This is a genomic window from Neobacillus cucumis, from assembly GCF_016908975.1.
GTDB classification, from domain to species: Bacteria; Bacillota; Bacilli; order Bacillales; family Cytobacillaceae; genus Neobacillus; species Neobacillus cucumis.
This window is the reverse complement of the sequence record NZ_JAFBEX010000016.1, coordinates 1-115,343: the sequence shown is the minus strand read 5'-3', so window position 1 is coordinate 115,343 and position 115,343 is coordinate 1. Positions and strand designations below refer to the sequence as shown.

Annotated in this window: 92 protein-coding genes (1 of these 92 running past the window's edge); 75 read left to right on the top strand and 17 right to left on the bottom strand. The window is 38.9% G+C overall.

The window, feature by feature from the left end:
• Together JOC76_RS20380 and JOC76_RS20375 are read right to left on the bottom strand one after the other, a co-directional pair.
• Nucleotides 1-2,940 carry the 5' portion of a tubulin-like doman-containing protein gene (locus JOC76_RS20380; RefSeq protein WP_205180619.1) on the bottom strand. It extends 453 nt beyond the left edge of the window, so only the first 2,940 of its 3,393 coding nucleotides appear in the window; it begins with the start codon at nucleotides 2,938-2,940; its stop codon lies off the left edge, out of view.
• Between the two features lie 41 nt (nucleotides 2,941-2,981).
• A complete protein-coding gene (locus JOC76_RS20375) occupies nucleotides 2,982-4,736 on the bottom strand; it encodes a vWA domain-containing protein (RefSeq protein WP_239557856.1) in 1,755 nt (584 codons plus the stop codon).
• A gap of 193 nt (nucleotides 4,737-4,929) precedes the next feature.
• Between JOC76_RS20375 and JOC76_RS20370 the strand changes: the two genes are divergently transcribed.
• Together JOC76_RS20370 and JOC76_RS20365 are read left to right on the top strand one after the other, a co-directional pair.
• A complete protein-coding gene (locus JOC76_RS20370) occupies nucleotides 4,930-5,079 on the top strand; it encodes a hypothetical protein (RefSeq protein ID WP_205180617.1) in 150 nt (49 codons plus the stop codon).
• A complete protein-coding gene (locus JOC76_RS20365; protein WP_205180616.1) occupies nucleotides 5,072-6,004 on the top strand; it encodes a hypothetical protein in 933 nt (310 codons plus the stop codon). The genes JOC76_RS20370 and JOC76_RS20365 overlap by 8 nt, the downstream gene beginning before the upstream one ends.
• Before the next feature lie 317 nt (nucleotides 6,005-6,321).
• Here JOC76_RS20365 and JOC76_RS20360 read toward each other — a convergent pair whose 3' ends face one another.
• Nucleotides 6,322-6,630, bottom strand: a complete 309-nt coding sequence (locus JOC76_RS20360; protein ID WP_205180615.1) for a DUF4359 domain-containing protein — start codon at nucleotides 6,628-6,630, stop codon at nucleotides 6,322-6,324.
• Between the two features lie 291 nt (nucleotides 6,631-6,921).
• Between JOC76_RS20360 and JOC76_RS20355 the strand changes: the two genes are divergently transcribed.
• Nucleotides 6,922-7,821, top strand: coding sequence for a CPBP family intramembrane glutamic endopeptidase (locus JOC76_RS20355; RefSeq protein ID WP_205180614.1), 900 nt, complete (start codon nucleotides 6,922-6,924; stop codon nucleotides 7,819-7,821).
• Between the two features lie 513 nt (nucleotides 7,822-8,334).
• Here the strand turns inward: JOC76_RS20355 and JOC76_RS20350 are convergent.
• Nucleotides 8,335-8,727: a GtrA family protein gene (locus JOC76_RS20350; protein ID WP_205180613.1), complete on the bottom strand. Its 393-nt coding sequence runs from the start codon at nucleotides 8,725-8,727 to the stop codon at nucleotides 8,335-8,337.
• A gap of 135 nt (nucleotides 8,728-8,862) precedes the next feature.
• Here JOC76_RS20350 and JOC76_RS20345 point away from each other — a divergent pair, with 135 nt between their 5' ends.
• From JOC76_RS20345 to JOC76_RS20315, 7 genes are all read left to right on the top strand, one after another.
• Nucleotides 8,863-9,876, top strand: coding sequence for a peptidoglycan recognition protein family protein (locus JOC76_RS20345; RefSeq protein WP_239557850.1), 1,014 nt, complete (start codon nucleotides 8,863-8,865; stop codon nucleotides 9,874-9,876).
• Between the two features lie 272 nt (nucleotides 9,877-10,148).
• Nucleotides 10,149-10,970, top strand: a complete 822-nt coding sequence (locus JOC76_RS20340) for a glycosyltransferase family 2 protein (protein WP_205180612.1) — start codon at nucleotides 10,149-10,151, stop codon at nucleotides 10,968-10,970.
• Nucleotides 10,967-12,289, top strand: a complete 1,323-nt coding sequence (locus JOC76_RS20335; protein WP_239557849.1) for a UDP-glucose dehydrogenase family protein — start codon at nucleotides 10,967-10,969, stop codon at nucleotides 12,287-12,289. Before JOC76_RS20340 ends, JOC76_RS20335 begins: the two co-directional genes overlap by 4 nt.
• Nucleotides 12,290-13,174 carry a glycosyltransferase family 2 protein gene (locus JOC76_RS20330; protein ID WP_205180611.1) on the top strand — a complete coding sequence of 295 codons (885 nt, stop codon included), beginning with the start codon at nucleotides 12,290-12,292 and terminating at the stop codon, nucleotides 13,172-13,174.
• Nucleotides 13,175-13,206: 32 nt separating this feature from the next.
• Nucleotides 13,207-14,658 carry a flippase gene (locus JOC76_RS20325; RefSeq protein ID WP_205180610.1) on the top strand — a complete coding sequence of 484 codons (1,452 nt, stop codon included), beginning with the start codon at nucleotides 13,207-13,209 and terminating at the stop codon, nucleotides 14,656-14,658.
• Nucleotides 14,659-14,969: 311 nt separating this feature from the next.
• A complete protein-coding gene (locus JOC76_RS20320) occupies nucleotides 14,970-19,094 on the top strand; it encodes a PA14 domain-containing protein (RefSeq protein WP_205180609.1) in 4,125 nt (1,374 codons plus the stop codon).
• A gap of 181 nt (nucleotides 19,095-19,275) precedes the next feature.
• Entirely contained in the window at nucleotides 19,276-22,080 is a 2,805-nt protein-coding gene (locus tag JOC76_RS20315) for an Ig-like domain-containing protein (RefSeq protein WP_205180608.1), read from the top strand.
• A 446-nt stretch (nucleotides 22,081-22,526) separates the two neighbouring features.
• Here JOC76_RS20315 and JOC76_RS20310 read toward each other — a convergent pair whose 3' ends face one another.
• Nucleotides 22,527-23,531: an LCP family glycopolymer transferase gene (locus tag JOC76_RS20310; protein ID WP_205180607.1), complete on the bottom strand. Its 1,005-nt coding sequence runs from the start codon at nucleotides 23,529-23,531 to the stop codon at nucleotides 22,527-22,529.
• A gap of 324 nt (nucleotides 23,532-23,855) precedes the next feature.
• Between JOC76_RS20310 and JOC76_RS20305 the strand changes: the two genes are divergently transcribed.
• From JOC76_RS20305 to JOC76_RS20255, 11 genes are all read left to right on the top strand, one after another.
• The gene (locus tag JOC76_RS20305; RefSeq protein WP_205180606.1) at nucleotides 23,856-24,641 is read left to right on the top strand and encodes a glycosyltransferase family 2 protein; all 786 of its coding nucleotides are present in this window, start codon (nucleotides 23,856-23,858) and stop codon (nucleotides 24,639-24,641) included.
• A gap of 137 nt (nucleotides 24,642-24,778) precedes the next feature.
• A complete protein-coding gene (locus tag JOC76_RS20300) occupies nucleotides 24,779-26,134 on the top strand; it encodes an O-antigen ligase family protein (RefSeq protein ID WP_205180605.1) in 1,356 nt (451 codons plus the stop codon).
• On the top strand, nucleotides 26,131-26,958 hold the full coding sequence (locus JOC76_RS20295) for a glycosyltransferase (RefSeq protein WP_205180604.1): 828 nt from the start codon (nucleotides 26,131-26,133) through the stop codon (nucleotides 26,956-26,958). The genes JOC76_RS20300 and JOC76_RS20295 overlap by 4 nt, the downstream gene beginning before the upstream one ends.
• A gap of 18 nt (nucleotides 26,959-26,976) precedes the next feature.
• Nucleotides 26,977-27,681 (top strand): glycosyltransferase family 2 protein, encoded by a 705-nt coding sequence (locus tag JOC76_RS20290; RefSeq protein WP_205180603.1) that lies wholly within the window; start codon nucleotides 26,977-26,979, stop codon nucleotides 27,679-27,681.
• Between the two features lie 293 nt (nucleotides 27,682-27,974).
• Complete coding sequence (gene rfbA / locus JOC76_RS20285) at nucleotides 27,975-28,847, top strand: glucose-1-phosphate thymidylyltransferase RfbA (RefSeq protein ID WP_205180602.1); 873 nt, start codon at nucleotides 27,975-27,977, stop codon at nucleotides 28,845-28,847.
• 21 nt (nucleotides 28,848-28,868) lie between these two features.
• A complete protein-coding gene (gene rfbC / locus JOC76_RS20280) occupies nucleotides 28,869-29,429 on the top strand; it encodes a dTDP-4-dehydrorhamnose 3,5-epimerase (protein ID WP_205180601.1) in 561 nt (186 codons plus the stop codon).
• A 10-nt stretch (nucleotides 29,430-29,439) separates the two neighbouring features.
• Nucleotides 29,440-30,462, top strand: a complete 1,023-nt coding sequence (gene rfbB / locus JOC76_RS20275; RefSeq protein ID WP_205180600.1) for a dTDP-glucose 4,6-dehydratase — start codon at nucleotides 29,440-29,442, stop codon at nucleotides 30,460-30,462.
• On the top strand, nucleotides 30,462-31,304 hold the full coding sequence (gene rfbD / locus JOC76_RS20270; RefSeq protein ID WP_205180599.1) for a dTDP-4-dehydrorhamnose reductase: 843 nt from the start codon (nucleotides 30,462-30,464) through the stop codon (nucleotides 31,302-31,304). Before rfbB ends, rfbD begins: the two co-directional genes overlap by 1 nt.
• 648 nt (nucleotides 31,305-31,952) lie before the next feature.
• On the top strand, nucleotides 31,953-33,047 hold the full coding sequence (locus JOC76_RS20265; RefSeq protein WP_205180598.1) for a glycosyltransferase family 4 protein: 1,095 nt from the start codon (nucleotides 31,953-31,955) through the stop codon (nucleotides 33,045-33,047).
• Between the two features lie 459 nt (nucleotides 33,048-33,506).
• Entirely contained in the window at nucleotides 33,507-35,063 is a 1,557-nt protein-coding gene (locus JOC76_RS20260) for an LTA synthase family protein (RefSeq protein WP_205180597.1), read from the top strand.
• Between the two features lie 369 nt (nucleotides 35,064-35,432).
• Nucleotides 35,433-36,491, top strand: coding sequence for a glycosyltransferase family 4 protein (locus JOC76_RS20255; protein ID WP_205180596.1), 1,059 nt, complete (start codon nucleotides 35,433-35,435; stop codon nucleotides 36,489-36,491).
• 85 nt (nucleotides 36,492-36,576) lie between these two features.
• Here JOC76_RS20255 and JOC76_RS20250 read toward each other — a convergent pair whose 3' ends face one another.
• The gene (locus JOC76_RS20250; protein ID WP_205180595.1) at nucleotides 36,577-37,218 is read right to left on the bottom strand and encodes a YigZ family protein; all 642 of its coding nucleotides are present in this window, start codon (nucleotides 37,216-37,218) and stop codon (nucleotides 36,577-36,579) included.
• A gap of 240 nt (nucleotides 37,219-37,458) precedes the next feature.
• Between JOC76_RS20250 and JOC76_RS20245 the strand changes: the two genes are divergently transcribed.
• The 10 genes from JOC76_RS20245 (at nucleotide 37,459) to hpf (ending at nucleotide 47,746) form a co-directional block, all read left to right on the top strand.
• On the top strand, nucleotides 37,459-38,601 hold the full coding sequence (locus tag JOC76_RS20245) for a sensor histidine kinase (RefSeq protein ID WP_205180594.1): 1,143 nt from the start codon (nucleotides 37,459-37,461) through the stop codon (nucleotides 38,599-38,601).
• A gap of 48 nt (nucleotides 38,602-38,649) precedes the next feature.
• Nucleotides 38,650-39,336 (top strand): response regulator transcription factor, encoded by a 687-nt coding sequence (locus tag JOC76_RS20240; protein WP_205180593.1) that lies wholly within the window; start codon nucleotides 38,650-38,652, stop codon nucleotides 39,334-39,336.
• Nucleotides 39,337-39,424: 88 nt separating this feature from the next.
• The gene (locus JOC76_RS20235; protein ID WP_205180592.1) at nucleotides 39,425-40,264 is read left to right on the top strand and encodes a DegV family protein; all 840 of its coding nucleotides are present in this window, start codon (nucleotides 39,425-39,427) and stop codon (nucleotides 40,262-40,264) included.
• A gap of 171 nt (nucleotides 40,265-40,435) precedes the next feature.
• The gene (ltaS, locus tag JOC76_RS20230; RefSeq protein ID WP_205180591.1) at nucleotides 40,436-42,400 is read left to right on the top strand and encodes a lipoteichoic acid synthase; all 1,965 of its coding nucleotides are present in this window, start codon (nucleotides 40,436-40,438) and stop codon (nucleotides 42,398-42,400) included.
• 458 nt (nucleotides 42,401-42,858) lie between these two features.
• On the top strand, nucleotides 42,859-43,065 hold the full coding sequence (locus tag JOC76_RS20225) for a hypothetical protein (protein WP_205180590.1): 207 nt from the start codon (nucleotides 42,859-42,861) through the stop codon (nucleotides 43,063-43,065).
• 273 nt (nucleotides 43,066-43,338) lie between these two features.
• Nucleotides 43,339-43,467, top strand: a complete 129-nt coding sequence (locus tag JOC76_RS30555) for a hypothetical protein (RefSeq protein ID WP_275591384.1) — start codon at nucleotides 43,339-43,341, stop codon at nucleotides 43,465-43,467.
• Nucleotides 43,468-43,682: 215 nt separating this feature from the next.
• Nucleotides 43,683-44,711, top strand: a complete 1,029-nt coding sequence (locus JOC76_RS20220; RefSeq protein ID WP_205180589.1) for a nuclease-related domain-containing protein — start codon at nucleotides 43,683-43,685, stop codon at nucleotides 44,709-44,711.
• A 3-nt stretch (nucleotides 44,712-44,714) separates the two neighbouring features.
• A complete protein-coding gene (locus JOC76_RS20215; RefSeq protein WP_205180588.1) occupies nucleotides 44,715-46,217 on the top strand; it encodes an ATP-dependent helicase ComFA in 1,503 nt (500 codons plus the stop codon).
• Nucleotides 46,214-46,930: a ComFC family protein gene (locus JOC76_RS20210; RefSeq protein ID WP_205180587.1), complete on the top strand. Its 717-nt coding sequence runs from the start codon at nucleotides 46,214-46,216 to the stop codon at nucleotides 46,928-46,930. Before JOC76_RS20215 ends, JOC76_RS20210 begins: the two co-directional genes overlap by 4 nt.
• 267 nt (nucleotides 46,931-47,197) lie before the next feature.
• Nucleotides 47,198-47,746 carry a ribosome hibernation-promoting factor, HPF/YfiA family gene (gene hpf / locus JOC76_RS20205; RefSeq protein ID WP_205180586.1) on the top strand — a complete coding sequence of 183 codons (549 nt, stop codon included), beginning with the start codon at nucleotides 47,198-47,200 and terminating at the stop codon, nucleotides 47,744-47,746.
• A 240-nt stretch (nucleotides 47,747-47,986) separates the two neighbouring features.
• On the opposite strand, the gene secA is transcribed toward hpf, so the two are convergent.
• The gene (secA, locus tag JOC76_RS20200; RefSeq protein WP_205180585.1) at nucleotides 47,987-50,497 is read right to left on the bottom strand and encodes a preprotein translocase subunit SecA; all 2,511 of its coding nucleotides are present in this window, start codon (nucleotides 50,495-50,497) and stop codon (nucleotides 47,987-47,989) included.
• A gap of 506 nt (nucleotides 50,498-51,003) precedes the next feature.
• Between secA and JOC76_RS20195 the strand changes: the two genes are divergently transcribed.
• The 7 genes from JOC76_RS20195 (at nucleotide 51,004) to JOC76_RS30760 (ending at nucleotide 59,547) form a co-directional block, all read left to right on the top strand.
• Entirely contained in the window at nucleotides 51,004-52,428 is a 1,425-nt protein-coding gene (locus JOC76_RS20195) for a cytochrome c3 family protein (RefSeq protein ID WP_239557848.1), read from the top strand.
• A gap of 25 nt (nucleotides 52,429-52,453) precedes the next feature.
• The gene (locus JOC76_RS20190) at nucleotides 52,454-53,620 is read left to right on the top strand and encodes a NapC/NirT family cytochrome c (RefSeq protein WP_205180584.1); all 1,167 of its coding nucleotides are present in this window, start codon (nucleotides 52,454-52,456) and stop codon (nucleotides 53,618-53,620) included.
• 30 nt (nucleotides 53,621-53,650) lie between these two features.
• On the top strand, nucleotides 53,651-54,358 hold the full coding sequence (locus JOC76_RS20185; RefSeq protein ID WP_205180583.1) for a tetratricopeptide repeat protein: 708 nt from the start codon (nucleotides 53,651-53,653) through the stop codon (nucleotides 54,356-54,358).
• Nucleotides 54,359-54,378: 20 nt separating this feature from the next.
• Nucleotides 54,379-55,344, top strand: a complete 966-nt coding sequence (locus JOC76_RS20180) for a 6-bladed beta-propeller (RefSeq protein WP_205180582.1) — start codon at nucleotides 54,379-54,381, stop codon at nucleotides 55,342-55,344.
• Nucleotides 55,345-55,450: 106 nt separating this feature from the next.
• On the top strand, nucleotides 55,451-57,085 hold the full coding sequence (locus JOC76_RS20175; RefSeq protein WP_205180581.1) for a cytochrome c3 family protein: 1,635 nt from the start codon (nucleotides 55,451-55,453) through the stop codon (nucleotides 57,083-57,085).
• A gap of 14 nt (nucleotides 57,086-57,099) precedes the next feature.
• Nucleotides 57,100-57,252, top strand: coding sequence for a hypothetical protein (locus JOC76_RS20170; protein WP_205180580.1), 153 nt, complete (start codon nucleotides 57,100-57,102; stop codon nucleotides 57,250-57,252).
• 309 nt (nucleotides 57,253-57,561) lie between these two features.
• On the top strand, nucleotides 57,562-59,547 hold the full coding sequence (locus JOC76_RS30760; protein WP_205180579.1) for a cytochrome c3 family protein: 1,986 nt from the start codon (nucleotides 57,562-57,564) through the stop codon (nucleotides 59,545-59,547).
• Between the two features lie 77 nt (nucleotides 59,548-59,624).
• Here the strand turns inward: JOC76_RS30760 and JOC76_RS20160 are convergent, their stop codons facing one another.
• Nucleotides 59,625-61,553, bottom strand: a complete 1,929-nt coding sequence (locus JOC76_RS20160; RefSeq protein WP_205180578.1) for an SEC-C metal-binding domain-containing protein — start codon at nucleotides 61,551-61,553, stop codon at nucleotides 59,625-59,627.
• A gap of 285 nt (nucleotides 61,554-61,838) precedes the next feature.
• On the opposite strand from JOC76_RS20160, the gene prfB reads away from it, so the two are divergent.
• The 9 genes from prfB to JOC76_RS20115 all read left to right on the top strand — a co-directional run bounded on the left by prfB (nucleotide 61,839) and on the right by JOC76_RS20115 (nucleotide 73,218).
• A protein-coding gene (prfB, locus tag JOC76_RS20155; protein WP_205180577.1) for a peptide chain release factor 2 occupies nucleotides 61,839-62,940 on the top strand; the annotation gives its coding sequence in 2 pieces (ribosomal slippage) (nucleotides 61,839-61,910 and nucleotides 61,912-62,940; 1,101 coding nt in all).
• A gap of 458 nt (nucleotides 62,941-63,398) precedes the next feature.
• A complete protein-coding gene (locus JOC76_RS20150; RefSeq protein ID WP_205180576.1) occupies nucleotides 63,399-64,265 on the top strand; it encodes a YitT family protein in 867 nt (288 codons plus the stop codon).
• A 42-nt stretch (nucleotides 64,266-64,307) separates the two neighbouring features.
• Entirely contained in the window at nucleotides 64,308-64,655 is a 348-nt protein-coding gene (cccB, locus tag JOC76_RS20145) for a cytochrome c551 (RefSeq protein ID WP_205180575.1), read from the top strand.
• Nucleotides 64,656-64,935: 280 nt separating this feature from the next.
• Entirely contained in the window at nucleotides 64,936-65,622 is a 687-nt protein-coding gene (gene ftsE / locus JOC76_RS20140) for a cell division ATP-binding protein FtsE (RefSeq protein ID WP_205180574.1), read from the top strand.
• Nucleotides 65,612-66,505, top strand: coding sequence for a permease-like cell division protein FtsX (gene ftsX, locus JOC76_RS20135; RefSeq protein ID WP_205180573.1), 894 nt, complete (start codon nucleotides 65,612-65,614; stop codon nucleotides 66,503-66,505). Before ftsE ends, ftsX begins: the two co-directional genes overlap by 11 nt.
• Nucleotides 66,506-66,606: 101 nt before the next feature.
• A complete protein-coding gene (locus JOC76_RS20130; protein ID WP_205180572.1) occupies nucleotides 66,607-67,899 on the top strand; it encodes a murein hydrolase activator EnvC family protein in 1,293 nt (430 codons plus the stop codon).
• Nucleotides 67,900-68,515: 616 nt separating this feature from the next.
• Nucleotides 68,516-69,970, top strand: coding sequence for a S41 family peptidase (locus JOC76_RS20125; protein WP_205180571.1), 1,455 nt, complete (start codon nucleotides 68,516-68,518; stop codon nucleotides 69,968-69,970).
• A gap of 557 nt (nucleotides 69,971-70,527) precedes the next feature.
• Nucleotides 70,528-71,709 carry a PDZ domain-containing protein gene (locus JOC76_RS20120; protein ID WP_205180570.1) on the top strand — a complete coding sequence of 394 codons (1,182 nt, stop codon included), beginning with the start codon at nucleotides 70,528-70,530 and terminating at the stop codon, nucleotides 71,707-71,709.
• A gap of 729 nt (nucleotides 71,710-72,438) precedes the next feature.
• A complete protein-coding gene (locus JOC76_RS20115) occupies nucleotides 72,439-73,218 on the top strand; it encodes a Cof-type HAD-IIB family hydrolase (protein ID WP_205180569.1) in 780 nt (259 codons plus the stop codon).
• 132 nt (nucleotides 73,219-73,350) lie between these two features.
• On the opposite strand, the gene JOC76_RS20110 is transcribed toward JOC76_RS20115, so the two are convergent.
• Nucleotides 73,351-74,238, bottom strand: a complete 888-nt coding sequence (locus JOC76_RS20110) for an AraC family transcriptional regulator (RefSeq protein WP_205180568.1) — start codon at nucleotides 74,236-74,238, stop codon at nucleotides 73,351-73,353.
• Between the two features lie 429 nt (nucleotides 74,239-74,667).
• Between JOC76_RS20110 and JOC76_RS20105 the strand changes: the two genes are divergently transcribed.
• The 6 genes from JOC76_RS20105 (at nucleotide 74,668) to JOC76_RS20080 (ending at nucleotide 81,184) form a co-directional block, all read left to right on the top strand.
• Complete coding sequence (locus tag JOC76_RS20105) at nucleotides 74,668-76,161, top strand: sugar ABC transporter ATP-binding protein (protein WP_205180630.1); 1,494 nt, start codon at nucleotides 74,668-74,670, stop codon at nucleotides 76,159-76,161.
• Between the two features lie 62 nt (nucleotides 76,162-76,223).
• On the top strand, nucleotides 76,224-77,165 hold the full coding sequence (locus JOC76_RS20100; RefSeq protein ID WP_205180629.1) for an ABC transporter permease: 942 nt from the start codon (nucleotides 76,224-76,226) through the stop codon (nucleotides 77,163-77,165).
• A gap of 23 nt (nucleotides 77,166-77,188) precedes the next feature.
• Entirely contained in the window at nucleotides 77,189-78,142 is a 954-nt protein-coding gene (locus tag JOC76_RS20095; protein ID WP_205180567.1) for a substrate-binding domain-containing protein, read from the top strand.
• Between the two features lie 34 nt (nucleotides 78,143-78,176).
• On the top strand, nucleotides 78,177-79,094 hold the full coding sequence (locus JOC76_RS20090; RefSeq protein WP_205180566.1) for a phytanoyl-CoA dioxygenase family protein: 918 nt from the start codon (nucleotides 78,177-78,179) through the stop codon (nucleotides 79,092-79,094).
• A gap of 811 nt (nucleotides 79,095-79,905) precedes the next feature.
• Nucleotides 79,906-80,931, top strand: coding sequence for an ROK family glucokinase (locus JOC76_RS20085; protein ID WP_372441983.1), 1,026 nt, complete (start codon nucleotides 79,906-79,908; stop codon nucleotides 80,929-80,931).
• A 79-nt stretch (nucleotides 80,932-81,010) separates the two neighbouring features.
• Nucleotides 81,011-81,184: a hypothetical protein gene (locus JOC76_RS20080; RefSeq protein WP_205180565.1), complete on the top strand. Its 174-nt coding sequence runs from the start codon at nucleotides 81,011-81,013 to the stop codon at nucleotides 81,182-81,184.
• Nucleotides 81,185-81,420: 236 nt separating this feature from the next.
• On the opposite strand, the gene JOC76_RS20075 is transcribed toward JOC76_RS20080, so the two are convergent.
• Nucleotides 81,421-82,383, bottom strand: a complete 963-nt coding sequence (locus tag JOC76_RS20075) for a LacI family DNA-binding transcriptional regulator (protein WP_205180564.1) — start codon at nucleotides 82,381-82,383, stop codon at nucleotides 81,421-81,423.
• Nucleotides 82,384-83,048: 665 nt separating this feature from the next.
• Here JOC76_RS20075 and JOC76_RS20070 point away from each other — a divergent pair.
• The 10 genes from JOC76_RS20070 to JOC76_RS20025 all read left to right on the top strand — a co-directional run bounded on the left by JOC76_RS20070 (nucleotide 83,049) and on the right by JOC76_RS20025 (nucleotide 91,023).
• Nucleotides 83,049-83,972, top strand: a complete 924-nt coding sequence (locus JOC76_RS20070) for a phytanoyl-CoA dioxygenase family protein (protein WP_205180563.1) — start codon at nucleotides 83,049-83,051, stop codon at nucleotides 83,970-83,972.
• Between the two features lie 447 nt (nucleotides 83,973-84,419).
• The gene (gene yhfH, locus JOC76_RS20065; RefSeq protein WP_205180562.1) at nucleotides 84,420-84,545 is read left to right on the top strand and encodes a protein YhfH; all 126 of its coding nucleotides are present in this window, start codon (nucleotides 84,420-84,422) and stop codon (nucleotides 84,543-84,545) included.
• A 78-nt stretch (nucleotides 84,546-84,623) separates the two neighbouring features.
• Nucleotides 84,624-84,764 (top strand): protein YhfH, encoded by a 141-nt coding sequence (yhfH, locus tag JOC76_RS20060; RefSeq protein ID WP_372441982.1) that lies wholly within the window; start codon nucleotides 84,624-84,626, stop codon nucleotides 84,762-84,764.
• A gap of 80 nt (nucleotides 84,765-84,844) precedes the next feature.
• Nucleotides 84,845-84,988, top strand: coding sequence for a protein YhfH (yhfH, locus tag JOC76_RS20055; protein WP_372441981.1), 144 nt, complete (start codon nucleotides 84,845-84,847; stop codon nucleotides 84,986-84,988).
• 76 nt (nucleotides 84,989-85,064) lie between these two features.
• Nucleotides 85,065-85,208 (top strand): protein YhfH, encoded by a 144-nt coding sequence (yhfH, locus tag JOC76_RS20050; protein WP_372441981.1) that lies wholly within the window; start codon nucleotides 85,065-85,067, stop codon nucleotides 85,206-85,208.
• A 76-nt stretch (nucleotides 85,209-85,284) separates the two neighbouring features.
• Nucleotides 85,285-85,428: a protein YhfH gene (yhfH, locus tag JOC76_RS20045; RefSeq protein ID WP_372441980.1), complete on the top strand. Its 144-nt coding sequence runs from the start codon at nucleotides 85,285-85,287 to the stop codon at nucleotides 85,426-85,428.
• 41 nt (nucleotides 85,429-85,469) lie between these two features.
• Nucleotides 85,470-86,723 (top strand): MFS transporter, encoded by a 1,254-nt coding sequence (locus tag JOC76_RS20040; protein WP_205180559.1) that lies wholly within the window; start codon nucleotides 85,470-85,472, stop codon nucleotides 86,721-86,723.
• A 417-nt stretch (nucleotides 86,724-87,140) separates the two neighbouring features.
• A complete protein-coding gene (gene acsA, locus JOC76_RS20035) occupies nucleotides 87,141-88,859 on the top strand; it encodes an acetate--CoA ligase (RefSeq protein WP_205180558.1) in 1,719 nt (572 codons plus the stop codon).
• Between the two features lie 137 nt (nucleotides 88,860-88,996).
• Nucleotides 88,997-89,647, top strand: coding sequence for an adenylate kinase (locus JOC76_RS20030; protein ID WP_205180557.1), 651 nt, complete (start codon nucleotides 88,997-88,999; stop codon nucleotides 89,645-89,647).
• 221 nt (nucleotides 89,648-89,868) lie between these two features.
• On the top strand, nucleotides 89,869-91,023 hold the full coding sequence (locus tag JOC76_RS20025) for a Gfo/Idh/MocA family protein (protein WP_205180556.1): 1,155 nt from the start codon (nucleotides 89,869-89,871) through the stop codon (nucleotides 91,021-91,023).
• Between the two features lie 297 nt (nucleotides 91,024-91,320).
• Here the strand turns inward: JOC76_RS20025 and JOC76_RS20020 are convergent, their stop codons facing one another.
• Nucleotides 91,321-92,058, bottom strand: a complete 738-nt coding sequence (locus JOC76_RS20020) for an HAD family hydrolase (RefSeq protein WP_205180555.1) — start codon at nucleotides 92,056-92,058, stop codon at nucleotides 91,321-91,323.
• A gap of 166 nt (nucleotides 92,059-92,224) precedes the next feature.
• Between JOC76_RS20020 and JOC76_RS20015 the strand changes: the two genes are divergently transcribed.
• The 11 genes from JOC76_RS20015 (at nucleotide 92,225) to JOC76_RS19965 (ending at nucleotide 104,339) form a co-directional block, all read left to right on the top strand.
• Nucleotides 92,225-92,692: an aminotransferase class V-fold PLP-dependent enzyme gene (locus JOC76_RS20015; protein ID WP_205180554.1), complete on the top strand. Its 468-nt coding sequence runs from the start codon at nucleotides 92,225-92,227 to the stop codon at nucleotides 92,690-92,692.
• 335 nt (nucleotides 92,693-93,027) lie between these two features.
• A complete protein-coding gene (locus JOC76_RS20010) occupies nucleotides 93,028-93,783 on the top strand; it encodes a DeoR/GlpR family DNA-binding transcription regulator (RefSeq protein WP_205180553.1) in 756 nt (251 codons plus the stop codon).
• A 136-nt stretch (nucleotides 93,784-93,919) separates the two neighbouring features.
• Nucleotides 93,920-94,675, top strand: a complete 756-nt coding sequence (locus tag JOC76_RS20005) for a DeoR/GlpR family DNA-binding transcription regulator (protein ID WP_205180552.1) — start codon at nucleotides 93,920-93,922, stop codon at nucleotides 94,673-94,675.
• 186 nt (nucleotides 94,676-94,861) lie between these two features.
• Complete coding sequence (locus tag JOC76_RS20000; protein WP_205180551.1) at nucleotides 94,862-95,725, top strand: sugar phosphate isomerase/epimerase family protein; 864 nt, start codon at nucleotides 94,862-94,864, stop codon at nucleotides 95,723-95,725.
• A gap of 462 nt (nucleotides 95,726-96,187) precedes the next feature.
• Nucleotides 96,188-96,577, top strand: coding sequence for a tautomerase family protein (locus JOC76_RS19995; protein WP_205180550.1), 390 nt, complete (start codon nucleotides 96,188-96,190; stop codon nucleotides 96,575-96,577).
• A gap of 223 nt (nucleotides 96,578-96,800) precedes the next feature.
• Nucleotides 96,801-98,276 (top strand): CoA-acylating methylmalonate-semialdehyde dehydrogenase, encoded by a 1,476-nt coding sequence (locus tag JOC76_RS19990; RefSeq protein WP_239557847.1) that lies wholly within the window; start codon nucleotides 96,801-96,803, stop codon nucleotides 98,274-98,276.
• Between the two features lie 80 nt (nucleotides 98,277-98,356).
• Nucleotides 98,357-99,175: a 5-deoxy-glucuronate isomerase gene (gene iolB, locus JOC76_RS19985; RefSeq protein WP_205180549.1), complete on the top strand. Its 819-nt coding sequence runs from the start codon at nucleotides 98,357-98,359 to the stop codon at nucleotides 99,173-99,175.
• A 17-nt stretch (nucleotides 99,176-99,192) separates the two neighbouring features.
• Entirely contained in the window at nucleotides 99,193-100,191 is a 999-nt protein-coding gene (gene iolC / locus JOC76_RS19980) for a 5-dehydro-2-deoxygluconokinase (protein WP_205180548.1), read from the top strand.
• 14 nt (nucleotides 100,192-100,205) lie between these two features.
• Entirely contained in the window at nucleotides 100,206-102,116 is a 1,911-nt protein-coding gene (gene iolD, locus JOC76_RS19975; protein WP_205180547.1) for a 3D-(3,5/4)-trihydroxycyclohexane-1,2-dione acylhydrolase (decyclizing), read from the top strand.
• An 80-nt stretch (nucleotides 102,117-102,196) separates the two neighbouring features.
• The gene (fba, locus tag JOC76_RS19970) at nucleotides 102,197-103,069 is read left to right on the top strand and encodes a class II fructose-1,6-bisphosphate aldolase (protein ID WP_275591382.1); all 873 of its coding nucleotides are present in this window, start codon (nucleotides 102,197-102,199) and stop codon (nucleotides 103,067-103,069) included.
• A 58-nt stretch (nucleotides 103,070-103,127) separates the two neighbouring features.
• On the top strand, nucleotides 103,128-104,339 hold the full coding sequence (locus JOC76_RS19965) for an MFS transporter (protein WP_205180546.1): 1,212 nt from the start codon (nucleotides 103,128-103,130) through the stop codon (nucleotides 104,337-104,339).
• Nucleotides 104,340-104,518: 179 nt separating this feature from the next.
• Here the strand turns inward: JOC76_RS19965 and JOC76_RS19960 are convergent, their stop codons facing one another.
• The 6 genes from JOC76_RS19960 to hutH form a co-directional block, all read right to left on the bottom strand.
• The gene (locus tag JOC76_RS19960; protein WP_205180545.1) at nucleotides 104,519-105,598 is read right to left on the bottom strand and encodes a Ger(x)C family spore germination protein; all 1,080 of its coding nucleotides are present in this window, start codon (nucleotides 105,596-105,598) and stop codon (nucleotides 104,519-104,521) included.
• The gene (locus JOC76_RS19955; protein ID WP_205180625.1) at nucleotides 105,595-106,680 is read right to left on the bottom strand and encodes a GerAB/ArcD/ProY family transporter; all 1,086 of its coding nucleotides are present in this window, start codon (nucleotides 106,678-106,680) and stop codon (nucleotides 105,595-105,597) included. Before JOC76_RS19955 ends, JOC76_RS19960 begins: the two co-directional genes overlap by 4 nt.
• A 23-nt stretch (nucleotides 106,681-106,703) precedes the next feature.
• Nucleotides 106,704-108,191 carry a spore germination protein gene (locus JOC76_RS19950; RefSeq protein WP_205180544.1) on the bottom strand — a complete coding sequence of 496 codons (1,488 nt, stop codon included), beginning with the start codon at nucleotides 108,189-108,191 and terminating at the stop codon, nucleotides 106,704-106,706.
• Nucleotides 108,192-108,550: 359 nt separating this feature from the next.
• Nucleotides 108,551-109,777 (bottom strand): Glu/Leu/Phe/Val family dehydrogenase, encoded by a 1,227-nt coding sequence (locus JOC76_RS19945; protein WP_372441984.1) that lies wholly within the window; start codon nucleotides 109,775-109,777, stop codon nucleotides 108,551-108,553.
• Between the two features lie 136 nt (nucleotides 109,778-109,913).
• On the bottom strand, nucleotides 109,914-111,398 hold the full coding sequence (locus JOC76_RS19940; protein WP_205180543.1) for an amino acid permease: 1,485 nt from the start codon (nucleotides 111,396-111,398) through the stop codon (nucleotides 109,914-109,916).
• Nucleotides 111,399-111,601: 203 nt separating this feature from the next.
• Nucleotides 111,602-113,119, bottom strand: coding sequence for a histidine ammonia-lyase (gene hutH, locus JOC76_RS19935; RefSeq protein ID WP_205180542.1), 1,518 nt, complete (start codon nucleotides 113,117-113,119; stop codon nucleotides 111,602-111,604).
• Between the two features lie 346 nt (nucleotides 113,120-113,465).
• Here hutH and JOC76_RS19930 point away from each other — a divergent pair, with 346 nt between their 5' ends.
• Nucleotides 113,466-114,986: a helix-turn-helix domain-containing protein gene (locus JOC76_RS19930; RefSeq protein WP_205180541.1), complete on the top strand. Its 1,521-nt coding sequence runs from the start codon at nucleotides 113,466-113,468 to the stop codon at nucleotides 114,984-114,986.
• Nucleotides 114,987-115,343 lie beyond the last annotated feature (357 nt).

Here is a 115,343-nt window from a genome sequence, read left to right as displayed (position 1 = left end):
AATCCTTTCTTGAATGAAGTGGTATTTCCGTACTTCTTGTTTCATTTTTTCCATCAGCTTAGGCGAACGGATAAAGTTTTCTTGCGCCATTTCTAACGTAGTACTTCCAAAAATGACACTGGTACCAGCAGGCTCCATTCCATCGGCCAGCATTTCCTTCAGTGTTTGGAGCACTTGTTTGATATTGCCAAGACTTGCTTGATCAAGCTTCTTTGGGTCAACCTGATACTTGGCAAATAAGGCACCACTATTTAAGTCTTTGGTAAAATGACACTGATATCTTGCACTGGTATGGCGATCGTCATCTTTTTCCGTAATACAGCCACATTTCACCGCTTGATCGAATAGGGCCCGGACGTTGGCGTTGTATTCTTTCACACGTGGATTCTGGTACGTATCGCCCCAAGATTTTTCCGGAATCGGGGAGGGGAGGTAGGCCCAGTTTTCTTTTTCGGTCTGGACGAGGTGGCGGCCAACTCCTTCTTTTTCTAGAATCGTTTTTTCATAGGATGTTTCGTAAATGGTCAGCGGTGAATAGGCAAACAGGGGAATGCCGTTTTTCGTATTTAACCAGAAAATTCGATTGCGTAGTTCGCTTTCTTTAATCGTGAAGCGGGAATGGCTTAATGAATGTTTTTCAAAATTCTTAATGCCATTGAATATATTCGGTGACTTTACCGGAACGGACACAAACCCCCACTCGGGGAAGTGGAGCTGGCCGTTGCTGTTGGCAAGATGGAAAACCGGCAGTGCGTCACGGTCCAAGCGGGCGGCAATTTTTTCTTCAATTACTTTATCAATCGGCTTATCATTGCCATATTTCAGGCGTAAAAAGTCCTCCATTGATTTGGTAATCAGGTCGCCAAACTGGTCGGTGAGAAATTCCGAAACGCTCGCGACTACATCGATATCGGATTCCTTCACCCAAACGGTTGATTTTTCAAAGAGCATTTCTGACCATTGCTGGATGAGGATTTCGCTTTCCTTTGATTCAAAGAGGCGCTGAATTTCCGGAGCGGTATCAGAAATACTGATTAAATGCCAGTAATAGGCGGTATGATAGTCGTGAGTACCTTCCTCTCCTTCTAGTAAAATAGCAGCATTTTTTTCAAAGATTTGGTTTAGCGTTTCGAGGATTTCTTTGTATACCTCATATATCTTGTTGTTTTGGGTATGGAAAAGCTGGTACAAGTCTTCATAGATTTCGATCATTTCTTCGATTCTTGCTTTTTCCGCCCGAGTGTTATATTCGTTCAGTTTTGCCTCGATATAGGCGTTTTTTTTGCGGTCTTTTCCGATAAAGGCACTCCTTGCCTCTTCAAGCTTGGTTGAGGCATATTCATGTTCAGATTGAATAGCATTTGGGAGACGTTCTAAGCGGTCGCGCAATCCATCCATATAGACCTGCAAGGTTTTTAAAAGACAAGCCCCTTGATTCGAGTAGATAAGGTTAGACGCATAAATCGGCCCCTTTTGCGGATGAAGAAAGATACGTTCGAGTTGACGGTGAAATTCCTCCATGATTTCGTCCGGTACACGCTTTTTACCAATGCGATACTGTTCGCTTGCCTTCAGTAAAAATTCTCTGTCTAATTCTTCGTCAAGATTGATGACCGTGGTTTTGATGATGTTGTTATAGGAGAAGCGGTCACTGTGTTCAAATCCTGATAATGGTTCAGGGACGCGTTCATGTAGGCGGCGATGAACCGAATCGGGGTCAATCCGCAATTTCTCGGCAAATTGCTCGATCTCTGTTTGTTCGGGACTTGCTTCAAACATTTTGTTCATTTTTTGAAAAAGTTTATAGCCCATATAGGTGGTCATTTCTTCGACCGGGATTTCGGCCATGGAGGCCCCGATAATATTGTATTGATAGTTTGCGGCGTACGGCTTTGGCATTTGGGCGATATTCGTTCGGATGTTGCTAATATAGTCATGTATGGCGAATTCCTCGCCCGATTTCTTTTCCTCATTGGCCATAAAATTGGTTATATTTTCTGCGGTGACATTCATGCAGTAATCATACGCATTTTCGAGCCATCTGCCTTCAAGATTCGTCCCTGAGATAAGATGGCAGAGATTAAACGGCGGCATTGGAGAATTGACGTTCAGCAGGCTGCCGTATTTCATTTGGAACCGTTCATTCCGTTCGTCACAGTTCATCCAATAGTCCAGTTCTTTTAGGGCAGCGTAGCCATTTTTCTCAATGTATTCGACCGTGTGGGAGCTTAAGCCGCGTTTGGATAAGTTCACATCCGGCATGAACAGATATCCAAGGATGCTGACCTTATCTACACCGGCGGAACCGAATTTGCGCTCCATAATCCCGCGGGTGATATAGGCAATATCGAGATAACAGCCGCTGCCGGTGCCTCCAGAGAGACCGGTTAACAGGAAGACATAGAGCCGCTTATTGGTTCCTTCTAGAATTGCCTCAATTTTTCGCTCCATCGTTTGGATGACTTGATTGATTTTGGTGAATAGCAGCAGTCTGCCTGCTTGGCGGACACCGGAAGCACCGCTAATTCCGTCTGAAATTAACAATTCAGGTGACAGCCACTCTCGAATGTAAGGTTCGAGGGTGCTGCGGTTTTGAAGCAGGCCGCCGATTTCCGGGTTGGAAAGCAGGACAAACTCTTTATTTGGATCAAGACCGATGCCTTTATACGTTTTATTACGGTCATATTCGTTTGTTTCAAAGGCAAGAAACTCAATGTTATTAGGCTTTTCCTTTTTCTTTTTGGATAAGGGGTCCTGCGGCAGCTTGAAGCGGCGGTTGACCTGGTATTTGAGCCTGAGTAGGGCATCAATCCCTGTGCCGCCAAGACCGATGACAAGCATCGGATTCTCAATTGTATCGACACGGATCTTCTCCGAAATAATCCCCCCGCCTAACGAAACATCCAACTGCTGAATATGCTCTCTCACACTAGCTTTCACAAATTATTCCTCCCTCGGTGTTGTTAACGGTGCCTGTCACCCTAAGAAATGTACTCAATATAGATAGATTTGTTAACTTGTTTTGGGATGATGCGAAGGCGGTCGTTGTGCTTGATGATGATGCCTTTTTGGGCGTCGATGGTCCGGCCGCTTTTTTCGATGGTGCAGGTAGATTGATTGATTAGCAGCAGTGAGTCACCTGCCGCCGGCTTAATCATGATTTTAGCGGTTTCTGCAAATTCTGGTGCAAGGCTGGTCAACTGATGGAGGCGGAACTGGCCTTTAAAGATTTTTAATTTCTTATATTGCGGATTGGAACGGTCCCCTGTTCCTTCATCCTTGATTTCGATGACCATCTGTCCGCTAAATCGGTGATTCTTGACTTTGAACCAGGACCTAATCAGAAAAGCAAGCCCAGCTAGGAAAAGGACTCCGACAGCACTGCCGCCCCAAAACAGCCAGGAGAGGGGATTCCCACCCCCGCCGCCGTCCGTGACGACCCTTGGTTTCACACTAACAGGAACAGCAGCCGACTTCTGCATGGTAATTTGCAGTGGGGCCGTTTCACGGAAGAAGCTGGAATCTTCAGCTTTCACCACTACTTGATAAGCCGAGGCACTGCCAAGCTTCAACTTTCCGCTAAATCCTTGACCACCTGCGTTTAACGGAAAATTCTCCGTCTTTCCATTATCGAGGTCTTTTACCAAAAGGGTAGCCGTCATCGATTGATAGATGGAGGGATCCTTAATGGCTGCCCCATTATCCTCAAAGAATGCTCCCACTTGAACGGTGCTTCCCGCCTGATAGGTTTCCTTTGCAAGGGAATTCAGCTTGAGCTGTAAATCATAGTTAAACACCATATTGATATCGATTTTATCCTGTGGCACCCCTTTAACCTTAATGGTCCAATCCCCTTGGACCGGCTTCAGTAGCTTGACCATCGAGTAGGTTTTTGATTTCGACAGCAGTACCTGATCAGATGGGATTGCTATCTCTCTGCCAGAAGGGTTGATGAGTTTAACCCCCACCGGATGTTCAGAAATCAGAGAAATATTGGCCTCTAGGACGTTCTCATTTGGAACGGTAATGCGGATATCTTGGTAGTCACCATTTCCAATGAGCTGTTTGACGGGAACCAATTTTAGTTTTAAATGATTCGCGAAGATTTGGCTCAAGATCCGAGGAAGCTGATCGGCGGAAGTGGCTTCAAAGAATTGCCCATTTGTACTCTCAGCCACATTCGTAAGCACCTTTTTGTTCAACGTTCCATCGGCGTTTAGGCCAATCGTATAAATAGGGTACCCTTTTGCCTTGGCCTGACTGACCGCTGTTTTAAGGTCTGCGTTGGCCTCTGCCAATGTTCTGGTTTTATGCGGATCGAGTTCGTTATTTCCATCAGCCAAGAGAACAATCAACGGATCATAATCTGCTTCATGGCTCGATTCCAACACCTTAATCGCCTCAAACACCCCTGTTGACAAATCCGTATAGGAGTATTTACCGAGAGAATCGATGAACGTCTTTAAGTCGTTTTTATCTTGTTCGGAGCGAATCTTTACCAATGCTTTTTCACGCATCACCGCGTCCGAGTAAGCCACCACCCCGATTTTATCTCCTTCAAGTGATGACATATCGACAAACATCTTCATCGCTTCTTTGCTAATATCATTGGGGTCGCTGCTCTTCATGGAATTGCTGACGTCCACCAGAAGCATGCCTTCGATGCGTGAGGTGGAATGTAACGGACTTGCCGCGCGTACACTAAGATTACTAATGTTGCAGAAAATAAAGGCCATGACGATAAAACCACTAATCGCTTTTTTGAACATTTGGGTGTAACCTCCACTAGCAGTCTCTGTCTCTATGCATTAATTACTTGACCTCCTCTAACCCATCCCAATTGTTGTCATTATATTCCCAAGCTGTAATCCCTAGAATGATAAAGTTGTCTATCAGAAAAGCTGTTAATGGAGAAAGGGAGAGCACACCATGTATGAGTTGATTTTCATTAGCATTTTTGTTTTCCTTCTGGTTATTAAAACCTATCGATTTCGAAAAAATAAACGCAAAAATGGCAGCTACGAGGATCTCGAGGAGGAATTCGTGATTAGGCTGACAGAAGGTGATACCCTTGGCTAAACAACCCTTAAAATATAAGTTTGAAAAACTCCAATTCTGTAAAAAATGCCAACGCTATTCTGTTTTAACAGAGGAGAAATGTCCGGTTTGTGATCAGCACTATAAAAAACTGTCTCGTCTCATTCGGTCGACCTTCATAAAAAGAATCGTAACGGAAACTCTTTGGTATGTTGTGCTGATCGGCTTAGGAATTATTTTCGCCCCATCGAAAAAAGACATGAATACGACCCTTGTTGCCGGCAGCATTTTTTTTCTCGGCCACTGGGTTTTAACGTTTGTCTTTTTAACAAGTGAATATTACACTCTATTGAAAAAAAAGCTCAGGGAGGATCTGCGCCAAATTCAGGAAGGAATTCGATTTGATTTTCATCGTGCTAGTGAGGATAGCAAAGAGGGAAGGCTGCAGGAAGCCCTTGATAAACTTCAGGAAATCGGTAATCTGGTTGATAGTGATGAAGTGAAAATAAGGCAGGTCATTGTATTAACGAAGGCTGCCATAAGAGATGATGTGGAACTGGAGCTAGAAAAACTAATCCCCACGCGATACGATAAACATTTTGTCATCTATGCGCTGGAGGTCTTAAAATTCAATCGTGCCCAGGTGAGAAAGAGCTGTATCGCTTATTTTCTCCATTTTAGAAGGAACATCGAGATGGATTTTGGGGTGGGTCCATTGATTGCTATAGCTGATACCTCATTAAGAATGAAGCTGTATATTCACGAATTTGCCGGATTTATTGAAGAATTCTTGGAGTTTTTACCAAGAGAGCGTTTTATAAGGCTTTGTAGTATTCTCGATAAGAATCCTAATTTGGAGTGGGGGCGTCTGAAAGGAACCGCCATACGTTTAATAGAAATGGAGTATCGACACGATCCTGATTTTCAAGCGTTCTTTCAGCAGGAGCGAGCGGCAAGCCGTGCATAGAAAAGCGCAAGGCGCCTGCTTATCGGCGACAAGCACAAGACGAGCCGGCCCAAAGGTTGCTCTTTAACCTTTTGGACGGATTGATCTAAAAGTGGAGGCGACTGTTCTGGGACGAAGGCATAAGATGACCACTGTAAGAAGGCGCTTTTTGCCTTCTTCAGGGGGCAGATTATGACTTGAGTCCCAAGGAGCCGTAACTGGATAAGCTTGTGACCTCGAGCCGATGGCGCCTGGAGCTGGACATTTCTCAAAGTAGGAATTTATGCTTTCTGATTCATTAAAAGAGACCGGTTGGTGCGTCCATCCGGTCTTTTGACTTATTTCTGTTGATCTAAGCTAGATAACGGTATAAACTCATGAAAGATTCCAAGTGTCGTCATTTTTCCCATTCCGACATCCGAAAAATCGGTCTTGTAGATTGAAAAAACGACATAATCTGATTTAGTCGTTCCGGCATCAAAGATGGATTTCCCTGCAATCGAAAGGATCCCCCGCTTTAGCAGATTAGACGACTGATCCATGGATTTTTGGTTAATCCAATCAATATATTCCGACCGATTTGGATTTGTAGCGGATAAGACAAAAATGATCACAACTGCTAAAAACAAAGAAACAAACCGTTTCATTTTCCCACCCCTTTTCTAAACCTATCTGCTTGTACCATTCATATGTACCTTTTATCTAAAAAATCACTTTTCCCTAAATCTGTTGGTATGATAAATTATAACTATTATTATCTATTAATAGATTTGTTAAACCTAGGTCAGTGGAATACATTGTTAAAGGAGATACACATGTGAACAGAACCTGGAAGTGGCTCTTAGGATGTTTTCTATTCCTGCTATTATTAAATGGTTTCGGAATATGGGCAGTAGAGATGTTAAAATAGCAAAATGATAAGGCAGGGATTGACGCAGATGACAACGAACTTAACCAAACCGATTTCCATTCAGTTAGCCTTTGCCATGTTGGTTATTACAGTTGGGGCGGAAGTGCTCCTTTATTTAACCAGGTTCAGCTATTTGGCGGGTACTTTATACGATGCCATGATGGTATCCTCCTTTTTTGTGGGACTAAAGCTGCACAAGCGGATTAGTGATTCTGAACGTAATCCGGTAACCAAACGGCAGCTAATGTTAAAGTTTACGGGGGCTTTTTTAGTCTTTTTTCTTGGAAGCACCATCATTAATATTTATTCATCCAACACGTTTAATGATTTTAATGTTAATTATGATCAATATGTACAAGACTATACCGATTTGCAAACGAACGGTGAAGACCATTCCAACGTTGACCAAGGGACAAAGGCAGAACACGTTTCTACCTTTTTTGAAAAAGTCGACACGATTGGTCCTGATTTGTATACCGATGCATTGGCAGGGTTAGAGGAGGTTTGGCGTTTAGCTTATATCATTTTCCTGCTTGTTGTTTGTAAAAAGCTCTTCCCTAAGCGGTGGGCAAGCGGGAGCAGGGATATTTTTCTGATGGTGGCCTTATTTCTTACCTCTATCTTGTTTGGGATTGATCACACATTGGATACCGCTGAGCCATGGAGTATTAAAATCGGCGCGATTGTTACTTTCGCGAATATGGGCTTAGTGTTCGGATTAATCTTGTTGTGGACACGAAGCCTTTGGATAACTGTTCTTGTCCACTCGCTTTATGATATCTTTGCGACTTTATCTTGGTTCTATCTCGATAACGCTATGGAACTCATGGCCTTGGTTGTTTTAGTGGTTCATGTCATATTGCTTTTTATCGAAAAACGCTCGCTGCACCAGCTGGAACAAGCTGAAGGAGTGCAGGTGGCTGAATAACGAGATGTTTCGGTTTAGGCGGTGGTGAAACAACAAATGGCTTGGGGGAATCCCAAGCCATTGTTGTTTTTATTGCAATAGAGCACGTATTTGGGAGAGGCTTAGTTGTGTCGCGACCGTTTATAACTCCCGAAGGCCCGGGCAATGCTACACACCAGTAGTTATGAATCGTTTATAACTCCCGAAGGCCCGGACAATGCTACACACCAGTAGTTATGAATCGTGTATAACTCCTGAAGGAGCGCGCAAAGCTCCGTAACGGTAGTTATGAATCGTTTATAACTCCCGAAGGAGCGCGCAAAGCTCCGTAACGGTAGTTATGAATCGTTTATAACCCCTGAATGCCCGGGCAAAGCGCCACCCCGGTAGTTATGAATCGTGTATAACTCCCGAAGGCCCGGGCAAAGCGCCACCCCGGTAGTTATGAATCATTTATAACTCCCAAAGCCCCGCCGAATCCCGCGCTGCAGGAGTTATGAACCATATATAACAACCAAGGGTTCTCCCAATCCATTAACTGGCTTTTTCCCCATCACTAACCTTCGCTTCAAACGTCCATTTCTTATTTAAGATAAAATTAATCCCCATCCCAATAACTGTCGAAATTAACTGAGCGACATACTGATTCAAACCTAATTTATTCACCAATAAAAACAAGCTCAATGTATTAATACCAAGCACAATCAAATTGACCATCACAAATTTAGTAAAAACAGAAAGATGGTTTCCTGTATTCTTAAACACCCATTTCTTATTCCAATAATAACTATTTAACAGCCCAATCATATAAGAAAGAATGTTTGCGAGGATGTAGTTCATCCCCAATTTAACAAACAGCATATAAAACCCAATTGAAATCAGTGTATTTACAATCCCAACCAGACCGAATTTAAATAATTTTTCCATTGCGATACCTTCTATCCTTATTAAAGATCATTACCTCCATACTAATCGTTTGTGAAAAGAAATGCAAAAAGGAACGGATAGCCCTAACTAGATGAGGCAGTTTTGCATAAATATAGATGAAAGGAGAGGAAATGTATGAATATTATTCAACGATTAATCCCCGCTTCAAATAAAGACACTCGCCCGGGCATCAAAATGGTCCCTAAATACATCACGATCCATGAAACAGATAATCCAAGCCCAGGAGCAGATGCTGAAGCACATGCAAGACTGCAGGAACGAGGAAATGACCGTACCGCATCCTGGCACCTGCAAATCGATGACCATGTAGCCATCCAATCTATCCCATTTAACGAGGTCGCTTGGGCGGCAGGGGATGGTAGAAGCGGTACAGGGAATAAATCGTCTATCCATATTGAAATATGTGTAAACAGTGATGGAAATTTTAGAAATGCTGTTCAAAATGCAGCAGAAGTCACAAAGCAATTAATGAACACCTATAATATTCCCATTTCAAAAGTAGTCCAACATAACCACTGGAGCGGAAAGAACTGTCCTAGAAACCTAAGAAGCGGTGCGAAAGGTGTTAGCTGGAATGATTTCCTCAACATGGTCAAAGGCAGTGGGGCTCAGGCCGCACAAGCTGTCCAAACTGCACGAGCTGTCCAATCCACCCCAACCACCCCAACTGGTCCCATTGAACCAGTGTTTATTCAAAGCCATACAATCATCCAAAGAGTACGAGCTTTAGTGAGAACCGATATCCGTAAAGCGCCTAATCATGCCGCTGAATTTGTTCGGGATGCCATGCCTGGAGAAGAATTTAATGTTTTCGCGCGTGAAGGTGATTGGCATAATGTAGGCAGGGATAACTGGATTGATGGAAATGGAGGAAAAAATCTTTATTGGATCGATAATCCGGCCTCCCAAACGGATGATGCTTCAAAAGGCAGCGTTCCCTTTCCGGGTCAAGTGCTTAAGCGAGGGTCCAAAGGAGAAGACGTGAAACAGGTACAACGTGCATTGGGCGTTCAAGCCGTCGGAACATATGGTCCCAAAACAGAAGCGGCCGTTCGAGCGTTTCAAGCGAGCAACGGGTTAACCGTGGATGGAGTCGTCGGACCACAAACATGGGAAGCTCTGTTTTAATAAAATCCCCAAAGACCTCTTTCTGTGATACCAGAAAGAGGTAGTTTTTTGTCGGAGTATTGACAAGAAATCAAGCAATTTTCGACAACAGTGGACACTCTGATATGAAAAATATAATAAAATAGGTTATACTGAAAAATAGTGATTTTATTAGAAAGGCTCCAAGCGACATTATTAGGGATAACAAACATAAGCCACGTCTGCTCAGGCGAGTCCCTAGGCGCTAAAGCGAATCATTTAGATCGATTGTTCAAAAAGGATGTGTCAATCATTTGAGTATTTCGGTAGTAATACCTACATATAACCGGGCATCTCTTCTGCCCAAAGCCGTTAAGAGCGTATTAGAACAAACACTCGAGCCGCTTGAGATTATTATTGTGGATGATTTATCCACTGACAATACAAAAGAAGTAGTAGAATCATTTCAAAATGAGAAAATTAAATATGTCGTCAATGCCCGTACGAAAGGGGCGAATGGTGCTAGAAATACAGGCATCATGATGGCAAAAGGTAATTTCATTGCTTTTCAGGATAGTGACGATATATGGCTGCCAACGAAGCTCGAAAAGCAAATGAACTATATCAACAACCATCCCGAAGCCGATATGTGTTTCTGCAGCTTGAAAATAGAAAACTTTGGACGGATTGTTCCGAAAAGAAATGTCATGCCGGAGGAAGTTCATTCCTTATTGAAACGCGGCAATTTTATCAGTACGCAAACTATTTTCATTAAAACAGAGATTGCTAAAAAACTGCTTTTTGATGAAAAATTGATGCGATTCCAGGATTGGGATTTTTGTTTAAGGGTTTCAGAGAGCTATCAAGTCCATCATCTTGATGAAGTTCTTGCCGTAGCTGAAGTCCAGAACGATAGTATTGGCAAAAAGGTCAACCAAGCCCAAGCGTTAAAACAATTTTTCGAGAAATATCCTGAATTAAAAACAGCTAATCCGATCACAAAATCGTTCCATCATTTTGTGATGTACCATACCAATAAAGAGGACGGAAACAGCATGTCCGCCAACATGCACTATGCGCAATATTTTACCTATCAGCTTTTTGACAAAGTTTTTAACCGGAGGAATCGATTATGAGAATTGGGGTAGTAGGAACGGGTTATGTCGGTCTCGTACAAGGTGTGATCCTAGCCGAATTTGGTCTTGATGTCATTTGTATGGATGTCATTGAAGAAAAAATCACCTTGCTCAATCAAGGAATTGTTCCGATTTATGAGCCAGGTTTAAAAGAATTAATGGATAAAAATGTGGCTGCCGGTAGAATTATTTTTACAACAGATGTAAAGTACACAGTGGAAAATTGCGATGTTATCTTCATTGCAGTTGGTACGCCGCCAAAAGATGACGGAAGTGCTGACCTTAAATATGTTCTGGAAGTAGCCAAAAATATTGGTACATACCTAAATGGTTACAAGGTGATTGTGAATAAGTCGACCGTTCCTGTTGGAACAGGCCAGCTTGTGAAAGAGACCATTCAAACGGTCCTAAACGAGCGGGGAGAAGAGTATCCATTTGATATCGTTTCAAATCCAGAGTTTTTACGTGAAGGAAAAGCGGTGGGTGACTGCTTAAAACCGGACCGTGTGGTGATTGGATATGAAAACGAACGGGCCGCTGAATGGATGAAAAAAGTGTATGATGTTTTGTATATTAATGAAACACCATTTGTATTCACCGATATTGCAACGGCTGAGACGATTAAATATGCTTCTAATGCTTTTTTAGCAGTGAAAATTTCTTTTATCAATGAAATGGCGTTGTTAGCGGAAAAGGTTGGAGCCAATGTACAGGAAATTGCCCGCGCGATGGGGATGGATGGACGGATTTCACCTAAGTTTCTTCATGCCGGTCCAGGATATGGCGGATCTTGTTTCCCGAAAGATACAAAGGCAATTGTCGATATTGGCCGCCAATATGGTGAGGAATTTAAAGTCATTCAAGGGGCCATCGACGCGAATGAAAAGCAGAAGCAACGCATGGTCGAGAAAATTGTTGACCGGATGAATGGGGTTCAAGGTAAGACGATTGCCATTTTAGGATTATCATTTAAGCCGGAAACGGATGATATGAGGGATGCACCTAGCATCGATATTATCAATGGTTTGGTGAAAAATGGGGCGAAGATTAAAGCCTATGATCCGCAAGGAATGAAAGAGGCAAAATGGCGCTTAGAAAATATTGCGGATAGTATTCACTATTGTGAAAACGAATATGCAGCCGTGGAAGGTGCTGATGCGACAGTCTTTATCACTGAATGGCATCAATTCCGCGGTATGTCACTTGCGCGGATGAAGGATTTAATGAAGGGCGATTTTGTTTTTGACCTTCGTAATATCCATGTGAAAGATAAAAATGTCCGGAACATGTTCCAATACTATCCATTGGGGAGAAGCTAGATGGAAAAAGTGGATATATTACTGCCGATTTATAACTCCTATGAGGAGACCAAGAACTGCATCGAAAGTATTTATCAATGCACAAAGATGGAGGCATTTGATTTATATTTGCTGGATGATAAAAGTCCGGATGCAAACATCCCGGAATTGACTGCTTATTTTTCAGACAAATACGCAAATATTATTTCGATTCGAAATGAACAGAATTTAGGGTTTCCGGCCAATGTGAATAATGGCTTTGCGATTAGTCAACAAGATGTGATTATCCTTAATAGTGATACATTGGTGACTGAAGGCTGGTTAGAAACGTTAGCCCAGACAGCAAAGAGTGATGAAAAAATTGCGGCGGTTACCCCAATGAGTAATTATGGAATCATTTCTGGGGTCCCGACGAGCAATAGTGAAATCAATGACTTATTCTCGTTCCAAGCGTTAGTAAAGGCGTTTAACAAAAGTAAACAAACTGGCTTTGTGGAAGCTCCTTTATTAATTGGGTTTTGCATGTATGTAAAAAGATCGGCCTTAAAGCAAATTGGTGTTTTTGATGCGGAGACCTTTAAGCGCGGTTATGGCGAAGAATCTGATTGGTGTATGCGGGCTAGAAAAGCCGGGTTAAAGCTAGCCGTGGCTAAAGGTGCCTATGTCCATCATATTGGAGGGGTTTCGTTTGGCGCTGAAAAAGAGAAGCTGCGCAGTCGTTCGAAGGAAATTCTTGTCCAAAGATATCCGGAAATAGATAGGGAGCTCGAACAGTTTGTCCGAAAAGGCAAAGGTCTGAAGGAAATTAGGAGGAATGTGATGAGAAACCTGCCATTCCTGCAAATCAAAGCAAACAAAAACCTTAAACTAAAAATGATTAAACACTACTTGACCCATAGTATTTAGCGGATCATCGATAAAGGGGTTTAGCAAACTAAATGAATAAATTAATGTCTAATTATATTTTTACTGTCCTTTATCAGTTGCTGCTCATGCTGACGCCGTTTATTACGACCCCATATGTATCCAGGATTCTGAAACCTGAAGGAATCGGAATTGATGCTTATGTCTTGTCGATTGTCCAGCTTTTCATCGTGTTTACGGTGTTAAGTTTACCGATGTATGGCAGCAGACAAATAGCGGTCCAAAAGGATCAGAATGACTTATCAAAGGAATTCTGGTCGATTTTTAGTTTTCAAGCCTGTGTAGCGGTACTGAATTTTATCGCTTATTTTATTTTTATTGGTGCGTTCTCTACCCATAAAATCCTGTTTCTGATTCATATTACGACCCTTTTGGCGTACAGTTTAGATATTTCGTGGTACTTTATCGGAAAAGAACAGATGAAGAAAATCGCCATCCGAAACATGATTATCAAGGTGGCCGGAATTATTTTAACCTTTATTCTCATTAAAAATTACAGTGATTTGCCATTTTATGTTGCCATTAACGGAGGCACGCTGTTAGTAGGACAGCTAATCATGTGGCGACCTTTACTGAACGAAGTAAAGTTTGTCAAAATATCTCTTTCTGATTTTAAAGCACATGTGAAACCAATTCTTATTTTGTTTTTACCGCAATTAATGATTCAGGTCTATGTCTTGGTTAACCGAATTGTCCTAGGGAATGTCTCCGGGGAAGTGGAAGTTGGTTATTATAACCAAGCCAATAAGGTCGTCAAAATAGCGATTGGCGTAATCAGTTCGCTAGGGACGGTCCTACTCCCGAGAATGGCAGCAGAATTTGCCAAGGGAAATCAGGAGCAGTTAAAAAGATACACGGATACAACGTTGCAATTTGTGTTAATGATTACCCTGCCGATGACACTTGGGTTGATGGCCATATCCCCCAATTTTGTCATTTGGTTTTTAGGGAAAGATTTTCTCGATGTATCGCTCGACTTGATTATCATGAGTCCGGTTATCTTCTTTGTGGGACTGGCGAATGTATTTGGGGTGCAAATATTGGTCGCCACTAATCAGCAAAATAAATACTCAGTGGCGATAACCGTTGGTGCGATATTAAGTTTGATTACCAATTTACTGCTTGTTTCATCGATGGGCAGCTTAGCAACAACGATTGCTCTGGTTGTTGCGGAGTCGATTGGAGCCCTTATTCAGATGTATTATGCGAGAAGCTATTTTCATTTTAAAACCTTCCTACAGCTTTTCATGAAGTATTTCCTATTAAGTATGCTGGTGTTTCTTGCAGCATGGTTTGTTGGAAAGACCATTACGATCACGCCTGTTCTGCTTACGTTGCTGCAATTACTTGCAGGGGGGATTGTTTATGGATTGGGTCTGCTGCTTGTAAAGGATCCATTAGTCTATAAACTTCTAGGAACTTTTTCACAAAAATATTTGGTGAAGATTCGAGAGCGCCGTTCATAATTTCATATAGTTAAAACAAAAAGGCAAACCATTATCATGATGGTTTGCCTTTTTGTTTTTCTGAAGATAATCTGTGCGAATGGAAATAAGAAATTAGTGGTAGTTTTACCATAATAAAATTGTAATATAACTGTAAGAAATAGTAAAAAAGCAAGAGATAAATTATTATTCTATGATAATATATAAAAGTTAATAGGTTAGTAATATAATATTTTAATTTTTGGCTGTGTTGAACTTGACTGTTGATTTACGCTCTAATCAACTTTAAAGAAAATTGACACAGCCTCATTTTTTAAGGGGGCCATAATAGTTTGTCGAGTAAGGTAAAGCTCTATATTGGAAGTGGTCTGACTAGTCTTGCATTGATTGGTGCGATTTCGGCAGGAGAGGTAAAAGCTGCGGGCACGAATCCTTTATATAAACCGACGCCTAATAAAAATGTCCAATATAACTGGGGGTTTGGGGGACCAGCTGGGTTTCCGGTGGATCATTTTCGGGCACTTTTCGATCAATCTGGTTATTATTCCAGTGGTGATTATTTTATCCAAACACTTGCTGATGATGCTGTCAGTGTAAATGTCGATGGACATAACCTGATTAATCGTACAAGCAGCTATACAGGATCTCCCGACAGAGCCCTTTGGCTTGGTGTTCAAAGCGGACAACATACGATTAAGACCAATTATACGGAAAACACCTGGCAGGCTGGGGTTTTTTCGCATATTGTTCCGCTTGATTCTTGGGTAGCTTATTATTATCCCAACCAACAGTTGTCGGGTCTGCCCAAAACAGCTAAAATCCTGCAGCCGACCGGATCCTATCAATCACTCTATCAGGATTTTGGAACCGGCAGTGGGGGGACAGGTGTACCAGCTGATCATTTTTCAGTTCGCTATTCATCGGCAAAACGCATAAAAGCAGGAGATTATATTTTTCGTGCGAAGGCGAATGATGGTGTTCGCGTTTATGTAGATGGCAAGTTAGTGATTGACCAGTGGAAAAACGGCGGATACCGTGAAAATGCAGTGAAGGTCAAAATCGATGACCTTACTGGTGTTCCTGCAAATGGGAAGGACGTCCATTGGATTGATGTTGAATATTATGATAACTTGAATGCCGGAAAAATCGAGTTTAATATTGAACCATTTAATCAGGCGATTACTAATACTTGGTTGGCAGAATATTATCCAAATGATTCTTTTCTTGGCAGCCCGATGTTGGTGGGCGGGGAGAATTCCCTCAATAAAATCACTGACCTTCTCTATAACTGGGGGCAAGGGGCTCCGCTTTCTTCTATTCCAGCTGACCACTTTACCGCAAAATTTTGGAAGAGACAATATTTTGCAGAAGGAACCTATTTATTTAAGGCAACTGGTGACGATGGAATGCGTGTCTACCTTGATGACCAATTAGTGTTGGATGCCTGGACGAATAATGATTTTAAGGAAAAGGCAAGCCCAGTAAAGGTTAGCAAAGGGTATCATACGGTACGAGTTGAGTATAAGGAAAATACTTGGACTGCCTCTGTTAACGTTAATTACCAGCTCATGGCTGAATACACACCTCCAAAGGGTACCAAAGTGGAATACAATTGGGGGAATGGAAGTCCAGCAAAAGGGATTCCTGCGGATGCGTTTACGGCGGTTTTTGATCAATCCGGAACCTACAAAGCGGGAGACTATTTTGTCACGACATTAGCCGATGATGGTGTGAAGGTTCAAGCAGATGGGAACACGCTGATTGACCGCTGGAGCAAATTCACCGGTAAAACGGATAAAGCCCTCTGGCTTGGAGTGCAAGCAGGTCAGCACGATGTCAAAACACAATATTTTGAGGATGGGTATGGCGCAGGTGTCTTCTCCCATATCGTCCCTCTTAATTCCTGGCTGGCTTACTACTATCCTAATCAAACATTGTCAGGATTACCTACTGCTGCTAAAATTATTCAACCAACAGGCAGCCTGAACAAACTGTCTGAAAACTTTGGGGCAGGGAGTCCGGCTGCAGGGATTCCAACCGACCATTATTCTGCACGATATACAACGGCCAAGCGCATTGCAGCCGGCGACTATATTGTGCATGCAAAAGCAGATGACGGGATTCGGATTTATGTGGATGGCAAGCTTGTGTTGGATCACTGGAAAAACGGAGCATCAGAAGAGGCTGTGAAAGTGTCGGTTTCAGACATAACCGATGCACCTGCTAATCAACGAGATATTCACTGGGTTGAGGTTGAATATTATGACAACACATATGATGGAAATGTGGACGTCGCTTTCGAACCTTGGCAGGATTCTATTGTGGATACATGGGTAGGGGAATTTTATCCAAATGCAAACTTTGAAGGAATTCCCGCGGTAATAGGTGGAAATCAGTCCACAAACAAGCTTGCAGATATTAACTTTAATTGGGGAACCACTCCCCCAATCGAAGGTTTTCCAACTGATCAATTTTCTGCTAGATTTACAAAACAAGTAGATTTAGAGACTGGTACCTATGCGTTTAAAGTCAAGGCGGATGAGGGTGTCCGCGTTTATCTGGATGACAAATTGATTATTGATTCTTGGTCCAATAACGATGGTACCCAAAAAGGTCAAGGCGTGTATGTGACGGGCGGTAAACATACGATCAGGGTAGAATACTATGATAAGACGAATGGAGCCAATTTATCGTTTGATTACGAAAAAATCAGCGCTAATCAGGTATTTTATGATCAAAGTCCGCAAATCACCTATAATTGGGGAACAGGTAGTCCAAATGGTCTTCCGGCCATTTTTAATGCTGTACTTGATCAATCACAAACCCTCACTAAGGGCGATTATTTCCTCCAAACCTTGTCAGACGGACCGACACATGTGCAGGTCGATGGCAATGAAGAAATAGCAAGTGATACGGATGGCAGTGGGGTACTCACCCAAAAAGCATTGGTAAATCAGGCCGCAGGGAATCATCAAATCATGACCAATTATACCCAGCAGTCCGGTGATTCCTTTATTTACTCACATGTCGTTCCATTTGACTCATGGGTTGCCTATTATTATCCGAATACAACCTTAACAGGTAAACCAGCAGCGGGGAAAATCATCACTCCATCTGGAACCAATAAGGCATTAGTTGAAAATAATTCGGTGCCTGACACCATTTCTTCCACTAATTATTCTGCCGTCTATCGGACGGCTAAGAGAATGGCGGCTGGGGATTACGTACTAAGCGCTCAAGCAGATGAGGCCTATCAGGTGTATGTGGATGGGAAATTGGTATTGGATCATTGGCAAGATGCGACAAATCAGGATACCGCGACGATTACGATCAAGGACGATGATACAGCACAAGCTGGAGAGAAAGATATTCACTGGGTGGAAGTCAGAGCTTTTAATCAAAAAGACAGCAATAATCTAGAGATATCCTTAACGGCGGATGTTCCTTCACTTGCCGGTGTAGGAATGAAGTATGTTTCGAAAGTGGATATGCCAGTCTATCGAAGCTTTGAGGAATTATCTGATTACCGGCTTCATAGTGTCCTCTATAATCCAACCTATACTAGATACCTAGAGTTAGGTTATGGAGATTTAGTTACGGTACTAGAGGAGAAATCCTATGCTGCTAAAATTCAAACAGCGGGTGGCGTGATTGGCTGGGTTCACAAAGATTATCTTGAAAGTAACTTAATGCAGGATTTATGGCTTGTGAAAGAAAGCCGCTCATTAAGAAACTCAGCAAGTAGCACCGGCCCCATCATCGGCACGATTCCAGCAGGTGCAAAGGTTTATGTGTTAAAACATGAAACTACCTCGGGTTCGGCTTATACGGAATGGTACTATGTTCAAACCACATCAGGTGTAAAAGGCTGGATATGGGGAGCCATCACAACCAGCGGAAATTCAGGATATGATCTCATAAAATATGAGTTTGATAAAGTAGGGAAAGCAGTCAATCAAGTGGGATTATTTACACCGCTTAATACCAAAGCGAGTGTGACGGCTGATCAAATCAATCAATTTATTAACTATAAAACGGGCGGTAAAAAGACAGTGATGACAGGGATGGGAGCGGCTTATTTGAAGGCTCAAGAAGAAAGCGGGCTGAATGCCGTCTATCTGCTGGCCCATTCAGGACTTGAAACGGGTTGGGGAACCTCAGCCATTTCGAATGCCAAGTATAATTTCTATGCAATTGGCGCCATCGATTCTGCCCCAGATGAAGGGGCGTATAATTACAGTACCCCAGAAGGCGGAATTGTCGCAGGTGCTATGTGGATTAGCGAGAAATATGTAATTCGACCGGGAGATACAGATACAATCCTGCCATACTACCAGCCAACCATTGATAATATGCGATGGGATAATAGCTGGCATCAGTATGCATCCGATGAAGCATGGGCGGAAAAGATTGCGACCAATGCGAATGATTTTTATAACTATATTAATAAAAGATAGACGTAGACAACCCTGCCTAGTTAGAAAGGTAGGGTTGTTTATTGTCGAATTTACCTATTTTTTACTGTCGTTCTTTGTAATATTTGTGTAAATACTCCCGGATTTTGTTGTTGGTAAATGTAAATTTTGGTAAAATTTTATCTGTATATTATTTTAATAGATTAATTAATTAAGAGGGGAGATGAAGATCATAAAACGCAAGTTAACTGAATATGTACTGTTGGCATCCTTTTTTACTATTTTATTCATTATTCATAGCAGCAATACTTTTGCGGCAGGAGAGGTTCTATCTCCAAAAGGATACATAGAAACACCAGCACCGAATGCTACCCTTAAAGGGGTGAATGTGGTGAAGGGCTGGTTTTTAGATGGCAGTGGGGTATCGAAGGTGGAAGTACTTGTGGATGGAAAACTAAGTGGTCAAGCCCAATACGGACTTTCCCGTACAGATGTCGCCAAGGTGTTTCCAGCCTATAAAAATGCTAACGCCGGGTATCAATATTCCCTAAATACCGCGAATCTATCAAATGGCCAACACACACTAACTGTTAGAGAAACAGGAAAAACGGGAGTGAAGACAGAGCTTAAAGGAGTATTTAACGTCCAAAACCAAATGGTCCCGGTCGTTAATTTACCCGTCCGGGCAGCTCTTGATGCCCCAAAGAATGGCGCAGTGGTGAATGGCAGTACAACCGTCCGCGGTTGGTTTTTAGATAGCAGCGGTGTATCGAAGATTGAAGTATGGGTCGATGGAAAACTAAGTGGTCAAGCCCAATACGGACTACCCCGTGCGGATGTCGCCAAGGCGTATCCAGCCTATAAGAATGCCAATGCCGGGTATCAATATACGCTAAATACGGCGAATCTATCGAATGGCCAACACACACTAACTGTTAGAGAAACAGGAAAAGCGGGAGTGAAGACAGAGCTAAAAGGAGTATTCAACGTCCAAAACCAAACGGTACCGGTCGTTAATTTACCTGTCCGGGCAGCTCTTGATGCGCCTAAGAATGGCGCAGTGGTGAATGGCAGTACAACCGTCCGCGGTTGGTTTTTAGATAGCAGCGGTGTATCGAAGGTCGAAGTATTGATCGATGGAAAACTAAATGGTCAAGCTCAATACGGACTACTCCGTGCAGATGTCGCCAAGGCGTATCCAGCCTATAAGAATGCCAACGCCGGGTATCAATATACGCTAAATACGGTCAATCTATCAAATGGCCAACACACACTAACTGTTAGAGAAACAGGAAAAAATGGAGCCATGACAGAGCTAAAAGTTGTCATTACTGTACAAAATTTACCTGTAAGGGGAGCTCTTGAAACTCCAAAGAATGGTGCTGTCGTAACGGACAGTACAACGGTCAGCGGCTGGTTTTTAGATGCCAACGGGGTGGACAAGGTGGAAGTGTTGGTCGATGGAAATCTTATTGGCCAAGCCCAGTATGGACTCCCTCGTCCGAGTGTTGCCAAAACGTATCCAGCCTATAACAATGCAAATGCCGGTTACCAGTATACGCTTAATACCAAGAGCTTTACCGAAGGGCAGCATACGCTAACTGTGAGAGAAACAGGAAAAAGTGGAACTAAGACGGAGCTGAAAAGTCAATTTACTGTTCAAGGTGTACCTTTCAAAGGAGCGCTTGAGGCGCCAATGAATGGGACTACTGTTAAGGGGAATACGGTTGTCAGCGGCTGGCTTTTAGATAGCAGCGGGGTATCCAAGGTGGAAGTGCTTGTGGATGGAAATGTGATTGACGAAGCAGACTATGGTCTACCACGAAAAGATATTCAAACCTCCTATCCTGAATATCAAAATGCCAACTCTGGCTATCAATATAACCTTAATACTCAGCAATTTAAGGATGGTCAGCATACAATTGCTATTAAAGAAACAGGAACTAATGGCGAAACTCATACCATATCTACCATGGTAACAGTGGGGAATGGTAATCTGTATGCCGTTCTGGACTTGAAAACCCCTGCTAACCTTACAGCAAGTGAAATTTATGCTTACTTAAACGCTAAAAACCCGAGCAGCCCGCTAAAGAACTATGCCGTATATTTTATTAATGCACAAAATAATTATGGTGTGAATGCACTATATTTAGTCGCTCATACGATATGGGAGACAGGCTGGGGCGGTTCGGATTTATTAACCTACAAACATAATCTTTATGGATATGGGGCCTTTGATGTTTGTCCATTTACCTGCGGGTATTATTACCCATCCGTGGAAGATAGTATTAATGATGTAGCCTATAAAGTCAGACACAACTATCTTGATTCATCAGGTGCTTATTACAGTTCAACGTATGGTCCTACATTAACGGGAATGAATCAGAGTTATGCTACCGATCCAAATTGGAAAGATGGTATCGCCAGCATTATGGAAGATATCAAAGAGTATGATTCTTCGTACTACTGGAATCATGCAGAGTTAGGAGTGACGGGAAGTCCTCCGCCATCATATGGAAGAGATATTCCAAGTGGAAATCCATACCCAACCGATACAATCCTCAATTTCCCAACGGGTATATCAGCTAGTGTGAATACTTCTTCCGTTAATTTTAGATCGTTACCATATCTCTCAACATCAACTATTATCAGCTCACTTCCACTAAACACAGCTGTAACGGTACTTGGATACAATACAGATGTATACTATGATCCTACAAGCGGTACCTATCAAGCTTACCATTGGTACCGAGTGAATGTGAATGGAAAGCAAGGCTGGTTGAATGGACAAAACATAGACATTGCTAATTTACTTCAGGTTGACAGCAACGTGACCAACTTAAATGTTCGAAGCAGTGCTTCTACGAATTCTACGATCATGACTACTCTTGATAGTGAAACCTATTTAAAGGCTGTTATGTCCAATGGAATGCCTATTACGCAAAATGGCTGGTATCAAGTATACCTTCCAAATGCAACCACTTTAGGATGGGTAACAGGAGATTACGTAAGCCAAATTATTCATTAATTAGAAAAGCGCAAGGCGCTTAGCTTTCGGCGACAAGCACAAGACGAGCCGGCCGAAAGGTTGTTCTTTAACCTTTTGGTCGGATTGATCTAAATGTGGAGGCGACTGTTCTGGGACTCTAGGCTAAGACGCACCCTGTAGGAAGGCGCTTTTTGCCTTCTTCAGGGGGTGGCTTAGACTTCGAGTCCCAAGGAGCCGCAACTGGATAAGCTTGTGACCTCGAGCCGATGGCGCCTGGAGCTAGACATTTCTCGAAGTCAAAATTTATACTTTTGAATTCTATGAAAAAATCCTTTAGGTTCAAAACCTAAAGGACTTTTTGTCTAGCTCCAGCGCCTAGCCCCTCGATGGTCTACAGCCACTCCCAAAATGAAGGCAAAAAACGCCTTCTTTTTGGGAGCGGCTTATGCTTGTCGGGGCTTACCAAGGCGCTTGCGCTTTTCTTATCATTCATATGAATACTGATCTAAATTCGATACTGTGTCTTTTGCTAAACCAAGTTGCTCGCGCAGTTGGTCTGAAATTTTTTGTCGAGTTGCATCATCCACTAGGTAGTACCAAATGCCGTTAATAGTCTTACCTTCTCCGTCCACTTGAATACTTACCATTTTCTCTGCCGCTGGCTTATAGGTTGATTGAATGCCAATCATGTCATCGAGCGTAAGATTTGTTTTAATATTTTTTTCAAGAGTATTTAGGATATCATTGTATTTCGTAATAGTTGAAAATGACTTTCCTTTTGCAATAATTTTCGAAATAACTTCCCGTTGTCGCTGTTGACGTCCGAAGTCACCTAATGGATCTTGGTGTCTCATACGGGCATATTCAAGAGCCTGGATACCATCTAAATGCTGCTTTCCTGTTTTAAGGGAAACACCATCTAATTCGAAGGCATATTTATTATTAACATCAATTCCGCCAACCGCATCGACAATATCTTTGAAGCTTTCCATATTTACTTTGACATAATAGTCAATCGGAATATCTAAGAAATTCTCAACTGTATCAATTGTTTCTTCAATCCCGCCATAGGCATAGGCAGCATTAATTTTCGTAACGCGCTTTTTAGTTGAATTGCTATTTATTAACAACGTTCTGGTGTCACGTGGGATACTTACAAGTTTGGTAGATTTAGTTTTAGGATTAATCGTTGCCACAATCATAGAGTCTGTTCGTCCACTGTCGCCTTTTCGTTCATCCACCCCAACCAATAAAATAGAGATGGGATCCGAATGATTAAATTCCACCTGTTTTTCCCGTTTGGCGGAAAGTTCTCTTGTAAGTGGTGACGTCATTTTACTGACGGCTAAGGCTACATTATGATAAACGCTATAAGCATAAGAACCACCGGCAACTAGAAGAATAAAGAGGAGAAACATAGAAACACGAAGCCATCTAACTTTCCTTCTCTTTCTCTTACCCTGCTTTAGGTTAGATCTAGTTCTATTCATTATATGATTCCCTTCTGAAAGGTATTGATGTAAAAAGAAATACTAAGGGATATTATAATATCGAACCACAATAAGTTCAACTAATAATAAAAAAATCCCTCATAAAAGTACAAGTTTCGATAAAAAGCTGATATAATTTACCTTTGGTAAAAACCAAAGAAATAGGCTTTGTGTAGAAAATTGTCGAATTCTTGTATTATTACTTTTATCACTATGATTTTAAACGTAAAAAATGTTAGCATTGACATTAAAATTAGGCTCTATTGATTGAGCGGAAATCAACCACAGACCCTAAAATTATGAAATGAAAGTGTGTGAAAACTAGTGTCTAACGCAAAAGTTGCAATTAGTATTGTAACGTACAATAGTAAACATATCTTTGACGTGTTAAATAACTTAAAAACAGAATTTGGCGATGATCCAAACTATCGATTTGTCATCTTTGATAACAACTCAAATGAAGACTATAAACAGCAGCTACGTGAATACATGGATTTTGCAGAGATTACCTTTTTTCATGAAAATAACGGCTTTGGTTTTGGCCACAATTACAACCTATTACAGGCAAATGAAAAGTACTTTTTGGTCTTTAATCCAGATATTGTCCTAAAGAAAGATGACCTGCAGAAAATGATCGATAAGATGGAACAAAATCCAAGCATTGGGCTATTAGTGCCGCAGGTATTGAATTCGGATGGAAGTGTTCAGCATTTGATGCGGGATCGTGTGTCGGTATTTGACTATGCACTCCGCTTTATCCCTTTTCAATTTGTCAAAAAAATGTTTCATAAGCGGTTAGCTTCCTATGAACTAAGAGATATCCCCAATGATCGGGATGTCGATATTCGCATTGGTTCCGGTTGCTTTATGTTATTAAGGGGGCAGGATTTTAAAGAAGTAGGCGGTTTTGACGACCGGTATTTTATGTATTTTGAAGATTATGATCTCTGCTTAGAACTAAAAAAACGCAATCGAAGAATTGTGTTTACTCCTTTTTCCCAAGTGGTCCATTATTACGAAAGAGGAGCACATAAAAACTCGAGATTATTTAAGATTTTTATGCAATCAATGTATAAATACTTTAATAAATGGGGATGGCGTTTGTTTTAATGCCGAATTCTGAGGGAAATGGAAAAATCTTTATGAATTTGTGAAGAGAAATCTTATTTAGTTTAGATAAAAATAAAAAAAATGCCAGCACCCCCGGTCGCATTCTTTGGCCGAGGTAGTAGGAGAGGGTTATTTTCATGAACAAGTTTGAAAAAATGTTGTTGACGATTTTTTTTATAGAAGTGTTTGTAGGTGGAGGGGGCAGGCTAATTGATTTTGGAGTTTTATCCATTCGGCAAGTCTTGTTTTTACTCCTGATTTTCGTGTACGTGGTTCGCATTGTAAAAGAAAAAGCGATTCTTAATAAAGAAGTGAATACCTTTATTCGCTTTAATCCGGTGACCATAGGGGCTTATTTATTGCTTATCTGGTTTGTGGTAAGCAGCGCCATTGGCGTTTTAAATGGACATCCGCTTGGAGCTATTGTGAAAGATTTTTTACGAGTGTCTTACTTTGCAGTGTATTTTCCATTAGCCTATTATATCTCAAAGGAACGTTTTTCCCTTGGCAGGATTATCACCATCTTAAAATATTCTGCATTAGCTGTTGCACTTTTTACGATTATAATTTCCTTACTTGGAAAGACCGTCTTTGTCGGAGCTAATTTTAAGCCGTTTTATGACTTTTTAAATCGAGTATTTACCGGCGATTTATTCTTTAGACCGAGTAATAGTGTGTTTTATAAAAGTCATTTCTATGTGTTAATTGGACTCGTGATTGCTTTAAATGATCTATTCAACAAGAGTAAAAGCAAGCTTAGTATTGCACTCGTAATCTTTGGTTCTATTTCTGTACTATGGTCTGAGACGCGAGGATTTTTATTAGCCTTTATGCTAAGTGTATTTATGATTATTGTATTAGATGTGAAGGTTCTGGTTGACCCCATCAAGGGACTGGTCCAGAAGCTGCAAAAACTAATTCATAACAAGCAATTTATTAAGAAATTCACGATTTTAATCCTTGTCGTGATCGCAGTACCCTTTATGTATAAATACATGACGCTTGCACGTTTTGAAGTGGTAACCGTTGAGCCTGCTAAAAATGTACAGCAAGATGCGGGGGCAGCTCAAGAACAAACCCAAGTAAATGATATCAGTGTGAACCACCGCATGGAATTTATTGTGGCTTCAAAAGACATTTTAGTTCATCCTGTTAACCTTGTGTTTGGAACGGGATATGGAACAACCATAGCGGGAAGAATCAACGGGATAGAAATGAGTTTCCTTGATATCTTAGTGGAGCAAGGATTAATCGGATTAGGTACCTGGATGTTCTTATTTTTAATTATTTACTTTAATTTCTATATAGCTTATAAAAAAGGGCATAAGTTATCTACCCTGGAGATATCGTTATTGGCGGCCTTTATGGGTGTGTTATTATTGACAAATATTAATCCATTTATCAATAATCCAATTGGAATCTGTTTCTTCCTTGTTCTTTTAATTGTTTCACAGCAAAAAAAGAACTTATCGAAAAATGAGGTAATCGAATGAAAGTAACGGCTGTCATGGTCCTCTATAAACAAACTGTGGAAGAAAGTAAAACCTTTCAAACGGTAAAGAACACACTATTTTCGCAGCATGAACATGAACTGGAGTTTATTATTTACGACAATAGTCCAGAACAGCAGTCCTTTCATCCTGATGATCACGGAGGGGTTCCGATTCAGTATGTCCATGACCCGCGTAATCTAGGGATTGCTGTTGCTTACAATTTTGCCTTATCGAGCGCCTTGAAAAATGGCAGCGACTGGCTGCTCCTGCTCGATCACGATACGCAGTTAACGAATGAGTACGTTCGTGAACTGAATTGCTTACAGGGATTAGACGCGGATGTGGTGGCCGTGGTCCCTAAAATTAGTAGTAATGGTACCATGATTTCGCCCGTATTTAGCCGGTACCTTCGCCCGTTACAGGGGGAACAGCCAGAGGCAGGACTGCAGCTTGAACCGGTCATGGCGATTAATTCTGCTTCCGTTATTAGGGTAGAGTTTTTAAAACAGCTTGGGGGATTTAATAAAGACTTCCGCTTGGATTATCTTGATCATTGGTTATTCCATGAAATCTTTACGAAGAGTCGGAAGGTCTGGGTCTTAAAGGCAGTCCTTGAACATGAATTATCGGTCATGGATTATAGCCAGGTTTCGTTAGGCCGTTACCAAAGTATACTGGACTCAGAAATCAAGTTTTATCAAAATTATAAAATGGACCTTTATCCATCCTATCGAAAACAGCTGGTCATGAGATTTCTGAAACAAGTATTATTGGTGAAAAACAAAAAAATTGCCATGTATACATTAAGCAGGCTTTTGAAATAGGAAAAGGAGTTAATTCATATGTTATCGGTTTGTATGGCGACCTATAATGGAGAACAGTTTGTGATTCGGCAGCTGGACAGCGTTCTGAAACAATTAAATTCACAAGATGAAGTCATTGTCGTCGATGATTGTTCCAAAGACAATACAGTTCAGGTCATCAAAGACCACTATGGCGATCGGGTACAGGTAATTGTGAATGAAAGAAATTCAGGTCCTATTAAAAGCTTTGAAAAGGCGATATCTTTGGCGAAAGGAGATATCCTTTTTCTATGTGACCAGGACGATGTGTGGGAAGACAAAAAGATTGCGAATGTATTAGCGGCTTTTAGAGAGCAAGAGGCTGTACTAGTGGTGCATGATGCCTATGTGGTGGATGGAAGTCTACAAATCATCCATCAGTCTTGGAATGATTTTAATCGCAACAACATAAACCAAGGAATAGTTGGGAATATTTTAAAAAACGCCTATACTGGGGCCTTTATGGCATTTAAAAAAGAATTAGTTCCCTTGATCCTGCCATTTCCTGCTGAGATTGAAATGCATGATCAATGGATCGCCCTCGTGTGTATGCTAGAAAAAAAGAAAATCGTCTTTCTCGATACACCGCTCGTTAAATATGTCCGTCATGGCGGTAATGTCACGGGGATGAAGAAACGGTCCCTCATGACGCAGTTAAAGGGCCGTATCCGAACAATATCTGCGATTGCTGGGTATAAACGTTAGCATTTCCCTGAATAAAAATATATACTTTTACTTTGAGAAATGGAGTGCCTAGCGACTAGTGTACTTCGCTCATCTCCCTACGATAAGTCAACACGAAAAAGCTCACGCTCTTCGTGTTTCCTTTATCTCAGTCGATGGGCTCCAGTCCATACGTTGTTAAACAGGCGCTTCCGCTTTTCGCATTACTTTTATGTTACATTTTTATAATGACTATTCCTTTTATTTGCCCCTTCTTTATAATGGGGGAGGAGTATTTTGCTGGTAGAAAAATTTATGGACGAGGTGTTGTAACAATGAAAGGTATTATTCTTGCGGGTGGCAGTGGGACAAGACTTTACCCGTTAACAAAGGTAGTCTCGAAACAATTACTGCCTGTGTATGACAAACCCATGATTTATTATCCGTTATCCGTATTAATGTTAGCTGGTATCAAGGACATCATGATTATCTCTACACCAGAAGATATTTCCCGTTTTGAACAAATTTTAGGGGACGGTTCTGATTTAGGAATGAACTTTACATATAAAATCCAGCCGCATCCGGGTGGATTAGCACAGGCCTTTATTTTAGGTGATGAATTTATTGGTGATGACAATGTCGCATTAGTCCTAGGCGATAATATTTTTTATGGACATGGATTAACCGATCTTCTCCGAAAAGCATCAGCCCGGGAAACAGGCGCAACGGTGTTCGGTTATTATGTCAACGATCCGGAACGCTTCGGTGTGGTTGAATTTGATGACAATGGCAAAGCCGTCTCAATTGAAGAAAAACCAGAAGTTCCAAAATCCAACTACGCAGTTACAGGTCTTTATTTTTACGATAATCGTGTGGTGGATATTGCCAAAAGTATTCAACCTTCCCCGCGCGGTGAGTTAGAAATTACCGATATTAATAAAGCATACCTAGAAATGGGCGAGCTCAGTGTAGAACTTTTAGGGCGCGGCTATGCTTGGCTAGATACTGGTACACATGCTTCCCTTTTAGAAGCGTCACAATTCATCGAAACAGTGGAAAAAAGACAATCATTAAAAATTGCCTGCTTGGAAGAAATCGCCTATAAAATGGGTTATATAACGAAAGAAAAGCTGCTTGAGCTTGCTGAGCCATTAACGAAAAATCAATACGGTCAATATTTGCTTAAAATTGCCAGTCAAGGAAAGTAAATCGTAAGTGAGGTAATCAAAATGAATATTATTGAAACTAAAATTCCCGATGTAAAGATTTTAGAACCAAAGGTGTTTGGCGATCATCGTGGCTATTTTATGGAAAGCTATAATAAAGAATTATTTGAGAAGTTAGGCTTGCATTATGACTTTGTACAGGACAACCAGTCATTGTCTGCACCTGTAGGCACATTGCGCGGTCTTCATTTTCAACTAAATCCAAAGGCACAAACAAAAGTGGTTCGTTGTGTAACCGGAGCGATCTATGATGTCGCTGTTGATATTCGTAAAGGTTCACCTACATATGGACAGTGGGTTGGTGTCATCTTAAGTGAATATAACAAACGCCAGCTTCTAGTGCCGAAAGGCTTTGCCCATGGTTTTTGCACCTTGGTGCCTGACACCACAGTCGCATACAAAGTGGATGAAAATTACTCACCTGAACATGATGGCGGAATCCTTTGGAATGATCCAGAATTAGCGATCGATTGGCCGGCAGCCAATCCGATTCTTTCGGAAAAAGACACAAAGCATCCAACACTCAGCGAAGCAACTCATTTAAATTTTGTGTACGAAGAATAGGAGGACAATAATGAAATTACTAGTAACAGGCGGAGCCGGTTTTATCGGTAGTAACTTCGTCCGCTATATGGTCAATAAATATCCCAATTATATGATTGTCAATTTAGATTTATTAACATATGCAGGAAATCTTGAGAACTTAAAGGACATCGAGGATGCTTCTAATTATAAGTTCGTTCGTGGTGACATTGCAGACCGTGAGTTTATTCATGGTTTATTTGAAGAAGAAAAATTTGATTATGTTATCAACTTTGCGGCAGAGTCTCATGTAGACAGAAGTATTACCGACCCAGGAATCTTTGTACAAACCAATATTCAGGGAACTTTAGCATTACTTGATGCTGCTAAAACTTTTGGTGTAACGAAATACCTGCAAGTATCAACAGATGAAGTTTACGGTACTTTAGGTGAAACGGGCTACTTTACAGAAGAAACGCCATTAGCAGCCAATAGTCCTTATAGTGCAAGTAAAGCGGGCGCTGACTTGCTTGTTCGTGCGTACCACGAAACATTTGGTCTGCCTGTGAACATTACTCGTTGTTCCAACAACTATGGACCATTCCATTTCCCGGAGAAGTTAATCCCATTAATGATTATTAATGCCTTACATGATAAGGAACTTCCTATTTATGGTGATGGCTTAAATATTCGTGATTGGCTTCATGTGGAAGACCACTGCCAGGCAATTGACCTTGTGCTTCATAATGGTCGTGTTGGTGAGGTCTATAATGTGGGTGGAAATAATGAACGTACGAATATTGAAATCGTTAAAACGATCTTAAAACATTTAAACAAGCCAGAATCTTTAATGAAGTTTGTAACGGACCGTCCAGGCCATGATCGCCGCTATGCGATTGATGCAACCAAATTACGGGAAGAACTAGGATGGTCACCAAAATATAATTTCGATACAGGGATTGAGCAGACCATCAATTGGTATTTAAATAACCAAGAGTGGTGGGAAAACATCATTTCTGGCGATTATCAAGATTATGTGAAAAAGCAATACGGCGACAGATTAGGGGTAGAGTAATGAGGGTCGTTGTAACGGGTGCAGCTGGACAATTAGGCAAGGATGTTCTAAGAGAATTAGCTAGCCGTAATCATCATGCTTTTGGAGCCGATCGCGGGCAGTTAGATATTACCATTGAAGAGGATGTACGGAGCTATATTAGTGAAATAAAGCCGGATGTGATTCTTCATTGTGCTGCTTACACCAACGTGGATGCAGCAGAAACTGATGAAGAGACCGCCTATCGAATTAACGCTTCAGGTACTGAAAACTTGGCGAAAGCAGCCAAGCAAGTGGGCGCTAAACTGCTTTATGTCAGCACCGATTATGTATTTGATGGTACTGCTTCAGAGCCCTATGAAACAGATCAGCCAACAAGTCCATTAGGGGCATATGGCCGAACCAAATTAGCCGGGGAACAGCTTTTACAAAAGCATTTAGACCGATTTTTTATCGTACGTACAGCATGGGTCTTTGGTATCTATGGAAATAATTTTGTAAAAACGATGATCCGCCTTGGCAAAGAGCGCGGTGAAGTAGGGGTCGTCCATGATCAAGTGGGTTCTCCGACCTATACTGTTGATTTAGCCAAGTTTATGGTTGAGTTAATGGAAACAGAAAAATACGGAATTTATCATGCGACAAATGGCGGAGTTTGCTCTTGGTATGAATTTGCTGTTGAAATCTTTAAGCAAGCAGGTCTTGATGTGACAGTCAATCCATTGACAACGGATCAATTCCCTCGTCCAGCGAAACGTCCGGCCTATTCTGTATTAAGTAAGAAGAAAATCGAAGAGCAAGGTCTAACTCCTCTTCGTGATTGGAAAGAAGCACTAGCTGCTTATTTGCAAGAATCCCAATAATTTAAGAAAATATTAAGCTGCCTCTGTTGTAATGAACAGAGGCTTTTCCATAACTAATAAAAATGGCATTTAGACAACGAGAATTGTCCAGCTTCAGGCGCCATCGGCTCGAGGTCACAAGCCAATCCAGTTGCGGCTCCTTGGGACTCTAGACTTTAGCCACCCCCTGACGAAGGCAAAAAGCGCCTTCTTACAGGGTGCGTCTTAGTCTAGAGTCCCAGGGCAGTCGCCTCCACATTTAGGGCAATCCGTCCAAAAGGTAAAAGAACAACCTTTCGGCCGGCTCGTCTTGTGCTTGTCGCCGAAGTCTAAGCGCCTTGCGCTTTTCTATGAAACCTTTTTTTATTTTAAACGTTAATAATAATAAAGGATGGATTAATGGCGAAATTAGTAAAATTACATATCTTTTTGTCATTCTGAATAAGAGGTAGTAGGGATAAGTAACGGCTTACATCATTGATAAATCTTTATTTTTAATAATATGTAAGTTTAATATTCTAAAAATAGGGTAAGAAATTTGTAGAATTGAAGTATTTATTTCTAATATTGTCTGTGCTATAATCCATAAGGGTATGATTGTCTCTAGGTTTCATTGAAATTAATTAATTATGAAAATACCAAACTACGGAATGAACCATGGAGGGCTATATGTTCTATCTAACGTTAGCTATTTGTTTTTTCTCAAGCATAATTCTCACCCCATTAGTCAAAAAACTTGCATTTAAAATTGGTGCAACAGATAAACCAAATCAACGAAAAGTACATCAGAAGATTATGCCCCGTCTAGGCGGTTTGGCCATCTATATAAGCTTCCTGATTGGCGTCGCGATTATACGGCCTGATGCTACGTCGCTATTACCGATAATGAATCCGAATGAAAATATTCATTTAGCAATTATCCTTGGAAGTATTGTCATTATTCTAACCGGTGTTCTGGATGACACAAAGGAAATTTCTCCTAAGGTAAAACTATTTGGTCAAATCCTTGCTTCGTTTATTGTTGTGTTTATGGGAGACCTTAAAGTGGAGTTTATCAACTTGCCTTTTGGCGGTCAATTAAACTTCGGTTTCTTAAGCATTCCAATTACGATGTTCTGGATTATTGGAATCACCAATGCCATTAACCTAATTGATGGACTTGATGGTCTAGCAGCCGGTGTTTCAACGATTGCATTATTCGCCATTTCTGGTATGGCCTTTCTGATGGGGAACCCATATGTTATGATTTTGGCACTGATTGCTGCCGTTTCGTCACTTGGTTTCCTAATTTTTAACTTTCATCCTGCCAAGATTTTTATGGGGGATACCGGGGCGTTATTTTTAGGATACCTCATCAGTGTCCTTTCATTGCTCGGATTTAAAAATGTAACCTTTATCTCGCTAGTTATCCCGATTATTATCCTTGGGGTGCCAATCTCTGATACATTCTTTGCAATTATTCGAAGACTGGTAAATAAGCAGCCGTTATCTGCACCCGATAAATCGCATTTACACCATTGTTTATTACGTATAGGATTTTCACATAAACAAGCTGTATTAATCATTTATGCGATGAGCTTAGTCTTTGGACTAGTAGCCTTTATCTTCTCGCAATCAACCGTATGGGGCTCACTAATTGTGATTTTAACTTTATTAGTCGCGATTGAGATCATTGTGGAGAAGGTCGGGTTGGTGCGCGAAGACTATCAGCCGCTTCTTAAATTCATGAAAGGCTTTAAGCCAATTAATTTAAAAGACAGATAATAAAAAAAGGATTTGGAATTTTTCCAAATCCTTTTTTTTATATGGCTCTGTTTAACAAAATTGTTGTTTTTATACTCTGTTGATTGGAGCGGAAGGCGCTCGACTCCTCGAAAATGCTAACGCATTTTCTTCGTGCGTGGGCGGACTCGAGGAAGAATTCCAATGTCCTGCGGGAGTACGGAGCAGGGGAGACCCCACAGGCGCTGTAAGCGCCGAGGAGGCTCCCCGGCACGCCCGCGGAAAGCGAGCGCCTGTAGCGGAAATCAACAGCCAAATATAACAGAGTCTTTTTCAAAAACCACAGTAACTGTGGTTTTTTCATTTCGAGAAATGTGTTGAAACGTATTTTCTTTACAAAAAATTAACATAATAGACAGTATGTTATAAGACTTTTACAAAATAGCAAAACGTTCATAAAAAAGTTAACTTTCATAATAAAATGAGGGTGGAGTCCATTCGATGAAGAAGAAGAATAAGTTGTTCATGAGTTACTTAACCATTTTTATCTTAATCCTAAGCACTGTTATATTTTCCTTTGCAACCTATATTAAGAAAAACTTTACTAATCAAAGCTTAGAGGAAATGATTTTTTATCTTATTAGCAATACGAAGGGGACACCAAGTGATGTCATTATTTCTGCATTTCAATCCAGTTTCCTTCCGTTTCTTTTGATTCTTTTTATTGTATTCATACCGGTTTTAGGAATAAATAGAAGAAGAGATGTCATTGAAGTGAAAATGAAACATAAAACGTTTACCTTTGGTCTATCTCCATTAAAGTTGATTTATAAATTTAGATTATTATATGCATTCCTTATTTTCATTCTATCTCTCATCACCTGTTATCATTTCGTAGGCGCTAAACATTATGTGAAAGGTGTAACGGACACCTCAACTTATATAGATACTCATTACGTTGATGGCAGTAAGGTATCGCTTACTTTTCCAAAACAAAAAAGGAACCTGATTATCGTCTATTTAGAATCGATGGAAAACTCAATGATTGATAAAGATAACGGTGGAGGATGGAATTATAATGTGATTCCTGAGTTAACGACGATTGCAAAGACAAATTTAAATTTTTCCAATTCTGATAAAATAGGCGGGGCTAACCGAATTTTTGGCACCACCTGGACGGTAGGGGGACTGGTAGGAACCACATCAGGCCTGCCCCTGAAAATTCCTGTTAATGGGAATCAATATACGTCCAGTAATTTCTTAGCAGGTGCTTATACGTTGGGTGATGTATTAAAAAAAGAAGGATACAATCAAGAAGTCATCTTTGGGTCTGATGCAAATTTTGGAGGGCGCAAAGGTTACTACAAGAGACATGGAGATTATTTGATATCTGATTTCAATACGGCTATTCAAGAAGGGAAAATGCAAGGAAGTCAAAAGGTATGGTGGGGTTATGATGATACGCATTTATTTGACTGGGCCAAAGAAGAAATATCGTCCTTGGCAAATAAGAAGAAACCTTTCAGCATGACTCTATTAACCGCAAACACCCATTTTCCTGATGGGTATTTAGAAAGTAAAGCAGAAAAAAAATATCGCACACAATATGAAAATGTCTTTGCGTATTCATCCAAACAAGTAGATGGATTTGTAAAGTGGCTGCAGCAACAGGACTTTTATCCGAATACAACCATCGTGCTGCTAGGTGATCACCTCAGTATGCAGCCGGGGGGGTATTTTGAAAAATATATGGCCAAGGGATATAGTCGAACTACTTATAATGCCTTTATTAATCCGGCTATAGAGCCGGTTCAATCAAAAAATAGGATCTTTACTGCCTTAGACATGTACCCAACGATTTTAGCCAGTATGGGCGTAACCATTCAAGGCGATCGCTTGGGGTTAGGGACAAATCTCTTTTCTAACAGGAGAACCATAGAGGAGGAAAGTGGTCTAGGTTTTCTCAATAGTGAGTTAGCTAAGGATTCAAAATTCTATAATGAACAAATTTTACAGGACGACTATTTTAAGTTAATGAAAAGGGCACAAAGCCAATAATAGATACCTTTTTTGAAAGTATAAGAATGTCTAAAGTTCGATTTCGAGGTTTGTCTTGCTCCAGCGCCTAGCCCCTCGAGGTCACAAGCTTATCCAGTTGCGGCTCCTTGGGACTCAAGTCATAAGCCACCCCCTGAAGAAGGGAAAAAACGCCTTCTTGCAGGGTGCGTCTTAGCCTAAAGTCCCAGAACAGTCGCCTCCACATTTAGATTAATCCGTCCAAAAGGTTTAAAAAAAGCAACCTTTCGGCCGGCTCGTCTTGTGCTTGTCGCCGATAGGCGGGCGCCTTGCGCTTTTCTAATTTTACCAAACATTAGTTGTTATTGGTTTGCTTATTATGGACAAACTGACTAACAAGGAGGATGTTCGATGCTGTATCTTACCTTGGTAGTATGTTTTCTCATCTCAATTCTCATAACTCCATTGATCAAAAGATTAGCCTTCTTAATTGGTGCAACCGATCGCCCTAACCAGCGAAAAGTCCATCAATCAATTATGCCAAGGCTTGGTGGATTAGCCATTTTTATTAGTTTTTTGGTTGGGATTTTTCTTATCAAACCTGAAAACCAGTATTCACTTCCCATCTTACTTGGCTGCCTGATTATCATCATTACGGGCTTTTGTGATGATAGGTTTGAATTACCGGCAAAGTATAAGCTATTAGGTCAATTACTAGCCGCTTGTAGTGTTGTCTTTTTAGGAGGTCTGCAGGTTGTATTCATTAACCTCCCGTTTGGCGGACAGCTCCAATTTGGTCTCTTGAGCATTCCGTTTACCATTCTGTGGATTGTAGGAATTACCAATGCCATCAATTTAATTGATGGACTAGATGGTTTAGCCGCTGGAGTTTCTTCAATTGCGCTCATCACGATTTCAGGCATTGCCCTGATCCAAGAGAATTACTTTGTAGTGACGGTTGGATTAATTGTGCTTGCGAGCACACTTGGCTTTTTATTTTATAATTTTCATCCTGCTAGTATTTTTATGGGGGATACAGGAGCACTTTTTTTAGGCTTTATCATCTCCGTATTATCCTTGCTCGGTTTTAAAAATGTTACGTTTATTTCGTTTGTTATCCCCGTTATTATTCTGGGTGTACCTATATCTGACACGCTTTTTGCGATTATCAGAAGAATCATTAACAAACAGCCCTTGTCGGCACCTGATAAATCCCATCTTCATCATTGTATGCTGCGAATGGGCTACTCCCATCGTCAAACGGTGTTACTCATTTACGCAATGGCAGCCTTTTTTGGACTTGTGGCGATTATTTACTCGCAGGCAAGAATCGGCGGAGCACTTGTCCTTATCGGAATTGTCGTTTTGTTAATCGAAATTATTGCTGAAAAAATCGGTCTCATGGGAAAAGACCATCGACCACTGCTTAACATCGTACGAACATTAACAACCGTTAAAGACCGTTCATAATAGGACAAGGGACTCAAAAAATTTTTGAGCCCCTCATTGTATATAGATTATGGTCCTACTATAATAGAATTAGGAATTCCGCCATTTATTCCCGTTCGTAATCTTCTTCGAGATAAACAATCTCACCTTTTTCTAATGTACATTGCCCATTGGTTAGCTCAATCATCCAGTCCATGAAAGCCTGAACTTGGTTTTCACTCACGTATGTCTCGACCTCAACGGTGTCTAAGTAATGAATTTGTTTAATTTTATAATTAGCACCACGTAATTCATTTTCAATTTTCCCAAGCCATGTATAGTCAAATTTGGTATGGATGATTTGGTTGAGGCTTCGCTCGACTATGCCGACTGCTTCAAGCCCTTCTGAAGTCGCTTTGCCGTAGGCACGGATGAGACCGCCGGCGCCTAGTTTAATGCCGCCGAAGTAGCGGGTTACAACAACCACTGTGTCCTTTAGTTTCCGTTTTTTTAATACCTCGAGAATGGGAACACCAGCTGTCCCGCTGGGTTCGCCATCATCATTCGCTTTTTGAATTTGGTCATGCTCACCAATGAGGTAAGCAGAGCAGTTATGGTTGGCATCCCCATGCTGTTTTTTGATGGATTGAATGAATTCTACTGCTTCATTTTCGGTTTCTGCTCTTGTCATATGGGCAATGAAACGCGATTTTTGGATTGTAATCTCATGTGTGCCAGTTTGTTTTACTGTATGGTAAAATGGAAGCATAACTATCTCCTTTCAAATGTTTTTAAAAATAATGTTGTAATATACCTTTAATATAGTAGTAATGTTTGAATGATATAATAGTAATAGTCCATAAAGTATCTTAAAATAGGTTGTAACACTTATTTATATTACTTTCACCCTAGCGGAAGGTCAATAAGAGTGTTAGGATTCGCCATTAATAAGGTTTTAAGGTAAAATTTGCTAAGGGCCTTACGGGAAGATACCCCTGGAGGGAATGGAATGAAACTTAAACAGGTCAATATGAAATCCATTGATGAAATTCGTGAAGAAATGATTGACAGAGTCACATGCAGTAAAAGTGATATTTTTCGGATTGGCGAGCAATGCCGCCATGATTATGAAAGTATGACAACTGAACTCCAAAATATCAAAGAAATGATGGTTAAACTCATTGAAGAGGGGAACCAGCTGGAAGAACAAGTTCATCAAGCACGCCTCATGCTGTCAGAAGTTAGTATGAATTTTAATCATTATACAGAAGAGGAAGTTCGCGAGGCATATGAAAAAGCCCACCAGCTACAAATGGATCTTTCGATTAATTGGCAGTACAAAAAACAGCTTTTGGAAAAAAGAGACGATTTGGAGCGGCGATTAATTGGGTTAGATGATACCATTGACAGGGCCGATCAGCTTATTTCCCAAATATCTGTCGTCATGAATTACCTGACAAGCGATCTAAAACAAGTGGGAGAAGTGCTTGAAAATGCAAAAGCCAAGCAGGACTTTGGTTTGAAAATTATTGAAGCTCAGGAAGAAGAACGGAAACGATTGTCCCGCGAGATTCATGATGGACCTGCCCAAATGCTGGCCAATGTGATTATGCGCTCTGATTTGATTGAACGTGTATACCGCGACCAAGGTCCGGAAGAGGCGTTTGCTGAAGTGCATAGCTATAAGAAAATGGTGCGTGCCGCCCTTTATGAGGTTCGTAGAATTATTTATGATCTCCGCCCAATGGCACTTGATGATTTGGGACTTGTCCCTACCCTCAGAAAATATTTACAAACCATCGAAGAATATCATAATCACTCAAGAATTGATTTTGTAAATGTGGGGGAGGAACGACGGCTGCCAGCTAAGTATGAGGTGGCATTGTTCCGGATGATCCAAGAGTCAGTGCAAAATGCGCTCAAACATGCAAATGCCTGTGAAATCAAAGTCAGATTGGAAATTTCAAATTCAGCTGTTACCGTGCTAATTAAGGATAATGGTGTTGGATTTGATACTTCTGTTAAAAAGCCTGATTCTTTTGGAATGATTGGGATGAGAGAGCGTGTCGATCTTCTCGAAGGGGAAATCAAGTATGATTCAAAAATTGGAAAAGGAACAAGCGTATCTATCCATGTTCCATTAATTAACTAAACTACTTATTGCGATTAATGTTAAAATTGATTTGAGGGGGAATACCAAATGACTACCAAAATCGCCATTATTGATGATCACCAACTGTTCAGAGAAGGTGTTAAGAGAATACTAGAGTTTGAAAAGTCTTTCCAGGTCGTAGCCGAAGGCGATGACGGGAGCGATGCACTAGGACTTGTCGAACAGTACCTACCTGATGTTGTGATTATGGATATCAATATGCCGGGAATGAATGGTGTCGAGGCAACCCGTGAACTTATTGAAATATATCCTAACACAAAAGTTATTATTCTATCGATTCACGATGATGAAAACTATGTCACACATGCCTTGAAAACGGGCGCCTGCGGTTACCTGTTAAAAGAAATGGATGCTGACGCACTCATTGAGGCGGTCCGGGTGGTGGCAGAAGGCGGTTCCTACTTACATCCAAAAGTAACCCATAATTTAGTCAATGAATATCGCAAGCTAGCGGCAACAGCCACTCACACTGGAGGCGGCTATGTCCAGACGCTAGAGATTCGCCGTCCATTGCATTTGTTAACTCGCCGAGAGTGTGAGGTATTACAAATGTTGGCCGATGGTAAAAGCAACCGTGGCATTGGCGAATCTTTATTCATCAGTGAAAAAACGGTTAAGAACCATGTAAGTAATATTTTACAAAAAATGAACGTCAATGACCGTACGCAAGCCGTTGTATCTGCGATAAAAAATGGCTGGGTAGAGGTAAGATGATTTTGGGAGAGCACATCTTTATGGTGTGTTCTTTTATTGCTTTTTCATATAAAATAAGGTGTAGATTAAAACTAAGGATGGTATTTTTATGAAAACGGCAATTGTCACGGATAGCACCGCGTACATACCGAAAGAGTTACGAGAGAAATGGAATATACATATGATCCCGCTTAATGTCATTTTCGGGACAGAAGCATATCAGGAAGAAGTCGATTTAAACGCAAGCGCATTTTTTGAAAAAATTAAAACAAACGAGCTGCCAACTACATCACAGCCGCCGATTGGGAAATTTGTCGAGCTGTTTGAAGAACTAGCAGCTGATCATGATGCAGTGATTAGCATTCATTTATCGAGCGGCATCAGCGGCACGTATCAAGGTGCGATAACAGCCGGTACCATGGTGGAAGGGATTAAAGTTTATGCATTTGATTCTGAAATCAGCTGTATGGTTCAGGGCTTTTATGCGCTTGAAGCGGGGGAAATGGCCGAGCGTGGGGAATCGGCTGAAGTGATTATGGATCGTTTGGAAGAGCTGAAGAAAACAGCTGACGCTTATTTTATGGTCGATGATTTGTCCAATCTACAGCGCGGCGGTCGCCTGTCAAGTGCCCAAGCCTTTATCGGCAGTCTGTTGCAGGTGAAACCATTGCTTCATTTTGAAAATAAGGTGATTGTACCGTTTGAAAAAATCCGCACTAGGAAGAAAGCCCTGAAACGGATCGTTGATTTACTTGGTGATGGGGTTTCTGGCGGCGGGGAATACCGGGCTGTCATTATTCACGCGAATCGCGAGAAGGAAGCAGAAGAGTGGCGGAAGGAGCTAGCTGTGCTGTATCCTAATGTGGAATTTATGATTGGCTATTTCGGAGCCGTCATCGGCACTCATTTAGGCGACGGTGCGATGGGAATGGGTTGGATGAAAAAATAAAGATGGTGTTTGCTGCCACTCCGCCTTATGAACTAGGGTGGTGTGAGATTTTTGTTATAAAATGGTTAAACCCAATATTTTTCCAGAGTCATTTTTCAATAAATATGTTATAGTAGTTGGAGTTTGATTAACGATAACGATAATGAATGGTAGATTGAGAGGAGATTGAAAATGAAAAAGAAGGGACTATTCAAAAAAATAGAAAATAGTCATATTGCCTTTTTCGCGATCGCAATTATTTTGTTTTGGATTAAAACATATATCGCATATCAAATGGAATTTAAATTAGGAATAGACAATAATCTTCAGAAGTTTTTGTTAGCTATTAACCCTATTAGCTCAGCATTGTTCTTTATGGGATTAGCATTGCTATCTAAAAAGCATACCAAAAAGATAATGATTGCCATTAACTTCATAATGTCATTTCTTTTATATGCAAATATTGTTTATTACCGATTTTTTAATGACTTCATCACGGTCCCGGTTATCATGCAAGCTAAGTCAAATTCTGGACAATTAGGTGACAGTGCCAATTCCTTGATGAATGGACTAGATATATTTTATTTTACGGACACCATTGTTTTAATCATTTTAGCTTTTACCGTATTTAAAAAGGCAGTTTCTAAAAATAGAAAAACATATCAACTTGTTTTATTATTTGCTGTGACAGTGTTCTTATTCAACCTTGGTTTAGCTGAAAAAGATCGTCCACAATTATTATCGCGCTCTTTTGACCGAAACTACTTAGTGAAATATTTAGGTGCCTACAACTTCACGATTTTTGATGTAATTCAAAATATTGAATCAAGCAGCCAGCGTGCGATGGCTAGCAGCAGTGATGTATCAACAGTTCAAAACTATAGACAAGCAAATTATACAGCTCCAAACCCTGCTTATTTTGGAAAAGCCAAAGGAATGAACGTGATTTATGTTTCATTGGAATCATTCCAAAACTTTATGATTAATTATAAAATGCCAGATGGACAAGAAGTAACGCCATTTTTGAATTCTTTAGCAAATGATGGAGAAACCTTCTATTTTGATAATTTCTATCATCAAACTGGACAAGGAAAAACATCTGATGCTGAATTCTTAATGGAAAATTCTTTATATCCGTTATCACAAGGCGCTGTTTTTATTAATAAAGACCAAAATACGTATCAGGCGGCACCGGCCATTTTAGGTGAAAAAGGTTATACATCCGCTGTATTCCATGGTAACTATAAGACTTTCTGGAATCGAAATGTTATGTATAGACAGTTAGGCTATGATCAATTTTTCGACGCTGAATATTATGATATGTCTACAGAAAATACAAAGAACTATGGTATGAAGGATAAGCCTTATTTCCAAGAGTCAATGCCAATGCTTGAGAGTCTGAAACAACCTTTCTATACAAAGTTTATTACCTTATCAAACCATTTCCCATTTGAAATGGATCCCGAGGACACTACATTCCCTGCAGGAGATTTTGGTGATTCGGTGGTAAATAATTATTTCCAATCAGCTCATTATATGGACGAAGCTCTTAAACAGTTCTTTGATTCATTGAAAAAAGATGGGCTTTATGATAATTCAGTCATCATTCTTTATGGTGACCACTATGGTCTTTCTGAGAATCATAATACGGCTATGGCGAAAGTTCTCGGGGTACCTAAAATTACACCAACAATCAATGCATCATTGCAAGAAACACCATTATTTATTCACGTTCCTGGAGTTAAGGGTGGTGTACAACACCAATTTGGTGGTGAAGTCGATGTTCGACCAACGCTCCTTCATTTATTAGGAATTGATACAAAAGATTACATTGAATTTGGTTCAGATTTATTATCTCCGCAACATCGTAATTGGGCATTATTTAGAAATGGCGACTTTGTTTCACCAAATGTTGATCAGATAAGCGGTAAATACTATAATCCTACAACGGGTGAAGTAGTACCGGAAACACCAGCTTATAAATCAATTAGTGACAAAGTACAACAAGAGCTTCAAATGTCGGATGATGTGGTTTCAAAAGACTTGTTACGTTTCTATACACCAACCGGATTTAAGCCAATTGATCCAAATAATTATCAATATTTAGGTCCTAAAGGTAAATCGCAACAATCTAAGGTGCAGACTTCAGGAGAATAATTCAATAAAGGGTCAGGGGGCAGCTAAATAGCTGCCCCCTTTAATTTGGCTCTTGTTAAGGTCTTACATTGATTTAAACATGACGCCAAACCTTCAAATTAAAGTTGGCGGAAAAAATGGGAATGTCGGTGGAAAAAAGAGAGAAGAAGGCGGAATTAATAAGTAAACAGACAGAAATAACTCTGGACCTGGTGGAAGTCCAGTCCAATCCTTCGGAATCATAGGAGAAGGAAAGTTAGTTATTTTTAAAAAAGGTAACTGAAAAAATAGAGTTGGCGGAAAAAATAGGAATGTCGGCGGAAAAAAGAGAGAGGGAGGCGGAATTAATAGTAAATCAGACGGAAAAAGCTTAGAAACCGGCGAAAATCCAATCCAATTCGGCGGAATCAAAGGAGAAGGAAAGTTAGTTATTTTTAAAAAGAGTAACAGAAAAAACAGAGTTGGCGGAAAAAATGGGAATGTCGGCGAAAAAAAAAGAAGAAGGCGGAAATAACTCAGAATCTGACGGAAATCCAGTCCAAACTGGCGGAATCAAAGGAGAAGGAAAGTTAGTTATTTTTAAAAGAGTAACAGAAAAAACAGAGTTGGCGGAAAAGATGGGAATGTCGGCGGAAAAAAGAGAGAGGGAGGCGGAATTAAAAGTAAATCAGACGGAAAAAGCTTAGAAACCGGCGGAAATCCAGTCCAAACTGGCGGAATCAAAGGAGAAGGAAAAGTTAGTTATTTTTAAATAAGGTAACTGAAAAACAGAGCTGGCGGAAAAAATGGGAATGTCGGCGGAAAAAAGAGAGAAGAAGGCGGAATTAATAAGTAAACAGGCGGAAATAATTCTGAACCTGACGGAAATCCAGTCCAAACTGGCGGAATCAAAGGAGAAGGAAAGTTAGTTATTTTTAAAAAGAGTAACAGAAAAAACAGAGTTGGCGGAAAAAATGGGAATGTCGGCGGAAAAAAGAGAGAAGAAGGCGGAATTAATAGTAAAACAGACGGAAATTACTCAGAACTCGGAGGAAAATCCAGGCCAATCCGGCGGAATCAAAGCAAAGGGAAGAGTTAGTTATTTTTAAATAAGCTAACTGAAAAAACATAGCTGTCGGAAAAAATGGGAATGTCGGCGGAAAAAAGAAAGAAGAAGGCGGAATTAAAAAGAAAACAGGCGGAAATAACTCAGAACCCGGCGGAATCCTAACAGTAAAATAGTTAGTTTGATTAAAAAATTTTTAAAATCCTGTAGGAATTTCTCCAATTATGTAGAATTATAAAGAAAAAGGAGTGATCAAACTTGGTATTAAAAGAACTAACTCTCCCAAGAAGACTTCTCTTATCCGAAATCCTCAAAAAATACCTCAAACGAAGCCACCAAAGGTATCCTGATCTAGAAAAAGACCTCGCCAAAAGATGGGCGGGCTACTGGGGAGAAGCTGCCCTTGCACACTACGTAAAAGAATTGCCGCAAGAAAAATACATAATCCTCCACGACCTTCAACTAAAACTCCACGACATCCATTTTCAAATCGACACCCTGCTAATCTCCCAGACACACATCTTAATCATCGAAGCCAAAAATATCATTGGAGTTTTATATTTCGATCATGTTTTCAAGCAACTTATTCGAAAAAACTCAGACGGAACAGAAGAATCTTTCGAAGACCCGAGAATCCAATGCCGTAGACTCCAATCTCTACTAACCAGATGGCTTATTCAGCATAAACTCTATTTCCTGCCGATTGATTACCTTATTTTTTTCAAAAGTACCCACAAAACCATCTTAAAAACCACCGGTACAGGTACAGACTTAACCAGAATCTGCAAAGGAAGAGACGTCTTTAACAAGATTGAAGATAGCGAAAGTCGTTATAAACAAGTTAAAATCAACACTGAAAAATTAAGCGAAATAGCCCATTTTCTGTTAAGCAGAAATAGCCCCATCGAAATCGATTTATTAAAAGAATATAATCTACAAGAAACAGACCTCCTCCTTAGAGTCCAATGTCCATTATGTGACCACATCTCCATGGATTACCAAAATGGTAAATGGATATGCCCGAAATGCAGCACCCATTCGAGAGATGGTCATATGGAAGCTATCAATGCCTACTTCCTTTTGATTAAACCAACCATCAGTAATCATGAATGCCAGACCATCCTACATATCCCAACACCTAATATCACTCGTAAATTATTAATTTCCCTCCATCTGCCAACAACTGGCCATACCAAAAAACGTATCTATCATCAATGGGAGGGAAACAAAAGTTATTCTTTTATAGAGGAAAAACTTCTCAAGCAAATTCAAATTAAAAGCAGGTGACCTATGCGATTCAGAGTAGAAGAAAACCAACTCATTCCAACCCAATCACATGAGAATTCCTTCCCCATCACACAAATCCCAACCATTCCTCAGCCGCCGCTTAATCCAGCTTTCACCTTTAATCCAGACCTACTGCAGCAGCTCACTGGTAAACAACTCCTCCTTGATGACCTCCCATACTCCATAACCGAAATCCAGATGCATTATGAAAATGGCTATCTAACTTACCGTAAAGGAATCCTCAAAAACAAAAAGCAGTCCATATGTGCTAGGTGTGGCAACAGAGACCCCCAGTGGTTTGCCGCCTTTCCCTGTGCTAGGTGCGGGGAGACCTGTATTTACTGCCGAAAGTGTCTAATGATGGGGAGGATCAGCGAATGTACGCCGCTCATTGGCTGGAACGGACCTGAGCCAGAAACTACCTTACCAGCCCAAATCATGGCCTGGCAGGGGACACTGTCGGAAGGGCAGAAAACGGCATCCAATCAGGTTGTCGAGGCTATTCGGCAAAATCAGGAGCACCTGATATGGGCAGTTTGCGGGGCGGGAAAAACGGAAGTCTTGTTTGCAGGAATCGAAGCAGCCCTCGCTGCGAAAAAAAGAATCTGCATAGCGACCCCAAGAACAGATGTCGTCCTAGAATTGACACCTCGCTTGAAAGCGGCCTTTCCCCAAATTCCGATTGCCTCTCTTTATGGCGGTAGTGAGGACCGCCATCTCTTTGCCCCCTTAACAATCGCAACTACCCATCAGCTACTTCGTTTTTACCAAGCCTTTGATGCCATCATTTTAGATGAAGTCGATGCCTTTCCATACACGGTGGAGGAGTCACTCCAGCATGCCGTTGTCCAGGCCCGAAAACCAACATCCGCCATGATCTATCTCACTGCAACCCCCAATGGGAAATGGCAAAGAGAATGCCGGACTGGGAAAAGAGCGTACACCACCATCCCGGCCCGATTCCACCGCAAACCTCTCCCTGTCCCCTCATTTGTTTGGTGCGGTAACTGGTCAAAACAACTTCAAAAGGGGAGACTGCCGCAAAATGTCATTCGTTGGATACAGACGCGAATTCAAGCAGATAAACAGACATTAATCTTTTTTCCCCATATTCCGTTGATGGAGAAAGCCTTATCCATTTTGCGCCCATTTCATCCGGCGATAGAAGCCGTCCATGCTGAAGACCCAGATCGAAAAAACAAAGTACAAAAAATGCGGAATAAGGAACTCCCAATGCTTCTTACTACCACTATCCTCGAGCGTGGTGTTACTTTCCCGAATATTGACGTGGCCGTTGTCGGAGCAGAAGACGCTATTTTTACCGAAAGCGCACTTGTGCAAATTGCAGGAAGGGCAGGGAGGAGCAAGGACTACCCAACTGGAACTGTGACTTTTTTTCACTATGGAAAAACCGAAGAGATGCTAAAGGCGAGGAGACAGATTGTAACGATGAACCGAGAAGGATATAAAAGAGGTTTACTGGATGATATGGGAGGAGCAAAATGAATCTATTTCAGAACGATCGTTGCCTTTATTGCCACACATTCATCGTGCCAACCGTGAGCTGGGGTTCCCTTATTTCAAAAGAAACAGAGGATCCCCTTTGCCCAGCTTGTAAGGAAAAGCTTGAAAAAATAGTAGGAGAGACCTGCCGAATCTGTAGCCGCCCTTTTCACCTTTTAGATGAACAGTATCGGGATGGGGACTTATGTAATGATTGCACTCGCTGGGAGGAGGACCTTGAATGGCAGGGGTACCTTGAAAAAAATCACTCCCTCTATCTTTACAATGAATTTTTAAAAGAACTGATCGCTTCCTACAAATTTCGAGGTGATTATGTATTAGCCAAGGTATTTGTAGAGTATTTTAAAAAGAAAATCGCTACTATTATTCCTGATTTACTAGTTCCAATCCCACTAAGCGATGAGCGGCTGTATGAGCGCGGATTTAATCAGGCAGCCGCCGTCTTAACACTTGCCGGCTATTCTGCAGCGGAAATCCTCACACGAATCCATTCGGAAAAACAATCGAAAAAATCAAGAGAGGAGCGCATTCATCTCACCCAAGTCTTTCAACTTGTTTCAAATAGCGAGCTAACAGGCAAAAGAATTTTATTAATCGATGATATATACACCACTGGCTCAACCCTGAGGCATGCTGCCAAACTGTTAAAAGGGGCAGGAGCTGAAAGTATTCAGGCCCTTACCATCGCTAGGTAGACAATCCGTCAGAGATTCACACGAATGTAACATCTTCCTGAGTGATTTAGTGGCAAATGCTTCTACAAAATAATACAATATTATATGAATAACCACTCATTTTAGTTAAAAACACCTGATAAAGTCAATGATTATATCCACCATTTCCACTATATTCCTGTTGTTTTTGTCAATAATTCGACAAATTTATTCTAGTGATTTAGCAGGAATCTGATAGGGCAAAATAGAATTGTTAATACATAGCCTTAGACAAAAGGAGGAGTCCACATGAAATATAACGTACGTGGCGAAAACATTGAGGTTACTCCAGCAATTAGAGAGTATGTCGAAAAGAAAATTACTAAATTGGAGCGTTATTTTACTGAGTCACCAGATGCGACAGTACATGTGAATCTTAGATTCAATCAAGATAAATCTTCAAAAGTAGAAGTAACTATCCCACTGCCCCAGCTAGTCTTACGTGCTGAGGAAACAAATATTGATATGTATGCGGCGATTGACTTAATCACGGATAAGCTTGAGCGTCAAATCCGCAAACATAAAACAAAAGTGAACCGTAAATTCCGTGAAAAAGGGGAGCCATCTTTCACTTTTGTAGCAACTGAAAGCCCTGAAATTCACGATCTTGAAGATGAAGATCTTGAATTAGTCCGTACCAAGCGTTTTGATTTAAAACCAATGGATAGTGAAGAAGCGATTCTGCAAATGAATATGCTTGGACACAGCTTCTATGTATTCACTAATTCTGATACAAACCGTACAAATGTTGTTTACAAACGGAAAGATGGCCGCTATGGCTTAATTGAAGCACATTAATAAACAATCAGAAACGCTGCTCCGAGAGTCGGGGCAGCGTTTTTATATGCAAAATAGGAACAATAAATGAGTTATTCACATGGGGATAACTCTTTTTTTAAAGTGATTATCCACAAAATTCAGAATTTTATACACATTACCCACAGAATTATCTGTTATTTTTCTGAAAATGTGGATAACATGGACGAATTCAAAAAATCAAAAGGTCAGCGACCTAGTCGCTGACCTTAAACCTCTAACTTACTTTCCCGCACCACAGCAGTTTTTGTACTTTTTACCGCTACCGCAGATACACGGTGCATTTCGTCCGACATCAAGCTGCTTGACCTTTGGCTTCTGCTTTACGGGTTCGCCATCTTCTTTCGGGTTTACAGCTTGACCCTTTGCGACCTCTTGGCGCTCCAGGTTATTGCGTATTTCCGCCTTCATGATGTACATCGCTGTTTCTTCTTCGATTGATTGAACCATCGCTTCAAACATCGCGAATCCTTCATGCTGGTATTCACGAAGCGGATCGATTTGACCATAAGCGCGCAAATGAATTCCTTGACGAAGCTGATCCATTGCATCAATATGGTCTGTCCACTTAGAGTCAACCGCTCTTAGGGTAACCACCTTTTCGAATTCACGCATCTGTTCTGGGAACAGAATTTGTTCTTTCTCCTCATAGCGTTCCCGGACTTTGGCAAAGATCGTTTCAACCATTTCATCCGGCTCTTTACCTTTTAAATCATCAACTGTAAGATCGCCTTCATGGAGGAGGTTAGCCTGACAATACTCCACAATTGCTTGAAGATTCCAGTCTTCCTCATCCTCATGGCGAGGGGCATGGACGTCCACATTCCGCTCAATTGAATTTAAAATCATCTTTTGGACTATCTCACGAAGGTCTTCAGATTCCAATACTTCATCACGCTGAGAGTAAATAATCTCACGCTGCTGGCGGAGTACATCATCATATTGCAAGAGTTGTTTACGGGCATCAAAGTTATTACCCTCCACACGTTTTTGCGCTGATTCAACCGCACGGGAAACCATTTTACTTTGAATCGGCTGGGTATCATCCATCCCCAGTTTTTGCATCATTGCTTTCATATTGTCGGAACCAAAGCGGCGCATTAATTCGTCTTCCATGGATAAGTAAAATTGGGTCACACCTGGGTCCCCTTGACGTCCAGAACGTCCACGAAGCTGGTTATCAATCCGTCGGTTCTCATGGCGCTCAGTACCAATGACCGCAAGACCGCCTAGTTCCAAAACACCTTCCCCAAGTTTAATGTCCGTACCACGACCTGCCATGTTTGTTGCAATGGTAACAGCGCCTTTATGACCTGCTTCAGCAATAATTTCTGCTTCTCGTTCATGGTTTTTCGCGTTTAAGACATTATGTGGGATTCTCTTCTTAGATAAATAGTTTGAAATCAATTCAGATGTTTCAATCGCCACCGTACCAACGAGAACGGGTTGTCCTTTTTGATGGCGTTCCGCAATATCCTCGACAACCGCACGGAATTTACCGTCCATGGATGCGTAAATTAAATCCGGGCGGTCATCACGAGCAATTGGTTTGTTCGTTGGAATCACAATAACATTCATATTGTAGATGTTACGGAATTCTTCTTCTTCTGTTTTGGCAGTACCGGTCATACCTGACAATTTTTCATACATACGGAAGTAGTTTTGGAACGTAATCGTTGCCATCGTCATACTTTCATTCTGAACTTCAAGGCCTTCTTTTGCTTCAATCGCCTGATGCAAGCCTTCACTGTAGCGTCGGCCCTTCATCAAACGGCCAGTAAATTGGTCAACGATGACAATTTCGCCGTCTTGAACAACATAGTCAACATCAAGGTGCATACTAACATTGGCCTTTAACGCCTGGTTAATATGATGGTTCAAGGTCACATGTGAAATATCAAAGAGGTTTTCAATGCCGAATGCTTTTTCAGACTTACTAATCCCTTCTTCAGTCAGCATTACGCCCTTTGTCTTCTCATCATAGGTATAATCCACTTCTTTTGTCAGCGTTCTAACGAATGCATTGGCTTGGATATAGAGCACAGTCGATTTCTGCGCAGAACCTGAAATGATCAGCGGTGTACGGGCTTCGTCGATTAAAATGGAGTCCACCTCGTCAATAACCGCAAAAAAAAGCGGGCGCTGAACCTTTTGCTCCTTATAAAGAACCATATTGTCACGAAGATAGTCGAAGCCCAATTCGTTATTGGTTCCATAGGTGATATCAGCAGCATAGGCAGCCTGCTTTTCTTCACTATCCATGCTGTTTAGGTTCAAGCCAACCGTTAATCCTAAAAATTCATACAACTGACCCATTTCGGTGGCGTCACGGCTAGCCAAATATTCGTTAACGGTAACAACGTGTACCCCTTTGCCTGATAGAGCATTTAGGTAAACTGGCATGGTTGCCGTCAACGTTTTACCTTCCCCGGTCTTCATTTCCGAAATATTCCCTTCATGAAGAGAAATACCACCCATTAACTGGACATGGTATGGATATAATCCAAGCACACGACGGGCTCCTTCACGGACAACTGCGAATGCTTCCACAAGCAAATCATCAAGTGTTTCCCCATTTTGATAGCGTGCTTTAAATTCGGCTGTTTTTTCACGAAGCTGATCATCCGTTAATCTTTCTGTTTGGGAGGCAAGCTCGTTAATTTTGATAGCGAGCTTGTCTAACCGTTTCAACTCGCGTTTGTTCAAATCAAATACTTTATTTAAAATCCCCATACCTGATGAACGCTCCTTTATTCTCAAGACTAAATCATAATAAAAAAAACTGTTAAATTTCGATAATTTTCCTTTTCATCTTACCATTTCCTTTTTACAGTGACAACAATGTTAAACATAAGCAAAAAGTTGTGATTCTACTATTATATTCTATTGACTCTTTGAACAACTAATAAAGCGTTCCTAAATTTTCGGAATTCTGTCAAATATGGCAAACTGGTGGCGATATCGCAGCAAATGGAGAGATGGTTCACTAGTAATGTATAACTTATGAATAATATTGATTAATTATGTATAAATATGAGGCGATTATTATCTTAATACTACCTGTGTAGTACTAATCAATCCCCTTAAAAACAACATTTATATGATGTTTTTAGGTGAAATGAAACTTGTCGAAAACATGAAAAAATATTCACAAATTGTACATTGGATTATACTCTGACAATGTTAGATACTACCTTTAGAGAGGATAATTTGGAAAATAAATAGATAAATAGTCCGAAATGGGAAGGGTGAGTTCAGTGGCCTTTTGGGGGAGAAAAGATAAAGAGACAGAACCCGAATCTAGAGAAAAAAAGAAAAAATCAGGCCCAATTCGCAGGCTCTGGCAAAAGTTCAGAGATATAGATTGGAAAAATCCAGTCAACAGGTGGAAATTGCTATTCGTTTCCCTGGTAGGCTGTATTGTTGTATTTGGTGGAGGATACGGTGTCTTGCAATTTACCAACTCACCTTCATTCTGCTCAAGCTGTCATGAAATGCAGCCAGAATACACTTCTTTTACAGCTAGTGCGCACAATCAAATTTCATGTGTTCAGTGTCATATCAAATCCGGTACGGTTAATATGCTGACACATAAAGTGAAGTCCTTGAAAGAAGTTTATTACCACGTTACAGGAGTACCAAAACAAATTGTACAAACAGAAGAAGAAGCAGTTTCCAGTCAAAACTGTTTGCAATGCCACTCTAAAAATCGTCTGGTTACTGCTTCGGGTGACCTAAAAGTTAACCATAAAGGTCATATCGAAGAAGGAATACCTTGTATTACTTGTCACTCAGGTGTTGTCCACGCGAAAATGGCCTCTCGCGGAATTAATATTGAAGAAGTTCGCGGAGATTGGACAAAGGAAAGTGCTGAGAAATTAATGGAAGAAAAATACTTGAGACCTAATATGGGAACTTGTATTAACTGTCATGATCAGGTAAATAACGGTGTAAAACCTTGGAAAGACCCAGCCTACAGCGTACCGGCGAATGCTGAAGAGACTGAGAAAAAAGTAGAAGAAAATCAAAATGAATCAGCAGCTAAAGCAACAACTGCATCAACTACGTCAACTAATACAACGGCTTCCACAGAAACAGAAAAAACGGATGCAGCAACATTAGCTGAGCACGATCAAAAAACACAAGATATTATTCTTCAAGCAATTGGCAAGGAGCAAAAAGACGTTAAGGTATCCATGTCATGCGAAACCTGTCATAAGAAGATTAAGGTACCTAAGAGTCATAAAGTGGAAGGTTGGAATAGAAATCATGGCACCACAGCTATCCAACAATTAGATAAGTGTGTGAACTGTCACCAAGATTCCAAGTGGGTAAGAGAAATTCCAAAAGAAGATATTATGTCACTACTTAAGATGAAAACCAAAATAAAATATGTTCCAAACCTAACAGTTGTAAAAGAACAAGCACGTATTAATAAATTCTGTAGTGCATGTCACTCGGACCGTCCTGCTGGTCACGTAAGTAGTGATCAATGGTTAACCGCCCACGCTAGTAAAGCAAAAACAGCTGAGCAAAAATCTGAATGCTTTGTCTGCCATGATAATCAAAAGCCAGTGGAAGGTTCAACGACTCCAAAAGCAGCAACAGATGTTTATTGTCAATATTGTCATAGAACAGGATTCAAGTCTCCTGTAAACAACTAATTAAACATAAAGGAGGGTCGCTATTATGGAAGAGGAGCACAAGCAAGAACAGCCGACCCCTCCCCAATTGCATTATAAATTAATAAAAATCGCGACCTTAACTGTGTTGGTTTTAGCCCTCTTCTTTGCAATTGGAGGATTAGGGCTAAAAGAATCTTCTAGTTCATCTTTTTGCTCATCGTGTCATGAGATGAAACCAGAGTATTATACATGGAAAGCCTCCACTCATAGTGAGGTTGAATGTACAAGTTGTCATACCGACACAGTGTATAAAGATTTAGCGAAAGATAAGGCACAAGAATTAGTGGCCCAATTGAAAAAGCAATCAACGGGGACCTCTGCAGCACCGATAAGAATGCCTAATGAAATACCGAATAGTGCATGTGAATCATGTCATGACGTTTTTAATAGAGAAGTAACACCTTCTGGGGATTTGATTATTCCCCATGACAAACACGAAAATAAAGGTGTCGAATGTGTCCAATGTCATAGTGGAGTTGCCCACGGTAAAGTTGCTGATCGAAAAATGACATATTCCACAGACCTTGATAAATGGGATGCTGAAGTTGGTACTGAGGCGATGTCAGATATTAAATTCATCCGACCGGATATGGACACTTGTATAGAATGTCATAAGGCACGAAAAGTTACAACCGAATGTAGTGATTGTCATAAAACTGGAATGGTTCCAAAAAGCCATAAACAAGCTGATTTCGCAACTAAGACTCATGGTCAACGAGCAGCATCAAACTTACAAAAGTGTAATCAGTGTCATAAGGATATGTCTACTGTCCCACTAGTGGGTTATGATGATGTATCAACTGTAACAAAGTATCTAAATAAGGATAACGGTATAGCTCAAAAGAAAAAGAATCAATACGATTATGCAAAGGAAAATACTTTTTGTAAAGATTGTCACAGTGTACGTCCTGCTAGTCACACGAGTACTTGGATGAAGGATCATGGTAATCAGGCATCAAAAGATAAACAGGAGTGCTTAGCATGTCATAACTATCAACAAGCAGGTGGTATTAGTACGACAATGGTTGCTTGCTCTTCGTGCCATCCTGCTCTACACAAGGGATTTGATAAACAAAGACACCCTGTCCCATTAGCAGAAAAGCAAAGTGTTACCGAGTACTGTTATACCTGTCACGTAAAAAATAAATGCACTGCCTGCCATAAACAATAGACAGGAAGATTGCTAGTTAGGAGGGTTAGTATGGAAGTTCAAGAACAACCAGTCAGTCAAGCGCAAGAGATACAGGCTAAACAAGAACCCAATAAAAAGAACAAAAAACAAAAAAATGAAAAATTTAAATGGTGGCAAACGCTCCTTCTCTTAACGTTGACTTTAGTGGTTTCAGTTGGAGCTGGGTACTACGTTAGTAGTAAGTACTTATGGTCCAGCTACGATCAAGATCAATTAAAGCAACAGTTAGAAAGCGCAAAAGATACGGTTGATAAGAAGCCTAATGATCCCAAATCATATGTAACACTTGGATATGCCTATTTTTTAAATGGTGATAATGATGAGGCAATTAATCAATATAAGATAGCCATAGATTTAGATAAAAATTATTTTGATGCCTACTTCAACCTTGGACTCGTCTATAACAAGGAAAATCGGCTAAATGACTCAGTAAAAATGGCTCAAAAGGCAACGGAGATTTCCCCTAAAGACTATAAAGGTTTTCTATTAAAAGGAATGTCATATCGTAAATTAAAAATGTATAGCGATGCAATTGAAGCACTTAATGAAGCTAACAAGTTAATGCCGGCAAATACTGATATTCTCTATGAAATTGGTCGTGTTGCTGAAGACCAAGGTGATAAAAAGAATGCTGAAGAAATTTACAAAGACACACTAAATTACGATCCTCTGTACAAACCAGCCTTAGAAGGGCTCAAAAGAATCGGTAAAAATTAGCTAACAAGGGGTGATAACCAATGAAGAAAAAAACCGTATACATGTGGATGAGCGGGATTGTAATCCTAGTAATTGCTGCGTTTACTGCCATCTATTTTTTGAATATGGAATCTACTGTAAGGAAAGCATCTACTGTAATTGACCCTAATTCACCTCCAACTTTCAGCCAGCTTTTTTACGGCGATTTTGATAATGCGTTAGACAAGCCAATGGATGTAGCAAAAATTGGAGAATTCATTTACGTATCTGATACCAATAATAAGAGAGTTCAAGTTTTTGATAGTTCAGGAACACTGGTCTTTAAGTTTGGTAAAGAAGGCGAAGGTAAAGGTGAATTCAAATTCCCATATGGAATTGCCGGGGATAATAAAGGTGATGTGTTTGTAGCAGATTTATATAACGGTAAAATCTCTATTTTTGATTCAAAAGGGAAATTCATCAAATACTTTGATGATAAAGATAAACTATTAAAATCTCCTGCAGGCATTCGAATCTTTGATGAAAAATTATATGTAACGGATGTACAACAAAACAAGGTATTTGTGTTCAATTTATCTGGTAAAAAGCTAGAAGAAATTAGCACTGGTGCGAATAAGTATGACAAATTTAAAGCACCAAATGCGGTTGCAATGGATAAGAAAACGGGCGAGCTATTTCTCTGTGACTCAGGTAATCAGCGCGTTTTAGCTTATGATAAAAAAGGGAAATATCTTCGAACCATCAATGGTTCTAAAGATGGAAAAGGTTCTTCCGTATTTGTTAATCCACGTGGGATTGGTGTTGATTCACGAGGCGTTCTCTATGTTGTAAATAATTTATCACATACCATTTATGGATTTAATGAAAAAGGTGAACAATTGTTTACATTCGGATCTATGGGTGATCAAAATGAACAGTTCTACCTTCCAAATGGATTATACGTGGATGATAATGACCGGGTGTATATTACCGATACGTTAAATCAACGGGTGGCATTATACTATTAAACTATCCCTACTTAAAGGAGGTGGTGCCTAAAATTAGGGTGAATAGTATTTTCATAGCAAGAAGTTAAAGAGAGAAAAAGAGAGAGATAATGGGAGGTTTTTTGGAATGAGTAAGATCAAATTAGGCTTTTCATTCCTGCTAACATTGATGTTAGTAGCAATGTTTAGCATTGTGGCTTCTGCTGCCGGTAATACTCCAAGTTACAATCCTGGAGTAGGCGATAAGAGCGGTACAGGCGTAGTAGATGGTAAGGTTGCAACTGATACTGATCGTGATAACAGCTACAACACTGTTGATAAAAGCAACGCCAACAAAACTGGTTCTGGTGTTGGGGGTCAAGATGCTAACTTTGGAAATGTTATCAAATCCGATGACATGGTTAAAGGAACAGACGGTTCACACGGAACACAACGTACACACGGTTCCTATATGAACAACACTAACTCTTGTGCCAGCTGTCACCAAACACACACAGCCGCAGGTGCAAGCTTATTGTTCAAAGACGGTGAATATGCAACATGTACTGCATGTCATGATGGTACATTAGGCTTCTATAACGTTATGGGTACTGGCTCTAACTCTGCTGGTACATTCGGTGGAACTCATGATGGTAACATGTCTGCTCACTTAGCTAACGGAACTGTAAAATTAAGCGCAGCTCCTGGTGGAAACAATGCTGCTGTAAGTGAGGAAACTTCAACAAGAGGTGGAGAATGGACAGAAGAGTTCACTTGTGCAAACTGTCATGCACCACATGGTTCATACTCTGACCGTTTATTAAACGAAGATCCAAACGGAATGGGTAACACGCTTATTAAAGATGGCGGTAAGAAATTAGAGGGCACTCCAGTTCTTGACAAAACAACTCTGCCTGACATGAAAGTTAAATATGCTGCTGCTGATATCGAAATCACAGACGCACTTGGCGTAAAATCAACTGTTAACTATGTGGTTTATCGTTTCAACATTGGGGATACTGGTGCTCCTACAAATGCTGATTACGCTGCAAAAGGATTACAAACTGGTGACGTTGTCCTTCAGTTGATGAAATGGAATGGAACACAATATGTAATCGATACTGATCCATGGTTACATGAGTATGATTTCGACTCAACTCATACAAAACATTACTGGACTGCTTTCTATGATGGTACTAAATATGCTGACAACTATGCAGATCCGACTTACGCAGGAAAATATATTGATAAAGTTCACACTGACAGCCTAAAAGCTGGTGAAAAACTAGGTAAGGGCTTCCTTGGTGTAAGAGCAGACAACACTACTTACCCTGGTGCTACAGCTTTAACAACTGCTGTTAATGGAGTTACTTTCGGTAACATGGCTCGTTCTTATGTCGTTAAGCTTGACGTTTCTACTCCAGATGCAAATAATGTAACTACAACAAATGTTGCTACATTATGGGGCTCATCTGCTGGAGGTAAAGGTGTAGCAATGTCTACTTGGTGTGCATCTTGCCACACAGACTACCTAGCTTCATCCGGTAAAGAAACTGGTACATTTGACCATGCATACCGCCACACTACAACTTCTGATAGCTACACTTGTGTACGCTGTCACTTTGCACACGGTACAGATGTAACAATTATGCGTGATGCTCGTGGATTAACTTATCAAAATATATTAGCTGATACCACTAACTATTTCCCAGGAGTAACTGGTGATGCTCGTACAGCTATGGTTAAAGATTATTTATTAGATAAGAACCATCTTCTGCATTAAAACGTTACACTAACATGGCTGTATGTTGGGGATGTCATACTTCTTCCCACTCTGGTGGTACAAGAAATACAGACACTTATCAATACAATACTGCTCCTGGTATAGATACAGATCGTAACGGTATTGATAATACTCAAACACCTAATACACCAAATGCTGGATATTAAAAAAGCTACCAAATAGCCCCACTATTTGATAGCCCCTGAATGGAATATTTAAGTTTTAAATAACAGCTCACTTCGGTGGGCTGTTATTATTTATTTAACAATATGGTCACAATATTGTCAATAATTAGGTTCACAATGTTGTCAATTTATCTTCACAGTTCTGTTACCCAATTAGTTTTCTAATAAAAGTATAATAATAATGTAGGTTAAAAGAAAAAACATTGAGAAAATAATTACCTTATTAATGTATTTTCTACAATAAGAATCCAATTATAGCTTTTATGTCAAAGCAAAAAGGAATGACCAATCGTGCCCCCTTCTAAATATAGTAAGAATTATACTATTTTAATTGTACTTCTATTTTTTTGCCTAACCACCATTATTCCTACAGTTACATATGCAGAAGAACAGTTACCAACTGCAAACCCTTCCACGGTTGAAGAAACAGTAACTTCTACTACTGTTATTGTTGAAGAAACACCTACGCCTACTAATGGATCTGAACTTATTAAAGCAACTACGGAGGAAGCGGATACCGTTAAGCCTTCAATAATTGTAAAAAATATAACCCTGCAAAGTGATGGAATTACTGTTTCTGGGACAATTTCAGACAATCAGCCAACTACTGACACATTAACGATGAATTTAATCTATCCTGATGGTCAAAAAGTATCATTGGTTCCTGATAATGGGGAATGGTCCTTTAAAACAGTCGTCACTGCAAAACTTAACCATTATAAAATAGAAGCAATCGATGCAGCTAATAATACTACGGAAATTTTTGTACAACGTCCTTATATTAAATCTATTACTATGAATGTGTTTAAATATAGGCAAAAGGATTACGAAAGCCCAGACCCATATAAAGAAGAGGATGTTACGGCAAATGTTAATATCTTAGAAAGTGATAATATAACTAGAGTATCGCTTAACCAAACCATCATAATTGAACTAAGTGACACATTAACTAATTCAATTGATAACAATCACAATCCCTTTATCATAAACGATAAGGATGGAAAAGAGATTCCATTTGATATTGACTATACACCGCTTTCTAATAAAATAACACTCATTAATCAAGATGCACTAAATCCTGGTGAAACCTATTACTTAAGGTTTAACCCAAGTTTAATTAGTCTTGATTATAATGATGGTACAAGAACATTAGTTGATGATTTGACTAACCCGTTTTATTCGATAACCAAGCAATTTACTACAGTGAGCAATGCCGCCAAAAACTTCGCGGTAAACGGTTATACTGTTCAGGAAATGAATAATTTACAACAGCTTCCGCATGGGTCGTACAACAATAATGTAAACAACTGTACAATTTGTCACAATACCCATGAAGGTGGAAATACTAGTTTGGAAAATAAAGATTTAGCACAGGGCTACTGTATGGCTTGCCATGATGGGACAACCGGACCGAAAATGGTTAATTTTGATTCTAGCATTAAATCAAAGCATGAGACACAAAAGATTACCAAGCACGATACAAAGTCAGGTTCTTGCACAGCATGTCACAATCCACATCTAACGTGGAGTGAAGACAACCCAAATTTATTAAATGATCATTATGTCTATGATCATAGGGCGGAAGATACGTGGGAAGGGAATGCAGTGGGTAAAATTGACAGCAATGTTCAATTATGTGAAGCCTGTCACGGTCGATTTACCTATTCCTATAAGTCATTAGCGGAGGGAAGTGGTGGTTATAATGTCCTCCATTATCGTCAAGAAACTACCGCGATTGGAAATATAACTGACACTCAAGATAGTAAAAATGGAACTACCAAGCATGTGGATGATTACAACTTGTGTTTTACTTGTCATAATAATGAAAAACAATTAAAAGACGGAACTACGGATATACTGACTTACTATACAAATCAAGACTCCAAACATATAATGTCTGCCTTAGATGGTAGTAAACTAAATGGTCAGCTACCATGCTCAGAATGCCATGATACTCATGCTTCCAATAACATTTTATTATTGAAAAATAAACTGGGACATGAAAATCAGCAATCATTTTCTCTAACTAAAATTGATGATTGGACAGTTCAAAAGAAACGTGATTATTGTTTAACTTGTCACAATGGCAAAACAGTCCTTTACGGGGTAACTGGAAAAGCTATTTATGATGAATCTGGTCAATCACTTATAACGACGAATGATACTGTTAAAGCCGCACATGCAAAGGGGAGTACTGAGGTTTGTTCGGATTGTCATAGTCATAGTGGTTCCTTTACTGAAGCAGTGCATGCTCCGATTATTAAAGCAACACCATAAAAATCGAGGGGGAAACTTCTCGAATTGTATAAAGTTTAGCCCTCCACCTAATGATGGAGGGCTTTTTTTTATACTACTTATTTACCCTTTAACCAATCTTTTAACCCCTCAATCTTCTTCCATAAATGCAAATGCATATCGGCATAGACAATCGCTTCATTTTCATCCCCGAATCCGTAGTATTCAGGTGGATAGGCAGGCAGTCTCTTTTTACCAATTAAATAGGGTACTACAAACTTGTTTATCTTTTTTGCACCCTTTAAGAGCATTTCAGCCTTGGCTGTAAAGCCATGTTCATTTAATTCCAGCAGTAGATAGTTGAATAATTGCTGAGCAGTTTCTTCCTGATATTGAACAAGGAGGACATGAGCTTTTTCAAAATGGCCTAAATCCATATAAGCAACAAACAACGAGTAATGGACACCCTGGTTATCCATCGGATTTAATTCCAGTAACTCCTCAAATTGCTTAGCCGCTTCGTCTACTTTTCCCAAAAGAGACATGGCTTCTGCATAATGCAGTTTTGCTCTCATAAAGGGTCTGGTTTCAAGCATTCCCCAAAAATAGCCTGTATTTTCCTTGAAAAATTCCTTACCAAGTTCTCGTTCACCTGCTTGAATCCCTTTTTCATAAAGTAAAATAGCTTCCTCTAAGCTCTTTGTTTTTTCAGCAAGAATCACGTAGGCATCGACACAGTTGGGATTGAGCTGTAAGGCTTCCTCCGCCAATTTATATCGCTTCTTTCCATCTGTTTGCAAGGCGTCATAGATTAATTGGCGTGCACGTTCTTCATCACGGCGGGAAACCTTCCGTCCAGCTTTTTTCTTTCCTGGCTTATCGACTGCACTTGTAAGTGTCATCACATTTGAGTCAGCCCCATCCAGATTCGCTCCATGATTTCTAGGGAACTCAATAACGGGTGCTGTTTGGACTGAAGGCGGATCAAATGGAAGATCATCCTCATAGACCATTTCGATTAACTCGGCTATTTCTTCTGCTAATACATGGTCTATTTCTGAGAATATAGAGGAAATACTTCCAGCAGACACACCATATAGCTTCGCCAGTTCCTTCTGAGATACACCTTGTTCCAAAGGAGTTATTGTGGATAATAGGTAGTGTAGGGCTGCCACGTAAATATTCGGATTTTGGATTCGTTTTTGTTTCTTTTGGCAAAATTGATTCCAGAGTATGACGCCTGCATTGATGACTGGAGGAGGCAACATGGGTTCCAGTTTTTCTATCAAGAGCTCCGCCACTTCTTTGTAAATAGGAGCAGGCCAATCCAATTCATCTGCTTCCACCAAACCATCCACCATTGGGAGTTCACTAATCACATCTATAAAGAAATTTGTCAAATATTCCTGTGGTGAGTCATAATCTGCATCAAAACTGCTATCCTCAATGTAGGAGATAGCAAAATCAGGATTAAGACCAGGTAGTTCTAATGGTGCTGGAAAAAAGACATAGCGATGTTCAAATGGGAGGAGAATCCCAATAAAGAACGAGCCTTCTTCGAGTTGGATGGATTCAGCTAGATTAATCGTCTCAAGTTGTTCGGCTGAAAAGCCATCTTCAACTGTCAGCGTGTTATCATTCACGTCCAAAACTCTTCCGGCAATCGTTCGAGCGTTTGTCCATGTGTGTAAAATAGATTTTAGTTTTGGGCGTTTAATTTTTCCAGATTCAGCTTTAATAAATTGTTCGACAATCGTTTCGCCATCATCCAATTCTTCAAACAGGGAAAACCAGATGCTATGGATCATTTCGTAAAATTCCCGGTCGGGGTCATTTTCAATATCCAGATTCGCTTCTAGTATTTCAAAATCCTCATTAATTTCATAACCAAAGTGATTGAAAGCAAAATGGAGTAACTGTTTCTGCATTTCCTCCATTTCATTTATAAGTACATCGGTAATTGAAATCGCATCGTTTGCTCCGCAGCACTTTTTATACTTTTTTCCACTCCCGCAAGGACAAGGTTCATTACGGTTTATTTTCTCCATTCGCCTTTGCTCCTTCTTTATTAATTTAATTCCTGCTAGTTCTCTATGTATAAAATTGTACTAAAACCAAGTTTGTTCTTATTTAATAGTACCATCTTTGCCACATGGAAATATATAAATACTAAGGAAATTTAATGGAATTTTAGCGAATTGTAGGTGTGGGTATTGTTCAAAAAATGAAATATAAATGGTCTAACTTTGAATTTATTCAGGTTCTCACGCTATAATGGATAGGGACTTACTAAGAAAAAATATATTCTTTAATTTTTTATAGAGGTGACGAAAATGGAATTAGCGGAAATTCGGAATGAACTTGAAAAAACAGCTAAGAAATTAGCGGACTTTAGGGGGTCTCTTTGACCTTGAAAATAAAGAAGCCAGAATCGCTGAGTTAGATGATGAAATGCTTCAACCTGATTTTTGGAATAACCAAGAGAAGGCACAGGCTGTTATTAGCGAAGCCAATGGTTTAAAAGATCAAGTCAATGAGTTTATGGGGTTAAATGAATCATATGAAAATCTTGAACTGACCTATGAACTTGTAAAAGAAGAAAATGATGATGAACTGCGGGCAGAGCTTGAAGAAGAGCTGGAACAGCTAACAAGCTGTTTAGGTCAGTTTGAGCTTCAGCTTCTGTTAAGTGAGGAATATGATAAAAATAATGCGATCCTAGAGCTGCACCCAGGTGCCGGCGGGACGGAGTCACAGGACTGGGGTTCGATGCTGCTTCGGATGTATACACGCTGGGCGGAGAAGAAGGGCTTTAAAGTGGAAACTCTCGACTATCTTCCAGGGGACGAAGCAGGAATCAAGAGTGTGACCTTGGCCATTAAAGGTCATAATGCTTACGGTTATCTGAAAGCAGAAAAAGGGGTTCACCGTCTGGTGCGGATTTCACCATTTGATGCGTCAGGTCGCCGTCATACTTCGTTTGTTTCTTGTGAAGTGATGCCTGAGTTTAATGAAGAAATTCAGGTAGAGGTCCGTACTGAGGATTTAAAAATTGATACCTATCGTGCAACAGGTGCGGGTGGACAGCATATCAACACCACAGATTCGGCTGTCCGGATTACCCATCTACCATCGGGAGTTGTCGTGACTTGTCAGTCGGAACGTTCGCAAATTAAAAACCGTGAGGCAGCGATGAAGATGTTAAAAGCGAAGCTGTATCAACGGGAAATTGAGCGCCAGGAACAAGAATTGTTAGAAATTCGCGGTGAACAAAAGGAAATCGGCTGGGGCAGCCAGATCCGTTCTTATGTCTTCCACCCATATTCGATGGTAAAAGACCACCGTACGAATACTGAGAGCGGCAATGTCCAGGCGGTCATGGACGGGGATTTAGATCAATTTATCAATGCTTATTTACGTTCGAGAATTTCATAATATAAAGAGCCTTCGCCGGTTTGCTCCGGTGAAGGCTTTTCTATTTTAGGGGATTATCTCCTCCTTATTGACCGAGGGTGTGTGAAATTTAGGATAACGGTAAATGAAGCGGGGGTTTCATTACCCAAAAAAGGCAGAAATTGAGAATTATGGTCAATCAACTTGGGCATCATTACCCCCAAATGTGAAAAATTTAGAATTTCGGTCAATGACAACCCCTTTCATTACCCCTTCGGACATTCCAACACAATATTCGGTGAATGAACCTTCTTAGAATAAAACCCCCTTTCATGAAATGACCATAATAAGCAAATGCTAATTAAAAATACACCATGAGTTCACTATATCACCGCTTTATCACGTTAACTGAATGCCATTTACATCAACATTTATGTAATGCTATACTCACTTTTTTATAGATATTTTTTATAGATAGAAAATAGAGGAGAATCTGTTGTATGAACGTATTTGACAATCTAACACAAACCTATCCGAAACTGAGTGTGGCGATGGAGTATGTTTTCGTGTTAATAGGAGCGGCAATCATCGCCTTAACCTTTAATGTGTTTTTGCTTCCTAACCAAATCGCTTCAGGTGGAGTAAGCGGAATTAGTACGATCTTAAAAGGCGTCTTTGGATGGGAACCCGCCTATGTTCAATGGGCCTTTAATATACCGTTGTTTATCGCAGGCGTCGCTTTTTTAGGAAAACAATTCGGTGTGAAAACCCTTGTCGGGACCATCTTCCTTCCATTTGTTGTTTTTCTGACAAAACATCTAGATCCTTGGACACACAATGCCTTACTGGGTGCTTTATTTGGCGGTGTCGGCGTAGGACTAGGGCTTGGCATTGTTTTCAGAGGGAGTGGCTCTACTGGCGGTACTGATGTAGCCGCGCAAATCATCAATAAATATACCGGTTTTACCCTAGGTAGATGCGTCGTAATCATCGATGGGTTGATTGTTCTGACAGCTGCGGCTGTCTTTGATATTGAAAAAGGGTTGTATGCGCTAATCGCCCTTTTTGTAACGAGTAAAACCATCGACCTTGTTCAGGTAGGATTTAACAGCTCGAAAATGGCCATGATTATTACAAATAACCAAGAGGAAGTCCGTGAAGGAATTTTGAATAAAATTGACCGAGGAGTGACAAAACTATCAGCATATGGTGGATTTACAGACCATGAACGGCCAGTACTCATGTGTGTGGTTGACCAGACAGAGTTCTCTAAATTGAAACATTTAGTCAAAACCCTAGACCCATCTGCCTTTGTTATAGTCATGGATGCGGCCGAGGTTCTTGGTGAAGGTTTCAAACGGGCGTAGGAAGTACAATGATGGTAATATTTTCTTAAAGGAGGTATGGTAATGAAAAAGAAGCTCTTAACCTTATTACTTGGAACGTCCCTTGTAATGGGATTGGCTGCTTGCGGAGGCGGTAAGGATAATTCATCTAGTACGAAAAAAGATTCCGGAACGACCGAGACATCCAATGCAAGTGATGCCCAAAAGATTTTCGATCAAAAATGCTCCAGCTGTCATGGCGGCGATCTGAAGGGTGGAATGGGACCAAATTTAACAAAGGTTGGTTCAAAATATTCAAAAGCTGAAATTTTGGATATTTTAAAAAATGGTAAATCAGGCGGAATGCCTGCTGGATTAGTATCTGGCAACGATGCGGACACCATTGCCACTTGGTTGGCAGCAAAAAAATAAAGACGATAAGAAAACGTTCTGTTACAATAAACAGTGCGTTTTTTTATTTACACATGTAACATAAATAAGTTTAGAATAATGAGAATTTTGTCAAGTTTTGTTTTATATTTGCAAAGAAACTGTAATACAATTACCACTTCTTTTAGCTACTTAAGATGTTATAATAAAAACATGCGAGATTATGCACATATTGTCTGTTATTTTGGTCCGTTGTGTAAAAAATACGAAGAATATTGTCGAATTTTATTTGAACAAAATCTTCCAATATAGGTGATAAATAATGATCGAACTACAAGAAGTATATAAGAAGTATCCAAATGGAGTTACAGCCATTAACGGTATAGATGTCCGAATTAATCAGGGTGAATTTGTTTATGTGGTGGGACCAAGTGGTGCGGGGAAATCCACGTTCATTAAAATGATGTACCGTGAAGAGGTACCATCTTCAGGAACGATTACCATGAATGGTGTGAACCTTGCTAAATTAAAAATGAAAAAGGTACCGCTATTTAGAAGAAATATGGGAGTTGTATTCCAAGATTTTAAACTGCTTCCTACTCTAACAGTCTATGAAAATGTTGCCTTTGCTCTGGAGGTTATTGAGGCGCAGCCTAAATTTATCCGCAAACGGGTTATGGAAGTTCTAGAGCTTGTTGGTCTAACGCATAAAGTTAAAATGCTTCCATCAGAGCTTTCAGGTGGCGAACAGCAGCGTGTTTCGATTGCTCGGTCCATCGTCAACTCTCCTAAAGTGGTGATTGCGGACGAGCCGACGGGTAACCTTGATCCAGAAACATCATGGGATATCATGAAGATTTTTGAAGAAATCAACAATCGTGGAACAACTATTGTGATGGCAACACATAACAGAGAGATTGTAAACACAATAAAACATCGCGTTATCGCCATTGAAGGCGGTAAGATCGTTCGTGATGAACAAAGAGGTGAATACGGTTATGAAAATTAGAACAGTTGGCCGTCATGCCCGTGAAAGCTTAAAGAGCATTAAGAGGAATGGCTGGATGACATTTGCTTCCATTGGTTCCGTTACTGTTACATTAATTCTAGTTGGTGTGTTTTTTGCCATTATGATGAACCTTAACAGAGTCGCTCAAACAATTGAACAGGATGTTGAAATTCGTGTTCACATTGATGTGGCTGCCAATAAACAGGATCAAGATACGTTAAGAAAACAGATTGCTAGTATACCAGAAGTGAAAAGTATTGTATTTTCACCGAAAACAAAAGAGCTTGATAATCTAGTAAAGAGTCTTGGTGAGGATGGCAAAGCGTTTCAATTATTCCAACAGGACAATCCGTTAAACGACGTCTTTATTGTTAAGACAAAAAATCCTGCTGATACGATGAAAGTAGCGAAGCAAATTGAAAAAGACAACTTTGTCGCAAAGGTCAAATATGGACAGGGCAAGGTAGAAAAATTATTTAAATTTATCAGTGCGGCCCGAAATGTGGGTATAGTCTTAATCATTGGCTTGTTCTTTACGGCGATATTCTTAATCTCCAATACCATTAAGATTACGATTATTGCAAGACGTAGAGAAATTAAGATTATGAGATTAGTAGGGGCAACCAATAGCTTTATTCGCTGGCCCTTCTTTTTAGAAGGACTATGGCTTGGAATTGTCGGTTCCATTTTACCGATTGTTCTGATTTCAATTGCCTACTATCGTGCTTATGATTATATAGGCCCTAAGCTTGAAGGAACCTTTATCAAGGTATTACCATTTAGCCCATTTGTTTATCAAATGTCAGGCATTTTGATTTTAATGGGTGCTTTAATCGGTGTATGGGGCAGTGTCATGTCCGTACGTAAATTCTTAAAGGTTTAATTTTTAAGGAAGGACGACTTATTTGTCCTTCCTTTAGTTATGAAAAAAGATTGCAGGAACGATTTACCTGTGTATAGAAAGTCGGAGGGGAAAAATCAGCTATGAAGAAATCAGTGATAACCCTTGCTGTATCGGCAACGGTGGGGTTTGGGACCATCTTTGGAGGAACATCTGTCATTACAGAAGCCGCATCAATCTCCAGCCTAAAAGGCGAACAAAACAAAATTCAGAATCAGCGCTCCAATATCAATTCTACTATCAATCAAAAAAACAATCAGATTAGTGATCTGCAAAATCAGCAAGCAAATGTTCAAGATGAGATTACAAGACTTGATGACGCGATTACCGATTCAACCAATAAGATTAATGAAACGAACGCGAAACTTGAAAGCACCAAAGAAGATATTATGAAACTTCAAGGCGAAATGGAAGTCATTAAGGACCGGATTGAAAAACGGAATGTTTTGCTGAAGGACCGGGCCCGCAGCTATCAGGACACGGGTGGGATGGTCAACTATATCGATGTTTTAATGGGGGCGACCAGCTTTAGTGACTTTGTTGACCGTGCCAATGCGGTTGTCACGATTATGGAGGCAGACCAAGCCATTTTAAAAGAACACGAGGCAGATAAAAAAGAATTAGAAACAAAGCAAGAGCAGGTTAAAACCAACCTTGTGAGCATTCAAAAAATGGTCACTGACTTACAAACATTACAACAACAATTAAACGTGCAAAAGGCTGAAAAAAATAAAGCTTTGGCTAGCCTGAAGCAGCAGGAAAATGAAGCCCATGAAGGCTTGATGGATTTACAAGAACAAGACGCCCTTCTGGCTGCTCAACAGTCTGCTATTCAACAAGCGATTAAGAATGAGCAGGCAGCACAAGCTAAAGCAGCTGCAGAAGCGGCAGCAGCTGCCAAGAAGGCTGCCAGCAGCAATAGTGGTGGATCCAGTTCTGGAGGAGCAAGTTCCGGAGCGACACCTGGCGTATCCAGCGGCTATTGGACACAGCCTGCAGTCGGTTATTTAAGTTCTGGTTTTGGACAACGAGGCAGTGAAAGACACGTCGGTGTAGACATTGCCAATCGTTCAGCGGTGCCGATTGTCGCAGCAGCTGATGGTGTGGTCATTCGATCCTATTTATCTAGCAGTTATGGAAACTGTATCTTTATCTCACACTCTATTAATGGACAAGTTTATACAACTGTCTATGCCCACATGTCAACACGTTTGGTCGGCAGTGGAGCTGTTGTAAAAAAAGGCCAGCAAATCGGCGTTATGGGGAACACAGGCGATTCAACAGGTCAGCACTTACACTTTGAGCTTCATAAAGGCCCGTGGACACAGGATAAGCGCTATGCGATTAATCCTGTCGGTATCGTGCCACTGCCATAACATAAAAAGGAAGGTACTTCGAAAAGAGCATCATTTGGATGCTCTTTTTCCATTCATCTATTTTCTTCCTCATACGCCAAGCCCTGATAAACTTCATTTCATTTTCTTCTTGTTTGCCAGGTAGGGACTGCGGCTGGGTATTAATCAGTGTGTTTGGAAAATAAACGGAAAAATTCCGCTTAAATTGGGAAATACTCCTATTTCCTTAAAAATAAAGGAAGTTTTTCCGTTTATCTAATCCAAATCTTTAGATTTTGTCTTATTTAGTGCAGTTAAACGGAATTTCTCCGCTTATATCTGCTTCTTAACCTTCCTCTTTATACATTAGGCGGAAATTTTCCGCCTATGAAATCTCATACCTACACAAAAATCAAATATGAATAATAACAGACTGAAAAATAGGACAATTTTTAAATCGCACCTCAATCCTCTGGCTCCGCTTTGTTTGCCATCAATAAATCTCCCTATATCGGGCTGATCAAGGCGCTTGCGCTTTTCTAATTTCTAATCATAACTCGTCCATTTCCTACATATAAGTTAATAATCGGGCAGGAGTTCGGTGCCATTTTGAGAAATAGATTAGGACAGGTATTTCTTTACTTGAGGAGGATTCGGGATGAATCGTAGATGGATTGCCCTGTTAATGACAGGTTCCCTGCTGACAGGAGCAGGTGGCACTTATGCTGGTATGACCTATTTTCATAAAACTAAAATGGCTTCCCAAATGGAGCAAGTGGTCAGTCCTAAGGAAGAAGCTGCAACCACACAGGCAGATACAGACAGCCTTGTTAAGGTAGAGCAGGCCTATGATCTTATTTTAAGCCGCTACGTGGAAAAAGTGGACCAGAATAAACTAGTAGAAGGAGCCATCCAAGGAATGCTGTCTGTTTTAAAAGACCCGTATTCCGTTTATATGGACAAGGAAACGGCAAAGCAATTCACGCAAACACTCGAATCATCCTTTGAAGGGATCGGGGCGGAGGTCGGAATGGTGGATGGAAAAATGGTGATTGTCTCGCCATTTAAAAATTCTCCGGCTGAGAAGGCAGGCATCAAGCCAAATGACCAAATTTTAAAGGTAAATGGAAAAAGCGTCCAGGGACTTGACTTAAACAGAGCTACCCTGAAAATCCGCGGTAAAAAAGGAACGACCGTTAAATTGGAAATAGCCAGAAAAGGGTTAAGTGAACCACTAACGATTAATGTGAAACGAGATGAAATTCCTCTTGAGACCGTTCATTCTTCGCTTAAGAAACAAGATGGCAAAAAGATTGGTTATATTGAAATCACCACATTCTCAGAGGATACAGCTGCCGACTTTAAAAAGGATTTAAAGGCGCTTGAGAATGACGGTATTAAAGGGTTAATTCTTGATGTCCGCGGAAACCCTGGCGGCCTTCTAGATAGTGTAGGAGAAATTTTAAAAGAGCTAGTTCCTAAGAATGAACCATATGTGCAAATTGAGCAGCGCAATGGTGAAAAACAACGCTTCTTCTCGACTCTTACTAAGAAAAAGGATTATCCGATTGTTGTTCTCGTGAACAAGGGAAGTGCTTCAGCATCGGAAATATTAGCGGGTTCGCTTCAGGAAGCGGACGGATACAAGCTTGTTGGGGAAACGACGTTTGGCAAGGGAACCGTTCAACAGGCAATCCCTATGGGGGATGGTAGCAATATTAAGCTGACATTGGCCAAATGGTTGACACCGGATGGCAATTGGATTCACAAGAAGGGGATTAAACCAGATGTAAGCATCAACCAGCCAGAGATTTTTGACACCCATCCGATTCAGGTAGAGAAGCCACTTACAGTAGATATGAACAATGAACAAGTCAAAAATGCCCAAGAAATTCTAGATGGATTGGGCTTTGAGCCAGGCAGGAAAGATGGTTATTTTAGTGAGGAAACAAAAGTAGCCGTAGAAGGATTCCAGCAGGAGAACAATCTGCCTGCTAACGGAAAAATAGATGAAAAGACAGCTGCTAAGCTCGAAGAAGCGGCTGTGAAGGAAATGAAAAAAGCGAAAAACGATTTACAGCTGAAAATGGCGCTGAAGTTGATTGCGCAATAACTTAGCAGGGGCTTTAAAGCCTCTGTTTTTTCTTCGTTATAGAAATTATAAAATTTTCGCTTTTGGATAACTGTTAATAAATGGACTGTCGACATCCAGCTCCAGCGCCTAGCCCCTCGATGGTCTACAGCCACTCAGGGAATGAAGGCAAAGAACGCCTTCTTTCCCTGAGTGGCTTATGCTTGGCTACAGAAAACTATCGTTTTCTGTTCGCATTAAGGGAGACTAATCTCTGGCTTCGCTTTGCTTGCCCTCGATAAATCTCCCTATATCGGGGCTGTTCAAGGCGCTTGCGCTTTTGTTCTTTTTTTGTGGAATAATGTCTATTGGACTAGAATGATTAAGAATTTCCGTGGAAATATCAGAATATCACACAAAAAGATCCAGTTTTCTACAAAAAATAAAGGTAATCGGGTTTATTCAACATAACTGTTGTAGGAAATATGACATTTTTCTCTTTTTCTAAAAACTAGCAATTTTTTTTATAGAGCTAATTTGGTAAAATATAATTTAGGAGAATTTTTATTTGATATATCAATAGAGGCAGGTGGCGGGAAATGGTTGGAATATGGCTTGTAGAACTACTCAGAGGGACAGGCAGGTTCTTTCTTCATCCTGTTTTATACTATCTCGTTTTTCTTGCAGGTGTATTAGGGGTCATGAGGGTAAAACGTGAACGGAAAAATTTTCATATTCGAGCGGAAGATGCCTATTTTGAACTCCGGCAATTGTTTCCGTTGGGAATCCTCATCGGCCTAGTGCTGTCTATCATCATTGTTGCAGCAGGTATCGCGGTTCCATTTGTGGCTATTCTACTCATTGCCGCTTTCACATTCATCTGGTCACTAACCACCAATATTCGGCTGATGTCACCGGCGTATACGCTCGGTGCGGCATTTTTCACGATGATTATCATTGCGGAAAATAACTGGTCGATTCCGTTTATTTCGTCTTTTGGTGGCAAGGTTTATCCATCTTTGGTTGTGATTCTCGGATTATTGTTAGTGGCAGAAGGAATTCTCATTTTTAAAAATGCTAGCATTGGGTCTTCGCCTAAACTAGCAAAAAGCAAGCGCGGCCAAGTGGTCGGCGTTCATGAAGTGAAAAGGCTTTGGATGGTACCATTATTGTTATTAATTCCTGGAAACGCCATCCATGTACCGTTTGAATGGTGGCCCGTGTTCCATTTAGGGGCAACAAAATATTCGTTGATATTTGTTCCCTTTGCGATTGGTTTCAATCAGCAAATTAAAGGCATGCTGCCAAAAGAGTCGATACAGCTCCACGGTCGCCGTGTCATCATCCTAGGAGTTCTAATTTCGCTGCTTTCTGTTGCAGGTTATTGGTATCCATTAATGTCGATTGTGGTTGCGGCCCTAGCTGTCGTTGGCCGCGAGCTATTGTCATTGTTTGCTTTTTTGAAGGATGACAGTAAGACTGCTTATTTTTCTAAGAAGAATAATGGTGTGATGATTATTGGGGTTATTCCGGAATCACCTGCGAGCAAAATGGGATTACAGGTAGGAGAAATTATCTCGAAGGTAAATGGGGGAGCTGTTCACGATGAACATACCTTCTATGAAGCCTTACAGAAAAATCGCGCCCACTGCAAGCTTGAGGTCTTTGACACCAAAGGCGAGATCCGCTTTGTACAGCGCGCTCTTTATGAAGGAGACCATCACGAACTGGGTGTACTATTTGTTCAGGATGAGCGGAAGTTTGATGAGAAGATTGGATAATAATGTGAGCTTTCATAGCTTCGTGGAGTCGTTCCCTATTTGGTAAAATTATATTATACGGGCTTGGTGCCTTATTATTTAGACCATTTAGAGTCAAAAATTAGCTGAATTTAGGTCATAATTAATAGTATGATAGGGCGTAATTAGTTGGAATTGCGTCGATATTAAACGGAATGCGGAACAAAATTCTTCGGAAGGCCATTAAATATTTCCCAAATTATATTTTCACATAAAGAAAACCACCTAGATATTATTACTAGGTGGTTATTTATTACGGAGGTTGCTCAGAATGAAGTACCTTATATACCCCAAGCCATATTCTGATGAAAGTTTAAAAGGCTAATGAAACAACATCTATATGAGAAGGCCTTTCATATGCAAACTATTGGGTGACCTTTTCTTCCATATGGACAGGCATATTTTAATTGATATTCATTGTAGTATTATTTCGTATTTCCAAACCTAATTGAAGGTGAATCCATTACTATTAATAAAAAAGTTCAAATAAATGTAAAAGAAGAAAACATTATTTCTATTTCAAAGTAAACTGCTAAGAAATGAAAATGTTCAATGGGCAACTTGCGACATTTAACTTCTTTTATTTTTTATGTATTAATTTAGTATATTTAGAATTGACATGAAACGCATTTCATAAATTACACTCAAAATAAGTCGCGAAGAAGTGGAAATTATAAATATTGAATGTATCTTCGAAAGGGTGGAAATAAAATGAAGAATAAAAGTGTTATTTTTTTTGATATAGACGGAACCTTACTTGATCATGATAAAAAATTACCTCCTTCAACAAGAGAAGCAATCTCTAAATTAAAAGAAAATGGGCATATTGTAGCAATTGCAACTGGAAGAGCTCCTTTCATGTTTGAGGATTTGAGAAAAGAATTAGATATTAACACTTATGTTAGTTATAACGGGCAATATGTTGTGTTAAACGGTAAGGAATTATATAGGAATTCTCTAAACATTTCATCTCTTGAAAAGCTGACAGATGCTGCTCTTCAAAACAATCATCCTGTCGTCTTTATGGATCATGAGGATATGAAAGCTAATGTACCAGAGCACACGTATATTAAAGAAAGTATCGCTACGTTAAAAATTAACCGTTTTCCAACTCATGATCCACATTATTACAAAGAACGGGAGCTGTTTCAAACTCTTCTTTTTTGTCCAGAAGGGGAAGAAAGACAATACGTAGAGGAGTATCATGATTTTGATTTTGTAAGATGGCATCCAGTTTCGGTTGATGTACTTCCAAGGGGAGGGTCAAAAGCACAGGGTATTAAAAAAGTGGTTGAAGCGCTAGGTATTCCACAAGAACGACAATATGCTTTTGGTGATGGTTTGAATGATATAGAAATGCTTTCAACAGTTAAAAATAGTGTAGCAATGGGTAATGCTGAAGAAATAGTAAAGACAGCAGCAAAATATATAACAAAATCTGTTGAAGAAGATGGAATTTCCTACGGTCTTAAAATGTTGTCCTTGTTATAACTTAATATAAAATTTTTATAAGCCTAGAATATAAAGTTTATATTAACGAACTTATATTTTAGGCTTATTTAGTATAAATAATATGCTTAGACACTTTAAACTTGTAAAAACGCCTCTTCAAACTAACTTTAACTATGGATTCTTATGATAAAACAGATTTTTTTTATGATTTTCTTTGAATTGTTTGGGGGTTTCACCAGTCATTTTTTTAAAAAGTAATGTAAAGTAATTGGGATTATCATAACCCATAATTCTTGCGATTTCTCCTATTTTTAACTCTGTCGATACTAAGAGATTCTTTGCTTCTCCCATTCTACGATTTATTAAGTAATTAATAGGACTGATTTTCATTTGTTCTTTAAATACATGGGATAAGTAATACTTATTAATAAATAACGCTTCAGCTATATCCTCTAGTTTGATATTTTTCTTATAGTTTTTATCAATAAATTCTTTAATACGATGGGCAATTGAATTGGATTCTTCTGTTTCACTCGTAATATTTTGTAGTCTAAGCACCCTGTGTATTAAAGCAATTGAGGACGTAAGTAAACCCTGACATATAATTTCATATCCATCAGCTTTAAGAGAAGATTCCTCGAATATCTGTGCAAAAAATGACTTGATTGAGTTAGAATATTCATTTTTTCTTATTATAGGCTCAAGTTCATAAGGTATGATACACAGTTCCTTCAATTGATCAATAACTGTATTAGAGATTCCACAGAAAAAGGTGACTAAGGGATTGGTCGGATTTGAGTATTCTTCATGGATGATTCCCGCATTGTATATGAGAATATCCCCTTCTTTTGCAGTATAACTTTTATTGTTAATAATAAAAGTTCCTTCTCCTTCACAAATATAAATAATTTCACTTAAATCATCATGTTTGTGACTTGGAAAATTCCAATTGGGATTTCCTCCAACCTGTCCGGCATATGCAAGTATCGGGGGTTTCTTAAATTTTAAAGGTGTTTCCCAATATTTCTTGCCTAATTCTGTGTAATTTGTGTTCTCCATAAATATTCCCCTTTATTAAAGCTTTACCAAGATACAAATCACGATAGCAATATATTATAGTTTTTTCTATAATGAAACAATATATATAAGATTTAGTGTGATCAGATTTTGGCATTATATGCTTTTATTTTATATTAAGTTGATTCTTTATTAAACGAGAATATAGTGGTTTTACTGTATTAAATAGCTAATTTTATTTGAAAAGTTCGTCCAGTTTAATTAAAGAAATTATTCTTAAAAAATATAAAAAAATATCTAAGCAATATATTATAGTTTTTTAAAATAATTAGCACGATAGTTAATTGTTTTAACACTGTAGCAATAGTACTATTCTAAATAATCAGACTAATCGAAAAGGTTAGGTTGAGAAAAGAATTAGATAAAGGGGTGAACTTTTAGGTGAGGGAGAAAAATGTATATGCTCTTGAAATGAAAAGTATTTCAAAGGTATTTCCAGGTGTGAAAGCCCTTGACTCTGTTTCCTTTCATGTGAAGAAGGGGAGCGTTCATGCACTTATGGGAGAGAATGGTGCAGGTAAATCAACACTTATGAAAATTCTTGCTGGTATTTATAAGCCTGATGGGGGGGAGATATTTTTAAAAGGGGAAAAAGTTGAATTTAATAATCCAAATGATGCTTTAAAATTTGGAATCAGCATGATTCATCAAGAATTAAGTTATATCTCCGAATTGACTGTTGCAGAAAATGTATTTCTTGGTAGGGAATCGAATTTTGGTAAATACGGGATAATCAACAAGAAGGAACAAAGGGCAAGAACTCTTGAATTATTTGAACAGTTAAAGATTGACCTAAATCCAAATAAAAAGATGTCGGCTCTTTCTGTTTCTGATAGGCAAATGGCGGAAATTGTTAAAGCGGTTTCAAATAATGCTGATATTATCGTAATGGATGAACCTACTTCGGCCATTACCCAAAGAGAGGTTGAAAAACTATTTGAAATCATAAAAATGCTAACATCCCAAGGAAAGTCTATCATATATATTTCGCACAAAATGGATGAAATTTTTAGAATAGCAGATGATATTACAGTTTTAAGGGATGGGTGTCATATCGATAGTAAGGCAGCATCTGATTTAAATCATGATAAGCTTATTTCCTTAATGGTTGGTAGAGAAATAAAAGAGGTTTATCAGACATCAACACAAAAAAATGAAAACGTATTCTTGGAGGTTAAGAATCTAACAAGAAAAGGAAACTTTGAAAATATATCGTTCGCACTCCATCAAGGAGAAGTACTTGGAATTGCAGGTCTTGTAGGTGCAGGAAGAACAGAAGTGGTAGAAAGTATCTTTGGTGCATTGCCATCTCACAGTGGAGAAATCTATATTAATCAAAAAAAGGTAATTCATAAACGCCCTAAACATGCGATTAATAATGGTCTAGCCTTGGTAACAGAAGATAGAAAAGATACCGGTTTAAATTTAACAGGGTCCGTAAGAGATAATATTAGTTTGGTTAATTTAAGAAAGTATGCCTTCTTTAAAAATATCATATCCCGAAAAAGAGAAAACACCGTAGTAGATGAACAAATCAAATCATTAAGGATAAAAACACCAAATCGAAACATGTTGGTAAAAAACCTAAGTGGTGGTAATCAGCAAAAAATAGTGATTGCCAAATGGCTTCTAAACAATCCAGACATTTTAATTCTGGACGAACCTACAAGGGGAATTGATATAGGAGCTAAAGCAGAAATATATAAAATTATTAATGAATTTGCAAGTATGGGAAAATCGGTGATTGTTATTTCTTCAGAAATGCCTGAGCTATTTGGAATTTGTAACCGAATCATCGTCATGAGTGAAGGAAAATTAACTGGAGAGTTTACTAGGGATGAATTTGATCAGGAAAATATCATGTCTTGCTGCTCAGGAATTTTGAAAGGAGAAAAAATCGGATGAACACTCAAAAACAAGAGGTAGCAAAGTTAAGTTTATTAGATCTAGCTACATCTCAGTCTGTAATGAAAAGGGGAAGTAGGGGAAAGCTTCTTGCTAAATACGGTATTTATATTGCTTTTGCGATACTATTTATAATCTTATCTATCTCCTCAGACTCATTTTTAACGACTACCAATATTATTAACATATTACGTCAAGTATCGATTATAGGAATTGTAGCGATTGGAATGTCATTCGTTATTATTACCGGAGGTATTGACCTATCAGTTGGATCCATTATGGCATTGTCAGCAGTCGTAGCATCTAGTTTTGCTAAAGCAGACAGCAGTTATTCTCTGTTTATTCCCATTATCATAGGGATGACCGTTGGTTTAGCTTGTGGACTTATAAATGGTGTACTTGTTGCAAAGTGGAAGGTAGCACCATTTATCGCTACGTTAGGCATGATGACGGCTGCTAGAGGATTGGCCATGGTATACACAGATGGGCGGCCGGTTATCGGACTTAGTACTTTTTATAACAATATTGGGAGCGGATACATATTAGGTCTTCCAATTCCCGTTATTATATTTATATTAATTGTAGCAATTGGAATTTTTCTTCTGAATTTCACTGTATATGGTAGACACGTCTTTGCGACTGGAGGAAATGAACAGTCTGCAAAACTATCAGGGATTCGTGTTAATTCCGTAAAGATTGGTGTATATGCAATAGCTGGTCTTTTAGCGGGAGTCGGAGGGATGATTCTATCATCAAGAATTATGTCAGGTTCTCCAGTGTTAGGTCAGGGATATGAACTTGATGCCATTGCTGCTGTGGTAATCGGAGGCACCAGCTTATTTGGAGGAGTGGGCAGCATAGTTGGAACTCTGATAGGGGTGTTAATTATCGGGGTAATGAATAATGGCCTTGATTTATTAAATGTTTCCTCTTATTATCAACAAATTTTAAAGGGAACGATCATTGTCATTGCTGTGCTTCTTGATAAAAAAAATCATCAGTAAAATAGTAAAAGGAGAGAGTGAGTATGTTGAAAAAAGTAAAGATAGTGGCTGTAACATTATTATTAATCCTTGGCATCCTGAGTGGATGTTCTAGCAAGTCAGAAGAAACAACTAGTGGAAAAGCGAGTGGGAAAATAAGGATAGGGGTTATTTATCAAAATCTGCAAAACGAATATATTGTTGGTTTACAAGACTCTATTAGAAAATACGCTAAAGCGTCGGGTGTTGATCTAATCGAAGCTGATGGTGAGGGGAAGGCTGAGAATCAAATTAATCAAGTCGAGAACCTAATTGACCAGCATGTAGATGCGATTATCTTAAACCCGGCAGATAAAAATGGTAGTGCACCAGTGGTAGAACAGGCTGTGGCTGCAAAGATTCCGATAATAACAGTGTTAGCGGTTGTATCTAATGAGAAGAAAGCTACTGCTCATGTTGGATCCGATGATGTGGAAGCAGGAAAAATAGAAATGAAACATGTGGCAGAACTGTTAAAGGGAAAAGGAACAATTGCGATTATTCATGGGCCAAATGGGAATTCAGCCGAAGTCAACCGGACAGAAGGAAATAAGGATATTTTAAAGGATTATCCAAACATTAAGGTTGCTGCAGAGCAAACTGCAAATTGGTCAAGAGAGGAAGCGCTCTCGCTAACGGAAAACTGGTTGCAATCTCAAAAATTAGATGCCATTGTTGCACAAAATGATGAAATGGCACTAGGAGCAATCAAAGCATTAAGTTCAGCAGGTAAATTAAAAGATACAAAAGTCATCGGAATCGATGGTATACCAGATGCTTTTAATTCAATCCAATCAGGAGATTTAACTGCAACTGTATTTCAGGATGTAGACTCACAAGGGAAAATGGCAGTGGAAGTGGCCCAAAAAGCGGCTAAAGGAGAAAAAGTTGCCAAGAATAACATGGTTCCATTCCAATTAGTTAATAAGGATAATCTCGCTCAGTTTAAAGATAAATAAATTATTTAATCAGATAATTAAGGAGGAACCTAAAATGAAAGAAAAATTGAACAATATCCTTGAAATTGTAACTCCATTAAATGAGCGTTTGAATAATGAGCCATTGAGAGTATTGAGTGAAGAAGATTGGAAGTTTTGGAAGGAAAACGGTTATGTTATTATTCGTAATGCAATACCAAAGGATCATATCGAGAGACTAGAGAAGTTAATCTGGGAGTTTGAAGAAAAGGACCCTAATGACCCATCCACTTGGTACACTCGTCCAGGAAGAGAAATGGTCATGAAAGAACTGATGAATACCGGAATGGTGGAATTATATAATCATCAGTATCTATGGGATAACCGTATGTATGAAAAAATTTACAATGCTTTTGTTGATATCTGGGGTACTGAAAAATTATGGGTGAGTATTGATAGGTGCAATTTAAATCTTCCAATTAAACCTGGTCATGAATATAAAGGATTTATTCATTGGGATGTAGATACAGCGTTAGAACCAATTCCAGTGAATGTTCAAGGGGTATTATCACTAGTAGATACGGATATTGATATGGGAGGATTCCAGTGTATACCGGAACTTTACCAAACTTTTAACGAATGGGTGAAATCTCAGCCTGTAGATCGAGATCCACATAAACCAGATACAACGGGCTTTACCCCAACCAAAGTAGTGACAAAAGCAGGGGATTTGCTGATATTTAATAGTATGCAACCACACGGTATTCGTCCAAATTACTCTGACAAAGCACGAGTTGCACAATATATATCCATGTTCCCTGCACAAGAAAATAATACAGAATTAAGAGAGACTAGAATCAAATCTTGGAAGGATAGAATTAAGCCTGAGGGATATGCATTCCCAGGGGACCCTAGAAATTGGGAACAAGTGAAATATGATAGGGCGAAACTTACAGAATTAGGTGAAAAATTACTAGGCTTGAAAACTTGGTAAAATAGTATTTATAACAGAGGGTTCACTTAAAATGGCAATTTTTAGGTGGACCCTTATCTAATACTTTAATATGGAGGAAAAACATGATGGATTTATGTATTTGTTGTGGAAGTCAGTTGGCCAAAATGGAAAGAAATAGGTCCATTTGTTGGGAATGTAGTGATCAAAGTAATGAAAGTTATGAAGAAGCGAATGAAAGTGATTAGAAGAAAAAATATAAATTTAGGGATATAGAGTTTTGAAGAAAATAAAAATTTTATCAAAGAAAACAATATAAGTACATTTTTTTCTAACAGAGAGAGACCTAAAGATTTCAATATTCTTGTATTGTAGTAGTTTGATGAGTACAATGGTAATTTTTGGTACCTCCCTCCTTTACCTTTTTGTGTAGTCTCTTTATATGTAGAAATTCAAATTTTATTTGTATAGTATCATTTCATAGTGGTTGTGTTTATGTGTGTTTAACGTTTTCATTCATTCCTACAATATGACTTTATAATCCTGAAAGTTCTCACCATAATCTCCTCTGTTATCTAATAGTTCAACATAACTCATATACGGAATAGCAATATATTGTATTTTTTTTTTTTAGCTTAGCACGATAGTTAATTGTTTAATCTCATTAGTAATATTACCATTTATATAATTAGTTTTGCCTAGAAATTGAATTGCTAAATAAGCTTCCAAAAACAAGAAGTGGCAAAATAATGAGGCGAGTCTTAAAGACGTGGAAGCAGAAACTGCCTACAGTGTGACTTGTCAACGTTAGAAGAATAATTATACAGACTCTAGTTAGTAATTATACAATCATATGTCAGTCAAAAAGGGATGGATTACTTTGTATGGAAATTGGTTAGTGGGCGTGGATATTGGCGGTACAACTATTAAAATGGCATTTATCAGCCAAGAAGGTAGAATCATTCGTAAATGGGAAATTCCAACTAACAAAAATGAAAACGGAAAACATATTCCAAGTGAAATAGCTAAATCAATTAACCTACATTTAAATGAATTGGGACAAAGTAAAGATAAGTTAATTGGTATTGGCATTGGAGCGCCGGGACCAGTGAATGTTCAAGAAGGAACAATTGAAGTGGCAGTAAATTTAGGTTGGGACAACTTCCCTTTACGCGACATTTTACAACAGGAAACATCCTTACCCGTAGTAGTTGAGAATGATGCAAATATGGCAGCAATCGGTGAAATGTGGAAAGGCGCTGGAAGGGGAGCAAAAAACTTAATTTGTATAACCTTAGGAACAGGTGTCGGAGGCGGCATTATAGTCAATGGTAAGCTTGTACATGGTGAAAATGGAGCCGGTGGGGAAATTGGTCATATTACATCCTTACCAAAAGATGGATTAATTTGTAATTGTGGAAAAAAGGGATGCCTAGAAACGATAGCATCTGCAACAGGAATTGTCAACCTAGCTGTAAAGGAGCTTGCTTGTGCTGAAGAAAGTAGTAGATTGAAAGAGTACTATAATAAATATCAAATTGTTACGTGCAAACAAATTTTTGATTCAGTAATAGAAGCGGATAAGACAGCTATGCGTATTATTGATCAAGTAACATTCAATTTAGGATTTGCCCTCGCAAATTTGGCCAACAGCTTAAATCCACAAAAAATTGTAATTGGTGGCGGCGTTTCAAATGCGGGAGATACCTTGCTGACACCACTAAAAGAGCATTTTGCTCAATTTACTTTTCCTAGAGTCTCTGAAGGTGTTGAACTAGTTATTGCTACATTAGGCAATGATGCGGGTGTAATTGGTGGAGCCTGGTTGGTAAAAGATGTACTAATGAATAAGATCAAAGGAAATTTAGTTCCAATTTAAGAGTCCGCCTGTTAGTTTTTAATCAAAATCCTTGTAAAGAAATTCAAGCTTAATATTTCACTAACTGGAGGGGATTTGTTTGAAATCAAAGGAAGAAATTCTAGAAAATTTGAAAAAAGAATTGATTCGTATTGGTTCAACTACTCAGAGAGATTATGATTTGATGAGGAAAAAAGGACAGGTTTATAGTACAACTATTTGCCGTAGATTGAAACTAAGTTGGCATGAAGTAGTCAAACAGGCTGGGTTCTAAGATATTTTTGTTAAGGTGTATAGGAGGGTTTAAGTAAAACTTAACTGAACAAAGAAAATTTTATATACCTAGACAATAAAGAAAGGCTGGTAAAAGGTCTCTTACAGTGACCTTTTAGCAGCTTTTTTTATTAACTCTGTTAAAGAGTAGTGCTGATTAGGGACAAAACAATAGTTTGGTAATCCCAAGCTATTGTTTATTTTTTACTTCATTTCATTTAAGAATTAAGGCTAATTTTATACCGTTTTCCGCTCAATCAATTTTACGAACAATTCTTCATGAGATGTTTGTGTCGTATCAATGGCTTGAAGCAATAGTTTTCTTCCCATTTCAACCAAAGGAATTTCGAGAGATGTTATATTCATTACTTTCGCTATTGGTTGGTTATCAAAACCCAACAATGCGAGTTCATTTGGAACTGATATTTCTTCTTGTTTGCAACAGATCAAAATTCCAGCAGCTACCTGGTCGCTAGTTACTAATAAAGCTGACGGAGGATTTGACATATTAATCAGCCGTTTTACTACCATTTGACCATCCTCGAAGTTCAAGCAGTCGTAGAAAATATAATTTGGCTCAAATGGTTCGTTTATTTTTGCAAGGAAGTCTTTGTAAGCTTTTTCTCTTTGCTTGCTATTGGTACCTGATTTTCTCCCCACGCAGTAACCAATTTTCTTGTGGCCCTTTTTGTACAAGTATTCTAACGCTCTAGAGAAACTTTTATAATGGTTTACGAAGGTTGAAGAAACACTTCTTCCTCTACTGTCCTCAGACAGAATGATTGTCCCGTATGGTACATAATCATTGATAACTTCCCAATCACAAATTCTGGAACATATGATTAAAGCATCTATTTGCTTATGTTTTAACATCTCTAAAGCTTCAATCTCTCTTTTTTCCTCGTAATTCGTTTGAAATAGTGCTAATTTATAGTTGTTTTTAACAGCCTCATTTGCGATTCCTTCTACTAATAAACCGAAATAGGGATGGTTTATAAAAGGTATAACAACTCCAATAAGCATTGTTTCACCTTTGCTCAAATGCACTGCATTTAAATTTCGTCGATAATCGGATTCTATTATTGCCTTTTCAACAGCCCTTCTTTTATCTTCGCTGACATACGGGTAATTGTTTAATACACGAGAGACTGTTGTTACAGAAACCCCAGCCATCTTAGCTATTTTTCTGATATTAGTCATGTTAATTACTCCCATAAAAAATTGAAATCGTCTCTTGGTCTGAAACCCGTTTCATAATTTCCAGTTCAGAAAGTTTTTTGTTTCGTTAATAGAATAGCGTGATATGATGTTCGCCGATTAGTTCAGCAACTTTCCTTGAAGCTAATTAATAAATTTTATCCATATTTCAGGTATTGACTGCCTTGAAGTGATGAATTCGTTAAGTCACTGAAGGTTTATCCTCAATTCATATATTTGTGCTTTACCTTTGTATTTACCATGTGGAACAGCTCAAGTGCTTTTGCAATGAGCACAAAAACGCTTATCACGAGTTTATCGAATAGCAAGAAATTATAGGTCCATTTGTTTCAGTAGCAATAAATATAATATTAATATTTAAATAAAAATTATAGGTGTGTTGTATTATTTTTAGGATTTAGGAATAGTAAGCGTTACCTTTACAGGGAATTTCTTGTTTTTCGGAAAAATTATATAATAAAAATTTAATTTTTAATATATTTAAAAAAATAAAAACGTTATAAAAAGCAATATATTATACTTTTTAAATCAATTAAGCACGATAGTTAATAGTATTAGCACAGTGAAAATTATATATTTAATTTGTAAGATTTATTAAAAACCAAGTGCAATATAAAGCACTTTACCCTGATAGGAGGAGTTATATAATGCAAAAAACTAAAGTAAACAATATTCTTGAGATTGATATTCCATTGAATGAACGTCCTAACAATGAACCGTTACGAGTATTAACTGAAGAGGAATTTAAGTTCTGGAAAGAAAACGGTTACGTAGTAGTTCGTAATGTTGTCCCTAAAGAAAATATCGATAAAACAGTTAACCTTATTTGGGAGTTTGAAGAAAAAGATCCTAATGACCCTTCCACTTGGTACAAGAAACCACTTCGTGAACATCAAATGCCAGAACTTATTGGAGCAGGAATGGTAGAGTTATATAATCATCAATACTTCTGGGATAATCGTTCTTATCAAAAAGTATACGATGCATTTGTAGATATTTGGGGAACAGAGAAATTATGGACAAGTATTGATAGATGTAACCTAAGTTTTCCAAATAAACCGGGAACTTTTGAATTTGAAGGATTCATCCACTGGGATGGTGATACTTCATTAGATCCGCTTCCAGTTAATGTTCAGGGAATTCTTTTCTTAACAGATACTGATGTGGAAAATGGTGGATTAAATGTCATTCCTGAGTTATATAGAGATTTTCCAGAGTGGGTAAAAACCCAACCTGCAGATAGAGATCCTTATCACCCAGATTACACTGGTTATACACCAACACCAGTAACTTTAAAAGCAGGAGATTTACTAATTTTCCATGTTATGCAAGCACATGGATTACGTAAAAATGTATCAAACACTCCTAATATTCATCAATATATTTCTATGTTCCCAGCTCAGGAACATAATGAAGAATTAAAGCAGTGGAGAATTAAACAATGGAGTGAAAGAGTAATTCCAGAAGGAATTGCATTCCTAGGAGATCCTCGAAACTGGGAGCAAGAAAAATACCAACGAGCTCAACTTAATGAATTAGGTGAAAAATTGTTGGGCCTTAAAAAGTGGTAAATTCTTAGCAAGTTTATTAGAAGACCAAACCGGTTCTGTTTTATAAACAGAATCGGTTTATAAAAATATTTCAAAAGAACATCTTTCTAAATTTTCTTAAATTCTTGGATTAGATGGAGTTTCTTTTAAACCAATAGGTAAACGCTTTAAAATCGTTGATTGCGTTAATAAAGATTATAAAATAAGTGAGGGATAAGTGTCATGATAACAGTCTGTGAAAATCATATAAAAGAGGGGATAATATTACTTACTGTACCTCATGTACAGAAATTATCCGGAAAATATTGGGAGCATACCTGTGTCTTCTGTAACGAACCAGCTCTCTTTAAATTATTTTATAGCATACCAACTATAGAAAAGAGTTTAATAAAGTTTAAAAATTTGGTTTCGTAAAATTAATATACAAAAGTAAGGTTTTAATTATACAAGATAATGGAGGGACTAAACATGTTGATCAAAATGACTGAATTCTTAAAGAATTTACCAAGTAAAAAATGTACAGAATGCGGAAAGAAAATTGAAGAACAGCATGAATCATATGTTCATACATGTGAGAATTGTTCAAAAATATAATAATTAAATCCAGGGTTTCCTGATTATTTGAAGAGATTTAAAAGATTTTTTCAAACTTAAATTCAATTATACAAGATAATGGAGGGACTAAACATGTTGATTAAAATGACCGAATTTTTAAAGAATTTACCAAGTAAAAAATGTACAGAATGCGGTAAAAAAATTGAAGAACAACATGAATCATATGTTCATACCTGTGAGAATTGTTCAAAAATATAATAATTAAATCAAAGGTTTTCTGATTATTTGAAAGGATTTAAAAGATTTATCTAAACTTAAACCATCAATTCTACAAGATAATGGAGGGACTAAACATGTTGATCAAAATGACCGAGTTTTTAAAGAATTTACCAAGTAAAAAATGTACACAATGTGGAAAGAAAATTGAAGAACAACATGAATCTTATGTCCACACTTGTAACAATTGTTCAAAAAATCAATAATTAAAACTAAAGTTTTCTGATTACTTGAACGGATTTAAAAGATATATTCAAACTAAATCATCAATTATACAAGATAATGGAGGGACTAAACATGTTGATCAAAATGACTGAATTCTTAAAGAATTTACCAAGTAAAAAATGTACACAATGTGGAAAGAAAATTGAAGAACAACATGAATCTTATGTCCATACTTGTAACAATTGTTCAAAAAATCAATAATTAAATCTAAGTTTTCTGATTACTTGAATGGATTTAAAAGATTTATTCAAACTTAAATCATCAATTTTACAAGATAATGGAGGGACTAAACATGTTGATCAAAATGACTGAATTCTTAAAGAATTTACCAAGTAAAAAATGTACACAATGTGGAAAGAAAATTGAAGAACAACATGAATCTTATGTCCACACTTGTAACAATTGTTCAAATAACCATTAATATAAACTATACTTTCTAATTGATAAACAGGAGTGAAAAACTTGCAACGTAAATCATATATTATCCCAAGACTCTCAGCTATGATGTTTTTTCAATACTTTACTCTCGGTACTTGGTTTGCTACTTTGGGTTATATTCTTAGTAAGAATGGATTATCTTCTATAATTGGTACTGCATACGCAATAGGTGGGATTGCTGCTATTATATCTCCGATTGTGTTAGGAATGATTTCGGATCGATTCTTCCCATCTCAAAAAATGTTAGCTCTTGTTAACATCGTTGGTGGTATCTTATTATGGTTTCTTCCAGAACAAATTTACACAAAAAATGGAAACGCTTTTTTGTGGATAATGTTTCTATATATGTTGTGTTATAATCCAACATATTCCTTAACGAATAATATAAGTTTCCATAATGTTAAAGACACTATTAAAGCCTTTCCGATTATTCGTGTATGTGGAACTGTTGGGTTCATTGTTGCAAGCACTATAATTGGAATCCTTGGATATTCAGGCAGTCCGGTAGCTCTGCAAATTGGTTCAGTTGTTTCAGTTTTACTTGGCCTTTACAGTTTTACGTTACCAAACACCCCTGCACCAGCAAAAGGAAAAGCTTTATCAATAAGAGACATTCTTTGTCTTGATGCATTGCAGCTATTAAAAAATCGTTACTATTTAGTATTTATTATATGTACGACAGTTCTTTTTCTAGATCATGCTACGTATATGTCATTTGCCTCAGTATTTCTTGGTGATGCTGGAGTCAAAGATGTTTCGTCTGTTATGTCAATTGGCCAATTTTCTGAAGTCATTTTTATGTTGTTACTCCCATTCTTTTATCGACGATTAGGATTCAAATGGATGTTTTTAGTTGGAATGTTTGCATGGGTATTAAGGATGGCGCTTTTCGCGTTCAGTGCACCTCATGGACTTGTGCCATTAATGTACATTGGTATCGCCTTACACGGATTATGTTGGGACTTTTTCTTTGTATCAGGATATCTCTATACTGATGAAGTAGCAGATGAAAAAGTTAAAGGGCAAGCTCAGGGATTAATAATCATGTTTACCCAAGGTATAGGGATGTTTGTAGGATCGTATTTTGCAGGAAAACTCTTTAATAATACAGTGACTAATACTGGAGCTGCTTCTCTAGATCAATGGCAATCATTCTGGATCTATCCTGCAGTGGTTGCAGCTATCGTTGCGGTTTTCTTCTTCTTCTTCTTTAATTATAAGAGCATTTCTTCTTCAAATGATAGGAACACTGATGAAGATGAACGTTTAGGAGCATAGATTTGTAGGAGGTACTCAGGGAGTACCTCCCTTTTTATTTTAGTTAGTCAAAGAAATATGAGTTATATGTTACTGGATAAAATGCCTACTTGGGAATATCATTATTATGAAATTCACTCAATTCTTTCTTTGAAATTTTTAATATTATTTTTGATGTTCCTATTTCGTATTATATCGGTTTCAAATGGCTCATTAAAGAATAGCAATATATTATATTTTTTCGAAAAGCTAAGCAGGATAGTTAATTGTATAGGCACTTTGTTAATATTATTATTTAAATTAATCGATTAATCTGAATTTAGGAGAGAGATTAAAGGTGTCCCTAAGGAAAAGTCTCAAATGAACTTCAAAAAATAAAAACACGACAAAAAGAAAGCGTTTCAACTCATAAGTCTTTAGATTGAGGGGATGAGAAATATGAATTTTGAAATGATTTTTAAGCAAGAAGGCTCATTTAATTTAGAAAACTATAAAAATACATACGATATGTTTGACTGGTCGCAAATAGAAGAAGATTTCTCTTGGAGCAAGACTGGTCTCATAAATATCGCCTATGAAGCAATTGATCGCCATGTCGAGTCAGAGAAAAAGAATAAAATTGCCCTGTATTTTTCTGATAAATATCGAGATGAAAAGTACACATTCCAAGATATGAAGGATTTTTCAAACAAAGCCGGGAATGCCCTAAAAGAAGCGACAAATGTAAAAAAAGGTGACAGAGTATTTATTTTTATGCCGCGCTCCCCTGAACTCTATTTTGTATTATTAGGGGCAATCAAAATAGGAGCTGTAGTCGGCCCGTTATTTGAAGCGTTTATGGAAGACGCCGTTCGAGATCGTTTGGACGATAGTGAAGCAAAGGTTCTTGTGACAACACCTGAGCTTTTGGCACGTGTTCCGGTTAATGAATTGCCGAATTTGCAGCACGTCATTATTGTTGGACATGATGTAAAAGAAGAAGGGCCTTTTATTAATTTTTACAAGAGAATGGAAACGGCTAGTAAACAATTAGAAATTCAGTGGATGGATCTTGAGGATGGCCTCCTTCTTCACTATACCTCAGGTTCAACTGGAAAACCGAAGGGAGTCCTTCATGTACACCATGCGATGCTCCAACACCATCAAACAGCTAAATGGGTATTGGATTTAAAAGATGATGATGTGTATTGGTGTACGGCGGACCCAGGCTGGGTAACAGGTACCTCCTATAGTATTTTTGCTCCATGGTTAGTTGGAGTTACAAACGTCATCCGAGGTGGACGTTTTAGCCCCGAAGATTGGTATCAAACAATCGAAGAGTATGGCGTAACCGTCTGGTATAGTGCTCCTACAGCATTCCGAATGTTAATGGGTGCTGGTGATGAACTAGTGAGAAAATATAATTTACATTCACTAAGGCATATTCTAAGTGTAGGTGAACCGTTAAATCCTGAAGTCATTTTTTGGGGAAAGAAAGTTTTCGATTTGAACATTCATGATACATGGTGGATGACCGAAACAGGAGCACAGGTTATATGCAATTATCCATCCATGGAAATTAAGCCGGGATCAATGGGGAAACCGATACCTGGGGTTCAGGCAGCGATTGTGGATGACAATGGAGAAGAAATGCCGCCTTATCAAATGGGAAATTTGGCAATTAAAAAGGGTTGGCCGTCAATGATGAGAGCGATTTGGAACAACCCAAATAAATATGAATCTTACTTCTTACCAAATGATTGGTACGTTTCCGGTGATTCAGCCTATATGGACGAAGATGGATACTTTTGGTTCCAGGGACGGGTCGACGATGTTATCATGACTGCTGGTGAACGTGTGGGACCCTTTGAAGTGGAAAGCAAATTAGTTGAATTCCCGGCAATTGCTGAAGCAGGAGTCATTGGAAAACCAGATCCAGTACGTGGGGAAATTATTAAAGCATTCATTTCCTTAAGAGAAGGATACAAAGCATCGGATGAATTAAAAGAGGAGATTCGAATTTTCGTGAAAGAGGGCCTTGCCGCGCATGCCGCTCCGAGAGAAATTGAATTCCGTAATACCCTTCCGAAAACAAGAAGTGGAAAAATAATGAGAAGAGTCTTAAAAGCGTGGGAACTCAATTTGCCGACTGGTGATTTATCTACAATGGAAGACTAGAAAACTAGGATACTGCTGGATCGTTCAAGAGTTAAGTGATTCAGCTTTATCGTTCCTGGTAAGTCGCGTATAAAATAAAAAATCCATTCAGTATATTACAAGTTAAAAGGACAAACAAAAACAAGGAGAGATGATGAATGAATTTGTTATTAATGGGATTGCCAGGGGCAGGTAAAGGAACTCAAGCTGAGAGAATTACACAAAAGTATGACATCCCTCATATATCAACTGGAGATATGTTCCGTTCTGCAATAAAAGAAGGAACACGTCTTGGAAAGAAAGCAAAAGAATATATGGATTCTGGTAATTTAGTTCCGGATGAAGTAACAATTGCTATTGTTCATGAACGTTTAAGGAAAGATGATTGTAAAAAAGGTTTTTTACTAGATGGTTTCCCTAGAACGGTAGCTCAAGCCGAAGCTCTTGAACAAATACTAGTAGAAACGGGGAGGACCATTAACTTTGTTCTTAACATTGAGGTTTCCCTTGAAGAACTAATAGCTAGATTAACTGGACGACGTATTTGCCGAAATTGTACTTCGACTTATCATGTTATCTTTAATCCGACTAATGTTGAGGGTGTATGTAATAAATGTGGTGGAGAACTTTATCAACGCGATGATGACAATGAAGAAACGGTAAGAACACGACTAGAAGTCAATGTAAACCAGCAACAGCCCCTTCTTGGTTTCTATAAAGAAAAAGGGTATTTGCGTAACATTGAAGGTTCTCGACCGATTGATTTAGTATTTAACGAGATTGAAGACATTCTCCCAATTCATCGATGATTTACTAGTATGCCTTTTATAGGTTTATTCAATTGCGCAGCGGCACCTTAAAATTTGAAGATATGGATTGGCTAGTGCAGCAGGCTGAGTTCCTGAGGGAGCAGCAGAACGAAAAGAAAGAGGCATAATATGGATTTTTTTAATTCTATCATGTTTATACCGGAATAAGCTTTTCACATCAATTTGAAATAGCAAGCGATTCGAAATCAAGAGGTGGATGTATGAGTAAATTAAGAGTGGGGATAATTGGTTGTGGGGCAATTGCATTTCAAAAGCATCTGCCAGCGTTAATAAAATTAAATGATAAGGTAGAAGTGATCGCATTTTGCAGTAATGATGAAGCAAAGGCGCGCAATGCAGCAGAAAAATTCAGTAAAAATGCAAAGATTTACACTGATTATCGAGAATTGGTGAATGACAGCAATATAGATGTAGTTCATGTATGTACACCAAATGTTTTACATGCTCCTATTACAGTGGCAGCTCTTGATGCAGGAAAACATGTCATGTGTGAAAAACCGATGGCAACTAACTCAAATGAAGCAAAAGAAATGCTGAATGCTGCAAAACGATCAGGAAAGAAGCTAACAATTTCCTATCAAAATCGTTTTAGAAGAGATTCACTTTTACTAAAAGAGGCTTGTGAAAGAGGAGATTTAGGAGAAATCTATGTAGCGAAAGCTCATGCAGTTCGACGTCGTGGTGTGCCGACATGGGGAGTATTCATGAATAAAGAATTACAAGGTGGAGGACCGTTAATCGATATCGGAACACATGCACTTGATTTGACATTGTGGTGCATGAACAACTATGAAGTGGACTCTGTTACGGGAGTTACATTCAACAAATTAAAGAATCAATATCAAGCAAATCTATTTGGACCATGGGACCCACAAACATTTAACGTAGAAGAATCTGCTTTTGCTCTTATAAAAATGAAAAACGGAGCAATTATTTATTTGGAAGCAGCATGGATATTGAATACATTGGATGAGCGTGAAGCGATGACCACTTTATCAGGAACTAAAGGTGGAGCAGAAATGCGAAGAAATAAATTAACTAATAATGATGAGTTGCTCTTTAATAGCGAAATGTATGGACGTCTTATTGAAACGGAAGTGCAAAATCCTGCAGGGGTTGCCTACAACTCACCGATCGAAGAGACAGATGCGGACCGTGAAATTGGTCAGTGGATTAATGCTATTCTTGAAGAAAAAGCACCGGTCGTTACTCCTGAACAAGCATACATGGTTACAAGAATACTAGAGGCGATTTATGAATCTGCCGAAACAGGTAAAACGATTGAATTTATGAATAAAGATGAGGAAAATATTTTATTTGGTGGTCATTTTAAAGTTGAAGGATTAAAAAAATGATTGCCCAAAAGGAAAGTAATCCCTTATAAAGTCGCCAAAGTCAGTAAACTAAAGGGGCAATTCTTCTTCTTCAGCTAATTAGTGCAGTTTTAGATAAAGAAGAAGAATCGTAAATGATATTCCTAAAACTAAGAAAAATCATACTACATATAAGGGGCAGTTTATTTTTAGCTTCACAAATTTAAAGAAAAAACCGATCTTCCTACTACTAACTATGGCGGGTTAAGAAGTCTCTCCACTTTCAAGAAAGGTGGGGTGACTAAACCATGCTATTAAATAGAAGGTTATTCTATCCACTTACATCATTGGATCTTGGATACGTTTATAAATGACATCAGGAACTTCTTGAAGTGAATCTACTGTTATAAAAACACTACTATGCTCAACGTTAACTTCAACTATGTTATATCTCCATTCACTTTCTGCTGGAATGTATATTGCATGGATACCCGTTTCCAGTGCTGGGACAATATCCGTTCTTAATGAATTTCCAACCATCCATGTTACATTAGGGTCAGCCTTAATGGTTTTTAAAATATCGGATAGAGCTGTTGTATCTTTATGTTCCGAAATAAAAATGCGATGTTCAAAATATGTAGTCAATTCTAACTGGGTAATTTTTCTGTGCTGATTAGCCTCATCTCCTCCTGTATGCAAATATAATTCATGTCCCTCTTCTTTTAAACGTTGTAAAGTTTCATTCATATATGGAATAGGTTCAACAGGGATCTCGAATACCTTAAAACCCAACTCTCTTAAATATTGGATTTCATCTTTTTTCTTTTCCCTCCCAGTTAAGTCGCAATAGTATTTATAAGTACCAACAAATGACTCGGGAAACCGATCTGACTTTAGACCGTGCTCACTAATCGCTGCCATATCAATTTGAAGCTGCTTCTGTTTTATATCTTCCTCGGTAATCGAGTCAAACCACGCCATCATATGATTAGCGAACTCGTCAATTACTAGGTTAAAATATCTATTACAGTATGATAATGTATCATCAAGATTAAATAAGATGTTCTGTTTTTGCATTTTTAACTCCTTTTCAAGTCTATAGCTTTAACTATTGTTCCACTATGACTAAGTTAATATTACTAAGAAAAGTAGGCAGAATGTCAGAATTATTTAACTAAACAGCTAATACAATAAGGTACTATGAAAAGGGAAGGTATTCTTAAAAATATATCCCGTGATTCAAATGGGAGAAGAATGTATAGCGAAGATAAACACCCATATGGAGCATCATTCTAATCAAATATCCTGGGAAGAGACCGTTGCCGATGTAGAGGTCATCCCACCCAATTCCAATGGAGAAGTTTCAAGAAATGTTGGAAACAGCCATAATGAATTACAAGGATCGCCCATTGAAAATTGGATCTTTTTCAGCTTGCTCCAATGTAACGGGAATACCAACATGATTTTATCAACTTGCAGAGTAATGCACCGCAATGGGGGCGTTTGTTTTGTTGACTTTTCTGCATCTGCACCTTACGTACAAATTGATATGCATCCTACAAATAAACTGGAATATTTAGATGGAATATTCTTTTCACCTCATAAGTTTTTAGGAGGACCGGGTACGATGGGGGTAGCTATCCTATCAAAGGAATTATACTGCAATCAAATTCCAAATCGGTCAGGGGGAGGAAGAGGATTATCGATATAATTGGGAATCTAAAGAATTTTACCATAAAAATGAACGAAGCATGGATTTAGATAGTTTGTTTAATTTGTCGGAAGACAGAGTAGTTCGAAATGTATTTAGCTTAATTTGAGACACATCTTATGAATAAAAAAACTTTTAAAAGTAATGAAGGCATTTCTTTAAATGGGGATGTCTTTTTCTTATTCTGCTTTCCATACTTTTTTTTTATATAATTGTGAGTATATTTTAGGAAGATTAAAAGAAATATATTTAAATTTCATATAACATTAGGTGAAATTTTGGGTATTTTTTGATAAAATACTTGTTAAGAATAATAAACTAGGAGGTGAAAGGTTATGATTAAGGAAAAGCGCATCAAAAAAATCCATGACTATGTGATTGAACAACATTCTGCCTCCTTAGACGAATTGGTTTCAGTATTTGATGTATCGAAAAACACGATCAGGCGTGATGTTCAAACGCTCGTAAAACGGGGAGAACTGAAAAAAGTTTATGGCGGTGTATCTGTCATACATAAAAAACTGGAGTCCTTTCAAGATAGAAAAACACGTAACCAAGAGCAGAAAGCTTCCATTGTAAAAAAAGCAGCCAGCTTTGTGAAAGATGGAGATATTATTTTTATAGATTCAGGAACAACCACCATTGAAATGTTTGACTATATAAAGGAAAAGAACTTGACCATTTTTACAAATAGTATGGAATTTATTGTCCGTGCTCTTCCCTTTGAACAATTGAATGTCATATCGATCGGAGGGGTATTGGACCGGAAAACCGACTCGTTTGGCAATCCGCTGAATTTAGACTTACTTAGTAATTACAATATTAAGAAAGCCTTTATGGCATCCACTGGCATCTCCCTATCCAGCGGAGTAACAAATGCTTCACCGCTTGAAAGTGAATTAAAAAAGTTAATCGTGAAAAAAAGTGCAGAAGTCTATCTATTGGTTGACCACGATAAATTTGATAAATATGGTTTAATGACCTATTGCGGTCTGGATGAGATCGATTACATAATTACGGATAGGGATCCGAAACCAAGTTATCAAGAATTTGCTAAAAAAAATACCATTCGACTTGTGATTTCTACCTAATTTTGGTTTTTTGAAGAGTTAAATAAAATTATTTCATCCTTTTTATAAAAAAATAATGAAGTTCTGGTTATTTGTTGGTACTATGGAGATAGAATAAATATAATGTAAGCGATAACAATAAATAGGGTGAAATGTAATGATTAAAGAAAAACGCATCAAAAAAATACAGGATTATGTGAATGAACATCAATCCGCCTCATTGGATGAACTAGTAGAAGTCTTTGATGTATCGAAAAATACCATTAGACGTGATGTTCAAGAGTTAGTGGATCGGGGAGATTTAAAAAAGGTTTATGGCGGGGTATCAGTTGCCCATAAAAAACTTGAATCGTTTCAAGATCGACAAGTACGTAATCAACAACAGAAAGTATTAATATCAGAAAAAGCATCTAGTTTTGTAGAAGATGGAGATTTTATCTTTATTGATTCAGGTACGACAACGATTGAAATGTTTAATTATCTTAAGGACAAAAATTTGACTATCTTCACCAATAGTATTGACTTTATCGTTCGTGCCCTTCCATTTGAGAATCTAAATGTTATCTCTGTCGGAGGGATGTTGGACCGTAAAACCAATTCATTTGTCAATCCGAGAAATATGGACTTATTTAAAGATTACAATATTAAAAAAGCCTTTATGGCCTCTACCGGTATCTCTCTTGCTAATGGAGTAACGAACGCATCACCATTGGAAAGTGAATTAAAGAAGACCATTGTCAATCGAAGTTCTGAAGTCTATCTATTAATCGACCATGATAAATTCGATAAATATGGATTAATGACCTTTTGCGGTTTAAATGAAATTGATGTTTTAATTACTGACCGCCTTCCAGATGATACCTACCAAGAATATGCTAAGAATAACCAAATTCAGCTGGTTATTGCAGAATAGTACATGTCTTCTAAAATCCCTTCTTTTTTAGAAGGGATATTTATTTCTACTTTTTTGTTAAAAATAATAAAAAAATATTGATAATTGGTACAGTTCGTATTAGTATGTACTTATAGATTACCAATAGTTACCCAACATTTTATAAAATGTTGTACATGCTTTTTCAAATAGAAAGGGGATTTTTGAATGCGCTTAGCATACGATCCGTCACATTATCGTGACAATACTAATTTAAAAGAAACGATTGATGCAGTTGCTAGATTAGGCTATGAATGGGTAGAGTTATCACCACGTAAAGATTTTATTTGGTTTTATGAATATCCAAAAGTGGACAGACAGTTGATCAAAGATCTAAAAAGATATTGCTCAGATGCGGGCGTTCGAATCTCTTCCGTCCTTCCTGTTCAACAATGGTCTTCACCGAATGAACAAGAGCGGCAAGCTGCGGTAAGAAATTGGAAACGCTGTATTGAGATTACTTCTGATTTAGGTGTAGATTTAATGAACAGTGAATTCGCTGGGGATAAAAGCCGTCCAGTTGAAAGTGAAGCGGCTTTTGTCAAGTCCATGGAAGAGCTAATGCCTATTTTTGAAAGAGAAGGTATCAATTTAAATCTTCAATCCCATCCAAATGATTTTATCGAGTTGAACACAGAAGCTATCCGTATGATTCGTGCCTTTGATAAGGATTGGATTAAGTTGGTCTATTCGGTAGCGCATGCTTTCTTTTATGATGATGGGATCGGCGATGTAGCCCAACACCTAGAGGAAGCTGGAGATTTACTTGCCCATGTTTTAATTGCCGATACGCTCAATCATAAGGCAGGCTTTGGATTACGCTATATTATTAATCCTCCAAATGCCAACGTAACCATCCATCAGCATTTGAATCCGGGTGAAGGCGAAATTAACTTTGATGCCTTATACCGGAAATTAAGAGAAATGAAATTTGATGGAATTGTAACGAATTCAGTGTTTGCCTATCCTGACAGACCGGAGTGGTCCAATGAGCTTACATTGAAATCGATTAGAGAGGGTCTACATATTTAATAGACTATTTAATAGAAAGTCTTTCCTCAAATTTATGAGGAAAGACTTTTTTTTTATGATAAGAAAGTATAAATCTCGACTTCGAGAATTGTCCAGCTCCAGGCGCCATCGGCTCGAGGTCACAAGCATATCCAGTTGCGGCTCCTTGGGACTCGAGTCATAAGCCACCCCCTGAAGAAGGCAAAAAGCGCCTTCTTACAGTGGTCGTCTTAGCCTAGAGTCCCAGAACAGTCGCCTCCACATTTAGGTCAATCCGTCCAAAAGGTTAAAGAAAAACCTTGCGGCCGGCTCGTCTTGTGCTTGTCGCCGAAGTCTAAGCACCTTGCGCTTTTCTAATAGTGTTGATGAAAATGTTGACGAAAAGCCCAAAATTCATTATGATATAATCATAAGTTAACCAAAATATTATCAATAGTTGATATTAAGTGAATGGATAGAATCCAATCAATTGGAGGAGATAAGATGCCGTTAGTTAGATTTGATTTAATTGAGGGACGAGATCAGGCAGCTTTAAAACGATTATTAGATGCCTCACATCGAGCTGTTGTAAAGGCTTTTGGTGTACCTGAACGGGATCGCTACCAAATTGTCAATCAGCACCCTGCCCATGAATTGATTATTGAAGATACTGGATTAGGATTTGAGAGAAGCCAAAATCTAGTGATTGTGAGTGTCACAAGTACACAAAGAAGTGATAAACAAAAGAAAGAATTTTATAAACTTCTAGCAGAAGAGTTAGCAGAATACTGTGGAATGGATCCAAAGGACATCATGGTTTCAATTGTTACAAACGGGGCAGCTGATTGGAGCTTTGGTTTTGGAGAAGCACAGTTTTTAACTGGAAAGTTGTAATCATTCTTGCATTCTATTAACCGTTCATTTTTATCAAAAAAAATAATAAAAAACAGTTGACTGAAAGCGGTTTTAGTATTAACATGTAATCAAAGATAACCAAAAGTTAACCAATAGGTAACAGGAATATGGTGATAATTTATTAGTTTCCTAAGCTGATAGAGAGTCTTTATAAAAACTTGTACCAAATGATAATAAAGATATGATTAAAGGAGGAAGTAAAATGTCTAACGTTATTACAAAGGTTGAAACTCTAAAAAATTATATAAACGGTGAATGGGTTGAAAGTAAAACCACACAGTTTGAAGATATCTACGATCCAGCTAAAAAAGAAGTGATTGCAAAGGTTCCTCTTTCAACAAAAGAAGAGATTGACTATGCAGTAGAAGTGGCAGCAAAAGCATTTGAAAGCTGGAAAAAGGTACCTGTATTAAAACGTACGAAAGTCCTGTTCAAATTCCAGCAACTATTAGAAAAAAACAAGCAAGAATTAGCCAGAATCATTACAATAGAAAATGGTAAGAATCTAACTGAAGCATTGGGTGAAGTAGGACGCGGAATTGAAAATGTGGAATTTGCATCAGGTGCTCCTACACTGATGATGGGAGATACACTTTCAACGATTGCAACAGATGTTGAGGTCACAAATTATCGTTATCCAATAGGGGTTGTTGGCGGAATTACACCATTCAACTTCCCGATGATGGTACCTTGCTGGATGTTCCCAACAGCCATTGCCGTTGGTAATACATTCGTACTTAAACCATCTGAAAGAACACCATTACTTGCTCAAAAACTAGTTGAGTTATTAGAAGAAGCTGGACTTCCTAAGGGAGTATTTAACGTTGTTCATGGTGCACATGATGTGGTAAATGGACTTCTTGATCACCCTGAAGTAAAAGCCATTTCATTCGTAGGTTCAAAACCAGTTGGAGAATATGTTTATAAGCGCGGAAGCCAAAACCTAAAACGTGTTCAAGCCCTAACAGGTGCTAAAAACCACTCTATCGTATTAAACGATGCAGATTTAGAACTTGCCACAACAAACGTTATTGCTTCAGCCTTTGGTTCTGCAGGCGAACGTTGCATGGCTTGCGCTGTTGTAACAGTAGAAGAAGGAATCGCTGATGAATTTCTTGAGAAATTAGTTGAGAAAGCAAAAGCAGTCAAAATTGGACATGGTCTTGATGAGGGTGTATTCTTAGGACCGGTTATTCGCGAACAAAATCAGCAGCGTACATTAGGTTATATCCAGAAGGGGATTGAGGAAGGAGCAAAATTGATCTGTGATGGACGTGAAAATGCGCCTGAAGAAGGATATTTTGTAGGACCAACAATCTTTGATGATGTTACAACTGATATGACGATCTGGAAAGATGAGATTTTTGCACCAGTACTGTCTATCGTTCGTGTGAAAAACTTAAAAGAAGCAGTTGAAACTGCCAATAAATCTGAGTTTGCAAATGGTGCATGTATCTATACATCAAACGCTTCGTCCATTCGCTACTTCCGCGAAAATATTGATGCAGGAATGTTAGGCGTTAACTTAGGTGTCCCAGCACCAATCGCATTCTTCCCATTCTCAGGATGGAAATCTTCCTTCTTTGGAACATTACCTGCTAATGGAAAAGACGGAGTAGAATTCTACACACATAAAAAAGTTGTGACGGCTAATTATAAAGCACCAAAATTCGAATAAGTGTCAGCAATCTAAAATGCTATTATCCTGCCTTTAACGGTTAGGATAATAGCTATTACATAGATAGGAGAGGATTACAAATGAGTAAATTGCTCCGGAAACCTAATGCAGTTGAAACGGCACCAGGAGTCACCATCGTTCAAGACGTAACCAGTCAAAATTCACCGTTAGAATATGTTGGATTTAAAATCGTTGATTTAGCACCGGGTGCCAAATATACAGAAGACCTTGGCAAAGTAGAATGCTGTATTGTGGCCTTGACAGGAAAAATAAATGTTTCGGATCGTGAAGAGGTTTTTGAAAATATTGGCACAAGGGAGAGCGTTTTCGAAAAGAAACCAACCGACAGTGTTTATGTTTCAAATGACCGTACTTTTGAGGTAGAAGGTGTTACACAAGCGCGAGTGGCTCTTTGCTATTCTCCATCTAACAAACAACTGCCTACAAAATTAATAAAGGCAGACGAGAATGGAATTGAAAATAGAGGAAAATACAGCAATAAGCGTTTAGTCCATAATATCCTTCCCGATTCCAATCCATCTGCTAATAGTTTACTAGTTGTAGAAGTATTCACCGAAAGTGGGAACTGGTCAAGCTATCCGCCGCATAAGCATGATCAGGATAATTTGCCAGAGGAATCATTCTTAGAAGAAAGCTATTACCATGAAATGAACCCGCAACAAGGATTTGTTTTCCAACGTGTTTATACAGATGACCGTTCACTAGATGAAACCATGGCAGTTGAGCACGGTGATGTTGTATTAGTACCTGCTGGCTACCATCCAGTCGGTGTACCTGATGGTTATGAGTCCTATTATTTAAATGTAATGGCAGGGCCAACACGTATCTGGAAGTTCTACAACGAACCAGCCCATGAATGGATTCTAAACCGTAAATAAAAGGAGAGGTTATGAGCATGAAACTTCAATTTAGTTCTGATAGAGAGTTTGATTTGATTGCCATTGGTCGCGCTTGCATGGATTTAAACGCAGTGGAATACAATCGTCCAATGGAAGAAACAATGACATTTAAAAAATATGTAGGCGGTTCACCGGCCAATATCGCTATTGGTTCATCGAAGCTTGGTTTAAAAGCTGGCTTTATTGGAAAACTTGCCAATGATCAGCATGGACGGTTTATTGAGCAATACATGAGCGGTGTGGGTGTTGATACATCCAACATGGTGGTGGATCAAGATGGTCATAAGACAGGTTTAGCCTTTACAGAGATTAAAAGTCCGGAAGAATGCAGCATTCTTATGTACCGTGATGAAGTAGCGGATCTGTATTTACAGCCATCAGAAGTAGATGAGAATTATATTAAAAGAGCAAAAGTTCTGCTTGTTTCCGGAACCGCTCTAGCAAAAAGCCCTTCACGTGAAGCGATTTTAAAAGCGATTCAACTAGCAAAGAAAAATGATGTAAAAGTAGTATTCGAATTAGACTATCGCGGCTATACTTGGACATCTCTTGAAGAAACATCTGTTTATTATACATTAGTAGCACAGCAGGCAGATGTTGTCGTTGGTACACGTGATGAATTTGATGTCATGGAAAATGTAACTGAAGGCAGCAACGCAGAAACCATTGAACAATTGTTTAAGCATACTCCAGAATTAGTCGTGATTAAGCATGGGGTAGAAGGATCCTATGCCTATACAAAGTCAGGAGAAACGTTCAGAGGCCACGCTTACTTAACAAAAGTACTAAAAACGTTTGGTGCTGGAGACTCTTACGCTTCTGCCTTCTTATATGCATTAATTTCAGGCAAAGATATTGAAACGGCTCTAAAATTTGGCAGTGCATCTGCAGCCATTGTTGTAAGTAAACACAGTTCTTCAGAAGCGATGCCAACAGTGGCAGAAATTGAACAATTGATTGAAGAAAGATCGGAAAAAGCAGAACAATTAAGCTAGAGGTGAAAATAGCCATGGGAAAAATTAGATTAACAACGGCACAGGCTTTAGTCAAATTTTTAAATCAGCAATATATCCATGTGGATGGCCAGGAATTTCCTTTTGTGGAAGGGGTCTTCGCTATATTTGGACATGGAAATGTACTCGGAATTGGCCAGGCGCTGGAACAAGACCCGGGACATCTGAAGATTGTTCAAGGAAAAAATGAACAAGGAATGGCTCTTGCCGCAATGGCTTACGGTAAACAAATGCTTCGCCAAAAAATTTATGCCGTAACTACCTCTGTTGGACCAGGTTCAGCGAACTTGGTAACGGCTGCTGCAACCGCTCTTGCCAACAATATTCCAATGTTATTAATACCGGGAGATACGTTCGCTACCCGTCAGCCTGACCCAGTGCTGCAGCAAGTGGAACAGGAATATAGCGCGGCTGTTACAACGAATGATGCCTTAAAGCCGGTTTCAAGATACTGGGATCGAGTGACCCGCCCGGAACAACTAATGTCAAGTTTGCTTCGTGCTTTTGAAGTAATGACAGATCCAGGAAAAGCTGGCCCCGCAACAATTTGTATCTCACAGGATGTTGAAGGGGAAGCGTACGATTATGATGAGAAATTCTTTGAAAGGCGCGTCCATTATGTAGATCGCAAAGCACCGGTTGAACGTGAACTATATGGAGCTGCAGAATTGATCAAAGCGAGTAAAAAGCCAGTTATCTTAGTGGGTGGAGGGGCAAAGTATTCACAGGCTCGTGATATTTTAGTTGCTCTATCCAAAAAGCATAATATTCCATTAGTAGAAACACAAGCTGGTAAAGCCACTGTTGAGTCTGATTTTGAAAATAATTTAGGCGGTATGGGGATTACAGGGACATTGGCAGCCAATAAAGCAGCACGCCAAGCTGATTTAATCATTGGTATCGGTACACGGTACACCGATTTTGCCACTTCGTCGAAAACGGCTTTTAACTTTGAAACAACTAAGTTCTTAAACATCAATGTCAGCCGTCTGCAAGCCTATAAATTGGATGCCTTCCAAGTGGTAGCAGATGCCAAAACCACATTGGAACAATTGGCACCATTGTTAGAGGGATATGAAAGTGAATTTGGCACGATTATTGCTGAATTGAAGGAAGAATGGACCGCCGAGCGTAATCGCTTGAGCCAAGTAGTATTCAACCGTGAAAATTTCCAACCGGAAGTGAAAAATAACTTTACCCAAGAAGTTCTGAATGAGTATGCTGATGCACTTAACACGGAGCTAGCACAGACTACAGCATTATTAGCCGTTAATGAAACAGTTGCACCAGATAGTATCATTATTACTTCAGCAGGATCCCTGCCAGGCGATGTACAACGGATCTGGAATCCAACTGTAACCAATACGTATAATGTTGAGTACGGCTATTCCTGCATGGGCTATGAAGTATCAGGTGCACTAGGAGCGAAATTGGCAGCCCCTAATCAAGAAGTATATTCACTTGTGGGCGATGGCAGCTTCTTGTTGATGCACTCTGAATTTATTACCGCTATCCAATACAATCAAAAGGTTAATATCGTCCTATTCGATAACTCAGGATGGGGCTGTATTAACAATTTACAAATGGAAAATGGCAGCGATAGTTTCAATACAGAATTCAGAACCCATGACAATAAAATCTTAACTATCGATTATGCAAAAGTGGCAGAAGGCTACGGTGCAAAGACGTACCGCGTTAATACAGTTGAGCAGCTGAAAGAAGCTCTAGAAGATGCCAAACAGCAAGATGTATCTACACTTATTGATATTAAGGTTCTTCCAAAAACCATGACTGACGGCTATGAAAGCTGGTGGAATGTTGGGATTGCGGAAGTATCCCATAAAGAAAGCATTCAAAAGGCGTTTGATGCAAGAAAACAAAAATTAGAAACGGCAAAACAATACTAAGAAACTTTTTGGGTTGGATCAAATTCACTTGAATTTGATCTGCCTTCATTCGTTTGAAAATTCAGACAAGAGGGGTGGGGATGGAAATGATCGCAACAACAAGATTAGTTCCGATGAAAGAAATGCTAGAAAAAGCGAAAAAAGAAAAGTATGCGGTGGGGCAATTTAATATCAACAGCTTTCAATGGGCAGAAGCGATGTTAGAAGCGGCTGAAGAGGAGCGTTCTCCTATCATCGTAGCCTCATCCGATCGACTAGTAGATTATTTAGGCGGATTTAAGACAATCGCTACGATGATCAATAGAATTGTAGAGGAAAAGAAGATTACGGTACCGGTTGCCCTTCATCTTGACCACGGAATGAGTGTGGAAAGATGTAAAGAAGCCATTGATGCTGGATATACTTCTGTAATGATTGACGGTTCGCACTATTCCATTGAAGAAAACATTGCCATGACAAAGCAAGTGACCGACTATGCCCGACTTCATGGTGTGACAGTCGAAGCTGAGGTTGGAACTGTGGGTGGTAATGAGGATGGTATGATTGGCGGCATTAATTACGCGGATCCACAGGAATGTTTACGGCTTGTCCAAGAAACAAACATTGATGCTCTTGCAGCGGCGCTTGGCTCCGTACATGGTCCATACCAAGGAGAGCCTAAATTAGGGTTTGCTGAAATGAAGAAAATTTCCGAATTAACCAACGTACCGCTTGTATTACATGGCGGTTCAGGCATCCCATTACACCAAATCCATCAAGCCATTGAATTGGGTCATGCCAAAATCAATGTGAATACAGAATGCTTGCAGGCATGGGCGAAAGCCGTCCGCGATGTACTCGAGAACGATAAAGAAGTGTATGATGCTCGGACCATTCTTACACCAGGTAAGGAAGCTGTGAAAGAAACAGTCAAAGCAAAGATAAGAGAATTCAAATCAAGCCATAAAGCATAAATTCAACCGGGCGATTTTAGCCCGGTTTTTTCTTAAATATTTTTAAAATGGAAGTGATATGTTGAGTACAAATAGAAACAAATATCTCTTTATTGTTGTCTCCTTTCTCTTGTGGTTTCCGCAATTTCTCTATGTTCCTATTTTTTCACCTTATATGAAATCATTAGATGGAAAGTATACCTTTATTGGGATTGTTTTGAGCAGCTACGGGATTATGCAGCTGTTATGCAGACTTCCAATTGGGATCTTTTCTGATGTGAAAAAAGTGAGGAAACCCTTTATCATTTTTGGCATGTTGATCAGCATGTTAAGTTGTAGCATTTTTTTACTAACAGATAGTTTAGGTTGGATTCTCGCAGCCCGCGCACTTGCCGGAATTGCAGCGTCTACGTGGGTCGTTTTTACAGTCTTGTATCCAAGTTATTTTGCCAATCATGAAGTACATCGTGCCATGGGAAGCATTTCTTTTATTGTTGTTCTTGCTCAGTTTTTAGGGATGAGTTTCAGTGGTTACATCGTAAGTGAATGGGGCTGGAAAGCTCCTTTTTGGATAGCCGTTTGTTTCAGTAGCATCGGTGTGATTCTATCTCTATTTATTTTTGAGTCAAAAGAGGGAATAGAGAGAGAACCGCTAAAGGTGAAGGAATTAGCGGCTGTTATCAAAGAACCATCCTTGTTAAAGGTAGCCCTCTTATCGATTTTGGCACATAGTATTATTTTTTCAACGATGTTTGGTTTTACATCTAACTATGCCCTACATATTGGCTTTACAGAAAGTGCGCTCACTTTCATCGTGTTTGCGTTTATGATCCCTCATGCCATTGCGACGCCTTTTATGGGGAGAGTATTGGTTCCGCTAATGGGAAAATGGAATGCCCTAAAAACGGCCTTCTTCTTTGCCTCCGTTTTTACGTTGCTGATTCCGTTCGTTCACAGTAAAGGGTTATTTCTGGCCATTCAGATTTTTTGCGGATTTTCACTGGGCTTAATTTTCCCGTTGCTGTTAGGATTGGCCATTGAAAAAATCGCACCCGACAAAAGAGCGACGGCGATGGGGGCCTATCAGGCGATTTATGCGATTGGCATCTTTGCAGGGCCATTTTTTGCAGGGATCTTTAATTCACTTATGGGAATTAAAGCAGGATTTTATTTTGTGGGGATACTGGGACTTGTGGCGACAATGCTTATTTTTTTATGGAGCAAAGTGGATGCAGAATCTTCAGCCATAAAAGTGGATCAGTTTAGAAGAAAAAGCAATACAGGTGTTTAGTGACTTTTAGACAAATAGATAAGCACTGAATCATAAAATCCTCGGATAAAATGTGAAAATATGATTCACATTTTATCCGAGATCCAATTTCATGCCCCTGAAAAAATTTGATAAATTTATTTTTCTTTTTGCTGATATAGAGTGGATACATACACCAATCAAGATTTTATTGGTGTATATTACTCCCCATCTGATACACCCTTCTCAGATATTACCATATGTACTTTTATATTGACCTTTACAGTTGGATATTGTTTTAACCACTTTTGATCATTAAAGTTTCTAGTCCGACTTCTTACTTCATCTCCTAAGCCAATTGGATCAATTTTCAACTTTTGAAACGATCGAATCAATGTTGTGGCTTGTCTTTCTAATTGTTCATTCATTTGATTTTCTATTTTGGTTATTTCTTCTTGATTTAATTTTCTCCCTTTGAATTCAATGATCGTTCCTATTCCATTAAGAAATATATCGATGTTAGGCCTTTCTTTTATGTTTTGAATATTGTATTTGTGTTTTATATTAATGCTCTGAATGATAGCATTCTCACGATTGTTAATCCTTACCTTATAAGTACCTAAAGTAATATTCTCAATAAGGGCTTTAAAAACAAAAAGTTTATTTTGCCCAAGAGTTCCAACATACCGGTCACCCTTAAATAATGCGATTCCCTTTACTATCACATCATCCCCCTTTTTTTGAATTAATGGTAAAAACGGATCATTGATCTTAGAAAAATAGGCGGATAAAAAATAATGAAGATTAGTTTTCGGTATTACTCCGGAATCAATATTTTGTTCGATAAGCTCAGATAAAAATAACCCATTATCTCCTTCACCATATTGTTTCCTCAAAAGCGTTTTTGCTTGTCCATCTACTACAGTTAAATATAATTTTTCACTAATCTTCGGGTCTCGGTGAAAGGTATCAATCAGACTACCAATTCCTCGTCTGGCCAGTTTTTTACTATAAACAGCGACTGCTAATTTGCCATTTCCTACTTGCTGGAATGATTTTCTTTGGAGCCTGCCTAACGTCTCTTTACTTAATTCACCTTCTACAGTTAATGCTTTATTCTCTATGCTTTTATCCGGCTTGTAGACGGGTAGAACAGTCGTTGTTTGGATTGTATTTTTATCTATGTAGTCATATCCTACTATGTTAGGCATTTCAATATCATCCACAATCTGTTTCGGCTGCCGGCCATATAAGAACATAACAACTATGATAAGAATGAATGCCACTATTTTGATCTTCATGCTCTCTCCCTAACTTTATACCGGATATGATAAACAACAAAAAGGAAAGGGATATATATATATATAGTATTAATAATGTAAGATGTGACATTATTAACGGTTTGCAAACTTTCACTATCTTTCAAGAGGGAACAGCCAATCAAACAAACCAGTAGAAAAATCACGACTGCCTTCCGTTGCTTTACCTTAAACAATTGCTTTACAATCCGACTTGTCACCCATGCATCCAAGCAAATAATTGGCAGAACGATAATTGACCATGAAATGATTCCGATAAATTCAAATCGTTCTACAAATGGAAATTCGATGATTTTCCACAAGGTTAATGTAGGCCAAGTCGTTTTTAACAAATGTTCCTGTTTAAAATAAACAAGGGTCACTAACAGGATAAACAGATAAATAACCGAAGAAAACAGATTGCCATAATGAGCCCACTTTTGGGACGTTTCAGGCTTTTGAATAAAGGGATAATACAAAAATAACTGTGTAAACCCCAAAAATTGGAACCCCATATCAATTACAGAATGACCCAAATTCTTCATTGAAGTATCCCAAACGGGCAATAAATTTCGAAAGTTAGAAAATTCAAGCGGTACTAAAAAAGTGAGAAGTACATAAAGGGGGAGGACAACCCCCACAAAACAAATTCCAGTAACAGTGCGAAATCCATTTGATACGATATAGTACGCACTAAGTAAAAAGACAAAAGCAAAAGTCCATGTTTTCATTAATGGAAACATCCATACTTGAATAATTTCGATATACGAACGAAGAACGAATATACATTCTAAAACATAAAAACCAATAAAAAAAATACTTAGAAGCCCGCCTACCCATTTTCCAAAGGTATATTGGTGGATTTGAATAAGGTCACCCTTTGCCTTATCTAAAATCTTATATACCATCCAAATTAAAATATGAACAATTGTACCAGTTATAATTACTGCCATCCACGCATCGTGCCCGGATAATTTAGCAAGACTTCGCTGAAAACTTAAAGCACCAACAACAAACTGCGTTTTATGTATGAGGAAAAAAACTAGGAAAGGTGGAATACGAAATTGGTCTTTAATGGGCGGCATATTTTCCAAATTATATCATCCTCTCATTCATCCATGTCCTTCTTTTCGTTAGCTTCTCTCCCATTAAAACGGTGTACGTCTTCCGCCTTCAGGAAAAAAGGTCTTTTAGATTGCCATGAAAGAGGTAGGCGAACGAAGGCATCTTTAAGATCATTAATCCGTGGAGGATAAATCGGTTCTAAGTATGGCCTTCCTAAAGATGTTAACCGTAACAGATGGCCGATTAAAAAAATAGAGGCCATTGCAATTCCTAACAGTCCCCACAGTTCCGCAAAGAAAAGAAAAGGAAAACGAATTAAGCGAATCGCATTGCCCATTCGGTAAACGGGCGTTGTAAACGAAGCTAGGGCGGCAAGAGCGACCAGAATGAGCAGTACATTACTTGTTAAGCCAGCTTCAACCGCTGCTGTCCCTATGACGATACCACCTACGATACCGATCGTCTGTCCAACTTTTGTCGGTAACCTTGCCCCCGCTTCCCGAAGCAATTCAATTGTTAATTCTAATATAAGTGCTTCAAGAAACGGTGGCAGGGGAATAACTCTTCTTGAAGAAACTAATGTAACCATTAAATCTTTTGGTATTAATTCATAATGATAGGATAAGACCGCGACATAAATAGGAGTAACCAATATGGAAAAACTGACAGACAGTAAACGAAGAATTCTAATAGCAGAAGCCAATTGCCAATTAACAAAGTAATCATCAAACGCACTGAAAAAGGATATTAACGTAGTCGGTCCAATAAGAGAATGAGGAGAGCCATCTACTAGGATAACGACACTTCCTTCAGCAAGTGCAGCTGATGCACGGTCTGGGCGCTCTGTATCTATTAACTGAGGAAAAACAGAATTAGCGTTATCCGCGATTATCTGTGCAATATACGAACTATCTAGAATTTGATAATATTGCACATTACGAAGACGTTGCATAACCGTATTAATGTTTTCTTCATTTGCAATCCCCTCGATATATAAAACAGATACTTTCGTTTTTGAAAGAGTCCCTATGATCATTTCTTTGACTTGTAGTTCTGAAACAGGTAGTCGCTTTCGAATTAAATTTATATTCGTTGATAAGGATTCCACAAATGATTCTTTTGGCCCTACAACACTATATTCCTCTTCGGGCATCGTGACCGCACGCGCCTTCTTCATTTCGGCGGGAACAAGTGCCCCTGCAGGGTCCTTTTCATCAAACTGAATTAATACGGATCCTTTTAATAACTCATTTTGAACTTTTTCTAAAGCATTTGTAATGACAATATTTTCAAAAGGCAGGCCGGCTTGTAATTCTTCCAATGAGGCAGGGGCTGTTTTATTTAAATATGGAAGTAAATCCCGGTGTAAAATCTCCAAATCGATTAACGAGCTAAAATAAGAAATCCAATAGGGTTGAGGAGACTGTGAGTTATAAAAATGAACAAAATCATCTGAATGTTTGTTTTGATTAATTAATGTAAAAAGTGATTGTTCTTCATAAACATACTTTTTACGAACCCACTTTTTCATAGGTTAGCTCCTTTCCCTTAGTAGTACTATTTCTTACAAAGTTTTAAATGTAAACATACTCTACATATAAAGATTTCCAATTTACCGTTTCTTTATGAAATCCTTGGAAAATAAACTTTTAAACGGTTTACTAGTGCTGTGAGGTTTTATTTTGTGAATTGATGTGTTAGATATAGTTGTGAAACGCTTCACTTAAAATCCCTCAGTTTTATACGATTTTCTAGCACCTAGAAAAAAGAGCCAATTTATAAAAAAAATCGACAGGTAGAACCCTGTCGATTTCATTAGTGTATGGGAGCACTCATCATTAGTCCTCTTCCAAAAAGATTGAACGGTATTAGCCCCTTTGAATATAGGAGCTAAATCCAGCCTCTAAAGGCTGAAGCATCTGCTAATTTTTTTATTCCTACCATATAAGCAGCCAACCGCATATCTACTTTATGTGTTTCTGATACGCTATAAATGTTATCAAAAGCATCAACCATGATTTTTTTAAGTTTTTGATCCACTTCTTCTTCTGTCCAATAATAGCCTTGATTATTTTGTACCCACTCAAAATAGGAAACAGTGACGCCTCCGGCATTTGAGAGAATGTCTGGAACAAGGAAAACACCACGATCCGTTAAAAGTTTAGTTGCTTCAAAAGTTGTTGGTCCATTCGCTGCTTCCACCACGATCGATGCCTTAATGTCGGGAGCATTTTGGACCGTAATTTGGTTGGCGATCGCTGCAGGAACAAGAATATCACAATCAAGTTCAAGTAGTTCTTTGTTGGAGATTGTATTCGTAAATAGTTTAGAGAAGGTTCCAAAGCTGTCTCTTTTTTCAAGTAAATAGTCAATATCCAATCCATTTGGATCCGCAATTGCACCGTATACATCGGAAACACCAATCACCTTTGCTCCGGCATCGTGCATGAATTTTGCCAAGTAGCTGCCGGCATTGCCAAAGCCCTGAATCACTACGCGAGCACCCTGTAGATCAATCCCTTTTTTCTTAGCGGCCTCCTCAATAATAATGGCTACACCGCGAGCCGTTGCGGTTTCACGGCCTTGCGATCCTCCTAATACAATGGGCTTTCCTGTAATAAAAGCGGGAGAGTCAAATTCGCGCAGACGGCTGTACTCATCCATCATCCATGCCATAATTTGCGAGTTCGTATAAACATCAGGTGCAGGGATATCTTTACTTGGTCCAACTATTTGACTGATTGCCCTCACATAGCCCCGGCTTAATCTTTCTAGCTCTCTTAGTGACATGTTGCGCGGGTCACAATTGATACCACCTTTACCGCCGCCAAATGGAAGGTTGGTAATTCCGCACTTTAAGCTCATCCAAATGGACAATGCGTTTACCTCATGTTCATCTACTTCAGGATGGAAACGAACTCCGCCCTTTGTAGGACCAACTGAATCATTATGCTGGGAACGATAGCCTGTGAAAATTTTAACCGAACCATCGTCCATTCTGACTGGAAAACGAACCTTTAATAAGCGTAAGGGTTCTTTTAATAATTCAAACATCTCATCTTGAAAACCTAACTTATGTAATGCTTCATGAATAACGGTTTGCGTTGATTGGAGCATATTTAAGGACTCTTGTTCCACTTGTTGTTGTTTAGTTAGCTCTTTTATAATGGATTTCATTGCCATAAGTACACCTCATAAAATGTTTTTTAGTTTTTAGTAATCCTTGTAACTATACGCAGCGGTAAAAGCAAACTTATTCACGGCTGAAATCAGCCTCTTGTAATGGAACCATTTTTGATTTTTTAACCATTTTATAGCCAACATATCCAAGTAAAAATAAAGGCAGTCCAATATAAGAAACGAGAATTCCATACCAATCAATTTTTCCACCGGTAAATGCCTCATAATTTGTTCCCAACATGGCTATAAAACATAATATGCCCGCTAGAATTGGTCCTATCGGAAACCATTTCGCAATATATGGAAGTGCATGAATGTCTCTGCCTTGAGCAATATAGGCTTTTCGGAATCGTAAGTGTGCAACAGAAATACTTAACCAAGAGAGATAGCCTGATAAACCAGCAGCATTTAATAGCCATGAATAAACGGTACCATCCCCAAAAAAAGAAGTGAGGAAACAAAGCATTCCTACAAAAGTAGTAACGACTAAAGCGCTTACAGGAACACCTCCATTATTTACCCTTTTCAAGAATGAAGGTGCTTTACCTTCTGTTCCTAGAACCCATAGGACTCGTGAACCAACATATAAAGCTGAGTTTCCTGCTGACAGAACGGAGGTAAGAATGACAGCATTCATAGCAGATGCGGCAAATGCCAGCCCGGCATGTTTAAAAACAAGTGTAAAGGGGCTTACGGCAATGTTTGCAAGATCAGAACTTAATAAATTTGGATCTTTATAGCTAATTAAGCATCCAATGATGAATATAGCTAAAACATAGAATAAAAGAATTCGCCAGAAAATTTGCTTAATCGCTTTGGGGATATTTTTTTCAGGGTTTTCACTTTCGCCCGCGGCTACCCCAACATATTCCGTTCCTTGAAAGGCAAATCCGACTACCATAAATACACTAAAAATGGATAAAATCCCACCCTTAAATGGTGCTTCGCCTAATTTTAAATTTCCAAATCCACCAGTATGCCCATTCATAATTTCAAAAATCATCACTAATCCTACAACAATAAAAATGATGATGGTTGCAACCTTGATAATGGAAAACCAAAATTCAGATTCACCATAGCCTTTTACAGATAAAACATTTAGTCCAAATATAATCACTAAAAAAGTTGCACTCCACACGATACTAGGAATATTAGGCAGCCAATATTTCATAATCAGGGAAGCAGACGATAATTCAAGAGCCAAAATAACGGCATTGTTATACCAATAATTCCAGCCGACAGCGAACCCTAAGGCGGGATCAACAAATCTTGATGTATACGTACTGAAAGAACCCGAAATGGGGATAAATGCAGCCATTTCCGCGAGGCTGGTCATGATAAAGTAAACCATGATTCCTGCAATAAGATAGGAGGCAATCGCCCCCCCGGGACCGGCATCATGAATGGTAGTACCGCTTGCTAAAAAAAGACCCGTTCCAATCGTTCCCCCGATGGCGATCATCGAAAGATGTCTTGTCTTTAATTTCCGTTCTAAGTGTTCATGTTTTTCCCCAGGGGGTATCTTCTGATTTTTTTGTCTTAGTGCCGTATTTTGCATAAAACACCTCTTTCTTAGTCATTTATTTGCTCCATCATTCTGTTTACAACAATCTTCAAAAATACAAATTGACGCAGGTGAGAGTGCTTTCATAGACGTGTTTACTAAATACTTGAAAGCCCGGGTATAGTTCAGAGCTATTCCCGGGGCTGGCTTATGGTGACCGTTGGGAATGTATTCAATCATTCAGAGATTTGTAAGTATTATTTATTTATAAAATCCAATTGCTGAAGGAATTTCAGATCCATTGTTTTTAGGCCTTCAGCCGCTTTTTCAATATCTTTTGAGAATATACGGTCTTTTTTAATAGAAGGAACCATTTCTCTTCCTTTGTCATAAAGCACCTTTGTCTGATTCGCCATTCTTTCAACCCCTCGGTATTCAACTGCTTGCATCGCACAAATCATCTCAATAGCCAGGACTCTTCTAGTATTCTGAATAATTTGATGTGCGTGCCTTGAAGCGATTGTTCCCATACTTACATGATCTTCTTGATTGGCGGAAGACGGAATTGAATCAACACTTGCAGGATGCGCCAGCGTTTTGTTTTCTGATACTAGAGAGGCGGCAACATATTGCATAATCATAGCACCTGATTGCAGGCCTGGCTCTGGGCTTAAAAATGGTGGTAAATCATTTAATTGTGGATTGACCAACCGTTCAATCCGTCTTTCAGAAATATTGGCCATTTCTGCAACGGCAATTTTCATAAAATCCATCGCAAAAGCAATTGGCTGGCCATGGAAGTTACCGCCAGATATGACCTTTTCACCGTCATCAAAAATTAATGGATTATCTGTTGCCGCGTTCATTTCAATTTCCAGTTTTTCTTTCACATAATCAAGTGCTTGCCATGTAGCACCATGAACTTGCGGGATGCAGCGGAGAGAATAAGGATCCTGGACGCGCAATTCCCCTTGCTGCGTTGTCAATGAACTATCGCTTAAGTACCCGCGGATACGTGCGGCTGTATCAATTTGCTGTTGATAGCCCCTTGCGATATGAACCTCTTCAGCAAAGGCATCAATAATCCCATTTAATCCTTCAATCGTCATGGAGGAAATTAATTCGCTTTGGAATGCAAGTTGTTCCGCCTCAAGATAGCCGACAACTCCCATAGCTGTCATGGCCTGGGTTCCATTAATCAGAGCGAGGCCTTCTTTTGCTTCAAGTATAACAGGGAAAATTCCTTCTTGCTGAAAAGCTTCAAGTGAAGGTACTCGATTACCCTTGTAGAATACTTCGCCTTCGCCGATTAGCACTAATGCTAAATGTGAAAGCGGTGCCAAATCTCCGCTTGCTCCAAGAGAACCTTGCTGTGGAATGACAGGGATAATATCTTTGTTTACCAAATCTATTAATCTTTCGATAACAAGCGGTCTAATTCCGGAATAGCCTTTTAAAAGGGCATTAGCACGGAGTAGAACCATTGCTTTTGCGACAACTTCGGGAAACGGATCACCTACTCCACATGCGTGCGAGCGAATTAGATTCAGCTGAAGATCCTGAACATATTCTTTATCAATCAGAACATCACTAAATTTACCAAACCCTGTGGTAATCCCATAGACGACTCTGGATTCTGAAACGATTTTTTCTACTGCTTCCCGGCTTTTTGCGGCAGCTTTCATACTCTTTTCTGAAGCGCTAATCTTTTGCTTTCCGTATAGAACTTCCTTCATTTGATCAAGTGTTAAACTTTGTCCTGTTAATGTAATCATTTTTTTCTCTCCTCTATCACTTTAGTAGAATAAAGAAAGAGGCTGGATTCCGATTTTTTTAGAATGGGAGTCCAGCCTCTTTCATATCATTGCCTATCGTTTGATGTGTTTTTTTACGTAATCTCCGCTTCATCGGTTTTCCACCCCTTCCTAGTGTTAATCCTATTGCTATGAAAACAATTCTATTTTGCAGCATCTATATTTGTCAATATATTTTTCTGAATTTTAGTACAATATCACTTTAGCACAATAATAAATGAAAGGCGTAAAATCTGCCAATCTAAATAATACTGATTTAGACAATCCATATTTTGTTGTATACTCGATGGAAGAGGGGGGACGAAATGTGGAAGGAAAATGGCTGATTGCTGACCGAGATTTAAACGAACGAGAAGGATTAAAATGGTTGTTAAAAACATCGTCCATTCCTGTTGCTAACATATTTTTAGCCTCTGATTTTCAGGAGTTTATCCTGTTGTTTGAACAAAAAAACCCTGATATTGTTGTAATGGAACTCGATATGATTGCAAAAGAGGAATGGTCAACTTTCCGTGAATTGATTCAGATTTATGGCCCTATATTGCTGCTGACCAGTGCTGAAGCAACATTTGAAAAAGCCAGGTCAGCTATTGACCTGCAGGCATTGGATTTAATGATTAAGCCCTTTTCAACAACCAAGATTAAAACTGCTTTTCAGGCGGCAGCTAGGCAATTTAGCAAAAATAAACATGAACATGGAAATTTACACACAAATTCCAATAAAGACATAACATATGAATCTTTATTTATCTCAACTCATTCAACTAATAACGAGAATTTTAAACTAGCTGCATTTCAATCCGAAAATAAAGATAAGGTTGGAACACTCTATTCCTTTTTAGCTGAATACCCATTTAAAGACTTACACGGCGTTTTCGCTTTAAGTGATCTGGTCATCCTTTTGTTCAAGGAAAAATGCTTTGACTTAAAAGAACAATGCCAAAAAGCAATTAGAAAGTGGGAAGAGGAATTTTCTGAATCACTGGCAATTGTGATCGATACAGGAAAATCCTTAGGTCTGACCCTCCATGAGAAGTATCTCCAAACTAGGAAAATGTTAGAATTCACCTACTATAAGGGGTACCGGCAGGTCTTTGAGTTTGACTACTCTTCAGATTGGGCGCATATTGATCCATTTTTAACACCACCGGAACAAAGGGATTGGATTGACATGCTTTCAAACCTGCAGTTAGATAAAATTAAAAAATGGCTTTATGATGAATTTTTACAGCTTAAAGATCCGTTCCCCGATCCGGGATTAGTTAGGATCCGGCTTACAAGTATCCTTGCTCAAATAAGAAGATTTATGAAAACGAACAATTTGATTGCGGACGAAATTTACGAATGGGAATATCGGTATATTTTCAATTCGATTTTGTATGATGCGGTTCTTTACCGCACAGTCCAAAATCTGATTCTATTTATTCAAAAGATCGTTTCCGGGGCAGAGGCAAATTCCAGAAATAATAAACAGGATCCGATTGAGCGCGGCATATCGTTTATGGAAACAAATTTTGCTCAAGTTGATTTGAAGCTTGATGATGTTGCAAAATATGTGGATAGAAATCCGTCCTATTTCAGTCATATGCTGATTTCAAAAACGGGCAAAGGGTTTACTGAGATCCTATCGGGGATGAGGATGAAAGAAGCGAAACGGTTATTAACCGAAACAAGCAAGCCTATTAAAGAAATTTCGCTGCTCGTTGGCTACCATAATGCCAACTATTTTAGCAGGAGCTTTAAAGAAATGAACGGGATGACTCCAAAAGAATTCAGATTAACAAACGCACAGCAAATAAAAGGAGAAATGGCTCAGTCACAGGACTGAGTCATTTTTTTGATAAGGCTCTGTTAAAGAGCAGTGTTGGTTTTTATACTCCTGTTGATTGGAGCGGAAGGCACTCGACTCCTCGAAAATGCTATCGCATTTTCTTCGTGCGTGGGCGGACTCGAGGAAGAATTTCAATGTCCTGCGGGAGTACGGGGCAGGGGAGACCCCACTCATCTCTAAGCGAGGGCACTGAAAAACTTACGTTTTTTTAACTTTTCATTTTGAGCTAATAAAAAAAGGTGACATTCCGTCTTAAATTTGTCACCTTTTTCTTTGTCTTCTTTTACACTTTTTCATTTAGGAGCTTTAGAATCCGCTTAATATTCACTGCGAATATCGCTGTTGCCCCTTGAA

What these genes read in the sequence shown, in the direction of transcription:
- JOC76_RS20375 (WP_239557856.1), bottom strand. Translation starts at nt 4,736, where the DNA reads ATGGCCTTTATTTTCTGCAACATTAGTAATCTTAGTGTACGCGCGGCA.
- JOC76_RS20370 (WP_205180617.1), top strand. Translation starts at nt 4,930, where the DNA reads ATGTATGAGTTGATTTTCATTAGCATTTTTGTTTTCCTTCTGGTTATT.
- JOC76_RS20360 (WP_205180615.1), bottom strand. Translation starts at nt 6,630, where the DNA reads ATGAAACGGTTTGTTTCTTTGTTTTTAGCAGTTGTGATCATTTTTGTC.
- JOC76_RS20355 (WP_205180614.1), top strand. Translation starts at nt 6,922, where the DNA reads ATGACAACGAACTTAACCAAACCGATTTCCATTCAGTTAGCCTTTGCC.
- JOC76_RS20350 (WP_205180613.1), bottom strand. Translation starts at nt 8,727, where the DNA reads ATGGAAAAATTATTTAAATTCGGTCTGGTTGGGATTGTAAATACACTG.
- JOC76_RS20345 (WP_239557850.1), top strand. Translation starts at nt 8,863, where the DNA reads ATGAATATTATTCAACGATTAATCCCCGCTTCAAATAAAGACACTCGC.
- JOC76_RS20335 (WP_239557849.1), top strand. Translation starts at nt 10,967, where the DNA reads ATGAGAATTGGGGTAGTAGGAACGGGTTATGTCGGTCTCGTACAAGGT.
- JOC76_RS20330 (WP_205180611.1), top strand. Translation starts at nt 12,290, where the DNA reads ATGGAAAAAGTGGATATATTACTGCCGATTTATAACTCCTATGAGGAG.
- JOC76_RS20325 (WP_205180610.1), top strand. Translation starts at nt 13,207, where the DNA reads ATGAATAAATTAATGTCTAATTATATTTTTACTGTCCTTTATCAGTTG.
- JOC76_RS20315 (WP_205180608.1), top strand. Translation starts at nt 19,276, where the DNA reads ATGAAGATCATAAAACGCAAGTTAACTGAATATGTACTGTTGGCATCC.
- JOC76_RS20310 (WP_205180607.1), bottom strand. Translation starts at nt 23,531, where the DNA reads ATGAATAGAACTAGATCTAACCTAAAGCAGGGTAAGAGAAAGAGAAGG.
- JOC76_RS20300 (WP_205180605.1), top strand. Translation starts at nt 24,779, where the DNA reads ATGAACAAGTTTGAAAAAATGTTGTTGACGATTTTTTTTATAGAAGTG.
- JOC76_RS20295 (WP_205180604.1), top strand. Translation starts at nt 26,131, where the DNA reads ATGAAAGTAACGGCTGTCATGGTCCTCTATAAACAAACTGTGGAAGAA.
- JOC76_RS20290 (WP_205180603.1), top strand. Translation starts at nt 26,977, where the DNA reads ATGTTATCGGTTTGTATGGCGACCTATAATGGAGAACAGTTTGTGATT.
- rfbA (WP_205180602.1), top strand. Translation starts at nt 27,975, where the DNA reads ATGAAAGGTATTATTCTTGCGGGTGGCAGTGGGACAAGACTTTACCCG.
- rfbC (WP_205180601.1), top strand. Translation starts at nt 28,869, where the DNA reads ATGAATATTATTGAAACTAAAATTCCCGATGTAAAGATTTTAGAACCA.
- rfbB (WP_205180600.1), top strand. Translation starts at nt 29,440, where the DNA reads ATGAAATTACTAGTAACAGGCGGAGCCGGTTTTATCGGTAGTAACTTC.
- rfbD (WP_205180599.1), top strand. Translation starts at nt 30,462, where the DNA reads ATGAGGGTCGTTGTAACGGGTGCAGCTGGACAATTAGGCAAGGATGTT.
- JOC76_RS20265 (WP_205180598.1), top strand. Translation starts at nt 31,953, where the DNA reads ATGTTCTATCTAACGTTAGCTATTTGTTTTTTCTCAAGCATAATTCTC.
- JOC76_RS20260 (WP_205180597.1), top strand. Translation starts at nt 33,507, where the DNA reads ATGAAGAAGAAGAATAAGTTGTTCATGAGTTACTTAACCATTTTTATC.
- JOC76_RS20255 (WP_205180596.1), top strand. Translation starts at nt 35,433, where the DNA reads ATGCTGTATCTTACCTTGGTAGTATGTTTTCTCATCTCAATTCTCATA.
- JOC76_RS20250 (WP_205180595.1), bottom strand. Translation starts at nt 37,218, where the DNA reads ATGCTTCCATTTTACCATACAGTAAAACAAACTGGCACACATGAGATT.
- JOC76_RS20245 (WP_205180594.1), top strand. Translation starts at nt 37,459, where the DNA reads ATGAAACTTAAACAGGTCAATATGAAATCCATTGATGAAATTCGTGAA.
- JOC76_RS20240 (WP_205180593.1), top strand. Translation starts at nt 38,650, where the DNA reads ATGACTACCAAAATCGCCATTATTGATGATCACCAACTGTTCAGAGAA.
- JOC76_RS20235 (WP_205180592.1), top strand. Translation starts at nt 39,425, where the DNA reads ATGAAAACGGCAATTGTCACGGATAGCACCGCGTACATACCGAAAGAG.
- ltaS (WP_205180591.1), top strand. Translation starts at nt 40,436, where the DNA reads ATGAAAAAGAAGGGACTATTCAAAAAAATAGAAAATAGTCATATTGCC.
- JOC76_RS20225 (WP_205180590.1), top strand. Translation starts at nt 42,859, where the DNA reads ATGTCGGCGAAAAAAAAAGAAGAAGGCGGAAATAACTCAGAATCTGAC.
- JOC76_RS30555 (WP_275591384.1), top strand. Translation starts at nt 43,339, where the DNA reads ATGTCGGCGGAAAAAAGAGAGAAGAAGGCGGAATTAATAGTAAAACAG.
- JOC76_RS20215 (WP_205180588.1), top strand. Translation starts at nt 44,715, where the DNA reads ATGCGATTCAGAGTAGAAGAAAACCAACTCATTCCAACCCAATCACAT.
- JOC76_RS20210 (WP_205180587.1), top strand. Translation starts at nt 46,214, where the DNA reads ATGAATCTATTTCAGAACGATCGTTGCCTTTATTGCCACACATTCATC.
- hpf (WP_205180586.1), top strand. Translation starts at nt 47,198, where the DNA reads ATGAAATATAACGTACGTGGCGAAAACATTGAGGTTACTCCAGCAATT.
- secA (WP_205180585.1), bottom strand. Translation starts at nt 50,497, where the DNA reads ATGGGGATTTTAAATAAAGTATTTGATTTGAACAAACGCGAGTTGAAA.
- JOC76_RS20195 (WP_239557848.1), top strand. Translation starts at nt 51,004, where the DNA reads ATGGGAAGGGTGAGTTCAGTGGCCTTTTGGGGGAGAAAAGATAAAGAG.
- JOC76_RS20190 (WP_205180584.1), top strand. Translation starts at nt 52,454, where the DNA reads ATGGAAGAGGAGCACAAGCAAGAACAGCCGACCCCTCCCCAATTGCAT.
- JOC76_RS20185 (WP_205180583.1), top strand. Translation starts at nt 53,651, where the DNA reads ATGGAAGTTCAAGAACAACCAGTCAGTCAAGCGCAAGAGATACAGGCT.
- JOC76_RS20180 (WP_205180582.1), top strand. Translation starts at nt 54,379, where the DNA reads ATGAAGAAAAAAACCGTATACATGTGGATGAGCGGGATTGTAATCCTA.
- JOC76_RS20175 (WP_205180581.1), top strand. Translation starts at nt 55,451, where the DNA reads ATGAGTAAGATCAAATTAGGCTTTTCATTCCTGCTAACATTGATGTTA.
- JOC76_RS20170 (WP_205180580.1), top strand. Translation starts at nt 57,100, where the DNA reads ATGGCTGTATGTTGGGGATGTCATACTTCTTCCCACTCTGGTGGTACA.
- JOC76_RS20160 (WP_205180578.1), bottom strand. Translation starts at nt 61,553, where the DNA reads ATGGAGAAAATAAACCGTAATGAACCTTGTCCTTGCGGGAGTGGAAAA.
- JOC76_RS20150 (WP_205180576.1), top strand. Translation starts at nt 63,399, where the DNA reads ATGAACGTATTTGACAATCTAACACAAACCTATCCGAAACTGAGTGTG.
- cccB (WP_205180575.1), top strand. Translation starts at nt 64,308, where the DNA reads ATGAAAAAGAAGCTCTTAACCTTATTACTTGGAACGTCCCTTGTAATG.
- ftsE (WP_205180574.1), top strand. Translation starts at nt 64,936, where the DNA reads ATGATCGAACTACAAGAAGTATATAAGAAGTATCCAAATGGAGTTACA.
- ftsX (WP_205180573.1), top strand. Translation starts at nt 65,612, where the DNA reads ATGAAAATTAGAACAGTTGGCCGTCATGCCCGTGAAAGCTTAAAGAGC.
- JOC76_RS20130 (WP_205180572.1), top strand. Translation starts at nt 66,607, where the DNA reads ATGAAGAAATCAGTGATAACCCTTGCTGTATCGGCAACGGTGGGGTTT.
- JOC76_RS20125 (WP_205180571.1), top strand. Translation starts at nt 68,516, where the DNA reads ATGAATCGTAGATGGATTGCCCTGTTAATGACAGGTTCCCTGCTGACA.
- JOC76_RS20120 (WP_205180570.1), top strand. Translation starts at nt 70,528, where the DNA reads ATGGTTGGAATATGGCTTGTAGAACTACTCAGAGGGACAGGCAGGTTC.
- JOC76_RS20115 (WP_205180569.1), top strand. Translation starts at nt 72,439, where the DNA reads ATGAAGAATAAAAGTGTTATTTTTTTTGATATAGACGGAACCTTACTT.
- JOC76_RS20110 (WP_205180568.1), bottom strand. Translation starts at nt 74,238, where the DNA reads ATGGAGAACACAAATTACACAGAATTAGGCAAGAAATATTGGGAAACA.
- JOC76_RS20105 (WP_205180630.1), top strand. Translation starts at nt 74,668, where the DNA reads ATGAAAAGTATTTCAAAGGTATTTCCAGGTGTGAAAGCCCTTGACTCT.
- JOC76_RS20100 (WP_205180629.1), top strand. Translation starts at nt 76,224, where the DNA reads ATGAAAAGGGGAAGTAGGGGAAAGCTTCTTGCTAAATACGGTATTTAT.
- JOC76_RS20095 (WP_205180567.1), top strand. Translation starts at nt 77,189, where the DNA reads ATGTTGAAAAAAGTAAAGATAGTGGCTGTAACATTATTATTAATCCTT.
- JOC76_RS20090 (WP_205180566.1), top strand. Translation starts at nt 78,177, where the DNA reads ATGAAAGAAAAATTGAACAATATCCTTGAAATTGTAACTCCATTAAAT.
- JOC76_RS20085 (WP_372441983.1), top strand. Translation starts at nt 79,906, where the DNA reads ATGTCAGTCAAAAAGGGATGGATTACTTTGTATGGAAATTGGTTAGTG.
- JOC76_RS20075 (WP_205180564.1), bottom strand. Translation starts at nt 82,383, where the DNA reads ATGACTAATATCAGAAAAATAGCTAAGATGGCTGGGGTTTCTGTAACA.
- JOC76_RS20070 (WP_205180563.1), top strand. Translation starts at nt 83,049, where the DNA reads ATGCAAAAAACTAAAGTAAACAATATTCTTGAGATTGATATTCCATTG.
- yhfH (WP_205180562.1), top strand. Translation starts at nt 84,420, where the DNA reads ATGTTGATCAAAATGACTGAATTCTTAAAGAATTTACCAAGTAAAAAA.
- yhfH (WP_372441982.1), top strand. Translation starts at nt 84,624, where the DNA reads ATGGAGGGACTAAACATGTTGATTAAAATGACCGAATTTTTAAAGAAT.
- yhfH (WP_372441981.1), top strand. Translation starts at nt 84,845, where the DNA reads ATGGAGGGACTAAACATGTTGATCAAAATGACCGAGTTTTTAAAGAAT.
- yhfH (WP_372441981.1), top strand. Translation starts at nt 85,065, where the DNA reads ATGGAGGGACTAAACATGTTGATCAAAATGACTGAATTCTTAAAGAAT.
- yhfH (WP_372441980.1), top strand. Translation starts at nt 85,285, where the DNA reads ATGGAGGGACTAAACATGTTGATCAAAATGACTGAATTCTTAAAGAAT.
- acsA (WP_205180558.1), top strand. Translation starts at nt 87,141, where the DNA reads ATGAATTTTGAAATGATTTTTAAGCAAGAAGGCTCATTTAATTTAGAA.
- JOC76_RS20030 (WP_205180557.1), top strand. Translation starts at nt 88,997, where the DNA reads ATGAATTTGTTATTAATGGGATTGCCAGGGGCAGGTAAAGGAACTCAA.
- JOC76_RS20025 (WP_205180556.1), top strand. Translation starts at nt 89,869, where the DNA reads ATGAGTAAATTAAGAGTGGGGATAATTGGTTGTGGGGCAATTGCATTT.
- JOC76_RS20020 (WP_205180555.1), bottom strand. Translation starts at nt 92,058, where the DNA reads ATGCAAAAACAGAACATCTTATTTAATCTTGATGATACATTATCATAC.
- JOC76_RS20015 (WP_205180554.1), top strand. Translation starts at nt 92,225, where the DNA reads ATGGGAGAAGAATGTATAGCGAAGATAAACACCCATATGGAGCATCAT.
- JOC76_RS20010 (WP_205180553.1), top strand. Translation starts at nt 93,028, where the DNA reads ATGATTAAGGAAAAGCGCATCAAAAAAATCCATGACTATGTGATTGAA.
- JOC76_RS20005 (WP_205180552.1), top strand. Translation starts at nt 93,920, where the DNA reads ATGATTAAAGAAAAACGCATCAAAAAAATACAGGATTATGTGAATGAA.
- JOC76_RS20000 (WP_205180551.1), top strand. Translation starts at nt 94,862, where the DNA reads ATGCGCTTAGCATACGATCCGTCACATTATCGTGACAATACTAATTTA.
- JOC76_RS19995 (WP_205180550.1), top strand. Translation starts at nt 96,188, where the DNA reads ATGCCGTTAGTTAGATTTGATTTAATTGAGGGACGAGATCAGGCAGCT.
- JOC76_RS19990 (WP_239557847.1), top strand. Translation starts at nt 96,801, where the DNA reads ATGTCTAACGTTATTACAAAGGTTGAAACTCTAAAAAATTATATAAAC.
- iolB (WP_205180549.1), top strand. Translation starts at nt 98,357, where the DNA reads ATGAGTAAATTGCTCCGGAAACCTAATGCAGTTGAAACGGCACCAGGA.
- iolC (WP_205180548.1), top strand. Translation starts at nt 99,193, where the DNA reads ATGAAACTTCAATTTAGTTCTGATAGAGAGTTTGATTTGATTGCCATT.
- iolD (WP_205180547.1), top strand. Translation starts at nt 100,206, where the DNA reads ATGGGAAAAATTAGATTAACAACGGCACAGGCTTTAGTCAAATTTTTA.
- fba (WP_275591382.1), top strand. Translation starts at nt 102,197, where the DNA reads ATGGAAATGATCGCAACAACAAGATTAGTTCCGATGAAAGAAATGCTA.
- JOC76_RS19965 (WP_205180546.1), top strand. Translation starts at nt 103,128, where the DNA reads ATGTTGAGTACAAATAGAAACAAATATCTCTTTATTGTTGTCTCCTTT.
- JOC76_RS19960 (WP_205180545.1), bottom strand. Translation starts at nt 105,598, where the DNA reads ATGAAGATCAAAATAGTGGCATTCATTCTTATCATAGTTGTTATGTTC.
- JOC76_RS19955 (WP_205180625.1), bottom strand. Translation starts at nt 106,680, where the DNA reads ATGCCGCCCATTAAAGACCAATTTCGTATTCCACCTTTCCTAGTTTTT.
- JOC76_RS19950 (WP_205180544.1), bottom strand. Translation starts at nt 108,191, where the DNA reads ATGAAAAAGTGGGTTCGTAAAAAGTATGTTTATGAAGAACAATCACTT.
- JOC76_RS19945 (WP_372441984.1), bottom strand. Translation starts at nt 109,777, where the DNA reads ATGCTCCAATCAACGCAAACCGTTATTCATGAAGCATTACATAAGTTA.
- JOC76_RS19940 (WP_205180543.1), bottom strand. Translation starts at nt 111,398, where the DNA reads ATGCAAAATACGGCACTAAGACAAAAAAATCAGAAGATACCCCCTGGG.
- hutH (WP_205180542.1), bottom strand. Translation starts at nt 113,119, where the DNA reads ATGATTACATTAACAGGACAAAGTTTAACACTTGATCAAATGAAGGAA.